Origin of the sequence: Curtobacterium sp. MCLR17_051, assembly GCF_003234395.1 — a bacterium.
Lineage (GTDB): Bacteria > Actinomycetota > Actinomycetes > Actinomycetales > Microbacteriaceae > Curtobacterium > Curtobacterium flaccumfaciens.
Genome location: NZ_QKTA01000003.1, coordinates 127199 through 223564, shown reverse-complemented (window position 1 = coordinate 223564; position 96366 = coordinate 127199). Strand labels below are relative to the sequence as shown.

At 71.9% G+C, this 96366-nt stretch carries 84 protein-coding genes, 1 tRNA gene and 1 pseudogene; 36 read left to right on the top strand and 50 right to left on the bottom strand.

Annotated elements, in window-relative coordinates:
- The 17 genes from DEJ06_RS05310 to DEJ06_RS05230 all read right to left on the bottom strand — a co-directional run.
- The coding region (locus DEJ06_RS05310) for an Ig-like domain-containing protein (protein ID WP_111038629.1) at positions 1-5852 on the bottom strand (5852 nt) is incomplete at its 3' end.
- Complete coding sequence (locus tag DEJ06_RS05305) at positions 5849-7261, bottom strand: serine/threonine-protein kinase (protein WP_111029234.1); 1413 nt, start codon at positions 7259-7261, stop codon at positions 5849-5851. The genes DEJ06_RS05305 and DEJ06_RS05310, both read right to left, overlap by 4 nt.
- 130 nt (positions 7262-7391) lie before the next feature.
- Positions 7392-8213: a PP2C family serine/threonine-protein phosphatase gene (locus DEJ06_RS05300; protein WP_017885739.1), complete on the bottom strand. Its 822-nt coding sequence runs from the start codon at positions 8211-8213 to the stop codon at positions 7392-7394.
- 3 nt (positions 8214-8216) lie between these two features.
- Positions 8217-9035, bottom strand: coding sequence for an FHA domain-containing protein (locus tag DEJ06_RS05295; protein WP_146245790.1), 819 nt, complete (start codon positions 9033-9035; stop codon positions 8217-8219).
- A 25-nt stretch (positions 9036-9060) separates the two neighbouring features.
- Positions 9061-9618, bottom strand: a complete 558-nt coding sequence (locus DEJ06_RS05290) for a hypothetical protein (protein WP_111038627.1) — start codon at positions 9616-9618, stop codon at positions 9061-9063.
- 109 nt (positions 9619-9727) lie between these two features.
- Positions 9728-10480 (bottom strand): YaaA family protein, encoded by a 753-nt coding sequence (locus tag DEJ06_RS05285; RefSeq protein ID WP_258372470.1) that lies wholly within the window; start codon positions 10478-10480, stop codon positions 9728-9730.
- A 14-nt stretch (positions 10481-10494) separates the two neighbouring features.
- Positions 10495-10758 carry a F0F1 ATP synthase subunit epsilon gene (locus DEJ06_RS05280; RefSeq protein WP_027465776.1) on the bottom strand — a complete coding sequence of 88 codons (264 nt, stop codon included), beginning with the start codon at positions 10756-10758 and terminating at the stop codon, positions 10495-10497.
- A gap of 1 nt (position 10759) precedes the next feature.
- Positions 10760-12214 (bottom strand): F0F1 ATP synthase subunit beta, encoded by a 1455-nt coding sequence (atpD, locus tag DEJ06_RS05275; protein WP_017885744.1) that lies wholly within the window; start codon positions 12212-12214, stop codon positions 10760-10762.
- A 47-nt stretch (positions 12215-12261) separates the two neighbouring features.
- The gene (locus tag DEJ06_RS05270) at positions 12262-13164 is read right to left on the bottom strand and encodes a F0F1 ATP synthase subunit gamma (RefSeq protein WP_027465777.1); all 903 of its coding nucleotides are present in this window, start codon (positions 13162-13164) and stop codon (positions 12262-12264) included.
- Complete coding sequence (atpA, locus tag DEJ06_RS05265) at positions 13165-14793, bottom strand: F0F1 ATP synthase subunit alpha (RefSeq protein WP_111038625.1); 1629 nt, start codon at positions 14791-14793, stop codon at positions 13165-13167.
- Positions 14794-14901: 108 nt separating this feature from the next.
- Positions 14902-15696: a F0F1 ATP synthase subunit delta gene (locus DEJ06_RS05260; protein ID WP_027465779.1), complete on the bottom strand. Its 795-nt coding sequence runs from the start codon at positions 15694-15696 to the stop codon at positions 14902-14904.
- A 2-nt stretch (positions 15697-15698) separates the two neighbouring features.
- Positions 15699-16253 carry a F0F1 ATP synthase subunit B gene (locus DEJ06_RS05255; protein ID WP_110859012.1) on the bottom strand — a complete coding sequence of 185 codons (555 nt, stop codon included), beginning with the start codon at positions 16251-16253 and terminating at the stop codon, positions 15699-15701.
- A 9-nt stretch (positions 16254-16262) separates the two neighbouring features.
- The gene (atpE, locus tag DEJ06_RS05250; RefSeq protein WP_027465781.1) at positions 16263-16499 is read right to left on the bottom strand and encodes an ATP synthase F0 subunit C; all 237 of its coding nucleotides are present in this window, start codon (positions 16497-16499) and stop codon (positions 16263-16265) included.
- A 61-nt stretch (positions 16500-16560) separates the two neighbouring features.
- Positions 16561-17421 carry a F0F1 ATP synthase subunit A gene (gene atpB, locus DEJ06_RS05245; RefSeq protein WP_258372469.1) on the bottom strand — a complete coding sequence of 287 codons (861 nt, stop codon included), beginning with the start codon at positions 17419-17421 and terminating at the stop codon, positions 16561-16563.
- A 107-nt stretch (positions 17422-17528) separates the two neighbouring features.
- Positions 17529-18020, bottom strand: a complete 492-nt coding sequence (locus DEJ06_RS05240) for a hypothetical protein (RefSeq protein WP_217499674.1) — start codon at positions 18018-18020, stop codon at positions 17529-17531.
- A complete protein-coding gene (locus tag DEJ06_RS05235) occupies positions 18017-19243 on the bottom strand; it encodes an MraY family glycosyltransferase (RefSeq protein WP_027465783.1) in 1227 nt (408 codons plus the stop codon). Before DEJ06_RS05235 ends, DEJ06_RS05240 begins: the two co-directional genes overlap by 4 nt.
- Positions 19240-19914, bottom strand: coding sequence for an L-threonylcarbamoyladenylate synthase (locus DEJ06_RS05230; RefSeq protein ID WP_111038624.1), 675 nt, complete (start codon positions 19912-19914; stop codon positions 19240-19242). The genes DEJ06_RS05235 and DEJ06_RS05230 overlap by 4 nt, the downstream gene beginning before the upstream one ends.
- A gap of 37 nt (positions 19915-19951) precedes the next feature.
- Here DEJ06_RS05230 and DEJ06_RS05225 point away from each other — a divergent pair, with 37 nt between their 5' ends.
- On the top strand, positions 19952-20605 hold the full coding sequence (locus DEJ06_RS05225) for an HAD family phosphatase (protein ID WP_139196861.1): 654 nt from the start codon (positions 19952-19954) through the stop codon (positions 20603-20605).
- Positions 20606-20923: 318 nt separating this feature from the next.
- On the opposite strand, the gene prmC is transcribed toward DEJ06_RS05225, so the two are convergent.
- The 9 genes from prmC to argS form a co-directional block, all read right to left on the bottom strand.
- Complete coding sequence (gene prmC / locus DEJ06_RS05220) at positions 20924-21721, bottom strand: peptide chain release factor N(5)-glutamine methyltransferase (RefSeq protein WP_375537724.1); 798 nt, start codon at positions 21719-21721, stop codon at positions 20924-20926.
- Between the two features lie 103 nt (positions 21722-21824).
- Entirely contained in the window at positions 21825-22907 is a 1083-nt protein-coding gene (gene prfA / locus DEJ06_RS05215) for a peptide chain release factor 1 (RefSeq protein WP_017885756.1), read from the bottom strand.
- 3 nt (positions 22908-22910) lie between these two features.
- Positions 22911-25238 carry a transcription termination factor Rho gene (gene rho, locus DEJ06_RS05210; protein ID WP_111038623.1) on the bottom strand — a complete coding sequence of 776 codons (2328 nt, stop codon included), beginning with the start codon at positions 25236-25238 and terminating at the stop codon, positions 22911-22913.
- Positions 25239-25418: 180 nt separating this feature from the next.
- Positions 25419-26402: a homoserine kinase gene (gene thrB, locus DEJ06_RS05205; RefSeq protein ID WP_181422633.1), complete on the bottom strand. Its 984-nt coding sequence runs from the start codon at positions 26400-26402 to the stop codon at positions 25419-25421.
- A gap of 32 nt (positions 26403-26434) precedes the next feature.
- On the bottom strand, positions 26435-27514 hold the full coding sequence (gene thrC, locus DEJ06_RS05200) for a threonine synthase (protein WP_071404606.1): 1080 nt from the start codon (positions 27512-27514) through the stop codon (positions 26435-26437).
- An 87-nt stretch (positions 27515-27601) separates the two neighbouring features.
- Positions 27602-28909 carry a homoserine dehydrogenase gene (locus DEJ06_RS05195; RefSeq protein WP_111038622.1) on the bottom strand — a complete coding sequence of 436 codons (1308 nt, stop codon included), beginning with the start codon at positions 28907-28909 and terminating at the stop codon, positions 27602-27604.
- 65 nt (positions 28910-28974) lie between these two features.
- Entirely contained in the window at positions 28975-30396 is a 1422-nt protein-coding gene (lysA, locus tag DEJ06_RS05190) for a diaminopimelate decarboxylase (protein WP_111038621.1), read from the bottom strand.
- Positions 30397-30454: 58 nt separating this feature from the next.
- Positions 30455-31210: an LmeA family phospholipid-binding protein gene (locus tag DEJ06_RS05185; RefSeq protein ID WP_111033762.1), complete on the bottom strand. Its 756-nt coding sequence runs from the start codon at positions 31208-31210 to the stop codon at positions 30455-30457.
- 159 nt (positions 31211-31369) lie between these two features.
- Positions 31370-33040 carry an arginine--tRNA ligase gene (gene argS / locus DEJ06_RS05180; protein ID WP_111038620.1) on the bottom strand — a complete coding sequence of 557 codons (1671 nt, stop codon included), beginning with the start codon at positions 33038-33040 and terminating at the stop codon, positions 31370-31372.
- Between the two features lie 59 nt (positions 33041-33099).
- Between argS and DEJ06_RS05175 the strand changes: the two genes are divergently transcribed.
- Positions 33100-33675: a hypothetical protein gene (locus DEJ06_RS05175; protein ID WP_111038619.1), complete on the top strand. Its 576-nt coding sequence runs from the start codon at positions 33100-33102 to the stop codon at positions 33673-33675.
- A gap of 827 nt (positions 33676-34502) precedes the next feature.
- A tRNA-Arg gene (locus tag DEJ06_RS05170) sits at positions 34503-34574 on the top strand.
- A gap of 26 nt (positions 34575-34600) precedes the next feature.
- On the opposite strand, the pseudogene DEJ06_RS18700 reads toward DEJ06_RS05170, so the two are convergent.
- Together DEJ06_RS18700 and DEJ06_RS05165 are read right to left on the bottom strand one after the other, a co-directional pair.
- A pseudogene (locus DEJ06_RS18700) lies at positions 34601-34945 on the bottom strand (VOC family protein); the annotation flags it as partial.
- A gap of 26 nt (positions 34946-34971) precedes the next feature.
- Positions 34972-35796: an alpha/beta hydrolase gene (locus tag DEJ06_RS05165; RefSeq protein ID WP_181436814.1), complete on the bottom strand. Its 825-nt coding sequence runs from the start codon at positions 35794-35796 to the stop codon at positions 34972-34974.
- A gap of 168 nt (positions 35797-35964) precedes the next feature.
- Here DEJ06_RS05165 and DEJ06_RS05160 point away from each other — a divergent pair, with 168 nt between their 5' ends.
- The 3 genes from DEJ06_RS05160 to DEJ06_RS05150 are packed head-to-tail and all read left to right on the top strand — an operon-like array spanning position 35965 to position 42322.
- The gene (locus DEJ06_RS05160) at positions 35965-37047 is read left to right on the top strand and encodes a Gfo/Idh/MocA family protein (protein WP_258372468.1); all 1083 of its coding nucleotides are present in this window, start codon (positions 35965-35967) and stop codon (positions 37045-37047) included.
- 44 nt (positions 37048-37091) lie between these two features.
- Positions 37092-40988, top strand: coding sequence for a Pls/PosA family non-ribosomal peptide synthetase (locus DEJ06_RS05155; protein WP_111038617.1), 3897 nt, complete (start codon positions 37092-37094; stop codon positions 40986-40988).
- A gap of 14 nt (positions 40989-41002) precedes the next feature.
- Positions 41003-42322, top strand: a complete 1320-nt coding sequence (locus DEJ06_RS05150) for a M1 family metallopeptidase (RefSeq protein ID WP_258372467.1) — start codon at positions 41003-41005, stop codon at positions 42320-42322.
- Between the two features lie 71 nt (positions 42323-42393).
- On the opposite strand, the gene DEJ06_RS05145 is transcribed toward DEJ06_RS05150, so the two are convergent.
- The gene (locus DEJ06_RS05145) at positions 42394-42663 is read right to left on the bottom strand and encodes a helix-turn-helix domain-containing protein (protein ID WP_027465796.1); all 270 of its coding nucleotides are present in this window, start codon (positions 42661-42663) and stop codon (positions 42394-42396) included.
- 32 nt (positions 42664-42695) lie between these two features.
- Here DEJ06_RS05145 and map point away from each other — a divergent pair, with 32 nt between their 5' ends.
- On the top strand, positions 42696-43463 hold the full coding sequence (gene map / locus DEJ06_RS05140) for a type I methionyl aminopeptidase (RefSeq protein WP_111038639.1): 768 nt from the start codon (positions 42696-42698) through the stop codon (positions 43461-43463).
- On the opposite strand, the gene DEJ06_RS05135 is transcribed toward map, so the two are convergent.
- Positions 43447-44001: a 4'-phosphopantetheinyl transferase superfamily protein gene (locus tag DEJ06_RS05135; protein WP_146245674.1), complete on the bottom strand. Its 555-nt coding sequence runs from the start codon at positions 43999-44001 to the stop codon at positions 43447-43449. The two genes, map and DEJ06_RS05135, sit on opposite strands and share 17 nt — an antisense overlap.
- 72 nt (positions 44002-44073) lie before the next feature.
- Entirely contained in the window at positions 44074-44277 is a 204-nt protein-coding gene (locus tag DEJ06_RS05130) for a hypothetical protein (RefSeq protein ID WP_017885770.1), read from the bottom strand.
- 284 nt (positions 44278-44561) lie between these two features.
- Between DEJ06_RS05130 and DEJ06_RS05125 the strand changes: the two genes are divergently transcribed.
- The 5 genes from DEJ06_RS05125 to DEJ06_RS05105 all read left to right on the top strand — a co-directional run bounded on the left by DEJ06_RS05125 (position 44562) and on the right by DEJ06_RS05105 (position 49977).
- Entirely contained in the window at positions 44562-46487 is a 1926-nt protein-coding gene (locus DEJ06_RS05125) for a TPM domain-containing protein (protein ID WP_181437339.1), read from the top strand.
- 80 nt (positions 46488-46567) lie between these two features.
- Positions 46568-47293: a PspA/IM30 family protein gene (locus tag DEJ06_RS05120; RefSeq protein WP_017885772.1), complete on the top strand. Its 726-nt coding sequence runs from the start codon at positions 46568-46570 to the stop codon at positions 47291-47293.
- Positions 47294-47337: 44 nt separating this feature from the next.
- Positions 47338-48159 (top strand): arginase family protein, encoded by an 822-nt coding sequence (locus DEJ06_RS05115; protein WP_111038613.1) that lies wholly within the window; start codon positions 47338-47340, stop codon positions 48157-48159.
- Positions 48160-48214: 55 nt separating this feature from the next.
- Complete coding sequence (locus tag DEJ06_RS05110) at positions 48215-49618, top strand: NAD(P)/FAD-dependent oxidoreductase (protein ID WP_027465800.1); 1404 nt, start codon at positions 48215-48217, stop codon at positions 49616-49618.
- 2 nt (positions 49619-49620) lie between these two features.
- Positions 49621-49977 carry a Fe-S oxidoreductase gene (locus tag DEJ06_RS05105; protein ID WP_181436812.1) on the top strand — a complete coding sequence of 119 codons (357 nt, stop codon included), beginning with the start codon at positions 49621-49623 and terminating at the stop codon, positions 49975-49977.
- Positions 49978-50819: 842 nt separating this feature from the next.
- Here the strand turns inward: DEJ06_RS05105 and DEJ06_RS05095 are convergent.
- Together DEJ06_RS05095 and DEJ06_RS05090 are read right to left on the bottom strand one after the other, a co-directional pair.
- Positions 50820-51638, bottom strand: a complete 819-nt coding sequence (locus DEJ06_RS05095; RefSeq protein ID WP_111038611.1) for an ABC transporter ATP-binding protein — start codon at positions 51636-51638, stop codon at positions 50820-50822.
- Positions 51638-52540: a siderophore-interacting protein gene (locus DEJ06_RS05090; protein ID WP_258372466.1), complete on the bottom strand. Its 903-nt coding sequence runs from the start codon at positions 52538-52540 to the stop codon at positions 51638-51640. The genes DEJ06_RS05095 and DEJ06_RS05090 overlap by 1 nt, the downstream gene beginning before the upstream one ends.
- A 66-nt stretch (positions 52541-52606) precedes the next feature.
- Here DEJ06_RS05090 and DEJ06_RS05085 point away from each other — a divergent pair, with 66 nt between their 5' ends.
- The 6 genes from DEJ06_RS05085 to DEJ06_RS05060 are packed head-to-tail and all read left to right on the top strand — an operon-like array spanning position 52607 to position 58633.
- Positions 52607-53617, top strand: coding sequence for an alpha/beta fold hydrolase (locus DEJ06_RS05085; protein ID WP_181436811.1), 1011 nt, complete (start codon positions 52607-52609; stop codon positions 53615-53617).
- A complete protein-coding gene (locus DEJ06_RS05080) occupies positions 53614-55158 on the top strand; it encodes an ABC transporter substrate-binding protein (protein WP_111038608.1) in 1545 nt (514 codons plus the stop codon). The genes DEJ06_RS05085 and DEJ06_RS05080 overlap by 4 nt, the downstream gene beginning before the upstream one ends.
- Before the next feature lie 46 nt (positions 55159-55204).
- Entirely contained in the window at positions 55205-56158 is a 954-nt protein-coding gene (locus DEJ06_RS05075) for an ABC transporter permease (RefSeq protein WP_071404591.1), read from the top strand.
- Positions 56155-57024 (top strand): ABC transporter permease, encoded by an 870-nt coding sequence (locus DEJ06_RS05070; RefSeq protein WP_111038607.1) that lies wholly within the window; start codon positions 56155-56157, stop codon positions 57022-57024. Before DEJ06_RS05075 ends, DEJ06_RS05070 begins: the two co-directional genes overlap by 4 nt.
- A complete protein-coding gene (locus tag DEJ06_RS05065) occupies positions 57021-57851 on the top strand; it encodes an ABC transporter ATP-binding protein (RefSeq protein WP_111038606.1) in 831 nt (276 codons plus the stop codon). Before DEJ06_RS05070 ends, DEJ06_RS05065 begins: the two co-directional genes overlap by 4 nt.
- The gene (locus DEJ06_RS05060) at positions 57848-58633 is read left to right on the top strand and encodes an ABC transporter ATP-binding protein (protein ID WP_111038605.1); all 786 of its coding nucleotides are present in this window, start codon (positions 57848-57850) and stop codon (positions 58631-58633) included. Before DEJ06_RS05065 ends, DEJ06_RS05060 begins: the two co-directional genes overlap by 4 nt.
- Positions 58634-59096: 463 nt before the next feature.
- On the opposite strand, the gene DEJ06_RS05055 is transcribed toward DEJ06_RS05060, so the two are convergent.
- Positions 59097-60542 (bottom strand): amidase, encoded by a 1446-nt coding sequence (locus tag DEJ06_RS05055; protein ID WP_111038604.1) that lies wholly within the window; start codon positions 60540-60542, stop codon positions 59097-59099.
- Positions 60543-60582: 40 nt separating this feature from the next.
- Between DEJ06_RS05055 and DEJ06_RS05050 the strand changes: the two genes are divergently transcribed.
- Positions 60583-60882 (top strand): hypothetical protein, encoded by a 300-nt coding sequence (locus DEJ06_RS05050; protein WP_111038603.1) that lies wholly within the window; start codon positions 60583-60585, stop codon positions 60880-60882.
- A 36-nt stretch (positions 60883-60918) separates the two neighbouring features.
- Here DEJ06_RS05050 and DEJ06_RS05045 read toward each other — a convergent pair whose 3' ends face one another.
- Positions 60919-61335 (bottom strand): HIT family protein, encoded by a 417-nt coding sequence (locus DEJ06_RS05045; protein WP_111038602.1) that lies wholly within the window; start codon positions 61333-61335, stop codon positions 60919-60921.
- Between the two features lie 52 nt (positions 61336-61387).
- On the opposite strand from DEJ06_RS05045, the gene DEJ06_RS05040 reads away from it, so the two are divergent.
- Both DEJ06_RS05040 and DEJ06_RS05035 read left to right on the top strand, forming a co-directional pair.
- Positions 61388-63061, top strand: a complete 1674-nt coding sequence (locus DEJ06_RS05040) for an ABC-F family ATP-binding cassette domain-containing protein (RefSeq protein WP_111038601.1) — start codon at positions 61388-61390, stop codon at positions 63059-63061.
- A gap of 24 nt (positions 63062-63085) precedes the next feature.
- Entirely contained in the window at positions 63086-64003 is a 918-nt protein-coding gene (locus DEJ06_RS05035; protein ID WP_111038600.1) for a L,D-transpeptidase, read from the top strand.
- Positions 64004-64025: 22 nt separating this feature from the next.
- Here the strand turns inward: DEJ06_RS05035 and DEJ06_RS05030 are convergent, their stop codons facing one another.
- The 3 genes from DEJ06_RS05030 to DEJ06_RS05020 are packed head-to-tail and all read right to left on the bottom strand — an operon-like array spanning position 64026 to position 67495.
- On the bottom strand, positions 64026-65351 hold the full coding sequence (locus DEJ06_RS05030; RefSeq protein WP_111038599.1) for a cytochrome P450: 1326 nt from the start codon (positions 65349-65351) through the stop codon (positions 64026-64028).
- A gap of 27 nt (positions 65352-65378) precedes the next feature.
- Complete coding sequence (locus tag DEJ06_RS05025; protein WP_110864025.1) at positions 65379-65942, bottom strand: gluconokinase; 564 nt, start codon at positions 65940-65942, stop codon at positions 65379-65381.
- Positions 65939-67495 carry a GntP family permease gene (locus tag DEJ06_RS05020; protein WP_111038598.1) on the bottom strand — a complete coding sequence of 519 codons (1557 nt, stop codon included), beginning with the start codon at positions 67493-67495 and terminating at the stop codon, positions 65939-65941. The genes DEJ06_RS05025 and DEJ06_RS05020 overlap by 4 nt, the downstream gene beginning before the upstream one ends.
- 207 nt (positions 67496-67702) lie before the next feature.
- Between DEJ06_RS05020 and DEJ06_RS05015 the strand changes: the two genes are divergently transcribed.
- A complete protein-coding gene (locus tag DEJ06_RS05015) occupies positions 67703-68401 on the top strand; it encodes a FadR/GntR family transcriptional regulator (RefSeq protein ID WP_181436810.1) in 699 nt (232 codons plus the stop codon).
- A gap of 124 nt (positions 68402-68525) precedes the next feature.
- Here the strand turns inward: DEJ06_RS05015 and DEJ06_RS05010 are convergent, their stop codons facing one another.
- The 5 genes from DEJ06_RS05010 to DEJ06_RS04990 form a co-directional block, all read right to left on the bottom strand.
- Positions 68526-69131: a GNAT family N-acetyltransferase gene (locus DEJ06_RS05010; protein WP_111038596.1), complete on the bottom strand. Its 606-nt coding sequence runs from the start codon at positions 69129-69131 to the stop codon at positions 68526-68528.
- Between the two features lie 9 nt (positions 69132-69140).
- Positions 69141-69824 carry a uracil-DNA glycosylase gene (locus tag DEJ06_RS05005; RefSeq protein WP_111038595.1) on the bottom strand — a complete coding sequence of 228 codons (684 nt, stop codon included), beginning with the start codon at positions 69822-69824 and terminating at the stop codon, positions 69141-69143.
- Positions 69825-69829: 5 nt separating this feature from the next.
- Positions 69830-70549, bottom strand: a complete 720-nt coding sequence (locus DEJ06_RS05000; protein WP_181436809.1) for a Type 1 glutamine amidotransferase-like domain-containing protein — start codon at positions 70547-70549, stop codon at positions 69830-69832.
- Complete coding sequence (locus DEJ06_RS04995; protein ID WP_181436808.1) at positions 70546-71073, bottom strand: phosphoribosyltransferase; 528 nt, start codon at positions 71071-71073, stop codon at positions 70546-70548. The genes DEJ06_RS05000 and DEJ06_RS04995 overlap by 4 nt, the downstream gene beginning before the upstream one ends.
- Positions 71074-71189: 116 nt before the next feature.
- Positions 71190-71963, bottom strand: a complete 774-nt coding sequence (locus DEJ06_RS04990) for an SDR family oxidoreductase (protein ID WP_111038593.1) — start codon at positions 71961-71963, stop codon at positions 71190-71192.
- 122 nt (positions 71964-72085) lie between these two features.
- Between DEJ06_RS04990 and DEJ06_RS04985 the strand changes: the two genes are divergently transcribed.
- From DEJ06_RS04985 to DEJ06_RS04960, 6 genes are all read left to right on the top strand, one after another.
- Entirely contained in the window at positions 72086-73174 is a 1089-nt protein-coding gene (locus tag DEJ06_RS04985; protein WP_111038592.1) for an acyltransferase family protein, read from the top strand.
- Positions 73175-73454: 280 nt separating this feature from the next.
- Positions 73455-74786, top strand: coding sequence for a bifunctional o-acetylhomoserine/o-acetylserine sulfhydrylase (locus DEJ06_RS04980; RefSeq protein ID WP_071404574.1), 1332 nt, complete (start codon positions 73455-73457; stop codon positions 74784-74786).
- Positions 74787-75058: 272 nt separating this feature from the next.
- Complete coding sequence (locus DEJ06_RS04975; protein WP_111033736.1) at positions 75059-76261, top strand: homoserine O-acetyltransferase; 1203 nt, start codon at positions 75059-75061, stop codon at positions 76259-76261.
- 133 nt (positions 76262-76394) lie between these two features.
- Positions 76395-77552: an ATP-binding protein gene (locus DEJ06_RS04970; protein ID WP_111029197.1), complete on the top strand. Its 1158-nt coding sequence runs from the start codon at positions 76395-76397 to the stop codon at positions 77550-77552.
- Positions 77549-78871 (top strand): hypothetical protein, encoded by a 1323-nt coding sequence (locus DEJ06_RS04965; RefSeq protein ID WP_111038591.1) that lies wholly within the window; start codon positions 77549-77551, stop codon positions 78869-78871. The genes DEJ06_RS04970 and DEJ06_RS04965 overlap by 4 nt, the downstream gene beginning before the upstream one ends.
- Positions 78872-78958: 87 nt before the next feature.
- Complete coding sequence (locus DEJ06_RS04960; RefSeq protein WP_017888182.1) at positions 78959-79630, top strand: response regulator transcription factor; 672 nt, start codon at positions 78959-78961, stop codon at positions 79628-79630.
- A gap of 170 nt (positions 79631-79800) precedes the next feature.
- On the opposite strand, the gene DEJ06_RS04955 is transcribed toward DEJ06_RS04960, so the two are convergent.
- Complete coding sequence (locus DEJ06_RS04955; protein WP_111024824.1) at positions 79801-81066, bottom strand: MFS transporter; 1266 nt, start codon at positions 81064-81066, stop codon at positions 79801-79803.
- A gap of 124 nt (positions 81067-81190) precedes the next feature.
- Positions 81191-81370 carry a hypothetical protein gene (locus DEJ06_RS04950; RefSeq protein ID WP_111038590.1) on the bottom strand — a complete coding sequence of 60 codons (180 nt, stop codon included), beginning with the start codon at positions 81368-81370 and terminating at the stop codon, positions 81191-81193.
- A 127-nt stretch (positions 81371-81497) separates the two neighbouring features.
- Here DEJ06_RS04950 and DEJ06_RS04945 point away from each other — a divergent pair, with 127 nt between their 5' ends.
- Positions 81498-81686: a hypothetical protein gene (locus tag DEJ06_RS04945; RefSeq protein WP_146245789.1), complete on the top strand. Its 189-nt coding sequence runs from the start codon at positions 81498-81500 to the stop codon at positions 81684-81686.
- Between the two features lie 3 nt (positions 81687-81689).
- On the opposite strand, the gene DEJ06_RS04940 is transcribed toward DEJ06_RS04945, so the two are convergent.
- Both DEJ06_RS04940 and DEJ06_RS04935 read right to left on the bottom strand, forming a co-directional pair.
- Entirely contained in the window at positions 81690-81998 is a 309-nt protein-coding gene (locus DEJ06_RS04940) for a thiamine-binding protein (protein ID WP_111038588.1), read from the bottom strand.
- Positions 81995-83308, bottom strand: a complete 1314-nt coding sequence (locus DEJ06_RS04935) for a glycosyltransferase 87 family protein (protein ID WP_111038587.1) — start codon at positions 83306-83308, stop codon at positions 81995-81997. The genes DEJ06_RS04940 and DEJ06_RS04935 overlap by 4 nt, the downstream gene beginning before the upstream one ends.
- Before the next feature lie 83 nt (positions 83309-83391).
- On the opposite strand from DEJ06_RS04935, the gene DEJ06_RS04930 reads away from it, so the two are divergent.
- Positions 83392-84102: a YceI family protein gene (locus tag DEJ06_RS04930; protein ID WP_111038586.1), complete on the top strand. Its 711-nt coding sequence runs from the start codon at positions 83392-83394 to the stop codon at positions 84100-84102.
- Positions 84103-84366: 264 nt separating this feature from the next.
- On the opposite strand, the gene DEJ06_RS04925 is transcribed toward DEJ06_RS04930, so the two are convergent.
- A complete protein-coding gene (locus DEJ06_RS04925) occupies positions 84367-85227 on the bottom strand; it encodes an ADP/ATP-dependent (S)-NAD(P)H-hydrate dehydratase (protein ID WP_111038585.1) in 861 nt (286 codons plus the stop codon).
- A 24-nt stretch (positions 85228-85251) separates the two neighbouring features.
- Here DEJ06_RS04925 and DEJ06_RS04920 point away from each other — a divergent pair, with 24 nt between their 5' ends.
- From DEJ06_RS04920 to DEJ06_RS04905, 4 genes are all read left to right on the top strand, one after another.
- Positions 85252-85884, top strand: coding sequence for an HAD family phosphatase (locus DEJ06_RS04920; RefSeq protein WP_071244826.1), 633 nt, complete (start codon positions 85252-85254; stop codon positions 85882-85884).
- Positions 85885-85893: 9 nt separating this feature from the next.
- Positions 85894-86976: an NADH:flavin oxidoreductase/NADH oxidase gene (locus DEJ06_RS04915; RefSeq protein WP_027465830.1), complete on the top strand. Its 1083-nt coding sequence runs from the start codon at positions 85894-85896 to the stop codon at positions 86974-86976.
- A 156-nt stretch (positions 86977-87132) separates the two neighbouring features.
- Entirely contained in the window at positions 87133-88533 is a 1401-nt protein-coding gene (locus DEJ06_RS04910; protein ID WP_071404734.1) for a hemolysin family protein, read from the top strand.
- Entirely contained in the window at positions 88530-89567 is a 1038-nt protein-coding gene (locus DEJ06_RS04905) for a hemolysin family protein (protein ID WP_027465832.1), read from the top strand. Before DEJ06_RS04910 ends, DEJ06_RS04905 begins: the two co-directional genes overlap by 4 nt.
- A 97-nt stretch (positions 89568-89664) precedes the next feature.
- Here the strand turns inward: DEJ06_RS04905 and DEJ06_RS04900 are convergent, their stop codons facing one another.
- The gene (locus DEJ06_RS04900; RefSeq protein ID WP_111038584.1) at positions 89665-91104 is read right to left on the bottom strand and encodes a GuaB1 family IMP dehydrogenase-related protein; all 1440 of its coding nucleotides are present in this window, start codon (positions 91102-91104) and stop codon (positions 89665-89667) included.
- Positions 91105-91282: 178 nt separating this feature from the next.
- Between DEJ06_RS04900 and DEJ06_RS04895 the strand changes: the two genes are divergently transcribed.
- Positions 91283-95044, top strand: a complete 3762-nt coding sequence (locus tag DEJ06_RS04895) for a multifunctional oxoglutarate decarboxylase/oxoglutarate dehydrogenase thiamine pyrophosphate-binding subunit/dihydrolipoyllysine-residue succinyltransferase subunit (RefSeq protein WP_181436807.1) — start codon at positions 91283-91285, stop codon at positions 95042-95044.
- Positions 95045-95119: 75 nt separating this feature from the next.
- Here DEJ06_RS04895 and DEJ06_RS04890 read toward each other — a convergent pair whose 3' ends face one another.
- Positions 95120-95560, bottom strand: a complete 441-nt coding sequence (locus tag DEJ06_RS04890) for a GNAT family N-acetyltransferase (protein ID WP_027465835.1) — start codon at positions 95558-95560, stop codon at positions 95120-95122.
- A 114-nt stretch (positions 95561-95674) separates the two neighbouring features.
- On the opposite strand from DEJ06_RS04890, the gene DEJ06_RS04885 reads away from it, so the two are divergent.
- Entirely contained in the window at positions 95675-96253 is a 579-nt protein-coding gene (locus tag DEJ06_RS04885; protein ID WP_111038583.1) for a hypothetical protein, read from the top strand.
- Positions 96254-96366 lie beyond the last annotated feature (113 nt).

Genomic DNA, 96366 nt, shown 5'->3' with positions numbered 1-96366 from the left:
GGTTCCGGGGCGGGCTGCTCGGGAGCGGGGTCCGGTTCGGGTGCCGCTGCGACCGGGAAGGCGTCGGTTGCTTCACTCGCCTGGGTCGAACCCGACCCGTCGGTCGCGGTGACGTACGCGCGGACCTTGACGGACTTGGCGAAGAAGGGTGGCTCCGGAGGAGTCTCACCCGCGTCCCAGCTCGACGTCGTGGGGAAGCCGTTGCCGTCGTCGCTGGCGTACCAGTACGCCGTGAACCGCACCGTGATCCCGCTGCCGCTCGGCCCCGTCACGGCGATCGGCTGGCCCTGCTGAGCGGTCGCCACCGAGAGGTTCGCGTCGAGCGCCGTGGCGTTCCCCGTCCACGAGTCGGCATCGGACGAGCAGAAGCTGCTCCCCGGGCCACCGCAGGCGCGGACGGTCAACGGTGCCGAGACGTTCCGGGCGCCGGACCCTGGCACACCCGTCCAGGTCTGGCCCGGCTGCAGCGTGATCGGCTGCCCGCCGGTCTCGAGCTGGTAGTGGTGTGCGGGCCTCGACGAGGCGGTGACGCTCACGTTCCAGAGGTTCGTGCCGGCGGGGACGACGTCGACCGAGGGCCTGCCGGTGCCGGACGGCCGCTCGTAGGTCACGGCGTCGACGTACTCGACGTTGCAGAAGTAGCTGTTGGTCACGGTCACCGCGTACCGGGTCGAGCCACCGCCGACGCCAGAGTCGCGCGTCGGACTCGAACTGCCGAGCGAGTTCGAGGGCGGAGCAGCACAGTCCACGTTGCCGGATCGGAACACGGCGTACCGCAGGCCGGTCCCGCCGGCGGCGTCGCCGGCGCTCCAGCTCACCGTCACCGTCGACCGCCCGGACGAGTCCGCCTGGTCCCCGGCGACCGCCTGGAGGTTCGTCGGCTTGCCCGGTGTCCCGACGGCACTGCCGGTGGCGGACGCGGAGTTCCACTGCACGACGGTGCCGTTGCGGTCGGCGTCGTTGCGAGCGGACACGGTGACCTTGTACTGGGCAGCGCTCTGGGCGCCGGTGAACGAGGTGTTCGTGGCGGTACCGGTGTGCCGCGTGGTCGACAGGCCCGGGCCCTCGATCGTGACGATGTAGTCGTCGACCGCGCTGCCGTTGTTCGGCGCGGACACCTTGCCCCACTTGACGTCGAGCTGGTTCGGTGTCGCCTTGCTCGGCGTGACCGTGATGCCCTTCGGGGGCGCCGGCACGAAGTCCGCACTCATCGGACCCGAGCGGGACGAGGGCTTCGAGTCACCGATCGCGTTGGTCGCGACGACCTGGAACCGGTACGACGCCTTCGGGTCGAGTCCGGTCAGCGTGCACACCGTCGCGGTCCCGCAGTTCTTCGAGACGCCGTTGGTCCCGACGACCCGGTAGCCCGTGATGGGCGAGTTGTTGCCCTGAGGAGTCGACCACGTGAGCGTGACCTGGCCGCCGTCGTAGGAGCCGGTGCGGGTGGGTGCGCCCGGAGCGTCCGGGACGTCCTGCACCGAGATGGTGACGTCGCCCCAGACGTACCGGTCGGGGTCGTTCGTCGCGTCCGCCACCTGGTACTGCAGGTGGGCGTCGCCGGGCTTCGCAGTGTCGGCGACCGAGACCTGCAGGCGCGTGCGGTCACCACTCGGTGTGACGGTGACGCCGCTCGGCAGCCCGCCGGACAGACCCCGGATGTTCACGACGCGCAACCGCTCACCCGGGAACGGGTTGGTCGGCTGGTCGTTCGTGAGCACGTCGATGGTGGTGGTCGCCCCGCGCTTCGTCACTGACCGGTCGGCACCGGGCTGGACCACCGGACGGGTGGAGGCGACGACGCCGACGGTGACGGTGCCGGCGCGACCGGTGTTGGCGTCGTCCGCGACACCGATCCCGATCGCCGCGGTGGTGTTCTTCTTCGCGGTGTCGGCGACCGAGATCGTGAGCTGCTGCTTCGCGATCGACGCGGTCGTCCCCGCGGCCGGCCGGCCGACGATCGAGTACCGGAGCTCGGGCAGGTCCCTGGGGTACGGGTAGTCGGTCAGCTTCGTCAGGTCGATCTTGCGCGTCTCGCCCGGCTGCATCTCGACCGAGGATCCCGTGAACGCCGGCGGCTGGTTCGACCGGGGCGTGACCGTGATCGGGAGCACGAGCGTGGCGACGCGGCCCTTGCCGCCGTTCGCCGACGACCCGTCGGTCACCTCGAACGAGATCGACGCCTTGCCGTAGTAGAGCTTCGACGACGTGAACTGCAGCGTCGACGAGTCCACCACCAGACTCTGCCCGTTGGCGTGGGTGGCCTTGACCGTGCCGCGGTCGGTGATCTTCGCGGTCTCGCCGTTCGCCGTCACGACGAAGTCCTGCAGCGGGATGCGGACGGTGGCCTCGCTCTTCACCGTGACCGCACCGGCGCTGCGGTTGATCTGGGGCAGGGCGTCGTCGAAGCCCGGCACGTTGATGAAGCCGTAGGAGACGATGTCCGGGTGGTCGGCCCGGGCGACCGAGAACGGGATCACCTGCGAGTCGTCGGTCAACCGGACGGTGATGCGGCCGTCGTCGGTGGGCGTCGCGGTGTCGCCGTAGCCGGGGACGACCCCGACGCGGAGGTCGGCCGCGGTGCCCTCGGCGAAGAAGACGTTGTCGAGCACGTCGACGGTCACGCTCTGCCGGTGCAGGATGTCCTGCAGGTCGAGGGTCGTGTCGTCGACCTCGGGCCGGAGTGGCTGGGCGTCGGGGTCGACGGTCACCGTGAGGAAGGCCGTGCTCGATCCCCCGCTGCTGTTCGCGACGGTGTAGAGCACCGCGAAGTCACCGCTCTTCGCCGACTCCGGAGGCGTGACGCGGATCTGCTGCTTCCGGAGGACCTTGGCGGTGACGTCCTCTGCCGTCGGCTCGGCCTGCGCGACGGTCAGCTGCCCGCCTTCGGGGTCGGAGTCGTTCTGCAGGACGCGCACCGTCACCGACCCACCGGGGCGGATCGTGACGTGGTCGGCCTCGGCCACGGGGTTCGAGGCCTGCTCGGCGCGGGGTGCGATGCCGACCCGTACGGTGCCGGTGGCACGGGCCCCGAGGGCGTCGACGACGGTGTAGGTGAACTCGTCGGTGCCGGCCGAGTAGTCGCCCGCCTCGTAGGTCAGGGCGTCCGAGGCGACGTCCGAGACCGACCCCTTGTCGGGGTTGGAGCCCACGCCGACCAGCTGGACGGAGTCGCCGTCCGGGTCGATCCCGTTCAACGGCACGCTGACCCGCACCGACGAACCGGCGACGACGCGCGCGGTGACGGTCTGCGGGACGGGCGGGTTGTTCGTGGCGGCGTCACGCTCGCGCACCGAGATCGACACCGCGGCGTCGGCGTACTGGCCGTCCGGGCCGGCGACCCGGTAGACGGCGGTGTAGTTGCCCGGCGTCTTCGGGGCGAGGTACCGCAGGTGGTCGCCGGAGACGAACAGCAGGCCGCCGTCACCGGGGACGTTCTGCACCAGTTCGGGCTGCAGCGTCAACGGCTCGCCCTCGGGCTGGGTGTCGTTGTCGAGCACGTCGATGTTCGCGACGTCGCCGACACGGACGGTGGCGCTGTCCGGCTGGGCGACCGGGGGCTGGATGCGGTCGGGCTTCGGGATCTCGACGACCGTGATCGTGCCGGGTGACGACGCCAGGCCGTTCGTCTCCGTGTACCCGAACGAGACCGGCCCGTCGAGGGGTGCCGTGAGCGTGACACGGACCGTGTGCTGGTCGAGGATGCTCGCCTGCACACCGCTGCCCCGTGGGGGTCCGTCGAGCGCCGTCACGAGCAGCACCCCGCCCGCCGGGTCGATGTCGGTCGCGGTGACGTCCGTGTCCTTGGTCGACAGGGTGTTCACGAACACCGTCTTCGGCGTGGTGATCGGCGCCGTCGAGGCATCCGGTGGCGCGAGGACGGTCACCCGGACGATGCCGCTCGAGGTCTTCACACCGTCGGTCACCGTGTACTCGAGCTGGTGGTCACCCGCCCGGTCCCCCTGCACCCGGAAGGTCCCGGCGTCGTAGCTCGGGGTGACGGTGAGCCCGGACGCCGATGACACGCTGGTCAGTGTCACGGTGCCGTTGCCACCTCGAACGTGGTCGAGCGGCTCGACCGTGAAGGCCTTGCCGGCGTACCCCGACACGGGGAACGGATCGGCGCGCAGCGGGACGGTGCCCTGCTTGGCGACCCGGACCGTCACGGCACCCCGACCGTCGGCGCGACCGTCGCTCACGACCAGCTGCACGGAGCGCTCACCGGTCCGGCCGCTGTCGTTCCGGAAGTCGAGCAGGCCGTCCGGTGTGGTGGACACCCGGTCACCGTTCGACGCGGTCGCCGACTCCAGGTACACCGGGTCACCGTCCGGGTCGACCCAGTCGCCGAGGACGTTCGAGACGACGTGCCCGTTCTGGACGACGTCGGCCGAGGTGTCACGGACCTGCCGCGGCGCCTCGTTCTGACTGTCGGGGCGCACACTGATCCGGACGGTCGCGGTGTCCGATCCGCCGTTGCCGTCGGTGATCGTGTACGGGAACGTCACGGTCCCGGTGGCGCGCGACGACAGCGTGACCTGCAGGCGTTGACCGTCGCCGACGATCGCGACGCGGCCGGCGGACTTCGAGATGGTGCCGACCTCGCTCACGATGATCGGGTCACCGTTCGGGTCGTAGTCGTTCAGCAGGACCGGGAGGCTCGTGGTGCGTCCCGGACGAGCGCCCAGTTCGTCGTCCACCGCCACCGGTGGCTTCTGGTCCTTGTCGACCTCGGGGTCGTCGTCGGAGACCTGCTCCTGCTGCCGCTCGTCGTCCTGCTTGATCAGGTCGGCCCAGTTGTCGATGAGCTGCCCGCTCCGGTCGATCGCCCAGGAACGGCCGCTCGTCGGGTCGTTGGCGACGACGGTGTCGCCGTTGTGCAGGATCTGCAGTTCGCTCGTGCCGCCGGTGCTCGCCAGCCGCTGCAGCGCGTTGCCGTCACACGTGTCGATCGCCTGCCCGCCCGCCCACGCCGCGTACGTGCAGGAGCCGTCGACGTAGGGCCGCGCGGCTCGTCCGGCCACCTGGAGCGCGGTGGCGTCCACGGTGCCGGAGGCGCTGACGCGGACCAGGCCCGCCGTGCCCGCGACCGTGACCTGGGCCGTGCTGTCGGAGGACCGCTGGAGGGCCGGCGACGACCCCACCCGGTCGCCGAGTTCGACGGTGCGGCCGTCGACCGACAGGGCACCGCTCGTCCGGTCGAGCACGGCGAGGTGACCGTCGAACGTGGCGACCTGGAAGTCGTCGCCGCGGTCCATGTCGACCTTCCACCGTTCGGCGACGGTGAGTGTCGTGCCGACGTCGATCAGCGACGCCGTCCCGGTCTTCGCGGAGTAGACCGCGACGTGGCCGTCGGAGGCGTCGAAGACGGTGTCGGCGCCCAGGGTCAGGTCTGCCTTGGCCGACGCGTCGAACTCGGCGAGGTCGTTCGCGGGGGTCGCCCAGAGCTCGCCCGTGTCGGCGTTGCCGATGACCGCGGTGTCGCCCGCGAAGAAGACCTGCGGCGTCCCCGCCGGCAGCGTGATCGCATCACCCACGGTGGCGTCGGCGACGTCGACCCGGGCGACCGTGCCCTTCGTCTCGTCCACGCTGTAGACGGTGGAGCCGCGCTGCAGCACGGACAGGTCGTCGCTGGCCGTCTCGACGGCGGTGTTGAGCTGCAGGATGCCGGTGTTCGCCCGGCCGACCGCGCCGTACTCGGCCGAGGGCACCCAGACCGTGCCGTCGCCGAGGTCGACGCGTTGCGTGTGGTACCCGGTGGAGACGATGGCGGTGGTCGCGACGACGGCGGCGACGAGCACCGAGGCACCGGTCGTCACGGCGGCGGAGCGGTGCTTCGCGAGGAGGGCGCGGATCACCCGGCGCTCCCGATCGTCGCGCACTTCTGCGCGCTCGCGGCACCCGTCTTGCCGTCGCGGTTCACGGCGACGGCGATGCACTCCTCGTCGCCCCGCTCGCCCGAGACGACGAACGTCGTGCCGGTCTGCTGGCTCGACGACCCGTTGGACGAGATGACGTACGTGTCGCCGCTACGCAGCCCGGGGTCGGTCCAGCTGAAGGACACGGACTGCGGCGACGGCTCGGCGCGGACCTCGGCCACGACCGGGATCGCCCCGGCGCCGAGCCGACCGACGACGACGACCGTGGCGATCGCGAGGGCGGCGACCACGACGACGGCGAGGGACGTCGCCCAGACCAGGGTCGAACGGGTCCGGCGCCGGGCCCGCGTCACGGACCCGGTGCGGTGCACGGTGCCGACGCTGTGCGAACCGCCGGCCACGACCCCGCCCTGCACCGCACGGCGGGTCCGACGACGCCCGCCGACCCGGGTGGGTGGCTGCAGCTCACGGATCACGGTGCGCTCACCGTGCGGGGTCGGCGTCGAGATCGCCCAGGCCTCGACCGCGACGTCGGCGGACGTCTGCGGGATGCCGAGTTCGGCCTCGACCTGCTGGAACCCCCGGACGAGTTCGATCACCGTCGCGGGGCGGCCCTGCGGCTTGCGGGACAGCGCCGAGGCGAGCAGGCGCTCCAGCGAGGGCGGCACGTCGGTGCGACCGGTGGGCTTCACGCCGCCCTTGTCGATCCGGTGCATCAGGTCGTTCGCACCGTTCTTGCCGCCGCGGATCTCGAACGGGCTGCGCCCGGCGAGGAGCGAGTACACGGTCGCCGCGAGGGAGTACACCTCGGACTGGATCGTGCCGCGCGACTCGTCGATCAGGACCTCGGGCGCGGACCACGGGATCGACATGCCGATCGGCTCGTCGGGGTCGGTACCCCCGATCGTCGCGGCGATGCCGAAGTCGGAGAGCACGGGGTTGCCGTAGGCCGTCAGCAGGATGTTCGACGGCTTGATGTCGCGGTGCAGCACGCCCTCACGGTGTGCGGTCTCGAGCGCCGACCCGATGCGGATGCCGATCGACAGCACCTCGGACACGGGGATCGGTTCGCGGCGGTAGCGCTCACTGAGGGACGAGGAGCAGAGCTCCATCACCAGGTAGGGACGGCCGTCAGCGGCGACGCTGGCCTGCAGGACGGTGAGGATCGACGGGTGCGTGCTGAGCCGGGCCATCAGGTTGGCCTCGGCCTGGAACATCTGCCGGACGCGGTCGTCGACGACCTCGTCCAGCAGCACCTTCACCGCGACCTGTCGTCGGGGCATGTCCTGCTCGTAGAGGAAGACGTCGGCGAAGCCACCGGACCCGAGGACGTGCACGGGACTGAAACCGCCGATCACGGGCGGGTTGGACGGCAGGCGTCTCGCCATGGTCCTCTCCTCCCCCGGCCGAGCGGCCAGCTCTCTCGACGTGGCCATGTCATTGTACGAAGCGTGGGTGACCGACATTCCGCACGCCGATCCCCCACAGCTCGACGTGTTCCCCCAGTTCGGGGGCCAGCTAGTGGCGCGGCAGCGTGTCCTCGAGGTCGCCGTCGTCCGGTGCGGCATCGACCTGCAGCACCACCACGGTGACGTTGTCACGACCGCCGGCCACGACGGCGTCGCCGACCAGGCGCTCCGCCAGGTCCTGCGCGCCCGGCTCACGTGCCGCGATGCGCGCGATGCCGGCGTCGCCGAGCTCCTTGGTCAGCCCGTCGGAGCAGACGATGTAGCGGTCACCGGCCCGCAGGGGCAGGGTCCACCAGTCCGGTGCCGGCGGTTCGCCGAAGCCGACCGCACGCGTGATGACGTTGCTGTCCGGGTGCTGCTCGGCGTCCTCGGCACGCAGCAGGCCGGCGTCCACCATCTCCTGCACCACCGAGTGGTCGACGGTGACGCGGCGGAGCACGCCGTCCTCGATGCGGTAGGTGCGGGAGTCACCGACGTTGAACACGAGCGCCGCGGGCTGCCCGAGCGAGGCCACGAGCGCGATCCCGGTGACGGTGGTGCCCGCGCCGATGGCGTTGCCGCCGGCTGCACGCTCGATGTCGGCGGTCGCGAGGAGCAGCGCACGCTGGATGCCCTGACGCGTGGTGAACGGTTCGGCCGTCACCTGCTCGAGCCGACGCACGACCGCGTCACTGGCACGGTCGCCCGCGAGGTGTCCGCCCATGCCGTCGGCGACGACGAAGAACGGCGCGCCCACGATGTAGCTGTCCTCGTTGTGGTCACGCCGCCGACCGACGTCGGTCGCGGCTCCCCACGAGAGTGTCAGGGTGGCGCCGTCGGCACCGGGGACGTCGATGGCGTGCGCAGTGGCTGCTCGGCCGAGTTCGGTCACGTGTCAGGATCGCTCTCTGGTGGGTCGGGGCGTGCCGTGTGCTGTCTGATCGGAGGGCCACGGGGGAACCGGAGGCAGCCCCTCTGCCGTCGGTGCGACCCGGAGGTACGGCGAGAGGACCTCGATTGCGTTGCCGTCACCGACCTCGACTACCGTACCCGTCAGCGCGACGATCGACGCACCCGATGCCATGCGGTAGGCGGGTGCACCGGCCGGGCGGACGACGGTCCCGTTGGTGGACCGGAGGTCCTGCACGACGACGGCTTCCCCCTCGGCGTGCATCCGGACGTGGGACGACGACACCTGCCCGTACGCCGACCGCACGGTCACGAGTTCGGGCTGCGGGCCACGGGTGACCCGCGGCAGCGACGGCCGTCGCCCGATGACCACCGGGTGGTCGAGCCGGAAGGTGCGGTCGCCGATGCGGATCGAGGGCACGCGTGCCCTGGGGGCGGCGGGCACCGCCGGGACGGCCGGGAGGCCCGGGGCGGCACCCAGGAACGGGCTCGGCCCGGCACCTGGTCGCGCCGGCACCCGGACGACGGTGTCCTCAGGATCGACGTCATCCACCGCTGCGGGTGGCTGGTCGGTTGCCCCGGCCGCGGGCCGGATGACCGTGTCACCGAGGACCCCGTCGTCGGAACCGGGGTCGGAGTCGGAGTCGGGACCGGCTCCCGGGACGACCTGACCTGCGCGCCGGATGACGGTGTCGTCGACGGCGTCCGCCGCCCGGTCGCCCAGCGATCGTCGGGGTCGCCGGATGACGGTGTCCTCGATGTCGTCGTCGTACAACCGGAGCCCTCCCAGTGTGGTCTCCCCCACCGTAGACGATCCGGTCGACCCCACGTCATCGACGCTCCCACGACGGCCCGCTGCCCGCGACGACCGAGCGCAGGACGAGCCCCGCGAGCGGGTCGTCCGCGCGGGTCTCGAGGGCGTACCGGGCACGCGTCTCCGCCCGGGCCCACGACCCGAGCGCCCACGCACACCAGGCGCCGAGCGACAGGGCGCCGGCAGCGCCCGACGATCCGTCGAACGGGCCGTCCTGCGCCCGCCACACGCGCCACGCATCGGCACACCGGTCACCGGCGAGCCGCACGCGGGCCCGATCGGGAGCCGGGCCGAAACCGTGGAGCGCCGGCGGTGTCGGGTCCGCGAAGGGGTCGAACACCCGGATCGACCGGGGGTCCGGTGTGCCCTGCGCCGCGATGAACGGCACCAGGGCCATCCGGGGCGCGAGTGCGCCGCACGCGGTCACCACGGCCGTCGCAGCGGCCGTCGACAGGTCGGCGCGACCGGGCGCGACCAGCGCGGCCGCCGCAGCGGGGAGGGTGACCGCCGCGGCGATCTCGCGAGGGAAACGGACTGCGGAGCCGGGGCTGGACTGTGCCGTGAGAGGAATCATGCACGCCATCGAAACGTGCTGGGAGCCTCCAGGCAGGGTCGCCCCGACCATCTGTGGACCGGAGCGAGCCCGCTCACGCCTGTGGAGGACGAGCCGACCCGGCACCCGCTCAGGCGACGACGGGCTCCAGGCTCTCGGCGACCAGGTCCCAGCCACCCTCGTTGCGCTCGACGACCACGCCGTTCGCGGCCGCCCAACCGACCAGGTCGTCCATGCTGCCGATGCTCGCGCCGGTGCGGGCGAGCAGCGCCACCAGGCGGCCCTTCGCGGTCTTGTTCCAGTGGTTCAGCGCACGACGACGACCGGAGCCGTCGACGCTCACCACCCGTGGTGCCACCGCTCCGGGCACGGGACCGAGCTGCCGGTACCCCTCGGACCGCAGGTCGAGCACCAGGCCGTCCGCACGGGTCAGCAGGGAACGGGTCGACACCGCGGGCCAGTGCGCGGCCAACCGGATCGAGCCGAGCCGGGAGTCGTGTGAGAGCCGGTACGCCGGGATCGGGTCACCGGCACCGATGGGGCCGAACATCGCGGACTGCACGACCACGTGTTCCGCCCACCACGCGCGGGTCGCAGCATCCGCGTCCTGCGCGCCCAACGGGTCGTAGAGGACCCCGGTGTACCGCTCGATCGCGGGCATGGTGCCCGAGGTGTCGAGCTCGAGGTTCCGGAGCCGCTCGGCGATCGACTTCGGACCGAGCTTGAGCGCCGTCCTGGCCGAGGACTCCTCGGAACTGACGAAGCGGGCCGCGGTGATCACCGCGGCCCGCTCATCGGCCAGTTCCGGGAACGAGAGTGCACGCAGATCGAGCGTGCGCCTCGTGTCCCCGCCCTCCCGCTTCGTCTCCGAAGGCGGGAGCAGGACGGTCAGTCCGGTCAGGACGCCAGCGCGGCCTGCCGCGCGACGATCGTCACCGTGTCGTGCTCGACCGACAGGAAGCCGTCCTCGGCGTCGACCGCGACGGTCGACCCATCGGCCCGCGTGATGCGGACCTGACCCTGCGCCAGGATCGCGAGCATCGGCTCGTGTCCGGCGAGGATGCCGATCTGGCCCTCTGTCGTCCGTGCGACGACCATGGTGGTGTCGCCCGACCAGACCTCACGGTCCGCCGAGACGACGCTCACGCTGAGACCCGCCATGTCAGCGGTTCTCCTTCTGGATCTGAGCCCACTTCTCTTCCACGTCGTTGATGCCACCGACGTTGAAGAACGCCTGGGTCGCAACGTGGTCGAACTCGCCGTCGGCGATGGCGCGGAAGGACTCGATGGTGTCCTTGAGCGGCACCGTGGAGCCCTCGACACCCGTGAACTTCTTCGCCATGTAGGTGTTCTGCGAGAGGAACTGCTGGATACGACGAGCGCGCTCGACCGTGATCTTGTCCTCTTCGGAGAGCTCGTCGACACCGAGGATGGCGATGATCTCCTGCAGTTCCTTGTTCTTCTGGAGGATCTGCTTGACGCGCGTGGCCGTCTCGTAGTGGTCGGCACCCAGGTAACGCGGGTCCATGATGCGCGACGTCGACGCCAGCGGGTCGATCGCGGGGTACAGACCCTGCGATGCGATCTCACGGGAGAGCTCGGTCGTCGCGTCGAGGTGCGCGAACGTGGTGGCCGGAGCCGGGTCGGTGTAGTCGTCAGCCGGCACGTAGATCGCCTGCAGCGAGGTGATCGAGTGACCACGCGTCGAGGTGATGCGCTCCTGGAGCACACCCATCTCGTCGGCGAGGTTGGGCTGGTAACCCACGGCGGACGGCATGCGGCCGAGCAGCGTCGAGACCTCGGAGCCGGCCTGCGTGAAGCGGAAGATGTTGTCGATGAAGAGGAGCACGTCCTGCTTCTGGACATCGCGGAAGTACTCCGCCATCGTCAGCGCCGACAGGGCCACGCGGAGACGCGTTCCCGGCGGCTCGTCCATCTGGCCGAACACGAGGGCCGTCTTGTCGAAGACACCCGCCTCTTCCATCTCACCGATGAGGTCGTTGCCCTCACGGGTGCGCTCACCGACACCGGCGAACACCGACACACCGCCGTGGTCCTGCGCGACGCGCTGGATCATCTCCTGGATGAGGACGGTCTTGCCGACGCCCGCACCACCGAAGAGGCCGATCTTGCCACCCTGCACGTACGGGGTGAGGAGGTCGATGGACTTGATGCCGGTCTCGAACATCGAGGTCTTGGACTCGAGCTGGTCGAAGGCCGGGGCCTTGCGGTGGATCGGCCAGCGCTCGGTGATCTCGAGCTTCTCGTCCGTGTTGAGCACGTTCCCGAGGACGTCGAAGACCTTGCCCTTGGTGACGTCGCCGACGGGGACCGAGATCGGAGCGCCCGAGTCACGGACCTCCTGGCCACGGACCAGGCCGTCGGTCGGCTTCAGGGAGATGGCACGGACGAGGTCGTCGCCCAGGTGCTGCGCGACCTCGAGGCCGATCTCCTGCGACGAGTCACCGATGGTGATGGTCGTGAACAGGAGGTTGTACATCTCCGGGATTGCGTCGTGGGGGAACTCGATGTCGACGACGGGGCCCGTGACACGGGCGATCCGGCCGACACCGGGCGCCGACGACGTCTCGACCGCGGTGGTTGCGGTGTCGGTCATGGCTGGTGCCTTCCTGAGGGTGGGTATCTGTCCGCGAACGACGCGGACTACTTCTTCTTCGACGAGAGGGCGTCGGCGCCGCCGACGATCTCGGAGATCTGCTGGGTGATCTCCGCCTGACGCGCGTTGTTCGCGAGTCGGGTGAAGTCACGGATCAGCGAGTCGGCGTTGTCGCTGGCCGCCTTCATCGCCTTCTGACGCGCGGCGTGCTCGGAAGCAGCCGACTGCAGCATGGCGTTGAAGATGCGGCTCTCGATGTAGACCGGGAGCAGCGAGTCGAGCACCGCATCGGCGTCCGGCTCGAACTCGTAGAGCGGCAGGGGCTCGTTGCCCTCGGGCTCGTCGATGCCCTCGACGACCTCGAGGGGCAGCAGGCGAACGACCTGCGGCTCCTGGGTCGCCAGGCTGATGAACCGGTTGAACACGATGTGGATCTCGTCCACGCCGCCGTCAGCGGTGTCCTGGAGGAACTTCGCCACGACGGCGTCGCCGATCTCCTTGGCCGTCGAGAACTCCGGCTGGTCGGTGTTCCCGACCCACTGCTGCTCGGACGGACGCTCACGGAACGCGAAGTACCCGACGGACTTGCGGCCGACCAGGTAGTAGACGACGTCCTTGCCCTCGCTGCGGAGCAGGGAGGCGAGCTCCTCGCCCTGCTTGAGGACGTTCGTGCTGAACGCGCCGTTCAGGCCGCGGTCCGAGGTGAAGAGCACGACGGCTGCACGGGTCGACGACTCCGGCTCGGTGGTCAGGACGTGGTCGACGTTCGAGAACGTCGCCACGGCCGACACCGCACGCGTGACGGCCCGCGAGTACGGACCGGACGCAGCCATACGGGCCTGCGCCTTCTGGATCCGCGACGCCGAGATCAGCTCCATGGCGCGGGTGACCTTCTTCGTGGTCTTCGCCGACTTGATCCGCTGGCGGTAGACCCGGACCTGCGCTGCCATCTAGCGACGACCCTTGACGATCTGCTCCTGGTCGACGTCCTCGGCGTCAGCCGCGTCGAACTGCTCGGAGCCGAGGGTCTTGCCGTCGCTCGTCTGGAAGCTCTTCGTGAACTCGTCGATCTGCTTGTCCATATCGGCGACGGTCTCGTCGCTGAGCTGGTTCGTCTCGCGCAGGGTCGTGAGGACGTCGGAGTTGCGACGCAGGTGGTCGAGCAGTTCGGACTCGAAGCGGAGCACGTCCGGCACCGGGACGGTGTCGAGCTTGCCGTTCGTGCCGGCCCAGATCGAGACGACCTGCTCCTCGACCGGGTACGGCGAGTACTGCGGCTGCTTGAGGAGCTCGGTCAGACGCGCACCGCGCTCCAGCTGACGACGCGACGCCTGGTCGAGGTCGGACGCGAACATCGCGAACGCCTCGAGCGAGCGGTACTGCGCCAGCTCGAGCTTCAGCGTGCCGGAGACCTTCTTGATCGACTTCACCTGGGCGTCGCCACCGACGCGGGACACCGAGATGCCCACGTCGACGGCCGGACGCTGGTTCGCGTTGAAGAGGTCCGACTGCAGGAAGATCTGGCCGTCGGTGATGGAGATGACGTTGGTCGGGATGTACGCCGAGACGTCGTTCGCCTTGGTCTCGATGATCGGGAGACCCGTCATCGAACCGGCGCCGAGCTCGTCGGACAGCTTCGCGCAACGCTCCAGCAGACGGGAGTGCAGGTAGAAGACGTCACCCGGGTAGGCCTCGCGGCCCGGCGGACGACGCAGGAGGAGCGACACCGCACGGTAGGCCTCGGCCTGCTTCGACAGGTCATCGAAGATGATGAGGACGTGCTTGCCCTGGTACATCCAGTGCTGGCCGATGGCCGAACCGGTGTACGGGGCGAGGTACTTGAAGCCGGCCGGGTCGGAGGCCGGAGCGGCGACGATGGTGGTGTACTCCATCGCACCGGCGTCCTCGAGCGCACCCTTGACGGAGGCGATCGTGGAGCCCTTCTGACCGATGGCGACGTAGATGCAGCGAACCTGCTTCTCCTCGTCGCCGGACTCCCAGTTGGCCTTCTGGTTGATGATCGTGTCGATCGCGATGGCCGTCTTGCCGGTCTGGCGGTCGCCGATGATCAGCTGACGCTGACCACGGCCGACGGGGATCATCGCGTCGATGGCCTTGATGCCGGTCTGCAGCGGCTGGTGGACCGACTTGCGGGCCATGACGCCGGGAGCCTGGAGCTCGAGGGCACGACGGCCCTCTGCGGCGATCTCGCCGAGACCGTCGATCGGGGCGCCGAGCGGGTCGACGACGCGACCGAGGAAGGCGTCGCCGACGGGGGCGGAGAGGACCTCACCCGTGCGGGTGACCTCCATGCCCTCCTCGATGCCGCCGAACTCGCCGAGCACGATGGCGCCGATCTCGTCTTCATCGAGGTTCTGCGCCAGGCCGAGCGTGCCGTCCGCGAAGCGGATGAGCTCGTTCGCCATGACGCCGGGGAGACCCTCGACGTGGGCGATGCCGTCACCGGCGTCGGTGACGTGCCCGACCTCGGCCGTGGAGGCCTTCGTCGGCTCGTAGTTCGAGACGAAGTCCTTCAGGGCATCACGGATCTCATCGGGGCTGATGGTGATGTCTGCCATGGGATTTTCCTTGTGGTTTTCCGGGGCCCTTCGGCTCCGAGAGGGTGACGCTGCCGGACTCGGCAGTTCCCGTTGTGGACTTGGGGAGGAGCGGCTTCGACCGTACGCCTAGCCGGCGAGCTGGAGCCGGAGCTCCGAGAGTCGCGTGGACACGGTGCCGTCGATGACGTCGCCGCCGATCTGCACCCGGACCCCGCCGACGACCGTGGGGTCGACGACCTGGTTGATGCTGATGTCCTTGCCGTACCGCTCGGACAGACCGCGCGTGACGCGGGCCGACTGGGCGGGGGTCAGTGGCGTCGCCGTGACGACGGTCGCGACGAGCTTGCCGGCCTGCTCGGCCACGATGCGCGACGCGTCGCGGACGATCTCACCGATGCGGCGGCCGCGGGGCTGCTGCACCAGGGCCGACACGATCGTGATCGTCTGCTCCGAGGCCTTGGCACCGAGGAGCCGCTCGACGAGCGCGCCCTTCTGCTCGGGGCTGCCGAGCTTGGTGCCGAGCGCCAGCTCGAGGCCGGCGTCCGAGCGGACGGCGGTCTCGAAGGCGAACAGCTCCGACTCGATCGACGAGTCCGGACCCGCGGTGGCGGCGACGGCGCGGATGCCCGCGTCCTCGATGCCCGCGAGCAGGTCCTGCTGCGAGGACCAGCGCGAGCCGGCCACCGCGGTCAGGACCGCACGCGTCGCGTCCGACTGTCCGGCGAAGACACGGTCGATGAGGACCTTCTTGCCGGCCGCGTCGGCCGTGGGGTCGGACAGCAGCCCGAGCAACTGCGGCGCACCGGCGATCGCACGCCCGGAGGCGAGGATCTCGGCACCCGCGGCCAGGCCGGCGCTCGGACCGAGGTCCGACAGCACCGCCCTGGTGGACGCGAGTGCTTCTCTGGTAGCGCTGCGCATGCTCAGTGCTCCCCCGTCTTCGTGGCCTGCGAGGCCTCGAGGTCGGCGAGGAAGCGGTCGACCACTGCGGTCGACTTGGCGTCGTCCTTGAGGGACTCACCGATCACACCGGACGCGAGGTCCAGCGCGAGGGTGCCCACTTCGGACCGGAGTGCCTGGACGGCGCTCTGGCGCTCGGCCTCGATCTGCGCCTGGGCGTTGGCCGTGATGCGTGCTGCATCGGCGGCCGCCTGCTCGCGGACCTCGTTGCCGATCGCCGTGGCGTCGGCGCGGGCCTGCTCACGGATGCGCGAAGCCTCGGCACGTGCGTCGGCGAGCTGCTTGTTGTACTCGTCGAGCGCAGCAGCGGCCTGCTCCTGAGCGGCCTCGGCCTTCTTGATGCCGCCCTCGATGGCCTCGGTGCGCTCATCGAGCATCTTCGTGATGCGCGGCGTGACGACACGCCACATCACCAGGAAGATGATGACGAAGGCGAGCGCCGACCACACGATGTCGTACACCGGCGGGATCAGCGGATTGTGCGCTTCCTCCGCCGCGATGATGAGTGCGTTCTGCATCGAGGAACCTTAGTTGGTGAAGATGAAGTACGTGGCGATACCGATGAAGGCCAGGGCCTCGGTGAAGGCGATACCGATGTACATGAGGGTCGTCAGGCGGCCCTGGAGCTCGGGCTGGCGAGCGACGGACTCGATCGTCTTACCGACGACGATGCCGACACCGATGGCCGGGCCGATCGCTGCGAGGCCGTAGCCAACCGTCGCGATGTTGCCGTTGATCTCCGCGAGAACGGTCGTTGCGTCCACGTGTTTTCCTTTCGAGGTGCGGGTCCGACGGTCGCCGGTCCCGTAGGGGGTCAGTGAGGAATCAGTGCTCGTCGGCCAGCGCCAGCTGGATGTAGACGGCGGTGAGGAGCATGAAGACGTAGGCCTGCAGCAGCGCGACGAGGACCTCGAAGAAGCTGAACGCGATGCCGAACGCGATGGTCCCGACGCCGAAGGCCTTGAAGCCGAGCGAAGCGTCGAAGAAGAAGAACTGCGTGGCCGAGAAGAACAGCACGAGGAGCAGGTGCCCCACGACCATGTTCATCAGGAGTCGCAGCGTCAGGGTGACGGGACGGAGCACGAAGGTGGAGACGAGCTCGATCGGCGTCACGATGATGTACAGCGGCCACGGCACCCCGGGCGGGAAGAGCGAGTTCTTGAGGAACGTGCCCGGGTGCTTGCGGAGGCCGGCGTAGATGAAGGCGAGGTACGCGACGATCGCCAGGATCATCGGCATCGCGATGCGGCTGGTGCCGGCGAGGTTCATGAACGGGACCAGACCGGTCAGGTTCATGAACAGCACGCCGAAGAAGATCGTCGCCAGGAGCGGCAGGAAGCGCTTGCCGTCCTTCTCTCCGAGGTTGTCGAAGGTGTTGCGACGGACGACGTCGAACGCGTACTCGATGAACGCCTGACCGCGGTTCGGCACGAGCTTCAGTGCACGGGTGCCCACGAACGCGAACACCAGGAGCACGGCGACGGCGAAGAAACGGATGAGGACGAGCCGATCGATCTCGAACGGCGTCCCTGCCCACAGAAGAGCATCGGGGAAGAACTCGTTGATCGACGGACCATGGAACTCGGCGGCCTTGCTGCTCCCCGCCGCGACGGTGTCAACCGCAGCGGAGAGGGACAGGGGAAGAGCGTGGGATAGCAGCGCTGTCTCCTGTGTCGGCGCGCGCACATCATGGCACGCGATGGTGGACGTTGTGGAGGCTCGTCCGCCCCGAGCGAAAGGCTCCGGTAGCGGACTTCGAGAAGCCTATCAGGTGCGAGAGGCTTCCCGGCTTCTCAGACGCGGGGGGTCGGGTTCCCAGCGTCCGCGGAGTCGTCGAGGCCGTCCCCCGGCAGCCGGACGCCGATCGGGGTGCGGGCCTTCGCGACGGCGACGACGTCGATCACCAGGGAGCCGACGACCCCCGCGATGATCACGATCGCCAGCACCGGGAAGTCGACCCAGTCGCGGTCCTTGAGCAGGACCAGCAGCACGATGAAGACGATGAACTTGAGCAGCCAGGTGCCCATCACGATGCCGAAGAAGGCACCCGAGATCATCTGCCCCTTCGACACGCGCAGCGCGACGAGGACACTGACCGCGGTGAGCCCGAGGAACACGACGCTCAGCACGGCGCCGAGCAGTCCCCCGACCAGCCCGGGGCCGTCCGCGACGAGGAACCCGATGAGCCCGCCGACCACCGCGAGGGCGACGGCGAGGACCGCACCCCAGGTGATGATGCGGCGGAACACCGGCCGGACGTGGTCGAGCGCGTTCGGTGCGGTCACGTGATGTCTCCAGGGATCGTGCGGTCGTTGGCGGCCCGGTCGAGCGGGTCGAGGCTGGCGTCCACCACGGCGGCGGAGCGGTTGGCGGTCTGGGCGGCGATCTCGGTGCGTTTCCGGCCGAGCGGCGCGAAGGTCGCGACGGCGCAGACGGTGAAGCCGACGGACACGAAGACGACGACCCAGTACCAGTCCACGAAGAGGAACAGCAGGCACCCGAAGGCGACGGTCGCGGTCCACGCGTAGAAGATCAGCACCGCGTGGAAGTGCGAGTGCCCCATGTCGAGGAGGCGGTGGTGCAGGTGCTTCCGGTCGGCCGAGAACGGCGACTTGCCCGCGCTGAGCCGTCGGGTGACCGCGAGACCGAAGTCCAGGATCGGGACGATCAGGATCGCGAACGGCAGCAGGATCGGGATGAACGCCGGCAGCAGCGCCTGGCGTGTCTGCACCGCCGCCGGGTCGATGTTGCCCGTGACCGAGACCGCGCTCGTGGCCATCAGGAACCCGACGAGCAGCGCACCGGCGTCGCCCATGAAGAGCTTGGCGGGGTGCCAGTTCAGGATGAGGAAGCCGAAGCAGGCCCCGACGAGGACCGCGGTGAGCAGCGAGGGCAGGTTGAAGAAGAACTCGGTCTGGACGACCACGCGGTTGATGAAGAACGTGTAGAGGAAGAAGACCCCGCCGGCGATGATCGCGACGCCGGCCACCAGGCCGTCGAGCCCGTCGATGAAGTTCACCGCGTTCATCACGAGCACCACCGCCAGCACGGTGAAGATCAGGCTCATGTACGACGAGCCGACGCCCAGCGTGTTGCCGATGGGCAGCGAGACGATCGCGACGCCCTGCCAGGCGAGGATGCCCGCCGCGATGATCTGCCCGGCGAGCTTCGTCATCCAGTCGAGGTCCCAGATGTCGTCCGCGACACCGAGGACCACGATGATGGTCGCTCCCCCGAGCACCGCGAGCACGCGACCCGGTTCGGAGAACACCAGCCGGAAGTAGTCGGTCCCCGCTATCGACGGGAACAGGAACCAGGCCGCGAGCAGCGAGACGATGACGCCGATGTACATCGCGATGCCACCGAGCCGTGGCGTCGGGGTGCGGTGCACGTCCCGCTCGCGGACCTGCGGGTACCACTTGTACTTCAGCCCGAGCTTCCAGACGATCAGGCTCATCACGAAGCTCACGACCGCGGCGATGGCCCCCGCGAGCAGGTAGTACTTCATGTGACGAGGTCGGCTCCGACGACCCGGATGATCTCCTCGTCGGGGATCACCCCGTGCCGGACGATGCGGAGCTTCCCGCCGTCCGACAGCCCGGTGGCGTCGACGATCGTCGACCCGGTGCTGGCCTCGAAGCCGTCGTGCACCTCGACGGGTCCACCGTCCAGGTAGATCGCGACGCTGTCACCGAGCATGCGCTCGGCGGCGTCGACGTCCATCGCGGCCGGGTCGCCCGTGGAGTTCGCGGACGAGACCGCCAGGGGCCCGACCTCCTGCAACAGCTCGAGGGCGATCCGTGAGTCCGGCATCCTCAGGGCCACCGTGCCCCGCGTCTCGCCGAGGTCCCAGTCGAGCGACGGCTGTGCGTGCAGGATGACGGTCAGCCCGCCCGGCCAGAGCTCGGCCACCAGGTCGCGCACCGGCTGCGGGACCTCGCTGGCGAGGGCGTCGAGCGTGGGCGGACCGGGGATGAGCACGGGCGGCGGCGACTGCCGCGTGCGGCCCTTCGCGTCGAGCAGCCGCTGCACGGCCGTCGCGCTGAAGGCGTCCGCGGCGAGGCCGTAGACGGTGTCGGTGGGGACCACGACGAGCTCTCCGCGTCCGAGGGCGGCACGTGCGAGCCGCATCCCGGTCAGGAGCCCGTCGGAGTCGGTGCAGTCGTATCGGGATGCCATGACTCGACGATGATAGTGCGACACAATGGTGGACATCGTGAACGAGACGCCCGCACCCCCGCTCCTGTTCCTCTTCGACATGGACGACGTCCTGGTCCGGTACGACTGGCAGGTGCGCATGGCCGCACTCTCCGAGTTCACCGGACACGAGTTCCAGGAGCTCCGTCGCCGCTGGTGGGACTGCGGTCACGAGATGCGTGCCGAGGCCGGTGGGTTCGCCGACGGCGACGAGTACCTCGCCGCGTTCGAGCGCGCGATGGAGTGCGACGTCCCCGAGGCCGACTGGGCCCGAATCCGCGGATCCGCCATGACCGAGCTGCCGGAACGCATCGAGGCGGTCCGGATCGCGAGCGAGCACGGGCGTGTCGGGCTGCTCACCAACAACGGTCCACTCGCCGGCCGCTGGATCCACGAGTGGGCGCCGTCCCTGCCCGAGGTCTTCGGCGAGCACCTGGACACGTCGAGCAACTTCGGCGCACGGAAGCCCGAGCCGGAGGTCTTCCAGCGGGCGATCGCCCACCACGGGGTCCCCGCGGAGCGCACCTTCTTCGCCGACGACATGCCCGAGAACATCGCGGGTGCGCGGAGCGTCGGCATCCACGCGGTCCTGGTCGAGCACGACACCGACCTGCGGGAGCACGTCCGCGCCTTCGTCGCGGCGCAGCAGCGCGAGGCCTCCCCCGTCGCGTAGCCCGCCACGCCCGTTCCTTCCCATCGCGGTCGCGCTGGAAAGCAAGAACGGGCATACCTGGTCATTCCGAACGACCCGGTACGCCCGATCCCACCAGGGACGCCCGGATCCACCCGGCACACGCACGCGGCCGAGCGACGGGAGGCCCGCCCACGCCCGCCACGCCCGATCCTTCCCATCGCGGTCGCGCTGGAAAGCAAGAACGGGCACACCTGGTCATCCCGGACGACCCGGTACGCCCGATCCCACCAGGTACGCCCGGATCCACCCGGCACACGCACGCGCGGCCGAGCGACGGGAGGCCCGGCTCGCCCCCGTCTAGCGCGTCGCGGTGGTCGTGCGGTCGCGCCCCGTCAGGTCGACGTGCGTCTCCGGGGTGCGGAACCCCCGGCGCGCCAGGACCTCCCGGACGCCGGCGCCCTGCGGCTCGGCGTGCTCGATGACCAGGACTCCCCCGGGCACCAGCAACCGCCAGGCCGTCGCGGCGAGAGCCCGGACGGCGTCGAGGCCGTCGGGCCCGCCGTAGAGGGCCATCGCCGGGTCGTGGTCGCGGACCTCGGGGTCGATCGGGATCGCGTCATCCGGCACGTACGGCGGGTTCGACACGACGACGGACACGGTGCCGTCGAGTTCCGGCAGCGCGTCGGCGAGGTCGCCCTCGACGAGCCGGACCGTCCCACCGTGGGCGTCGACGTTCCGCCGGGTCCACGGCAGGGCCTCGGCCGACCGCTCGACGGCGTAGACCACGGCGTTCGGCACCTCGGTGTCCATCGCGATCGCGATCGCACCGCTGCCGGAGCCCAGGTCCACGGCGATCGGCTCGGGGACCGCGGTCGCCCGCAGCGCGTCGATGCCGAACTGCACGACGCCCTCGGTCTCCGGACGGGGCACGAACACGCCCGGTCCGACGGCCAGGGTGAGCGCACGGAAGTACGCCTGCCCGGTGATGTGCTGCAGCGGCTCACGGGTGGCACGGCGGGCGACGGCGTGCCGGAAGCGCTCGACGTGCTCCGGGGCGATGCCGCCGCCGATCAGCGCACGGGCCTGGACGGCTCCGCGCGAGGTGTCGGTCGCCCACGCGAGCAGCAGCTCCGCGTCGACCCGGGGCGTCGGCACGCCGACGGCGACGAGCGCCGCGGTCGCCTGCTCGAGCAGGCGATCCGCGGCGTACGTAAGGGGCGTGTCGGCGGTGATCCGGGCCTCCAGGCTGGGTGTGCGCTTACGCGTCCTGGTCGCCGATGGCGGCCAGACGTGCCTCTTCGTCCGCCTGGATGGCGGACTGGATGACGGGCTCGAGGGCACCGTTCATCACGCGGTCGAGGTCGTACGCCTTGTAGCCGGTGCGGTGGTCCGCGATCCGGTTCTCCGGGAAGTTGTACGTGCGGATGCGCTCCGAACGGTCCATCCCGCGGATCTGCGACTTGCGCGCGTCCGAGGCGATCGCGTCGAGCTCCTCCTGCTGGCGCGCGAGGATGCGTGCGCGGAGCACGCGCATGCCAGCCTCGCGGTTCTGCAGCTGCGACTTCTCGTTCTGCATCGCCACCGTGATGCCCGTGGGCAGGTGGGTGATGCGGACCGCGGAGTCCGTCGTGTTGACGGACTGCCCGCCCGGGCCGGAGGACCGGTAGACGTCGATCTTGAGGTCGTTCTGGTTGATCTGGACCTCTTCGGGCTCGTCCACCTCGGGGAACACCAGCACGCCGGTGGTCGAGGTGTGGATGCGCCCCTGCGACTCGGTCTGCGGCACACGCTGGACGCGGTGCACACCGCCCTCGTACTTCAGGTGCGCCCAGACGCCCTGGGACGGATCGGTCGTGTTCGACTTGATCGCGACCTGGACGTCCTTGTAGCCACCCAGGTCGGACTCGGTGCGCTCGAGGAGCTCGACCTTCCAGCCCTTGGTCTCGGCGTAGTGCGAGTACATGCGCAGGAGGTCGGCCGCGAACAGCGCCGATTCCTCGCCGCCCTCGCCGCCCTTGATCTCCATGATGACGTCACGGCCGTCGTCGGGGTCGCGCGGGATGAGCAGCCGGCGGAGACGCTCCTGGCGCTCCGACAGCTGCTCCTCGAGCCCGGGGACCTCGTCCGCGAACGCTGCGTCTTCACGGGCGAGTTCCTGGGCGGCGGCGAGGTCGTCCCCCGCCGCCTGCCAGGCCTCGTACGCGGACTTGATCTGGTTGAGCTCGGCGTACCGCCGGTTCACCTTCTTCGCCCGGGCCGCATCGGCGTGGAGCGCGGGGTCCGACAGCTGCTGTGTCAGGTCCTCGTGTTCCGCCAGCAGCCCCGCTACCGACTCGAACACGCGTTACTCCTGGTGGCCGTTGTGGTGGGCGCCGGTCGAGGGGACCGACTTCTGCACCTGCACCAGGAACTCGACGTTCGACTGCGTCTCCTTGAGGTTCCGCAGCACGATCTCGAGGGCCTGCTGCGGGTCGAGCCCGGCGAGGGCCCGGCGCAGACGCCAGGTGATCTTGACCTCGTCGGCGGAGAGCAGCTGCTCCTCGCGACGGGTGCCCGAGGCGTTCACGTCGACGGCGGGGAAGATCCGCTTGTCGGCGAGGTGACGGTTCAGGCGGAGCTCCATGTTGCCGGTGCCCTTGAACTCCTCGAAGATGACCTCGTCCATCTTGGAGCCGGTCTCGACGAGCGCGGTCGCGAGGATGGTCAGCGAGCCACCGTCCTCGATGTTGCGCGCGGCACCGAAGAAGCGCTTCGGCGGGTAGAGCGCCGCCGAGTCGACGCCACCGGAGAGCACACGGCCCGACGGCGGGGTCGACAGGTTGTACGCACGGCCCAGGCGGGTGATCGAGTCGAGCAGCAGCACGACGTCGTGGCCCAGCTCCACCAGACGCTTCGCACGCTCGATGGCGAGCTCGGCGACGGTGGTGTGGTCCTCGGCGGGACGGTCGAAGGTCGAGGCGATGACCTCGCCCTTCACCGTGCGCTGCATGTCGGTGACCTCTTCGGGCCGCTCGTCGACGAGGACGACCATCAGGTGCGCCTCGGGGTTGTTCTTGGCGACGGCGTTCGCGATGGCCTGCAGCACGACGGTCTTGCCGGCCTTCGGCGGCGAAACGATGAGACCGCGCTGGCCCTTGCCGATCGGCGACACGAGGTCGATGATGCGGGTCGACAGCTTGCCCGGCTCCGTCTCGAGGCGCAGGCGCTCGTTCGGGTACAGCGGGGTGAGGTCGTTGAAGTCGACGCGGGCCGCGGCCTCGTCGGCGGACTGGCCGTTGATCGACTCGACGGCGACGAGCGCGTTGTACTTCTGGCGGCTCTGCTGCTCGCCGTCACGCGGCTGCTTGATCGAACCGACGACGGCGTCGCCCTTGCGCAGGTGGTACTTCTTCACCTGGCCGAGGGAGACGTAGACGTCGCTCGGGCCCGGCAGGTACCCGGTGGTGCGGACGAACGCGTAGTTGTCGAGGACGTCGAGGATGCCCGCGATCGGGATCAGGACGTCGTCCTCGGTGACCTCGGGCTCGAAGTCGTCGTTCTGGCCGCCACGGCCGCGCTTGCGGTCGCGCTGGCGACGGCTGCGGCCGCTCTCGGCCTCGTCGGCGTGCTGTTGCTGCTGCTGCTTCTGCTGGCCGCTCGTCTGCTGCTTCTGCTGGCCGGCGTTCTGCTGCTGCTTCTGGTCGGCCTTGTCGTCCTGCTTGGCCTCGGCCTGCTTCGGCTGGTCGTTCTGCTTCTGGCCGCCGTTCTGCTGGCCGTTCTGCTGCTCGCCGCCGTTCTGCTTCTGCTGGCCGGCGTTCTGGCCGCCGTTCTGCTGCTCGGCGCCGTTCTGCTTCTGCTGGCCGCCGTTCTGCTGCTCGGCGCCGTTCTGCTGCTCGCCGTTCTCGGCGTTCTGGCCACGGCCACGACCGCGACCACGGCTGCGACGACCGCGACGCGAGCCGCCCTCGCCCTGCTCGGAGTTCTGGTCGCCCTGGTCGTTCTGGTCGCCGGACTCGTTCTGGTCCTGGTCGGCCTGGACGGCGGAGGTCGGGGCCTGCTGGCCCTGCTGGGCCGCCTGGCTCGGCTGCTCGGCCTCGGCGGGTGCCGACGCCTGCTGGCCCTGGTCGGCGGCGCGCTGCTCGGTGCCACGCTGGTCGGTGCCACGCTGCTCGGCGTTCCGCTGGCCACGGCCGCGACGCTGCGAGCCGGACTGCGCGGCTTCCTGGGCGTCCTTCTCGGCGCGGACCTGGTCGAGCCCGGCGAGGAGGTCCTCGGTGCCGGTCTGGCCGTGGTTGGTGTGCTCGGCGGCCGAGGTCGGCGCGGCGTTCACGGTGCCACCGGACGACGCGCGGCGCGAACGACGGGCACGGCTCGGGGCTGCCGACTCGGCGGGTGCCTCGGGGTCGGCGACGGGTGCCTCGGCAGCGGGCTGCGCGGGGGTCTCAGCGGGCTCCGGCAGGGTCGGCTGCTCGGTGGCGGCCGGCTCGGCGGGGGTCTCGGCGACGGCGGCGGCCGGGGCGGCCGGCGTCTCGTCGACGGGACGCTTGTCCTCGATGGAGGCGATCAGGTCGCCCTTGCGGAGCTTGGAGAGCCCGGTGATGCCGAGCGAGGAGGCGATGCGCTGGAGCTCCGGGAGACGGAGGGCACGCAGATCGCTGGGGATCTCCACCTGGGCGGAGTTGTTGTCGGTCAAGGTCGGTGTTTCCTTTCGAACCGCAGAACGCGGAGAGTTTCCACCGTCCCGGATGCAGGGTGAGCATCGACCGCCGTTCAGACGACGGATCGGGATTCGGTGATCAGAAAGAGATGCACACTCGCGCACCGGACCCTGCGACGTCGCAGGAGCTGTCCTGAGGACGAGCGATCCGTACGGTTACGCGGGTTCGGCTTCGAGCGCCGAGTGCGCTGCCACTGTAGCACCACCGAGATCGACGGCCAGCATGAGCGGCCGCCAGTCGGATTCGGCGTGTCGCTGCACCAGTTCGGCGGCGGTCAGGCGCTGTGCCGGGTCGCTGCCGAGGACGAGCAGGCTCGGCCCGGCACCGGAGACCACCGCGGCGAGGCCGTGCTGTCGGAGCAACCGGATCAGGGCGTCGGTCTCGGGCATGGCGCTGGCGCGGTACGCCTGGTGCAGACGGTCCTCGGTCGCGGCGAGCAGCAGCTCGGGGCTCTGGATGAGCGCCGCGACGAGCAGCGCCGAGCGGGAGACGTTGAACGCGGCGTCGGCGTGCGGGACCTGCTCGGGCTGCAGGGAGCGCGCGAGCTTGGTCGAGAGCGTCGAGGTCGGCACGAACACCACCGGGGCGACACCGCGGTGCACCAGGAGCCGCTTGTAGGCCGGGCCCTCGGCGGTCATCCACGCGATCGTCAGGCCGCCGAAGAGCGCCGGCGCGACGTTGTCCGGGTGGCCCTCCATCTCGGTGGCCAGGGTCAGGAGCGTCGAGGCGTCCAGGTCGACGACGCCCTCGAGCAGACCACGGGCCGCCATCAGCCCGGCGACGATCGCCGCGGCGGAGGAACCGAGACCGCGGCCGTGCGGGATCGCGTTCGTGGCGTGCAGCTCGAGACCGGGCTGGTCGACACCGGCGTGCTCCAGGCCACGGCGGACCGCACGGACGACGAGGTTCGTGTCGTCCGTGGCGACCTCACCGGCACCGACGCCCTCGACCGTGACGGTCGCGCCGGGTTCGGAGCGCACGCGCACCACGACCTCGTCGTAGAGCGAGAGCGCGAGGCCGAGCGAGTCGAAGCCGGGGCCGAGGTTCGCCGACGTGGCCGGTACCCGGACGCGGACCGCCGATCCGGTCGGCAGCGCACGGACCGCCCGTCCGGCCGGTACAGCACTGCGGGCGGTCATGCCCTCACCCGGTCCGGACGAGCGGTCGGAGATCACTGCTCGCTGACCAGACCGAGCACGTCGGCGATCGACTTCGTGTCGACCGGCACGCTCGTCGGGGTGACCTCGCCGCCGTCCGGCGTGCGGAGGGCCCACTGCGGGTCCTTCAGGCCGTGGCCCGTGACCGTGATGACGACCTTCGCGCCCTTCGGCACGACACCGGCGTCGGCACGCTCGAGGAGCCCGGCGACACCGATGGCTGATGCGGGCTCGACGAAGACGCCGACCTCGGCAGACAGGATGCGGTGTGCGGCGAGGATGGCCTCGTCGGTGATGGCACCGAAGTAGCCGTCGGTCTCCTCCCGCGCCTCGAGCGCGAACTGCCACGAGGCCGGGTTGCCGATGCGGATCGCCGACGCGATCGTGTCGGGGTGCCGGACGACCTCGCCGTGCACGATCGGGGCGGAACCCGCGGCCTGGAACCCGAACATGCGGGGCAGCTTGGTGCTGCGGCCGGCGGCGACGTCCTCGCGGTAGCCGCGCGAGTACGCGGTGTAGTTGCCCGCGTTGCCGACGGGCAGGAAGTGGAAGTCCGGTGCGTCACCGAGGACGTCGACGACCTCGAACGCGGCGGTCTTCTGCCCCTCGATGCGGTCGTTGTTGACGGAGTTGACGAGGTGCACCGGGTAGTTCGCCGCCAGGTCGCGGGCGATGTCGAGGCAGTCGTCGAAGTTGCCCTGCACCTGCAGCAGCTGGGCGTCGTGGGCGACGGCCTGGCTGAGCTTGCCCATGGCGATCTTGCCCTCGGGCACGAGGACCGCAGCGGTGATGCCGGCGTGCGTGGCGTACGCGGCGGCCGAGGCGCTGGTGTTGCCGGTCGAGGCGCAGATGACGGCCTTCGCGCCGTGCTCGACGGCCTTCGAGATCGCCATCGTCATGCCGCGGTCCTTGAACGAACCCGTCGGGTTCATGCCCTCGAACTTCACGTAGACCTCGGCGCCGGTGCGCTCGGAGAGCCGACGAGCCGGGATGAGCGGCGTGCCGCCCTCACCGAGCGTGACGATGGGCGTCGCCTCGGTCACGTCGAGTCGGTCGGCGTACTCGCGCAGGACTCCCTGCCACTGGTGGGCCATCAGGCTTCTCTCTCTGTCCGGTGGGGTGGATCTTTTGGTGGTGCGGCTGGGTGGACCGGCTGGTCGGCCTGGAGGCCCGTGGTCGCGTCAGCGACCGACGACGCGCAGGACGCTGGTGACGTCCAGGACGACGTCCTCGCCGCGGAGGGCGACGACGGTGTCCGCCAGGTCAGCCTCGCGCGCCAGGTGGGTGCCGATGACGAGCGTCGCGGTCCCCTCGGCTGCGCCGGTGGTGGTCTGCTCGACCGTCTCGACACTGACGCCGTGCTTCGCGAGCACGCCGGCGACCGTCGACAGCACGCCGGGGGCGTCCGTGACGTGCAGGGTGATCTGGTAGCTCGTGCGGACGGTGCCGATCGGGAACACCGGCAGCTCGGACTGCGTCGACTCGGCGACACCCGGGCCGCCGATGACGTGCCGGCGGGCCGCGGAGACCAGGTCGCCGAGGACCGCCGAGGCCGTCTCGATGCCACCGGCACCCGCGCCGTAGAACATCAGGTCGCCGGCGGCCTCGGCCTCGACGAACACGGCGTTCTTCGCACCGTGGACGCTCGCGAGCGGGTGCGACTCGGGCACGAGGGCCGGGTAGACGCGGGCGCTGACGCCCTCGCGGCCGTCCTCGTCGGTGAGCCGCTCGGCGGTCGCCAGGATCTTCACGACGTAGCCGGCCTTGCGGGCGGCGCGGACCTGGTCGATCGTGACGTGGGTGATGCCCTCGCGGTGCACGGCGGCGAGCGGCACCGAGGTGTGGAACGCCAGCGAGGCCAGGATCGCGGCCTTCTGCGCGGCGTCGTAGCCCTCGACGTCGGCGGTCGGGTCGGCCTCGGCGTAGCCCAGCTCCGTCGCGGTGGCCAGGGCGTCCTCGAACGTGGAACCCTTGCGGTCCATCAGGTCGAGGATGAAGTTCGTGGTGCCGTTGACGATGCCCATGATCCGGACGATGCGGTCACCGGCGAGCGAGTCGTGCAGCGGACGGATGATCGGGATCGCCCCGGCCACGGCGGCCTCGTAGTAGAGCTGCGCGCCGACCTGCTCGGCCGCGGCGAAGAGCTCCGGGCCGTGGGTCGCGAGCAGCGCCTTGTTGCCGGTGACGACGTCCGCGCCCGACTGCAGGGCCTGGAGCACGAGGGTGCGTGCCGGCTCGATGCCGCCGATGAGTTCGACGACGATGTCCGCGCCGAGGATGAGCGATGCAGCGTCCGTGGTGAAGAGCTCCGCCGGCAGGTCGACGTCGCGCTGGGCGTCCACGTCGCGCACGGCGATCCCGACCAGCTCGAGCCCGGCACCGGCGCGCGAGGCCAGCTCGTCGCCGTGCTCGAGGAGCAGTCGCGCGACCTGGGAACCGACCGAGCCGGCCCCGAGCAGCGCGACACGGACGTTGCGGTATTCGATCATCTGGTAGCGGTTCCTGTCGGTGGGGGTGCGCCCTGCGGGGTGGGCGGACCCGGTCGGGTCGGGGGTCAGCGGCCGGTGCCGTCGGTGGGCACGGCGGCGACCCCGGTGTCACGGGCGAGGAGGTCGTCGATCGTCTCGCCCCGCACGAGGATACGGGCTGTGCCGTCCGCGACGGCGACGACCGGCGGGCGGCCCACGTGGTTGTAGTTGCTCGACAGCGCCCAGCAGTAGGCCCCGGTGGCCGCGACGGCGAGCAGGTCACCGCGCTGCACGTCGCCGGGCAGGTACTCGTCGTTGACCACGACGTCGCCGCTCTCGCAGTGCTTGCCGACGACGCGGCTCAGCACCGCCGGGGCGTCCGAGGTGCGGGCGAGCCGGGCCGTGTAGTCGGCGCCGTACAGGGCGGGACGGATGTTGTCGCTCATCCCGCCGTCGACCGAGACGTACGTGCGGGTCGCGCTGCCGCCGTCGTCGGTCTCGAGCGTGACGGGCTTGATCGTGCCGACGCGGTAGAGCGTCACCCCGGGCGGGCCGATGATGTAGCGGCCCGGCTCGACGGCGATGTCCGGCACCGGGATGCCGCGCTCGGCGCAGGCCTCGCCGATGATCGTGGCCAGTGCCTCCGCGACGTCCTCGGGGGCGAAGGCCGAGTCGGCCTCGGTGTAGTCGATGCCCCAGCCGCCGCCGAGGTTCAGCTCGGGCACCGGCCCGGAGGCCACGAGCGTCGCGTGCACGTCCATGAGTCGACGTGCGGCCTCGCGGAAGCCGGCGTCGTCGAAGATCTGCGAGCCGATGTGCGAGTGCAGCCCGACGAAGGCGAGCGAGGGCTCGGCGCGGACGGCTGCCGCGGCCTCGACGGCCTCGGACAGCGGGATGCCGAACTTCTGGTCCTCGCGAGCGGTCGCCAGGTACTCGTGGGTGGACGCGTGCACACCGGTGTTGATCCGGATGCGCACGCGCTGCACGACGCCGGCGTCGGCGGCGGCACGGGCGACGCGCTGCACCTCTTCGTGGCTGTCGAGCACGATCGTGCCGATGCCGACCTCGACCGCGCGGGCGATCTCGGCGTCGGACTTGTCGTTGCCGTGGAAGCCGAGCCGGCCGGGGTCGATGCCGCCGGCCAGGGCGACCGCGAGCTCACCGGCGGTGCAGACGTCCACGCGCAGGTCGGCCTCGGCCATCCACGCGACGACCTGCGTCGTCAGGAAGGCCTTGCCGGCGTAGTAGACGTGCGCGTGGCTGCCGATGCGCTCGAACGCCTCGGCGAACGCGTTCCGGACACGGACGGCACGGGACTGGACGTCACGCTCGTCGACGACGTACAGGGGCGTCCCGAACTGCGCGACCAGGTCCGTCGCGCTGATGCCGCCGATCGCCAGGGTGCCGTCGTCGGTCCGCGTCGCGGACGCGGGCCAGATGCGGTCCACCAGTTCGGAGGCGTCCGTCGGGAACCGCAGCCGCGGCGGTGCAAGGGGGTTCTCGCTCACGGGACCCGATCCTACCGACGCGAGCCGTTCCTCCAGGCCGCGTTACGCACCCGTCCGCTCAGCCGCAGCTGCCGACCGTCCGCAGGCCGTCCTCGTTGAGCGGTAGCGCGTCCGCGGTGATCCGGACCGTCGCGTCCGACTTCGACACGTCGAGCGAGCGCACCCGCAGCGCCTCGGGCAGGAACTGCGCGGTGCAGACCTGCACCGGGACGCCGGTGACGCCCGGGATCGAGTCGACCTTGAGGCCGAGGTCGGAGTTCGTGATCCGGACGCTCTCAGGGGTGATCGAGATGCCGCGGCCGTCGTCCTGCGCGACGACGGCACCCTTGGCGGCGTAGGTGATGTCGTAGCCGAGCACCGACGACGACCCCGTCAGTTCGACGCCGCCGTCGACCAGGTTCAGCCGGTCGAACAGCGGGCTGTACTTCGCCAGGTCCTTGACGCTCGACGACGCCAGGGTGACCGTGCCGTCGACGTCGCGGACGTCGCCCTTGCCGTCCACCGGCACGTCCTGCGCGGTGACGTCGGCGGCGAGCGGGATGCCGTCCACCGTGAGCTTCTCCGAGGAGATCTCGACGCGGTCGAGCGTGCCGCTGATGAGCTGCGGGATGACGATGCCCTCCGCGTGGGCGTCGACCTCGCCGGTCGTGCCGTCCGGTAGCGACTGCTCGACCTGCTGGGCGATGATCCGGTCGACGACGCCGCGCAGCACGAACTCGGCGACGACGACGAGGGCGGCGAGCACGACGACGACCACGAGCAGGACGACGGGCCAGCGGCGGCGCGTGGTGGGGCGTTCGGTGGCTGCGGGCATGCGTCCTACCCTGCCAGCCCGTCCCGGCAGCCTGCCTGGAGGCCCGGTGCGCGTCCGGCGCAGCGGCGGCCGGGAAGCAAAACACCGGTGTTCGCGCTCGACACCGCGGAATGCCGGTGTTCGGTGCGCGAACACCGGTGTCTTGCGGAAGGAGTACCGCTACATGCGGGACGGCGCCGACACGCCGAGCAGGCCGAGGCCGTTCCGGACGACCTGGCCGGTGGCGTCGTTCAGCCACAGGCGCGTGCGGTGCAGGTCGGTCACGGGCTCGTCGCCGAGGGGCGTGACACGGCAGGAGTCGTACCAGCGGTGGTACAGGCCGGCCAGCTGCTCGATGTACCGCGCGATGCGGTGCGGCTCGCGCAGCTCGGCTGCGTGCCGGACCACCCGCGGGTACTCGGCGAGGGCTCCGAGGAGCGCGCTCTCCGACTCGTGGGTCAGCAGCGCGGCGTCGAACACCGACCGGTCGACCCCGGCCGCCGCGGCGTTCCGGGCCACCGACTGCGTGCGGGCGTGGGCGTACTGCACGTAGAAGACGGGGTTGTCGTTCGTGCGCTTCGTGAGCAGGTCGAGGTCGATGTCGATCGCGGTGTCGCTGGCGAAGCGGACCAGGGCGTACCGGCCGGCGTCGACGCCGACGGCGTCGACGAGGTCCTCCATCGTGACGATGGTGCCGTTGCGCTTCGACATGCGCATCGGCTCGCCGTCCTTGAGCAGGTTGACCATCTGCCCGATCAGGATCTCGAGGTTCTTGCCGGGCTCGTCCCCGAACGCGGCGCACATCGCCATCATCCGGCCGACGTAGCCGTGGTGGTCGGCGCCGAGCATGATCAGGTTCCGCTCGAACCCGCGCTCGCGCTTGTCGAGGTAGTACGCCAGGTCGCCGGCGATGTACGCGGGCTCGCCGTCCGACTTGATGACGACGCGGTCGCGGTCGTCGCCGAAGTCGGTCGTGCGGAGCCACTCGGCGCCCTCGGCCTCGTACATCACGCCGGCCGACCGCAGCCGGGCGATCGCACGCTCGACGGCCTTCGACTCGTGCAGGGCGTTCTCGTGGAAGTAGACGTCGAAGTCGACGCCGAAGTCGTGCAGCGACGACTTGATGTCCGCGAACATGAAGTCGACGCCCTCGCGACGGAAGAGCTCCTGCGCCTCGTCGCGCCGCAGGTCGCGGACGTCGATGCCCGGCTCGAGGGTCGCGATGACCCGTGCCGCGATCTCGGCGATGTAGGCGCCGCCGTAGCCGTCCTCGGGCGTGGGCTCACCGAGTGCGCTGGCGACGAGGGAGCGGGCGAACCGGTCGATCTGCGCGCCGTGGTCGTTGAAGTAGTACTCGCGGGTGACGAGCCCGCCCTGCGCCTGGAACACGCGGGCCAGGCTGTCGCCGACCGCGGCCCAGCGGACGCCGCCCATGTGGATCGGGCCGGTGGGGTTGGCGGAGACGAACTCCAGGTTGATCCGGACGCCGTCGTACAGGTCGCCGGTGCCGAAGGACTCGCCGCCGTCCACGATGGTGCGCGCGATCTCGCCAGCGGCGGCCGCCTCGAGCGTGATGTTGATGAAGCCGGGGCCGGCGACGTCGACGGAGTCCACACCGTCGAGCTCGGTCAGCTCGCCGGCGATCTCGGTCGCGAGCTCGCGCGGGTTCGTGCCGAGCCGCTTCGCGAGCTGCATGGCCGCGTTCGAGGCCCAGTCGCCGTGGGCGCGGTTCTTCGGACGCTCGAGCACCACGTGGGACTCCTCGATCGTCACGGTCTCGGACGCGCCTCGGCGCTCGACGATCCCGGTCAGGATCGACAGGTACGCGGCGGAGAGTTCGGCAGGAGTCACGAGGACCGATCCTACCGGGACGCCCAGGTCCGCACCGGTCGATGCAGCATCATGTCGGGATGACCCCCCGCAGCCGTGCCCGGGCGCTCACCGTCGCCACCCTCACCACCGCAGCAGCCGTCGTGCTCGCCGGGTGCTCGGGCGGCGGGGACAGCACCCCGTCGGCCAGCGCGACCCCGGCGGGCAAGCCGGTGTCGCAGACCTGCGCGGAGCTCCTGCCGACCAGCGCACTGTCGGTGTACGGGCAGACCTTCGAGCTCGACGACTCCTTCACCCCGGCGAAGGGCTCCCCCGCCGCGACCATCGCGAAGCAGCAGGGTCGCGTGTGCCGGTTCGTCAGCACCGACGCGGACGCCACGGCGATCACGCTCGCGGTCGCCGACCTGCCTGAGAAGTCGCTCACCAACCTGAAGGACGCCCTGTACGAGCGGGGCGGGTCTGTCCCCACCTACCGCGTGGAGGGCTACTTCGCCCTGAGCGGCGACGTCGGCCGCGCCGATGCCTTCGCCGACCCGTACTGGATCACCGCGCAGTCGACGCTGTTCACCGAGCCGGGTGGGGCGCAGCCCGTCGTCGACGCGGTGCACGCTGCGCTGCAGCCGTCCGGGTCGGCGACGGCGACGCCCGCGGGCTGACGGGGCCGCGCCGGCACGGTGCGAGGTCCGCCGTCCGGTGCGAGGTTGCGCGCGTGGTGCGCGCGTGCAGCGCCGCACGGAACGCGGAACCTCGCACCGGCTCGCGACGGACGCACGGTGCGGACGGGAGGGCCGTGGCGGGTCCGCACCGCGCCTCCCGGCCGGCGGCGGCCACGCACGGTGCCGGGTCCGCCGTCCGGTGCGAGGTTCCGCACGTGGTGCGCGCTTGCAGCGCCGCACGGAACACGGAACCTCGCACCGGATCGCGACGGACGCACGGTGCGGACGGGAGGCCCGTGGCAGGCCCGCACCGCGCCTCCCGGCCGGCGGCGGCCACGCACAGTGCCGTGTCCGTCGTCTGGTGCGAGGTTGCGCACGTGGTGCGCGCTTGCAGCGCCGCACGGAACGCGGAACCTCGCACCGGATCGCGACGGACGCACGGTGCGGACGGGAGGCCCGTGGCGGGCCCGCGCCGCGCCTCCAGGCCGGCGGCGGCCACGCACCGTGCCGTGTCCGTCGTCTGGTGCGAGGTTGCGCACGTGGTGCGCGCTTGCAGCGCCGCACGGAGCGCGGGACCTCGCACCGGCTCGTGACGCTCGCACGGTGCCGGGTCCGCCATCTGGTGCGAGGTTCCGTGCGTCGTGCGCGCCTGCTGCGCCGCACGGGACACGGAACCTCGCACGGAATCGCGACGGATGCACGGTGCGGACGGGAGGCCCGTGGCGGGCCCGCACCGCGCCTCCCGGCCGTCCGACGGCACGTCCACAGCGCGACACGCGCTGTCCAGGACCACCCGCCGGACCTGCTACGGTTGTTGACACCCCTTGGCCCCCATAGCTCAGGGGATAGAGCACTGCCCTCCGGAGGCAGGGGCGGAGGTTCGAATCCTCCTGGGGGCACTGGAAAGTACGCCGAAGAGGTTCCCGAAGGGATCGAGCAGCTGGCAGAGCCGCTCTCCCGTGAACACCGTCTTCGGCCCCCGGTGCGCGACGGCACCGTTGGCGACCCAGTCCTCGACGACGGCGTCCACGTCGGGCACGGTCCAGTACGGCACCGTGCCGGACGGCCCCGGCGTGTTCAGTTCGTCGGTGCGGTGCAGCGTGAGGCGGACGCCCTCGATGTCGAACGCGACGAGCGCGCCACCACGCACGACCGGTTCGCGGCGGAGCCTGGCCGCGTACCAGGCGACCGCGGCCTCGAGGTCGTCGACGAACAGGAAGACGTTGCCGACCGGGCCGATCGGGAGCGGTGCTGTGGAGTCGTCGGGCACGGGGGTCCTCCTTCGTCGCGCGCCGCTCAGCGGTGCTCGACCCCGAGCGCCTGCGCGAGGAACGCGAGCGATCCGGGCAGCGCGTGGTCGGTGTAGCCCTCGGCGTGCCGGAGACCGGGGATCAGCTGCAGCGTGTTCGGGACGCCGACCGCGGCGAGCGCCGCCTGCAGGGCGATCGGGTCCGACCGCGGGACCCACTCCTCCAGCGAGTTGGCGAGGTAGACGGGGCCCGTCGACGCCGTCACGTGCTCGATCGTGGACGCCGCGGCGAGCGCCGACCGGTCGCCGCCGACCTCCTGCAGGATCACCCAGCGGAGGAACGGGTCGTCCCGCCCGGTCTGGTCGATGTCGGCGCTCCGCATCGCGTCGAGGTCCTGGGTCGTCGGCGCCGCGGAGACCGTGCCGTCGGTCGCGCGGATGATCTCGGCGAGGCCGAAGATCCCGGACCAGCTCACGGAGGGACGGCCGGTCGCGATGCCGCCCTCGACGGCGAGGTTCCCGCCGGCGGACCCGCCGAAGAAGGCGACCTTGTTCCGGTCGAAGGGGACGTCGGACTGCAGCGCCCACTCGTACGCGGTGAGCACGTCGTCCCTGCTCGCGGGGAACACGTCCGTCGGTGCCAGCCGGTAGTTCGGGACGAAGACCGTGAACCCGGCGTCGACGAGTCGGGCAGACAGGCCGTCCTCCTTGGACTTGTCCCCGCGGAACCAGCCGCCCCCGTGCACGAGCACGACGGCGCCGGTGCTCGGGGGCGATCCGGTGCTCGGGCTGTGGACGTCGAGGACCAGGGCGTCGTGCCGGTCCGAGTACCGCACGTCGCGGTCGATGTGGGGAGGTGGCTGGGTGGGCATCGGTGACGACCTTCCTCGGGTTCCCGACGCCGCGACCGGCGGCGGTTCGTGGAATCCGATTCTCATCGACCGTGTCACGGGGCGATTGGGTCGGATGACTCGATGCGGGTCGGTTCCGGGGCGAGGAGCCGCACAACCGGGTCCGGGTCAGCCCGGTAGCGTTCCGGCATGACGATGACGTTCCCGGTGCCCGGAGTCCACGCACTGCGGGGCGGCCCCGTGCTCCGGTGGGGTGTGATCGGCCCCGGGGAGATCGCGAACGACTTCACCGCGACGCTGCACGCGAACTCCGACCAGCGCGTGGTCGCCGTGGGGTCCCGCTCCCCCGAGCGTGCCGCGGCCTTCGCCGCCCGCCACGGCGTGCCCGGTGTGCACGGGTCGTACGAGGCCCTCGTGGCGGACCCGTCCGTCGACGTGGTCTACGTCGCCTCGCCGCACCCGCAGCACCTCGGGCACGCGTTGCTCGCGATCGCCGCCGGCAAGCACGTGCTCGTCGAGAAGCCGATGACGACCTCGGCGGCGGACACCCGCACCCTCGCCGACGCCGCACGGGCCGCGGGCGTCCTCGCGATGGAGGCGATGTGGACCCGGTACCTGCCGGGCACCACGGTCATCGCCCGTCTGCTCGCGGACGGGGTCCTCGGCGACGTCCGCCTCGCGACGGTCGACGTCGGGTGGCCGCACGACCCGGACCCGGCGGACCGGATGTTCGACCCCGCCGCGGGTGGGGGTGCTCTCCTCGACGCCGGCGTCTACGGGCACTGGTTTGCACGGTTCGCCACCGGCGCCCCGGTGACCAGCAGCACGACGGGGGCGGTCTCGGATCGCGGGGTGGACCTCCAGTCCGTCACGGTGTCGACGGCGGAGCGTGGCGCGCAGGCGGTGGTGGCCACGTCGATGACGGCGTGGACGCCGGGGCTGGCGGTGATCGCCGGGAGCCGGGCCACGGTCCGGTACACCGACCACTTCGTGTTCCCGGCGTCGTTCGCGGTGCACCACCCGGGTGGGGAGGACCACTGGGCGGAGCCGACGGGGCTGCGGGGTCGTCAGGGACTCGTGTGGCAGGCGGCGGCGCTGGCGCAGTACGTGGCGGACGGTCGCACGGAGTCCCCGGTGCACTCGCTGGACGACTCGGTCGGGATCGCGACGGCGCTCGACGCGGCCCGTGCGGCACTCGGCCCGACCGATGCGGCGCTCGGCCCGACCGGTGCGGCACCGTCCGTTCCCGAGCAGGACACCTCGACCCTCTAGGATCACGGGCCGGTCGTCCCGCACACGACCGGGAAGAGGCCTCGATGACCACCGGCACCGGGAACGCGCAGCTCGAACTCGCCCGCGGCGGCGACGCCCCCGCCCCACGGACCCTGTTCGACGTCCTGGCGGCGACCGCGGCGACCCACCCGGACGCGACGGCGCTCGAGGACCCCGCCGGCAGCGTCGACTACGCCGCCCTGCTCGACCTCGTGCGCGCGCAGGCCGACGACCTGGCACGCCGGGGCGTCCATCGGGGCGACCGGGTCGGGGTGCGGATCCCCTCCGGTGGGCGTGACCTGTACCTGTCGATCCTCGCCGTGCTCGCCGCCGGAGCGGCGTACGTGCCGGTCGACGCGGACGACCCCGAGGAGCGCGCCACCCTGGTGTTCGGCGAGGCCGGTGTCGTCGGGGTGATCGGCGCGGGCGGTGTCCTGCGCGACCGCGACGGCGCCGAGCTGCCGGTGACGGACCCTGCGGCGAGCGCCGAGCTCCCCCGTGAGACCGACGACGCGTGGATCATCTTCACGTCCGGGTCGACCGGGGTGCCGAAGGGTGTGGCGGTCACCCACCGCAGTGCAGCGGCGTTCGTGGACGCCGAGGCGCGGATGTTCCTGCAGGCGGCGCCGATCGGTCCGGGTGACCGGGTGCTGGCGGGGCTGAGCGTGGCGTTCGACGCGTCGTGCGAGGAGATGTGGTTGGCGTGGGGGCACGGCGCCGCGCTGGTGCCGGCACCCCGGTCGTTGGTGCGGACGGGGGTGGACCTGGGGCCGTGGCTCATCGCGCACACGATCACGGTGGTGTCGACGGTGCCGACGCTGGCGGCGTTGTGGCCGGACGATGCGCTGGAGCAGGTGCGGCTGGTGATCTTCGGTGGTGAGGCGTGCCCGCCGGAGCTGGCGGCGCGCATCGCGAGTCGTGACCGTGAGGTGTGGAACACGTACGGGCCGACCGAGGCGACGGTGGTGGCGTGCGGGTCCCTGCTCGACGGGAGCCAGCCGATCCGGATCGGGTTGCCGCTGGACGGGTGGGACCTGGCCGTGGTGGACGGTGCCGGGCAGCGGGTGGAGCCGGGCGGCGTCGGTGAGCTCGTGATCGGCGGCGTCGGGCTGGGGCGGTACCTGGACCCGGCGAAGGACGCGGAGAAGTACGCGCCGTTCCCGGAGCTCGGGTGGGAGCGGGCGTACCGGAGCGGGGACCTGGTGCGGTACGAGCCCGAGGGGCTGGTGTTCCAGGGGCGTGCGGACGACCAGGTGAAGCTCGGTGGCCGGCGGATCGAGCTCGGGGAGATCGATGCGGCGCTGCAGGCCCTGGACGACGTGGCGGGTGGGGCCGCGGTGGTGCAGCGGACCCCGGCGGGCAACCAGGTGCTGGTCGGGTACGTGGCTCCGGTGGCCGGGGCGACGGTGGACGTGGCTGCGGCGAACGCCCGGTTGCGGCAGGAGCTGCCGGCGGCGCTGGTGCCGTTGGTGGCCGTGGTGGAGTCGCTGCCGACGCGGACGTCGGGCAAGGTCGACCGTGCGGCGCTGCCGTGGCCGTTGCCGGGGGCGACGGACGCGGCGATGCTGCCGGACACGGTGGCGTGGATCGCCGAGCGGTGGTCGGCGATCCTGGGGGTGCCGGTGGCGAGCGTCGACGACGACTTCTTCGCGCACGGCGGTGGGTCGTTGACGGCGGCGCAGCTGGTGTCGGCCATCCGCGAGCGGTTCCCGACGACGACGGTGGCGGACGTGTACGACCACCCGCGGATCGGGGCGTTGGCGGCGGCGCTGGACGAGTCCGGCCCGGTCGAGGCGTCGTCGCGTGACGTCACGCCGGTGCCCCCGACGACGGGGCTGCTGATGACGCTGCTCGGGCTGCCGGTGCAGGTGCTCCGGGGGTTGCGGGTGCTGACGTGGACGGCCCTGGTGGCCGCGGTGCTGCACGCGACGACGCTGCCGTTCCTGCCGGTGCTGCCCTGGCCGGTGCTGGTGCTGGCGCTCCTGGTGTTCGTGACGCCGATCGGCAAGATGGCGCTGACGGTGGTGCTCGCGCGGCTGCTGCTCGCCGGGGTCCGGCCGGGGTCGTACCCCCGTGGCGGTTCGGTGCACCTGCGGGTCTGGCTGGCCGAGCGCATCGCCGAGGCGGTCGACGGCCCCTCGACGGCGGGCGCCCCGTGGATCAGCTACTACGCCCGGGCCCTCGGCGCGCGGATCGGCAGGGACGTCGACCTGCACACGCTGCCGCCGGTGACCGGGATGCTCACGATCGGCAAGCGTGCCTCGATCGAGCCCGAGGTCGACCTGGCCGGGCACTGGCTCGACGGCGACCTGTTCCACCTGGGGCACGTCCGCATCGACGAGGACGCCGTGGTGCGCAGCCGGACGACGCTGCTGCCCGGGGCGCACGTCGGCGCGGGTGCCGAGATCACCGCGGGTTCCGCCGTCGTCGGCCCCGTGCCCGCGGGCGAACGCTGGGCAGGGGCACCTGCGGAGCGCACCGGGTCGGCTCGTGACGACCGGGAGGCCCGTCCAGCGACCCGACGACGCTGGCTGCTCGCGTACGGGGCCGGGTCCCTGGCCGTGGCCGGGTTGCCGGTGGTCGGTGTCGCGGTCGGACTGCTGGTCGCCCTCGCCCTGGTCGGGCGGGCGTCGACCCTGGGCGACGCGGTGCTCCGTGCGCTGCTGACGATCCCCCTGGCGACGGTCGTCGCCGGTGCGGTGTACGCGCTGCTGGTGGTGGTCGCGGTGCGGCTGCTCGGCATCGGCCTGCACGAGGGACGGCACCCGGTGCGCTCCCGGATCGGCTGGCAGGTGTGGTCGACCGAGCGGGTGCTCGACGCGGCGCGCACCCTGCTGTTCCCGCTGTACGCATCACTCGTGACGCCGGTGTGGCTGCGACTGCTCGGCGCCCGGGTCGGTCGGGACACCGAGATCTCGACGGTGCTGCTCATCCCGGCGTTGACGCAGATCGCGTCGGGGGCGTTCCTGGCCGACGACACGATGGTGGCGACGTACGAGCTCGGCGGCGGTCGGGTGCGGATCGGTCGTTCGAAGGTCGGCCGTCGCGCGTTCCTCGGCAACAGCGGCATGACGGGGGCCGGACGCTCGGTGCCGCGCGAGGCCCTGGTGGCGGTGCTGTCCGCGGTGCCGAAGAAGGCCAAGCGCGGGTCGTCGTGGCTCGGGTCGCCCCCGGTGCGGCTGCGGCGAGCGGCGACGGAGTTCGACGAGGCGCGCACGTTCCGCCCGTCCAGGCGGCTCAAGGTCGCCCGCGGCTGCTGGGAGCTGCTGCGCCTGGTGGCCCCGATGGTCTCCGCCGCCATCGCGCTCGGCGTGGCCGGAGCACTGCTGGCGCTCTGGTCGGCCGTCGGGATCGGGTGGACGGTACTGCTCGCCGGACCGGTGCTCATCGCCGCCGGTGCCGTCGCCGCCGTGGTCTCGACGATCGCGAAGTGGGCGTTCGTCGGCCGGATCACCGCCCGGGAGCACCCGCTGTGGTCATCGTTCGTGTGGCGCAACGAGGTGCAGGACACCTTCGTCGAGACCGTCGCGCGCCCCTGGTTCGCCGAGCAGGCCACCGGCACCCCCGCGCTGGCCGTCTGGCTGCGGAGCCTCGGTGCGACGATCGGCCGCGGCACCTGGCTCGAGACGTACTGGCTACCCGAGGCCGACCTGGTCACCATCGGCTCCGGGGCTTCGGTGGCGCGGGGCACGGTCGTGCAGACGCACCTGTTCCACGACCGCGTGATGCAGCTCGACACCGTCCGGATCGACGCGGGTGCGACCCTCGGGCCGCACAGCGTGGTCCTGCCGGCGGCCGGCATCGGTGCCGGGGCGACCGTCGGGCCGTCCTCGCTCGTCATGCGCGGTGAGCAGGTGCCGACGGGTTCCCGCTGGTCCGGCAACCCGATCGCTCCGTGGACATCGGCAGCCCCCTCGGTGACCGCCCCACCGGCGCCATGAGGTTGACTGTCCCCGTGCCCTCCGATCCCGCCGCAGACCCGTACACCCCGCACAGCGGCGACCGACGGTGGAGTGCCGAGCACTACGAGCTCCGTCTCGACTACCGCGTCGCCACGAACCGCCTGGACGGCACCGCCACGATCACCGCGCGCGCCCTCGAGCCGCTCGAGAAGGTCGTGATCGACCTGCACGGGCTCACGGTCGACCGGGTCGACGTCGACGGACGCCGGGCCAAGAAGGTCTCGACCGCGACGCACAAGGTGACGGTCACCCCGGCCGACCCCATCGCCGCCGACACCGTGTTCTCCGTGCACCTGCGGTACCGCGGCACCCCGCACCCCGTCCGGAGTGCGTGGGGGCAGCTCGGCTGGGAGGAACTGTCCGACGGCGTCATCGTCGCCGCGCAGCCCACGGGAGCGCCGTCGTGGTTCCCGTGCAACGACCGCCCCGACGACAAGGCCACGTACCGGATCGAGATCGCGGCCGAGGCGGCGTACGACGTCCTGGCGAACGGGGAGCTGCTCGCCAAGGAGCGCGACCGCGTCGGCACCCGCTGGACCTACGCCACCACCGAGCCGATGGCGACCTACCTGGCGACCGTGCAGATCGGCCGCTACCGCACCACGAAGCTGCGCACGAGCGGGGTCCCCGTCACGCTGCACCACCCCGCCGACCTCGCCGCCGCCGCGAAGACCGACTTCGGCCAGGTGCCGGAGATGCTCGCGCTGTTCGGTGACCGGTTCGGCCCGTACCCGTTCGCGGCGTACGGCGTCGTGGTCACCGACGACGACCTGGAGATCCCGCTCGAGGCCCACGGCCTGGCGGTGTTCGGCCGGAACCACGTCGACGGCGAGCACGGGACCGACCGTCTCATCGCCCACGAGCTCGCCCACCAGTGGTTCGGCAACTCCGTCACGGTCACCCGGTGGCAGGACATCTGGCTGCACGAGGGGTTCGCCTGCTACGCCGAGTGGCTGTGGTCCGAGGACCGCGGCGACGACACCGCCGACCAGCTGGCCGAGCGGTACCGGCAGGGACTGCTCGAGCAGCCGGAGGACCTGGTGATCGGTGACCCGGGCGCGAAGGACATGTTCGACGACCGCGTCTACAAGCGCGGCGCCCTCGCCCTGCACGCCGTCCGCCGCACGTTCGGCGACGACGCCTTCTTCGCCGGGCTGCGGAGCATCACCGAGCGGCACCGGCACGGATCCGTGACCGTGCCGGACGTGCTCCGTGCGTTCGCGGACGCCGCCGGCCGCTCGGTCGCGGACGTCGGTGCGGTGACCGGGCCCTGGATCGACGAGGCGTCGGTGCCGGCGCTGCCCGCTGGCTAGCAGGCGCCGCCGCCGCGCCGGCCAGCAGGCGCCGCCGCCGCGTCGGCCAGCATGCTCTGCCGCCGCGCCGGCTAGCCCGCCAGCTCGCCGTCCGCCGGGTCGCAGCTGACCTCGGACCACACCGCGTCGAGCGACAGTCCGACCACGCCCGCGACCGACGCGATCGTCGAGAACGCCGGCGTCGCGATGCGGCCGGTCTCGATCTTCCGCAGCGTCTCCGGCGAGATCCCCGCAGCCAGGGCGGTGTCCACGATCGACCGCGGACCACGGGCACGACGGAGCAGCGCACCGAGGCGACGACCGCGCGCGACCTCGTCGGGACGGAGTGGGAGACGGACCATGACCACATAGTAATACCGGTATGATCATCGGCGTGATCGAGATCCTGACCCCCGCCGAGGTCGACAAGGGCCGCGCCACCGGAGCCCTCGTCGGCACGATCCTGCAGACCCTGCGCGAACGCGCCCGCGTGGGCACGAACCTGCTCGAGATCGACCGGTGGGCGAAGCAGATGATCGAGGCCGCCGGTGCCGACTCCTGCTACGTCGACTACGCACCCTCGTTCGGCCGCGGCCCGTTCGGCCACCACATCTGCACGGCCGTGAACGACGCCGTCCTGCACGGGCTGCCGCACGACCGGGTGCTGCAGGACGGCGACCTGCTGACCCTCGACCTCGCGGTGTCCTTGGACGGCATCGCCGCCGACGCCGCGATCAGCTTCGTCGTCGGTACCGCACGCCCCGAGGACCTCGCACTCATCGACGCCACCGAACGCGCACTGGCCGCGGGCATCGCCGCCGCCGGACCGGGCGCCCGCATCGGTGACCTGTCCCACGCGATCGGCACCGTGCTCGAAGCGGCGGGCTACCCGGTGAACGTCGAGTTCGGCGGGCACGGCATCGGCTCGACCATGCACCAGGACCCGCACGTGTCGAACACCGGGCGCCCCGGCCGCGGCTACGCGCTCCGGCCCGGACTCCTGCTCGCGCTCGAACCGTGGGTGATGGCGGACACCGACGTCCTGGTCACCGACGCCGACGGGTGGACCCTGCGGAGTGCCACCGGAGCGCGGACCGCCCACACCGAGCACACCATCGCGATCACCGAAGACGGCGCCGAGGTGCTCACGCTCCCCCGCTGACCGTCCCGACGACCTCGACGGACAGGCCACCCGCCGCGACGACGAGCACGACGTCCGGTGCGGGGTACAGCACGGTGACCGGTTGTCCGGCACCCTCGAACCGGGCGGTACCGGCGACCACGTCGACCTCCACCGCGAGCGGGTCGACGCGCAGCCCGCGTCCGTCGCGTTTCAGCACGGCCTCCTTCGCCGCCCACGCCGTGGCGAGGAGCGCCGGGTCCCCGTCGGCTCGACGGAGTTCGTCCGAGGTGAACGCATCGAGCGGCGCAGCGGCGACCCGCGACACCCGTTCGACGTCGACACCGAGTGCCGACGGTCCGACCGCGAGGGCGACGACGCCCGGTGCGCGCGACAGGCTCACGCCGACCGTGGTGCCCGCGACGGTCGCCCACGGACGACCGTGGTCGGTCCCCGCGCAGTGCGGACAGACGCGCCCCGCGCGCACCGCGACCGGCTCGGCGCCGGTCGCCGACGCGACGGCGGCGACCAGGGCCTCCCGGTCGTCCGCGCGGTCAGCAGCCGGCGTCCGGAGCGTCACCGTGACGGTCTGGAGGCACGACCCACCGACCGGGGCAGCGCCCGTCGGTCGTGTGGTCGCGCCCAGAGCGGATCAGGCGTGCGTCAGCGCGATGAGCGCGACGTTCATGGTGCTGTACTGCCCCTCGGAGCGGGTCGCCTGGCGAACTCGTCCGCGCAGGACCTCGTAACGGCCGTCGTGCTCGCGCACGAAACCGATCACACCCGTCGCCGGAGTCGACACCCGGTGGTAGCCGTCCTCGAGCGGGACGACCTCGGTGCTCGTGGTGCGTTCCATCGTTCTTCCCCTTCCGTTCATCCTCGAACAGTGGCGCCAGCATACCCCGGTACGGGGGACAAGACGTCCACAGGAAGCACGGTCCGGAGCGTTCCCCCAGAGTCTGGCGGTGCCCCTGCGTGGCCTGGATAGACTCCGGGCGACAGCGCACTCGTGGCGCGGTCCGGTGCGGTGCCACGGGGTACCGACCGGCGACGGACGGAGGACGGATGCGAGCGGTCCAGCACGGATCGGGCACGGACGGATCGAGCGGGCACAGGGGGACAACGCGGCTGTGGAGCCGTGTGACGGCCGCCCTCGTCGCGATGCTGATCGTCCTGGCTCCGGCAGCGACCGCCCACGCCACGGCGCCCGTCGACCTGGGCGGCGCGTACGTCCTCGACGAGGCTGACGCACTGACCGCATCCCAGCAGTCGAAGGTCGAGCAGGCCGTGCAGGACCTGTACGCCGAGACCCAGACGCAGCTGTTCGTCGTGTTCGTGCCGTCCTTCACCGACCCCACCGACCACACCGAGTGGGGCCGGGCCGTGCTCGAGCAGAACCAGATCGACACCGACGGCATCCTGCTCTCGGTCGCGGTCGACGAGCGGAACTACGACGTGCAGCAGACGAACGAGACCGCGATCTCCTCGTCCGACGTGGAGAACGCCGTCAACGACTCGCTGCTCCCCGAGCTCAAGCAGGGCGACTGGTCCGGCGCCGCCGTGGCCTTCGCCGACGGGCTGACCCAGTCGCAGGCCCCGGTGGACCTGACCTGGCTGTGGATCCTGCTGCTCGTCGTGGTCGTCGGGCTCGTCGTCGTGGTCCTGGTCATCCGGACCCGCAACAAGCGCCGCACCGCCGCAGCGACCGAGGCGCAGGAAGCCTCGCTCGCCGACCTCGAACGCACCGCCGGCGGCGCCCTGGTCACGATCGACGACGAACTCCGAACCGCCGAGCAAGAGGTCGGGTTCGCGAGCGCGCAGTTCGGCCCCGACGCCGCCAAGCCCTTCGCCGACGCCGTGCAGGCCGCCCAGCGCGAGGTCCGCAAGGCCTTCACGATCCGGCAGCAGCTCGACGACGAGATCCCCGACACCCCCCAGCAGCGCGCCGAGTGGGCGAACCAGATCATCGTGATCTGCGAACGGGCGCACGCCGCGATCGAGGAGCAGACCGAGGCGTTCGACCAGCTCCGGTCGCTCGAGGACGGCATCGAGGACGCGGCCGCATCGCTCGCCCAGGCTGTGGCCGCCGCGCCGGCATCGGTCGGGGCCGCCGCCGCGGCACTCGACCGCGTCCGCGCCCGCTACACCGGCCGCACCCTCGCCACCGTGGCGAACAACGTCGACCAGGCCCACCAGGTGCTCGCCTTCGCCACCGAACGCTCGAACGCCGCCACCGCCTCCATCGCCGCCGGCGACAAGGGCGAGGCGGTCGTGGCCGTGCGCGACGCCCAGCACGCGCTCGCCCAGGTGCAGCAGCTCACCGACGGCGCACTCGCCGCCGAGCAGTCCTTCGACGAGGCCACCGCCCGCGCCGAGGCGATGCGCATCGACATCCAGGGCGACGTCGCCGCCGCCCGCAGCCTGCGCTCGGGCGGGCCGGACCTCGCCGCCGCGGTCACCCGCGCCGAGGCCGTGCTCCGCCAGGGGCTCGACCCGAAGGACCCCGTGGCGGCCGTCGACGCGCTGACCCGGGCGAACACCGAGATCGACCAGGCCATCGCCGCGGCACGGGGTGCCGAGGAACAGCGCCAGCGCGCCACCCAGGCGCTCGACGCGGCCCTGCGCGACGCCCGGAACCGGATCAGCCAGGCCCGCGACTACGTCTCCCTGCACCGCGGCGGCATCGGCCCGACCGCCCGGACCCGGCTGTCCGAGGCCCAGCGCGCCTACGACGACGCCGTCGAACTCGCCCCGAACAACCCCGGCCAGGCACTCAACGCCGCCCGCGCGGCCGAGCAGTACGCGGCCGCCGCGATGGACGCCGCCAACGACGACCTCGGCGGCTGGGGCGGCGGCCAGGGCGGTGGCGGAGGCGGCGCCCAGCTCGGCGGCCTCGTCACCGGACTCGTCCTCGGCGGCCTGCTCGGCGGTCGCGGCGGCAGCTACGGCGGCGGCTCCTTCGGCGGCGGCGGCTTCGGCGGCGGAGGGGGCTTCAGCGGCGGTGGCGGCTTCGGCGGAGGCGGCGGTGGGGGCGGCGGCGGCTTCTCCGGCGGCGGCCGCTTCTGACCCGACGCACTCCCCCCGCCCCCAGAACCAGACACGACCCGACAACACCGTCCACAGGACTTCCACGAAAGGGAACAGCAATGGCCAAGCAGACCATCTTCGGACGCATCTCCACCCTCGTGCGCGCGAACATCAACCAGATCATCGACGACGCCGAGGACCCGCAGAAGATGCTGGACCAGCTCGTCCGCGACTACACGAACAACATCGCCGACGCGAAGACCGCGATCGCGCAGACCATCGGCAACGTGCGCCTGCTCGAGCAGGACCACGAAGAGGACAAGAAGGCCGCGGTCGAGTGGGGCCAGAAGGCCGCCAACGCCTCCACCGCAGCCGACAAGTACCGCTCCGAGGGCAAGTCGGCCGAGGCGGACAAGTTCGACAACCTCGCCAAGATCGCCATCGGCAAGCAGATCGCCGCCGAGCAGGAGGTCAAGGACGCGGAGCCGAACCTGGCGTCGCAGAACGAGGCCGTCGAGAAGCTCAAGACCGGTCTCGCCGGCATGGAGCAGAAGCTCGAGCAGCTCCGCGCGAAGCGGGACAACCTCGTCGCCCGCTCGAAGACCGCCGAGGCGCAGTCACGCGTCAACGACGCCCTCGGCAACATCGACGTGCTCGACCCGACGAGCGACCTCGGCCGCTTCGAGGAGAAGGTCCGCCGCGAAGAGGCGAAGGTGCTCGGCCAGCAGGAGCTGCAGTCGTCGAGCCTCGACGCACAGTTCGAGAGCCTCGAGGACGTCGGCAAGGACGCCGAGGTCGAGGCACGGCTCGCCGCGCTGAAGTCCGGCGGATCCTCGAGCATCTGACGAACGCCCTGACGACGCCGGACCCCAGCTGACAGACTGAGACGATGCACTTCCTCGTGGTCGGTCAGTGGCAGGGTTCGGCGTCGTCGCGCGCGATGCGCCTCGGGGACGGTGCGTCGGCGATCGCGGCCGACCTCCCCCGGGCGTCCACCACCGTGGTCGACGTCCCGGCCGGAGCGGGTGACCGCCTCGAGACCGCCGTCGCCCGCTACACCTCGGTGCTCGCCGTCGCCGAACGCGTCGCCGAGGAAACAGCCGTCGCCACCGAACCGGTGCTCGTCGTCGGCGGTGACGGCGCCAGTGTCCTCGGCGCGACCGCCGCCCTCGCACCGGACACCGCGTTCGTTCGGATCTCCGGGTCCAGCGGGTACCGCGCGCTCAACCGGGCCCAGCCCGTCGCCGCCGAGACCGCCGCCCTGCGCCTGCTGGTCGACCGCCCCGACGACCTGTTCCCCGGCCTGCCGGTCGTCCCCGCTTCGTCGGTCGTCGTCGCCGGGGTCCGCGGGGTCGAGGACGCCGAACGAGCCGCCCTCGACAAGGCCGGGATCGTGCACCTCGACGTCGATGCCGCCACCCCGGACGCCCTCGCCGCAGCGGTCGAGCGGACCGATGCCTCGTCGGTGTTCGTGCACGTCGACCTCGACGTCCTCGACCCGTCCGAGGTCGACGGGCTGCTCGAACCCGTCCCGTTCGGCCTCGACGGCGCAGCGCTCGTCGAGCGCATCCAGGCCGCGACGCGCGGGCGGCGCCTCGTCGGCGCCTCGCTCACCGGATTCGCCCCCGTCGACCCGGACCGGGCGGTGGACGACCTCGGCGTGATCCTGCGCGTCGTCGGAGCGGTGACCAGCGCCTCCCGGGTGGGCTGACCACACGTCCGACGCGACCGGCGGACGCCCTGCCGTCCCGCGTACGCTCGGCAGCATGACGGACTACGACCTCATCGTGATCGGAGCCGGCGCTGTCGGCGAGAACGTGGCGGACTACGCCAGGAAGCGCGACCTGTCGGTCGCGATCGTGGAGGCCGAGCTCGTCGGCGGCGAGTGCTCCTACTGGGCGTGCATGCCCTCGAAGGCGCTCCTGCGCAGCGGACACGCCCTCGCCGCCGCCAAGCGGCTCGACGGTGCGAAGCAGGCCGTGACCGGCACGCTCGACGCTGCCCACGTGCTCGCCCGCCGCAACTCGTTCACCTCGGACTGGAAGGACGACAGCCAGGTCTCGTGGCTCGAGTCCGCCGGCATCGACCTGATCCGCGGGCACGCCCGCATCACCGGCCCGAAGACCATCGACGTCGACGGCGAGACGCACACGGCGCGCGCCGCCGTCGCGGTCGTCACCGGTTCCCTGCACACGCTGCCCCCGGTGCCCGGTCTCGCCGAGGCGAAGCCGTGGGGCACCCGCGAGGGCACCAGCGCCCAGCAGGTCCCCGAGAGCCTGCTCGTCATCGGCGGCGGGGTCTCCGGCTCCGAGCTCGCGACCGCGTGGGCCTCCCTCGGCGCGAAGGTCACCCTCGTCGCCCGGCACGGTCTGCTCGGCGGCATGGAGCCCTTCGCCGGGGAACTCGTCGCCGACTCCCTGCGCGAACTCGGTGTCGACGTCCGCACCGGCGTCAACCCGGTCCGGGTCGACCGCGACGAGCACGGTCTCGTCACCACGGAGCTCGACGACGGCACCACCGTCATCACGAGCGAAGTGCTCGCCGCCACCGGCCGCGCCGCACACACGCGTGACCTCGGGCTCGAGACCGTCGGCCTGACCGCGGGCGACTGGCTCGACGTCGACGACACCATGCTCGTGCACGGCACCGACTGGTTGTACGCCGTGGGTGACGTCAACCACCGCGTCCTGCTCACGCACCAGGGCAAGTACCAGGCGCGTGCCGCCGGCGAGGCGATCGCCGCCCGGTACCAGGGCACGCCGCTGCACACCGAGCCGTGGGGTGCCCACGTCGCCACCGCCGACCACGCCGCCTCGCCGCAGGTCACCTTCACCGACCCCGAGGTCGCGAGCGTCGGACTGACCGAGGCGAAGGCCCGCGAACAGGGGCTGAACGTCCGCGCGGTCGAGTACGACCTCGGTGCGATCGCCGGGTCCTCCCTGCAGGCCGATGGCTACACGGGCCGCGCGAAGATGGTCGTCGACGAGGACCGCGGGGTCGTTGTGGGCGTCACGTTCGTCGGCCAGGACGTCGCCGAGATGCTGCACGGCGCCACCGTCGCCGTCGTGGGCGAGGTCCCGATCGACCGCCTGTGGCACGCGGTGCCGGCCTACCCGACGATGAACGAGATCTGGCTCCGCCTGCTCGAGACGTACGGCCGCCCGGCCTGAGCGTGCGCAACCCGCTGCTCGACTCCCCCGTGTCCCGTGCGGGGTGGGTGTTCGCGACCGCCGTCGGGCTCGCCGTGGGCGTCCCCCTGTCGACCGGGCGGATCCGGGTGGAGGACGGGCTCGTGGTCTGCACGGGGCTGCCGCGCTGGGTGTTCCGGCGCGGCGGCACCTGCGTCGGTTCGGTGTACCTGACCCGCAACAACGACGGCCCGCGGGTGCTCCGGCACGAGCGGGTGCACGTCGAGCAGTGGCGCCGGTACGGCATGCTCATGCCGCTGCTCTACGCCGTCGCCGGGCGGGATCCGCTGCGGAACCGGTTCGAGGTCGAGGCCGGCCTGGAGGACGGCGGCTACCGCTGACGCGTGCGGGTGCGGGGCGGGTGTGCTGCGGTCGCACGACACGCCGCGTGCGCATCGTCGTGGTCGCGCGAACCGTCGTCCCGACGCCGGTCGGGCGGCGGTTCGTGCGACCTCGGCGCGCCCGCCCGCCGGTCGCAACACCCCGCCGGGCGCGCGGCGAGCGGTCGCAGACCGTCGCCTGCGGCGCCGCCAGCCGACAGGTCGTGACCACTCGGCGCCCGGCCGACGACGAGTCGTGACCACTCGGCGGCGGACCGGCCAGGCGACGAGACGCGACCAGTCGACGGCCTGGAGGCGCGTGGCGGCGCCGCCCCGAGCCTCCAGGCCGCCGGGCCCCACGCCCACCGCGCCCGCCCGCCGGTCGCAACACCCCGCCTACCCCGCGGCGCGTGGTCGCAGACCGTCGCGTGCGGCGCCGCCAGCCGACAGTTCGTGACCACTCGGCGCCCGGCCGACGACGAGTCGTGACCACTCGGCGGCAGGCCGGTCAGGCGACGGGACGCGACCGGCCGACGGCCTGGAGGCGCGTGCCGGCGCCGCCCCGAGCCTCCAGGCCGCCGCGCCCCACGCCCACCGCGCCTGCCCGCCGGTCGCAACACCCCGCCGGGCGCGCGGCGAGCGGTCGCAGACCGTCGCCTGCGGCGCCGCCAGCCGACGGTTCGTGACCACTCGGCGCCCCACCCACGACGAGTCGTGACCACTCGGCGACGGCACGTGACCGAAGTCGCACGACACGCCGCGTGCGCATCGTCGTGGTCGCGCGAACCGTCGTCCGGACGACCGGCAAGCGGCAGATCGTGCGACCTCGGCCCGGCCCGGCCTGGCGCCAGCCGGCCCGCGCGTCAGGCCGCGCGCCGCCGCGGCACCACGAGGGGCGTGCCGGTCTCGGGGTCGGGGACGACGACGCACGGCAGGCCGAAGACGTCCTCGACGAGGTCCGCGGTGAGCACCGACGACGGCTCCCCCGCCGAGACGATCGCCCCGTCGCGCATCGCGATGACGTGGGTGGCGTAGCGCGCGGCCTGGTTCAGGTCGTGCAGCACCGCGACGACCGTGCGACCGGCGGCGTGCAGCGTGGAGGCCAGTTCGAGCACGTCGTACTGGTGCGCGATGTCGAGGAACGTCGTCGGCTCGTCGAGCAGCACGATGTCGGTCTGCTGCGCGAGCACCATCGCGATCCACACCCGCTGCCGCTGCCCGCCGGAGAGCTCGTCGACGCTCCGGTCCGCCAGTTCCACCGTCGACGTCTGCTCGAGCGCGGCCTGCACGGCCTGCCGGTCGGACCCGGACGAGGGGTGCAGCAGGTCCTGGTGCGGGAACCGGCCCCGGGACACCAGGTCACGCACGGTGATGCCGTCGGGGGCGATCGGGGTCTGCGGGAGCATCCCGACGCGCCGGGCGACGGCCTTCGGGCGGTACGAGTCGATCGGCGCCCCGTCGAGGAAGACCGTGCCGGCACGCGGCTTCAGGGTGCGGGCGAAGGACTTCAGCAGCGTCGACTTGCCGCAGGCGTTCGGACCGACGATGACCGTGAGTTCGCCGTCGGGGATGTCGACGTCGAGCGTGTCCACCACGACCCGGTCGTCGTACGCCAGGGTCAGCCCACGGGCCCCCAGCGCGGTGGTCGGGACCGGACCGAGCGCGGTGCCCGCGGCCGACATCAGTGCTCGGCCTTGCCGTGCCGCCAGTAGCCCATGAACGCGACCTGCTTGCGGTCGATGCCGACGCCGCGCACCAGGTGGCGGCGGAGTTCCTTGACGCAGCCGGCCTCGCCCGCGATCCACGCGTAGACGGGGCGCTCGTCGACGGGCGCGGGGACGTCCCACAGCACCTGCTCGTCGACGTCGACGTCGGTGAGCTCGGCGGCCGGCTCGCACGCGGCGGCGGACGGCGGCGCGACGGTGGAGGCCCAGGCGTGCACCTGGTCGGTCATCCGGACCCCGTGGGTGGCGCCGTTGCGGGCGATCCAGCGGACCTCGACCCCGGCTGGCGCGGTGACCGGCAGCCGGTCGGCGTCGGTGGGCACCTCGATGAAGACGTGGCCGACGGTCGAGACGTCGAGGGCTTCGAGGATGGCGCAGATGGCCGGTGCAGCGGTCTCGTCCCCGGCGAGCAGGATCCGGTTCGCGTGCCCGGGAGCGAACTCGGCGGCCCCGGTCGGCAGGTCCTCCGGCGACTCGGGGACGCGCGGCCCGACGATGCGCAGCTCGTCACCGACGCGGCAGGCCGACACCCAGCGCGACGCCGGACCGGTGTCGCCGTGCGCGACGAAGTCGATGTCGAGCTCGCGGGCGTCCGGCCGGAACGAGCGGACCGTGTACGTGCGGAGCGGGTTGCGTGTCTCGTCCGGCAGCGCGCGCCAGGCGGCGTACCAGTCCTCGTCCTCGGGCAGTTCGGAGAAGCCGATGCCGGGCAGGGGCAGCACGATCTTGATCCGCTGGTCGAGACCGACCGAGGAGAAGTCGGCGAGCGCGTCGCCCGTCAGCGTGACCCGGACGAAGTTCGGGGTGAGCGACGTGACGGCGGCCACACGGACGGAGAAGACGCGATACCGGGTTGCCACGGAATCGAGTATGGCATGCCTTACCTAACGTCTCCAGGCCCCCGGAACGGTGCGAGGATCGTCCCCGTGTCCGAAGCCCCCGACGACGAATTCGCCGACCTGCCCGCCCTCGCCAGCGCGAGCGGCGTGACCACGCCGCTCCGCGCCTCCAGGCAGGTTGTCCGCACCGCGGACGGGCAGGAGACCTCCGCGATCCGGTGGGGCGACGACGGCCAGGAGGCCCGGATCACCTACCTGCACGGGCTCGGCATCGACGCCCACAGCTTCGACACCACGGCACTCGCCGTAGGCGAGCCGGCGGTCGCCCTCGACCTGCCCGGCCACGGCCGGTCGTCGTGGCGGGAGGACGCCGACTACGCGGCGGCCGCGACGGCGCCGAGCGTGCTCGCCGCGCTCGACGCGCTCGCGGTGCCGCCGGGCGTCGTCGTCGGGCACTCGCTCGGTGCCATCCTTTCCGCTCGGCTCGCGGCCACCGCACCGGAGCGGGTCACCGGACTCGTGCTCGTCGACATGTCGCCGGACTTCGCGCAGCGTGCGGTGGACCGGATCGCCCGCGCGCTCGAGGCCGAGGAGCCGTTCGAGTCGCTCGAGCAGGTCGTCGACCGGGCGATCGAGGCGCGGGTCGGCGACGACCGGCAGGTGCTGCTCCGCGAGGCCCGGCACACGACGGCCCTCGGTGCGGACGGGCGACTCGTTCGCCGTCACCACTTCCCGCACCTGCCCGCCGGGCGGACGTCGTCGGTGGGGCGCTTCGCCGATGCGTGGCCGGACCTCGAGGCCCTGCGCGTGCCGATCCTGCTCGTCCGGGGTGACCGCGGGTACGTCTCCCCGAAGCTGCACGCCGGGTTCGCCGAACGCCTGCCGGACGCCGAGATCGTGACGGTCACCTCGCGGCACGCGGTGCAGAACCAGGCACCCCTCGAACTGGCTTCGGCGATCCGGGCATGGGCGGAGCGGCACGGATTGTTGCACCCGATCGAAGAACCGTCGCCGGACGGCACCAGCCGCCGGTACCCTCGTGCGAGCGCGAGGCCCGATCCCAGCCCTCGTGCCCGGAAGGAACCCACCACCCCATGAGTCCGCTCCTGCCCCGTCGCACCGCGCGCACCTCGCGCATCGGGCGCGCTGCCCTCGCCGCCACCGCGATCGCCGTCGTCTCCGCCCTGGCGCTGACCGGCTGCTCCGGCTCGTCCGACACCACCGGTGGCAAGGACGCCACGGTGCGCGTCGGGCTGGTGCTCGAGCCGACGAGTCTCGACATCCGCACCCAGTCCGGGGCGGCGCTCGACCAGGTGCTCATCGACAACGTGTACCAGGGGCTCGTCGGCCGGACCGCCGACGGCGACATCCGTGACGTGCTGGCCTCGTCGCACGAGGTCTCGAAGGACGGCCTGACCTACACGTTCACGCTGCGGGACGGCACGACGTTCCAGGACGGCAAGCCGGTCACCGCAGCCGACGTCGTGTGGTCGCTCGAGCAGGTCAAGTCGAACGACTCGTACGTCGACTCGGCCAAGCTCGCGGGCGTCACGTCGATCACCTCGCCGTCGGACGACTCCGTCGTGCTGCAGCTGGCGAAGCCGGACTCCGACCTGCTCTGGAACCTGACCGGCCGCTCGGGCCTGGTGCTCGAGAAGGCGGCGGACAACGACCTGTCCGACAGCGCGAACGGCACCGGTCCGTTCGAGGTCGCGAGCTGGAAGCAGGGCGACTCGCTCACCTTCGACCGCAACGAGGACTACTGGGGCACGAAGGCGAAGGTCGCGAAGATCGTCTTCCGGTACATCACGGACCCGTCGACCGCCGTCAACGCGATGGCGAACGGTGACCTCGACGTCCTGAACCCCGTTGACGGCACGCTGCAGAGCCAGCTGCAGGGCAACGCCGACATCGCGCTGCACAGCGGCAAGACGACCGACAAGTACACGCTGGCGTTCAACGACCGCAAGGAGCCCTTCACCGACGAGCGCGTGCGCCGGGCGATCCGGCAGGCGATCGACGCGAAGGCGCTCATCAAGGCGATCGGCGGCACCGGCGTGGAGCAGGGCGGTCCGATCCCGGAGCTCGACCCCGGCTACGAGGACCTGACCGACATCGACGCGTACGACCCCGCGAACGCGAAGAAGCTCCTGGCCGACGCCGGCCAGCAGGACCTGAAGCTGACGCTCACCTACGCGAACATCTACCCGACGACGATCGGCGACGTGCTGAAGTCGCAGCTCGCCGACGTCGGGATCACCCTGACGGTCAAGCGTGTCGACTTCGCCACCTGGCTGTCCTCGGTGTTCCAGGCACCGAAGTCCGGCGAGCGGGACTTCGACCTGTCGATGGTCGACCACGTCGAGGCCCGTGACTTCGGCAACTGGGCGAACCCGGACTACTACTTCGGCTACGACAACCCGAAGGTGCAGGCCCTGTACGCCCAGTCGATCGCGGCGACCGACGAGGCCGCGAAGACCGAGGCGCTCCGGAAGGCGGCACGCATCGTCAGCGAGGACGCGGCCGGCGAGTGGCTCTACACGGCGACCGAGATCACCGCGGTGCGCTCCGGCGTGACGGGCTTCCCGGTCGACGGCGGCAACTCGCGCCTCGACCTGGCGAAGCTCGCGGTCAAGTGACCCGGAGCGACCGCGGCGGGCTGTCCGTCCCCGTAGCATCGGTGTCGTGACCCGGTTCCTCATCGGGCGGGTGCTCCTGCTCGTCGTCGGCCTGCTCGTGGCGAGCGTCATCATCTTCGCCACGCTCCGCGTGCTGCCCGGTGACGTCGCCCAGGTCGTCGCCGGCACGCAGTCGACCCCCGCGCAGGTGGAGCAGCTCCGGCAGCAGCTCGGACTCGACCGGCCCGTCGTGGTGCAGTACCTCGACTGGATCGGCGGGGTGTTCCGCGGTGACCTCGGCCGCTCGCTGGTGACGAACGGTGCCGTCGCACCGGAGATCGCGCAGAAGCTCGCGATCACCCTGCCGCTCGCCGCGATGTCCCTGGCGACCGCCCTGGTGATCGGCGTCCCGCTCGGGGTGGTCGCCGCGGTGCTCCGTCGTCGTCCGGGCGGTGCGGTGATCGGGTTCGCGGCGCAGGCGGTCGCCGCCGTGCCCGTCGTGTGGGCCGGCATGCTCCTCGTCGCCCTGTTCGCGGTGACGCTGCACTGGCTGCCGACGCAGGGCTTCCCGCTCGACGGCTGGTCGGAACCCGGGCGGGCGTTCGCGTCGCTCGTGCTGCCCGCGCTGACGATCGGTGCCGTCGAGGGCGCCGTGATCCTCCGGTTCACCCGGTCCGCCACGTTGTCCGTCCTCGATGCGGACCACCTGCGCACCGCCGCCGCCGTCGGGCTGACCCGCACGCAGGCGCTGCTCCGCCACGGTCTGCCGAGCGTCGCCCTCACGGTGCTCGCCGTGCTCGGCGTCCAGATCGCCGGGCTGCTCGTCGGTGCCGTCGTCGTCGAGCAGCTGTTCTCCCTGCCCGGGGTGGGTCGGATGCTCGTGACCGACGTCGGCCGCCGCGACATCACGAAGGTGCAGTCGGAACTGCTCGTGCTCACCGGACTCGTGCTGCTCGTCGGGTTCGCCGTCGACGTCGTGCACCGAACCCTCGACCCCCGACAGCGCGAGGTGCAGGGATGATCCGCCGCCTCGTGTCCCGACCGACCGGGGTCTTCGCCGTCGTCGTGCTCGGCCTGCTGCTCGTGCTCGCCGCCGTGTCGCTCGTGTGGACACCGCAGAACCCGTTCCGCGCCGACCCGTTCCACCAGTGGGAGGGGCCGAGCGCCGCGCACTGGTTCGGCACGGACGCCGCCGGCCGCGACATCGCGAGCTACCTGCTCGCCGGCACCCGCACCACCGTGCTCGTCGCCGTCGGCTCCGGGGTGATCGCGAGCGTCGTCGGCATCGTCCTCACCGCGATCGGTTCGCTCACCGCCCGCTGGGTGCGCGAGGGCACCGCGGTCCTGCTCGACATCCTGGTGGCGTTCCCGACCCTGCTCACCGCGATGCTCCTGACCGCGGTGTTCGGCGGGTCGCTCGGCGTCGTGATCGTCAGCGTCGGGCTGTCCTTCGGCGTGACGATCGCCCGCGTGGCCCGCGGCGAGATCCGACGGATCGCCCGGAGCGACTACGTGACCGCGGCCCGGGCGTCCGGCGTCGGCGGTGCCGGGGTGCTCTTCCGTCACCTGGTGCCGAACGCGGCGCCGCTGTTCACCGTGCAGCTGTCACTCGCGATGGCCACGGCGGTGCTCGCCGAGGCCGGGCTGTCCTACCTGGGCTACGGCGCCGGATCGGACACCGCGTCCTGGGGCAGCCTGCTGTCCGACCTGCAGACCTACATCGGGGTCCACCCGTGGAGTGCGACCTGGCCGGGAGCCGCCATCGCGATCGTCGTCGCGGCACTGTCGTTGCTCGGCGACGCGGTACGTGACGCCTCCGACCCGCGGCTGACGACGAGCGACCGGAGCGCCGACCCGGCGACGACCACGCCGGGGGTGACCGCATGACCGACCACGCAGCCGGCCCCGCCGACGCAGCCCGCACAGCCCTTGCCACCGCAGCCTCCGGGCTCGAGGTGCGCGGGTTGTCGGTCCGCATCACGGGGCGGACGATCCTCGACGACGTCACCTTCACCGTGCCTCCCGGCCAGCGCGTCGGCGTGATCGGCGCGAGCGGATCCGGCAAGTCGATGACCTCGCTCGCCCTGATGGGCCTGGAGCCCACCGGCGCCGTCGTGACCGGCAGCGTCCGCCTGGACGGCGCCGAACTCGTCGGCCTGCCCGACCGCGAGCGCGCGCGCCACCGTGGATCGGGCATCGCGATGGTGTTCCAGGAGCCGGGCACCGCGCTCGACCCGCTGCGCCGCGTGGGCGCGCAGATCGCGGAGCCACTCCGGCTGCACCGCGGGCTCGACCGACGCGCGGCGCGCGCGGCAGCCGTCGACCTGGCGGCGTCCGTGGGCCTGCCCGACCCGGAGTCGCTGCTGCGGCAGTACCCGCACCAGCTGTCCGGCGGGCAGCGGCAGCGGATCTGCATCGCGATGGCGATGGCGGGTGAGCCGTCGTACCTGGTGGCCGACGAGCCGACCACGGCGCTCGACGTCACGACCGAGGCCCGCATCCTCGACCTGTTCGAGCACCTGCCGGCGGGCATGGTGTTCGTCACCCACGACCTCGCCGTGCTGGCGCGCATCGCCGACACCGCGGTGGTGCTCGACGCCGGCCGCGTGGTCGAGCAGGGTCGCGTCGCGGACCTGCTCGCCGCACCGCGGCACCCCACTACGGTCGCGCTCGTCGACGCCGCCCGCGCCACCGCCAGGAGGACCGCCCCGTGACCCTCCCCGTCCTCGAGGCCACCGGTCTCCACCGCACCTACCGACTCCCCCGCCGCGGCCCGTTCGAGCCAGGTCCGGTCCGCACCGCCGTCGACGGCGTCGACCTGACGGTCACCCCCGGCGCACGGCTCGGCATCGTCGGCGAATCGGGATCCGGCAAGTCCACGCTGGTCCGGCTGCTCGCCGGCCTGGAGGCCCCTTCCGCCGGCACCGTCGCCGCCTCCGGCCGTCCGGTGGTCGCGTCCCGGTCCGCGCGTGCGTTGCGCTGGTTCCGTCGCGAGACCGGGGTGGTGTTCCAGGACCCGTACGCGTCCCTCGACCCGCGGATGCGCGTCGGCGCGATCGTCGCCGAGCCGCTGCGAGCCCTGCAGGTCCCGGGCTCGCACGACGACCTGGTCCGTGCCGTGCTGGAGCGCGTCGACCTGCCCACCGACACGGTCGAGCGGTACCCGCACGAGTTCTCCGGCGGGCAACGGCAGCGGATCGCGATCGCCCGGGCCGTGGTGCACTCGCCCCGGATCCTGTTCGGCGACGAGCCGATGAGCGCCCTCGACGTGGTGGTCCGCGCCCGGGTGATCGAGCTGTTCCGGTCGCTCGCCGACGACCTCGGGCTGACGCTCGTGCTGGTGTCGCACGACATCGGCGTCGTGCAGCGGCTGTGCGACACGGTCGCCGTGATGTCCGACGGCCGCATCGTCGAGCACGGGCCAGTGTCGCTCCTCGACGCGCCGCAGCACCCGGTGACGCGGGCGTTGGTGGCGGCGGCGCCGACGCTGCCGTAGGCGGCGGGCGGCGGGCGGCGCGGCGCACCGTGCGCGCTTCGCCACTCCGTGCGGGCTTGCCCGCACCGAGCCGGCCTACAAGGCCACACCGAACAAGCAACCCCGCACCACACGCACCAAACCGCACCGTGCGCAAGACAGGAGGCACGGCACCAGCTCGCCCCGCGCCTCCAGACCAGACGCACACGAGTCCACCGCACCGTGCGCACCCCGCCACCCCGTGCGGGCTTGCCCGCACAGAGCCGGCCTACAAGGCCACACCGAACAAGCAACCCCGCACCACATGCACGAAACCGCACCGTGCGCGCCCCGCCACTCGGTGCGGGCTTGCCCGCACAGAGCCGGCCTACACGGCAGCACCGAGCAAGCAACGCCGCACCAGCCGGACAACGCCGCACGGTGCGCCGCGCACCCGAGCGCCCGCCCCCGCACCCCGCGCACCCGAGCGGCCCCGGGCCTCCCGTCAGGCGGTCCAGGCGGCCGGGTGGCGCCGCTGCCAGCGCAACCGGCGCTCGAGCTGCGCGCCGATCGCGAGCAGGACGCGCTCGCCGCCGGGGCGCCCGATCAGTTGCACGCCCATCGGCAGCCCGCCACCGTCGGGGTGGTCGTCGTCGGTCACGCCGACCGGCAGGGTGATCGCGGGGAGCCCGGACACGTTCGCCATCGACGTCCACGGCGAGTACGCGCACTGGCGGCGGAAGTCCTCGTCGGGGTCGTCGCCGTACCAGCCGAGGGGCCGCGGCGTCATCGCGAGGGTCGGCGTGAGCACCGCATCGAACCGGTCGAACGCGCCGATGAGCGTCGTCGAGAAGGTGTCGAGCGTCGTCATCGCGTCGAGGACCTGCGTGCCGGACAATGCCCGTCCGCGCGCCACGAGCCACGCCACGAGGGGGGTCAGCGCCGACAGGTCGATCCCGGGCACCTGCGGCAGTCGGGCAGCGGAGCTCTCCCACGCCACCCGGAACGCCTCGGCGTACGGCACACGGGGCATCCGGACGTCCTCGACGCCGTGCCCGACCTCGCCGAGCACCCGCACGGCGGTCTCCACGGCGGCCCGTGCAGCGGGGTCGACGACCACGTCGACCGTGTCGTCCCACGGCGAGCCGTCGAGCACCCCGACGACGAACCGGCCCTCGCCGCGGACGGCCGCCGCGGTGAACGGCCCCTCGCCGACGTCGGGGGTGACGAGCGCGTAGGGCGACCGCTCCGGCAGCCCGGTCGGCGCGACCAGCGCGTCGAGCAGCATGCCCGCATCGGCGACGGACCGGGTGAGCGGCCCGGCGACGGACAGGCCGCCGACGCCGGAGCGGCCGGGCATCGACGGCACGCGGCCGCGGCTCGGCTTCAGGCCGACGAGCCCGGTCGCCGCGGCGGGGATCCGCACCGATCCGCCGCCGTCCGACCCGACCGCGGCGGGCACGAGGCCGGCGGCGACGGCGACGGCCGCACCGCTCGACGACCCGCCCGGCGCGCGCGTGGTGTCGTAGGGGTTCCGCGTCACGCCGAGCCGGGTCTCGGACGACGAGGACATGCCGAACTCCGGTGACGCCGTCTTGCCGAGGCTGACGGTACCGGCCGCGTCGAGCGCGGCGACGAGCGGGTGGTCGGCCGACGCGGGCCGCTCCGGCAGGCTCGCGGTGCCGTTCCGCGTGGGGACGCCGGCGCGGTCGTACAGGTCCTTGTCGGCGGACGGGAGGCCCCACAACGGTCTCGACGTCGGCACCAGGTGGCCGAGGCGATCGGCTCGGGCCCGGGCAGCGTCCGCGGTGACCGTCACGAAGGCACCGAGTCCGGCGTCCAGGCGTTCCACGCGGGACAGGTAGTGCTCGGTGACCTCGAGGGCGGTCGCCTCCCCCCGGCGGATCCAGTCCCAGAGTTCCTGCGCGGAGAGGTGGTGGAGTTCGAACACGGCTCCGAGCCTAGGCGGCGGTGGCCCGTATCCTTCGACGGTGGACACCACTCTCCCCTCCGGCACGACGAAGCGCCGGATCGAACTCCGGCTCGTCCGGCCCCCGTTCGCCTGGTTCGCCCGGCCGACCGTCACCGTCGACGGTGTGGGGCACCCGGCACAGTGGGGTACCGGCACGTGGGCGGTGCCGGACGACGGCGACACGGTGATCGGTGTGTACCTGTTCAACCGCGCGTGGCGGTTCGGGGCGGCCTCGGTGTCGGTCGGCGGCGCGACGGCGCTCGAGTACCGGGGCGGGCTGCTGCCGGTGGGTGCGGGTCGGCTGGCGCCCCGGGGCTGAGGGTCGCGCCGGGCCGGGAAGGGTCTGCTCGGGCGGCTACTCGAACATCTCGGCGAGGAGCGCGTGCGGGTCACCGTCGACCACGTGCGCCGATCGTCGCTCCGGCCAGTGCGTCGTGGCGTCGTCCGGCCAGCACGGCACGACGTGGAGGTGCAGGTGCGGCACGCTCTGGCCGGCGTCTGCACCCGATGCCTGCAGCACGACGGTCCCGGTCGCGCCGAGGGCACCCTTCATCGCACGGGCGACGCGCTGCGCCAGTGCCGTGGTGGCGGCGAGTGCCGTGGGTCCTGCACTGAGCAGGTCGGCGGTGTGCTCGACCGGCACGACCAGGGTGTGCCCCGGAGCGAGCACCGAGTCGGGCAGGGGTGCGAAGGCGACGGCGTGCTCCTCGCGTTCGACCCACGTCGCGGGTTCGTCACCGGCGATCACGGCACAGAAGACGCAGGAGTCCATCGACCCAGTCTGCTGCACGTGGGGTGCCCGCTCCGCGTGGGACGATGGGCGCATGACCGCCACGCTCGTCGCCAAGGGCCTGTCCGGCGGGTACGCCGCTCGCACGCTGTTCGACTCCCTCGACCTGACGGTGGCGCCTGGTGACGTGATCGGGGTCGTCGGTGTGAACGGTGCCGGCAAGTCCACGCTGCTCCGGCTGCTGGCCGGGGTCGACGAGCCGCTGGCCGGCACGGTCTCCCTGGCTCCGACGGACGCGTTCGTGGGGTGGCTCCCCCAGGAGCACGAGCGCATCGCTGGTGAGACCGTCGCGGCGTACCTCGGGCGGCGGACCGGCTGCACCGAAGCGACCGTGGCGATGGACACAGCGGCGGCGGCGCTCGGGGACCCCGACGCCGGCGACGCAGCGGCCGACCGGTACTCGGCGGCGCTTGACCGCTGGCTCGCCGCGGGGGCCGCCGACCTGGAGGACCGGATCCCGGCGGTGCTCGCCGACCTCGGCCTCGAACCCGGCACCGGCGACTCCGGTGCGGACGGCGTCGGCCCGGACTCCCTGATGACCGCACTGTCCGGTGGGCAGGTCGCCCGCGTCGGGCTCGCCGCGCTGCTGCTGTCGCGGTTCGACATCGTCCTGCTCGACGAGCCGACCAACGACCTCGACCTGGACGGCCTCGACCGGCTCGAGGCGTTCGTGCGCGGGCTGCGCGGCGGGGTGGTGCTCGTCAGTCACGACCGTGAGTTCCTGGCGCGCTCGGTGACCTCGGTGCTCGAGCTCGACCTGGCGCAGTCGTCGAACCGGCTGTTCGGCGGCGGGTACGACTCGTTCCTCGAGGAGCGCGAGATCGCCCGGCAGCACAAGCGTGACGCGTACGACGAGTTCGCGTCGACGAAGGCCGACCTGGTCTCGCGGGCACGGACGCAGCGCGAGTGGTCGAGCCAGGGTGTGCGGAACGCCATGAAGAAGAGCCCGGACAACGACAAGATCCGCCGTCGTGCCGCCTCGGAGTCGAGCGAGAAGCAGGCGCAGAAGGTCCGGCAGATGGAGTCCCGCATCGCCCGGCTCGACGAGGTCGAGGAGCCGCGCAAGGAGTGGCAGCTCGAGTTCACCATCGGCAGCGCACCCCGGTCGTCGGCCGTCGTCGCGACGTTGTCGAACGCCACGTTCACCCAGGGCGACTTCACCCTCGGCCCGGTCTCGCTGCAGGTCGACGGCGGTGACCGGATCGGCATCACCGGCCCGAACGGCGCCGGCAAGTCCACCCTGCTGCGGGCGCTGCTCGGCAAGCAGGCGCCGACGACGGGCACGGCCTCGCTCGGGTCCAGCGTCGCGGTCGGCGAGGTCGACCAGGCGCGTGCGGCGTTCACCGGTGACCAGCCCCTGGCAGCGGCGTTCGAGGCGATCGTCCCCGAGTACACGACCGCCGACGTCCGGACGCTGCTCGCGAAGTTCGGGCTGAAGGCGGACCACGTCGGCCGACCGGCCTCGGCGCTCTCCCCCGGCGAGCGCACCCGGGCCGGACTCGCGCTGCTGCAGGCCCGCGGGGTGAACGTGCTCGTCCTCGACGAACCGACCAACCACCTGGACCTCACCGCGATCGAGCAGCTCGAGCAGGCACTGGAGTCCTACGACGGGACCCTGCTGCTCGTCACACACGACCGGCGCATGCTGGAGACCGTCCGACTCGACCGGCAGTGGCGGGTCGAGGGCGGCACCGTCACCGAACGCTGACGGATCGACCGAGGGGGAAGCACCATGCGACGCAACACCTGGATCGCGACGACTGCCGGGGTGGTGGTGCTCGCCGTCGCTGCCGTCGTGGTGGGGGTGACCGTCGGGTCGCCAGCACCGGAGCCGACCCGCGCGGCCCGGGCCACGACCACACCGACCCCGAGCGCCACGCCGAAACCGAAGCCGACGCTCGCGGCCGTCCCCGCTGCACCGTCCGACGCGACCCTGGCCGCGCTGCCGTTGGCGTTCCACGACGCCGTCGTGCCGCAGTTGCTCGACGGCGGGGACGTGGAGCCCGAGGACACGTGGCAGATCGCGACCCCGCGCACGCAGCTCGTCGCCCTGTACGCGAGCCCGTCGAGCCGCGCCCGGCCGGTGGCGACCCTGTCCCACCTGGTGTCGACGATCAACCGACCCGCGGCGACCGCGGTGTGGGGTCGCTCCCCCGGCCGGGACGGCGGGATGCTCCTGGTGTCGACGCCGTCCCGCAACCGCACCCCCGGTGACGGCGGCGACCCGGACGCCCCGAGCGCGACGTTCGCCTGGGCCCGGGCCGCCGACTTCACCGTGACGCGCACCGACCGGATGATCACGGTCGACGTCGCCGCCAGCACCGTGTCCGTCGTCACCCGGAAGGGGAAGGTCACCGCCACCGAGGCCGCGCGGCTCGGGACCCCGGAGGACCCGACCCCGGCCGACACCGCCACCTACGTCGAGGCGGCGTACGTCGACACCCGCGTCGCGTACACGCAGGGCAACCCGATCATCCTGACCGGGGCGCACTCGTCCCGGATCCCGTCGTACGGCGGCAACGCTGCACTGACCGCGTTGCACTACTACCCGGACCCGACCGGCAGCTCGCACGGCTGCGTCCGGATCTCGGCGGAGATGACGAAGACGCTCGCGGCGCTGCCCGTCGGCACCCCGATCCGGTTCAGCTGAGCCCGGGTCAGCTGAGACCGGGTCAGTGGAAGGGGCAGCGGCCCCGGACCTCGCCGCCCGATGCCGGCTTCGTCGGCAGTCGGCGGCGGTCGACCTGGAGCCCGTCGTCGAGGATCGTCAGCCGCGGGTCGCTCAGCACCGAGACCGCGGCCACGAGTGCGGCGATCGCGACCTTCTCGCCGGGGCACCGGTGCCCCGTGGCGACGTCGGCACCGCCGTGCGGGACGAACGTCGTGATGGACTCGAAATCGTCCACGCCGAGGAACCGCGACGGGTCGAACTCGCCGGCACGCTCCCACGAGCGCTCGTCGGTGTCGGTCCCGGTGATGTCGAGCACCACGCGCCCGCCGGCGGGCAGGTGTTCGCCGTCCAGCTCGACGTCCGTGGTGGCCCAGGCGGGCAGCATCGGCACGAACGGCGCCGTCCGGCGGATCTCCTGCGCGAAGGCGACGGCGAGCGGGCCGTCGACGCGCGGACCGACGGCGAGCGGACCGTCGACGCGTGGCCCATCGACGCGCCCCCCGTCAGCGGTGTCGGCCGCCGCGCTCTCGGCGGCGATCCGTTCCCGCCACTCCGGCCGGTCGTGCAACTCCTTCGCCGCGAACGCCACGAACCGGGCCACCGCGATGGCCGGCCGGATGCTGTTCTGCAGTTCGATGCCGGCCAGCCGCGCCGGCAGCAGCGCCCCGGAGGGGTCCCGGTGCCACGCCCACTCGTGCAGGGCGGTGTGCGGCTCGGGGGTCAACTGGCCACCGCGCACGGCCTCGACCAGCCGCCGGGCGTGCCGGTCCGACCAGTGCCGGTTCAGGACGGCCTGCAGGTACTCCGGTGAGTACGGCACCCCGAAGCCGTCGACGACCTGGGCGAGCCGCGCCGCCCACCGGGTCTTCGCCGCCGGCGTCCCCGGCAGTCCGGCCCACCGCATGACGGCGCGGCCGATCGCGCCGACGGCCGCGTCGTACGCCGACCGGGTGCCACCGGTCAGCCAGGCGTCGCGTTCGGTCGCCCACTCGTGGGTCAGCAGGGGTGCGAGGCGCCGGACCTGCTCGTCCTCGTACGCGACGTCGACGAAGGTGGCCTTGCGGTGGTGGTGCTCCGCCCCGTCGAGACTGTGCACCGAGCCGACGCCGAAGAGCGTCCGCTGCACGATCGCCGGCATCGCGCCGTGGCGTGCCGTGCGGTCGCCGTCGTAGAACAGCCCGACGCCCTCGGCACCACGCACGAGCAGCGCCGGACGTCCGAGCAGTCGGAAGCCCACCGCCCGCGCCCCCGGAAGGGTCCGGCGCCACAGGTGGGCACCGAACCCGTAGCCGCGGGTCAGGAGCGAGAGGGAGTCGTCGATCGCCATGCGGCCATGCTGCCGAGCGCCGCCCGATCAGGCTCTCGGGATCCGGACCAGTCCGAGCCGCGCCACGACCTCGGCACTCTCCTCTTCCGGGGTGCGGTCGGCGGCGATCGTCAGGTGGGCCTCGTCGGACTGCGGCGGCTCGAGCGTGGCGAGCTGCGACTGCAGCAGCGACGTCGGCATGAAGTGCCCGGAACGCTGCGACATCCGCTCCTCGATGAGGGCACCGTCACCGGCCACGTGCACGAACACCACCCCGGGGGCCCGCAGCACGTCGCGGTACGAGCGCTTCAGGGCCGAGCAGGTCACGACGCCGTTCGTGCCGGCGTCCAGGTGTCCGCGGATCCAGCCGGCGACGACGTCGAGCCACGGCCAGCGGTCCTCGTCGGTGAGCGGGGTGCCGGCGTGCATCTTGTCGACGTTCGCCGGCGGGTGCATCGCGTCGCCCTCGGCGAACTCCCACCCGACCTGCTCCGCCACCATGGCGGCGACGGTCGACTTGCCGGACCCGGAGACCCCCATCACCACCAGGACGCGGGCGTCCAGCCCGGCGTCGGCCGCACCGGCAGCAGCAACTCCTCCTGCGCCGCTCATCGGATGAACACCCCGGCCAGCAGGACCCCGAGCAGACCGAACACCGAGATGAGGCACTCGAGCACCGTCCACGTCTTGAACGTCTGCCCCACCGTGGTGCCGAGGTACCCCTTCACCAGCCAGAACCCGGCGTCGTTCACGTGCGACAGGAACACGGAACCGGCACCGATCGCGAGCACGAGCAGCGAGGTCATCGGCGTTGACAGGTCGGCGGCGATCGGCGCCATGATGCCGGCGGCGGTCACGGTGGCGACCGTGGCCGACCCGGTCGCCACGCGGACCAGGGCCGAGACGACCCAGGCGACGAGCAGCACCGAGACGCCGGAGTCCTTGACGGCGTCGGCGATCACGCCGCCGATGCCGGTGTCGATGAGCACCTGCTTGAACCCACCGCCGGCGCCGACGATGAGCAGCACCCCGGCGATCGGGGGCAGCGCGCTCTCGAGCGACTTCGACACCGCCGAGCGGTCCATCCCGCCGCCGATCGCGAAGAAGACCATCGCGTAGACGGCCGCGATGCCGATGGCGATCATCGGTGAACCGAGGAAGTCGAGCAGGCTCACCCACGAGCCGGCGGCGTCGGGGGCGGTGGCCTCTCGGATCGCCTGGGCGAGCATGAGCACGACCGGCAGCAGGATGCCGATCAGGGCGACGGTGAACGACGGGCTGCGCGGCTCGCTGATGACGCGCGTGAAGTCGCTCTTGCCGTTGGGCAGGGACGCGGTGTCCTGCGTGGCGGGGCCGCGCCGGGCCTCCCGTCCGGGGTGTGCCGGGTCGTCGGCGAAGGCGGCGGACCCGGATCCCGGCCCCGAACCCGGCCCGGCGGTGGCGACCGCCCCGCGCGATCCGAACATGTCGGGGACGGGGATGTCGACCCAGCGGGCCGCGAAGCGGGCGAAGAGCGGCCCGGCCAGGATGATCACGGGGATCGCCAGCACGATGCCGAAGGCGAGCGTGGTGCCGAGGTTCGCGCCGACGGTGGAGATCGCGACGAGCGGGCCGGGGTGCGGCGGGACGAACGCGTGCATCGTCGACAGGCCGACCAGGGCGGGGACGGCGATCTTCATGATCGGCACCTCGCTCCGCTTGGCGACCAGCACGATGATCGGGATGAGCAGGACGAGGCCGACCTCGAAGAACATGGGCAGCCCGATGAGCGCGCCGATCAGGGCCATCGTCCACGGCAGCGCCGCCTTCGACGACTTCCGCACCAGGGTGTCCACGATGCGGTCCGCTGCGCCGGAGTCGACGAGCATCTTGCCGAACATCGCCCCGAGCCCGACCAGGATGCCGACGCTGGTCATGGTCGCGCCGAAGCCGTCACCGAAGCTCGTGACCGCCTTGTCCGGCGCCAGGCCCGCGCCGATGCCGACGCCGAGCGCGCCGATCGTGAGCGCGATGAACGGGTGCACCTTCAGCCAGGTGATGAGCGCGATGATCACCACGATGCCGGCGAGTGCCGCGATGATCAGCTGCGGGATCGAACCGGACGGGTCGACCGTCTCGGTGGTGCCACCTGCGGCGAGCAGGTGGTCCGGGAGAGCGTGAGGCATCAGCGCCCCTTCCTGGAGTCGCTGCTGCGCGGCTCCGTCGCCTTCGTGTCGAGGGTGGACTGGCGCGACGAACGCCGACCCTCAATAATCTGATTAATCAGACTATACGACGTCGTCCCGCGCGCCAACCGCCCGTCCCCGGAGTCTGCCGCTTCGATGGGACCGGCGTCACGACGACCGCGTGACCCGTACTGCACGGAGGAAACGATGCCCACCGCACGCGGACTGCACGCCCACGTGCTCGACACCCTGGGCCAGCGGATCGTCGACGGCGACCTGGCCACGGGTTCCGTGGTGCGACCCGAACTGGTCGCCGACGAGTTCGGGGTGTCCCGCTCGGTCGTCCGCGAGGCCCTGCGCGTCCTGCAGTCCCTCGGCCTGGTCGAGCCCCGGCAGCGGGTCGGCACGCTCGTCCGCGACATCACCGCGTGGGAGCTGCTCGCCCCCACCGTGATCCGGTGGCGCGGTACCTCACCGGCGTACTTCGTGCAGCAGCGGGAGCTCGTGGAGCTCCGGCTCGGCGTCGAACCGGTCGCGGCGTCCCTGGCCGCCGGCTCCGGTGGCGCGGACGCCGTGCTCGCCGCCGCCGAGGACATGCTCGACGCCTGCGGACGCGAGGACAGCCGCGCCTACCTGGAGGCCGACGTCCGCTTCCACCGCGCCCTGCTCACCGGGTCGGGGAACGCCGTGTTCGCGCACTTCGCCGACACGGTCGAGGCGCTCCTGCGCACCCGCACGTCGGAGTCGCGCGACCCCATCACGCGCTGGACGCGCGAGGCGGCGCTCCGGCACCATGCCGTCGGGCGCGCAGCGGTCGACGGTCACGCGGACGCCGCCGCGGCGGCGGCCACCGCGCTGCTCCGTGTGACGCGCGACGAGTTCATCACCGAGGCGCCGGCAGGCTGACGCGACCGGGCGACGGCCTGGAGGCGCGTGCCGGGGCCGCCACGGGCCTCCCGTCCGCCCCGCGGCCGCGTCTCGAGCGCGACGGACGTCCGTCAGGTCCGGCGCGTCGACCGCGTCGGCTCCGTCAGCGTCGTCGCGCGAACAGCCGCGGGCCGCGCAGGCGGAGCCGCATCGTGACCGTGCCGAGCCAGCGGTCGTACTTGAAGCCGACCTTGCCCATCCGGCCCACTTCCTCGAAGCCGAGCCGCTCGTGCAGCCGGATCGACGCCTCGGCCTGGCGGTCCGCGATGACGGCGACGACCTCGCGCACGCCGGCCGACCGGCACTCGTCGAGCAGCGCCTCCATCAGCGCGCGGCCGAGCCCCTTGCCACCGGACGCGGCGCCGAGGTAGATCGAGTCCTCGACGACGTGGTTCGAGCGGTCCCGCGGGTTCCACGCGTCGACCAGGGCGTACCCGAGGATCTGCCCGGCGGGGTTCTCCGCCACCAGGAACGGCAGGCGGCGCTTCCGGATGTCGTCGTAGCGCTTCTTCCACGCGGCGTACGTGAACGCCGCCGGGTCGAAGGTCACCGACGAGTTGCGGACGTAGTGCGTGTGGATCTCGCGCACGTGGGGCAGGTCCCCCACCTCGGCCGCACGGATGCGGTACTCGAAGGCCGTCTCGGTCGCCGCCGGGGCACGCAGGTGCCGCGGCAGGACCCGCCGTCGCTGGTATTCCTCCTCGAGCACGTGCCGAGCCTACTGAGCGGGCAGCGTCCAGTCGACGGGCGGTGCGCCCTGCGACTCGAGCAACGCGTTCACCTGTGAGAACGGGCGGCTGCCGAAGAACCCACGCGACGCGCTCAGCGGGCTCGGGTGGGCCGACGCGACGACCGGGGTGTCGCCGAGGAGCGGTCGCACCGACCCGGCCTGGGCACCCCAGAGCACGGCGACGAGCGGGGTGCCACGGGCGACCAGGGCGCGGACGGCCTGGTCGGTCACCGCCTCCCAACCCTTGCCGCGGTGGCTGCCGGCCTCGCCCGCCTGCACGGTGAGCACCCGGTTGAGCAGCAGGACGCCCTGGTCGGACCACGCCCGCAGGTCACCGTGCGGTGGGGGCGTCACGCCGAGGTCGTCGGCGAGCTCGCGGTAGATGTTCGCCAGGCTCCGCGGCACCGGACGGACGGCCGGGTCGACGGCGAAGGACAGCCCGATCGGGTGGCCCGGCGTCGGGTACGGGTCCTGCCCGACGACCAGCACCTTGACGGCGTCGAACGGGCTCGTGAACGCGCGGAGCACGTCGCCGCCGGCGGGCAGGTAGTGGCGACCGGCTGCGGTCTCGTCGCGGAGCCACTCGCCGATCCTGTGTACGTCGGGTTCGACGGGTGCGAGGGCATCGGCCCAGCCGGGGTCGACCAGGTCGGCCAGTGGCCGTGGTTCCACGTCGGCTACGCGCCCATGGTGGCGACGGCCACCGACTCCTCGCCGGCCATCACACGCCAGACGCTGCCGGTCCCGCGGACCTCGAGCGCGCCCTCGCCGACGACGAGCGTGGTGTCCTCGTCGATCGCGAGTCCGGCGGTGACGAACTCGGCCTCGGCGCTGGCGATGAGCCGCGCGAGCGTGCCGGCCTGCACCGCGTGCACGTCGATGGTCAGGTCGACCAGGCCGAGGCCCTCGCGGAGCTCGACCTCGTCCAGCCCCTCGCACGCCGCCTGGGGGCAGATCTCGACGCCGCCGATGCGCCAGCCGCCCACCAGGGCACGGTCGGCGGCGATCATCGCACCGGCCGAGTAGCCGAGGTAGGGCAGACCGTCGGAGACGAGCAGCCGGAGCTGGTCGACGAGCGGGGCGATCGCCGCCAGGTAGTCGGGGGTGACGCCGCCGCCGACCACCAGGGCGTCGACGTCGCTCAGGACGGTGGTGTCGAAGACCTGACCGGCCGCGACCTCGGTGACGAGCACCTCGGCCGTGCGCGGGCCGCCGAGGACCTCGGCGATGTCGGCCGTCGACGACGGGCTGCCGCCGTCCGGGCCCGCCACGGAGAGCAGGGCGATGCGCGGGACGCTCCGGCCGACCGCTGCCGAACGGGCGGTCGCCTCGGCGATGAACGGTGCTGCGGCGTCCGAGGCGGCGAAGAGACCGCCGCCGACCAGGTGGATGCTCACGACTCGGCCGTCACGGGGGCGAGGGCGCTCCACGGGAACGTGATCCAGCCGTCGACCCGGCGCCACACGTGGTCGGGCTCGAGGACGGTGCCGGGCTTCGAGTACAGGCAGGCGCTCCGGACGTCGGCACCGGCGTTCCGGATGATGTCGACCACCAGGCGCAGGGTGCGGCCGGAGTCCGACACGTCGTCGACGACGAGGACCCGCTTGCCGGACAGGCTCGGGGCGTCGAGGGCGGGGGCGAGCACGACCGGCTCCTCCAGCCGCTGCTCGACGTCGGTGTAGAACTCGACGTTGATCGAGCCGCACTCCTTGGTGCCGAGGGCGTACGCCACGGCGCCGGCGATGATCAGTCCGCCGCGGGCGACGGCGACGACGACCTCGGGCTCGAAGCCGCTGGACAGGACGTCCTTGGCGAGCAGGCGTGCGGCGTCACCGAACTCGAGCCAGCCGAGTACCTCGGGCCCGCTCGTCACGGTCACGGTGGACGGAGCCGCGGGCTCGGGTTCGCTGCTGATCGGCATCCGACCACGCTACCGGCAGGGAGCCCGCGCCCGCGACCCGCGGCAGCCGCCCGGGCGCTGCGCGGGTCCGGCGCGGGGGCGGTGTGGGGTCGGTCGCGAGTCCGGCGCGGGTCGGCTCAGCGGGGCGTCAGCGGGCCGCGCGCCAGCTTGTGCTGCGCCGACTGCGCCACCGGCCGGATCGTCACGAGGTCGAGGTTCACGTGTGCCGGCAGCTCCACCGCGTGCACGATCGCCTCGGCGACGTCGTCGGCCACGAGCGGCTCCGGCACGTCGTCGTACACCGCGGCGGCCTTCTGCTCGTCCCCGCGGAACCGGGTGAGCGCGAACTCGTCGGTCTTCACCATGCCCGGCGCGATCTCGACGACCCGGATCGGCTCGCCGTTCAGCTCGAGCCGGAGCGCGCCGACCAGGGCGTGCTCGGCGAACTTCGCGGCGTTGTAGCCGCCACCGTTCTCGTACGCGACGAACCCGGCGGTGCTGGTCACCGTGACGATGTCGGCGCTCCCGGACTCCCGAGCGCGGTCGCGCAGGTGCGGCAGCAGCGCGGAGACGACCCGCTTCGTGCCGATCACGTTGACCTCGAACATGGCGCGCCAGTCGTCCACGTCGGACTCCTCGACGCTCGCCGAACCGAACGCCCCACCCGCGTTGTTCACGAGCACGTCGGCGCCGCCGAGGTCCGCGACCCGCGCGGCCAGCGCCGCCACGTCGTCGGCGTCCGTGATGTCGGCGACCAGGGTGTCGGCCCCGGTCTCCGCGGCGAGCGCCTCGAGCTTCGCCGCGCGACGGGCCACGGCGAGCACGTCCCAGCCCCGCGACCGGAACAGCCGGACGGTGGCCGCCCCGATGCCCGAGCTCGCTCCGGTGACGACTGCGCGCCGTGCTGCCATGTGATCTGCCTCCTGCGTCGGTGACCGGGCGTGTGGTTGCCCGGTCCGCCCACCGTACCGAGCGGGACGCTTCCGGCACCGCACCGGGCCGTCCAGATCACGATCCGGTAACGTGACCGGCGATGACGACGGATGCCGCCCCTCCCGCCCCCTCGGCCCCGGCGACGCAGCTCGAGCCCGGTCGAGCCCCGCGCCGGATCCCGATGTGGGACACCGCGCGGTTCGTCGCGGTCACGCTCGTGGTCATCGGCCACGCGATCCAGCGGCAGACGCCGGCGAGCGAGCACGCCCTGGCGCTCTACACGTTCATCTACGCGTTCCACATGCCGGCGTTCGGTGTGATCAGCGGCTACTTCTCGTCGGCCGACACCCCGACGGCGAGGCGGATGCGCCGGACGATCACGGACATCGTCGTGCCGTACATCATCATGCAGACGATCTGGACCGTGGTGCAGGGCATCGTCGAGGGCGGCAAGGACTTCAACCCGACGAAGCCGACGTGGACCCTGTGGTTCCTGCTGGCCCTGGGCATCTTCAAGCTGATCCTGCCGTACCTGGCGCAGCTGCGGTGGCCGCTGTTCTGGGCGGTCGTGTTCAGCATCGGCGTCGGCTACTTCGACAACGTCGACTCGACGCTCTCGCTGTCCCGCGCGATCAGCCTGCTGCCGTTCTTCCTGCTCGGGTGGCAGGTCAAGCAGTGGGGCGTCTTCGACCGCTGGTACGAGGCATCCCGCCGCACGGTCGTCCGGGTGCGGATCGCCGCCGTCGTGGTGTTCGCGGCGTGGGCGGTGTCGTGCGCGGTCTGGATCCCGCAGTTCAAGGAGTTCGACCTGCACCACTGGTTCTTCTACGACGACTCCTACTCGGGGCTCGGCGAGGACGCCTGGTGGGCGGGTGCGGTGCGCTTCGGCCTGATGCTGCTCGCGACCCTGCTGACGGCGTCGTTCCTGGTGCTCATCCCCCGTCGGAACATCTGGATCACCCGGTTCGGCGCGGCGACGATGTACGTCTACCTGCTCCACACGTTCGTGCTCTACCCGATCCGGGAGTCCGGCGTCCTGGCCGGCGAGCACTCGGCCTGGCCGTTCGTGCTCCTGATGGTCGTCATCGCGTGTGCCGTCAGCCTCTTCCTGGCGCAGCCCTTCGTGCGGCGCGGGATGCGGTGGCTGCTCGAGCCGAAGGTCGACTGGCTGTTCCGTCGCGACGCGTGACATTTCCGCGCAAGCAGTCGTCTTCGCTGCGCTCAGTCGGCAGCGCGCGACGTCGCGGCAGGCCGCGACCGATCCCCCGTGGTCGCCGCCGTCAGCCCCGGGCACCATCCTGGCCGGGAGGCCCGGGGCGGGACCGGCGCGCGCGTTACGTCCCGAGGCGGGTGCGGTGGTGCGGGCCCGGCCACCTGCGTACCGTGACACCCGACGCACAGCCGCGCCGCGCCTCCAGGCCGAGCGCAGGGCGACCCGACGACCAGCCGCACCGGACAGGAGCACCAAGATGACCGAGCACGACGCCGCGCAGTGGCAGTTCGAGACCACCCAGGTCCACGCCGGCGCACAGCCGGACCCGACCACCGGGGCTCGGGCGACGCCGATCTACAAGACGACCTCGTACGTCTTCGCGAACTCGGACGAAGCGCGCGACCTGTTCGCGCTCGCCAAGCCGGGCAACATCTACTCCCGGATCATGAACCCGACGAACGACGTCGTCGAGCAGCGGATCGCCGCGCTCGAGGGCGGTTCCGGGGCCCTGCTCGTCGCGTCCGGCCAGGCGGCCGAGACCTACGCGGTGCTGAACATCGCCGGGGCGGGTGACCACATCGTGTCGTCGTCGTCGATCTACGGCGGCACGTACAACCTGTTCAAGTACACGCTGGCGAAGCTCGGCATCGAGACGACGTTCGTCGAGGACCAGGACGACCTCGAGGAGTGGCGCCGCGCGGTCCGACCGAACACGAAGCTGTTCTTCGCCGAGACCATCGGCAACCCGAAGATCAACGTCCTCGACATCACGGGCGTCAGCGACGTCGCCCACGAGTCCGGCGTCCCGCTGATCGTCGACAACACGATCGCGACGCCGTACCTGATCCGTCCGTTCGAGCACGGCGCCGACATCGTGGTGCACTCGGCCACGAAGTTCCTCGGTGGCCACGGCACGGTCATCGGCGGGATCATCGTCGACGGCGGGAAGTTCGCCTGGTCGCAGCACGCCGACCGGTTCCCGGAGTTCAACACGCCCGACCCGTCGTACCACGGTGCGGTCTTCGCCGAGGCGGTCGGCAACGAGCTCGCCTACATCGTGAAGGCCCGGGTGCAGCTGCTCCGCGACCTCGGTGCGTCGAACTCCGCGGACACGGCGTTCGCGCTGCTGCAGGGCATCGAGACCCTGTCGCTCCGCATCGAGCGGCACGTGTCGAACGCGCAGGAGATCGCGGAGTGGCTCGACCAGCACCCCGACGTCGCCACCGTCGCGTACGCCGGGCTGCCGACGTCGCCCTGGTACGCGGCCGCGAACCGGTACGCGCCGAAGGGCGTCGGTGCCGTGCTGTCGTTCGAGCTCAAGGGCGGGGTGACCGCGGGCAAGGCGTTCGTCGACAACCTGCAGCTGTTCTCGCACCTGGCCAACATCGGCGACGTCCGCTCGCTCGTCATCCACCCGGCGTCGACCACGCACTCGCAGCTGACCCCCGAGCAGCAGCTCACCACCGGGGTCACGCCCGGCCTGGTGCGCCTGTCGGTCGGCATCGAGAACATCGCCGACCTGAAGGCCGACCTCGAGGCCGGGCTCGCCGCGGCCCGGGCGATCGCGCAGGAGAGCCAGCGCGCGTAGGTCCCGCGCGGCCTGGGGCACCGACTCGGAACGACAAGGTCGACGTCGCACGACGTCGACCTTGTCGTTTGCCCGCCCGTGCAACAGTTGCCGACGCGGCGGTGCGACTTCCTCGATGTCGTACGACGTCGACGTTGTCGCACCCGCCCACGCACCAACCCGCAGACGCCCGGACCACGACGACGCGAGCGCGGCCCGGACACCCGGCCGCGCGCCGGGCGTGACGTAACACGGCGGCGGCGACCCGCGCCTCCCGGCAGACTGGACGCACGATGGACTGGCAGACGACCCCCGAGGACTCCGTGCCGTCCACCCTGGTGCCCGGCACCGAACTCGGCACCCTCGGCAAGCCGCCCGTGACCGGTGCCTGGCGTCCCGGTGACCACCCGGGTGCACGCCACTTCGAGTCGCTCGGCGAGCAGTGGGTGCGCGGCGGCCGCCTGCCGTCCGTGCGCGTGGCCTACGAGACGTGGGGCACGCTCAACGCCGCCCGCGACAACGCGGTGCTCGTCCTGCACGCCCTGACCGGGGACTCGCACGTGACCGGTGCCGCCGGCCCGGGCCACCGCACCGCCGGCTGGTGGGGCGACGTCGTCGGACCCGGCCGGGCGATCGACACCGACCGGTGGTTCGTCATCGCGCCGAACATGCTCGGCGGCTGCCAGGGCACCACCGGGCCGTCGTCGGTGTCGCCGTCGGGCGCGGAGTGGGGCTCGCGGTTCCCGTTCGTGACGGTGCGCGACCAGGTCGAGGTGCAGGCGCAGCTCGCCGACCGGCTCGGCATCGAGACCTTCGCGGCCGTCGTCGGCGGGTCGATGGGCGGCATGCACGCCCTCGAGTTCGCGGTCTCGCACCCTGCTCGTGTGCAGCGGCTGGCGGTCCTCGCGTCGACGGCGCAGACCACAGCCGACCAGATCGCGGCGAACTCGCTGCAGCGGGCGGCGATCCAGATGGACCCGGCGTTCGCGGGCGGCGACTACTACGAGGCCGACGTCGGCGAGGGCCCGCACCGCGGACTCTCGCTGGCCCGGCGGATGGCGCTGATGACCTACCGGGCGTCGGACGAGCTGAACAGCCGCTTTGCGCGGTCCTGGCAGAGCGACGTCTCCCCGCTCGGCGACGACGGCCGGTTCTCGGTGGAGAGCTACCTCGACTTCCACGGCAACAAGTTCACCCGGCGGTTCGACGCCTCGAGCTACGTGACGCTGACGTACGCGATGGACTCGCACGACGTCGGCGCCGGGCGCGGCGGGGTGTCGGCGGCACTCGGGCTCGTGACCGCGCGGACCCTGGTCGTGGGGATCTCGAGCGACCGGCTGTTCCCCGTCGAGGACCAGCACCGGATCGCCGCGGGCGTGCCGGACGCGCTCGACGGGGACTCCGCAGCGGTGATCGAGAGCGAGTTCGGACACGACGGGTTCCTCATCGAGCACGAGCAGGTCGGGGCGCACCTGCGGCGGTTGCTCGAGTCCTGAGCGGTCCCGCCAGCCACCGCGGCGCGCCGAAGACCCCCCAACGGGTGGCGCGCGTGGAATGATGGCGTGGAGCCCGGCACTGACCGACGCTCGGTTTCCCGCACCGCCCAGATCGTCACCAACCAGGACATCGATGGACTTCATCGCACAGGAACGCGACCGCTTGCTGCGGTCGGCGACCCGTGTCGTGGGCATCGTCTGCGCGCTCGTCAGCGTCGTGGGCATCCTCTCCGCGGCCGCCGTGCCCACGCCGCCCCTCATCGGCGCACTCCTCTGCATCGCCGCGATGATCACCGCCCTCGTGTGCTTCGCTCGCGGCGGCGAAGTGTGGTGGACCGCCGCCATCGTCGTCGCCGGGCTCGCCACGATGGTGCTGCTCTTCACCGGAGTCCCCGACTCGGCGCGGCCCCTCGTCGCCAGCGCCGTCATGCCCCTGGCCGCCGGCGGGCTCTCGGCACCGCTGATGGCCCAGCGCGGGCACCCGGTCGGTCTCGGCATCACCATCGCCGGGGGCGGCGCCGTGGTGGTGCTCATGGTCTGGGGATCGGGCTCGCTCCTGTCGACCCCGGTCAGCGGGGCACTGCTCGGGTGGATCCTGATGGCCGTCGTGGCGATCTGGATCTCGCGCAGCATCCCCCGCGTCGCCCGCCGCATCTACAGCATCGGCACCGCCCACCGCGCCGAACGGCAGGCCAGCGAGACCGAGGCCCAGCGCCGCCAGGGTGCCCGCCTGCTGCACGACACCGTGCTCGCGACCCTGACGCTGCTGGCGCACTCCGGCGTCGGCGTCTCCGAGCAGGCGATGCGCGAGCAGGCCGCCGAGGACGCCCGACTGCTGCGGCACCTGCGCCTCGGTGCGACCCCCCAGCCCTCGCAGTCCGGTGACTACTCGCTCACCCGCGAAGAGGAATCGCCCCTCGGGCAGACCCTCGAGTCGGTCAAGCAGCGCTTCGGCCGGATGGGGCTCGAGGTCAGCTGGCACGGCACCGGGCAGGTCCTGCTGCCGTCGAACGTGCTCGACGCGTTCCTCCTCGCGCTCGGCGAGTGCCTCGAGAACGTCCGTCGGCACGCCGGCGTCGGCGAGGCGCACGTCACGATCGTCCACGACAACGAGGTCGTCCGTGCGATGGTCACCGACTCCGGCGTCGGCTTCGACCTCACCACCGTCAGCGCCGAGCGACTCGGCTTCAAGGAGAGCGTCGTGAACCGCCTGCGCGAGGTCGGCGGCGACGCGAAGCTCTTCTCCGCGCCGGGCTCCGGCACCACCGTCGTCCTGGAGGCACCGCGATGACCCGGGTCCCCGAGGACACCATCGGCCGCAGCCTGCCCGGCGAGACCGCTCCACCAGCACCCCGCACCCGCCGCGAGGCGCGCGAGCGGTACCGGACGAGCGAGCGCCGGCAGGCCAGAGGGCTCCCGTCGACGTCCACCGGTGCCCGGTCCCTGCGCCAGGCCGCCAAGCCCGGCGCCTCGCTCGGTGCCGGCTACCTCGGCCTCGGCGCCGCGGTCCTCACCGCGATCGAGGCCGTCGCCGGCATCGCGTTCTTCCTGGTGCGCTGGAACGAGTACTCCGACCCGTGGTTGCCCGCGGTCGCCTGGGGGCTCTACGTCGTCGCCGCCGTCGGGGTCGGACTCAGCGTCCTCACCTACGGCGAACGGCTGACGGGTCCGGCCTTCGCGTTGATCTGCGTCGTGCTGGCCTGCGTGGTCACGCTCGACTTCATCGGCATCTGGCCCGAGCACGACATCGCGCACACCGCGACCGCGTCGATGGCCGCCGGGTTCGCCCTGCTGCCGATCGCCACGCTCCGACCCGCCCGCGAGGTCGCCGTCGCCATCGGTGCGCTCGGCATCGCGTTCATCGTGATGGCCGTCGCGTCGACGCCGATCACGCACGACACCATGCCCGGCATCGTGTCCCTGCTGTCGCTCGTCGTCGTGCCGCCGGCGCTCGCGCTGTACGTCGTGCAGCGGTTCCGCCAGCTCGTGCAGCGCGAACTCGACCGGGTGCTCGTGCAGAGCAACGTGCAGGCGCCGCAGTTCGCCGTCGGCATGCTCGCCTCGGACGAGCTCGCCCGGCTCGACCTGGCCGCCGAGAAGCTGCTCGACGCCGTCGCCAACGGCACCGACCCGCTGCCGCTGTCCGACGCCTCGAGTTCCGTCGCCGCATCGCTCGCCACCGAGCTCCGCCTGCACCTGATCGAGGGTCGCCGCGAGACCTGGCTCTACCACGCCATCACCGAGTCCGACCACCTCGGTCGCTCGGTGAGCGTCGCCGACCCGACCGCCCTGGCGGGGCACCTCTCCCCCACCCAGCGCGACGGGCTGCTGCAGGCGATCTGGCAGATGGTCGGCGACGGCCGCACCGCGCAGCCCGGCATGCCCGTCGTCTCCGTCACCCTCGGTCCGATCGGCTCCGACGGTCACCCGGTCAGCGACGACACGATGGACGTCCCCGTCGTCATCGAGTCCCGCGGGGTGCCCCGTCGCAGCCTCGGCCCGACGGCCTGGAGCGCGCTGCAGCGCATCGGCCCGTACACCGAGACCGTCCGCGACGGCGCGCTGCACATCGTCGCGCACTGCGTCGTGAACCGACATCCGTCGATGTAGCTGCCGGACACCCGCACGCCTGACCGACTTCCGGCCCGCATCCTCCTAGGATCGGCCGAGCAATCCGCACCGAGAAAGGACGCCAGTATGGCGACTCCAGAGGAACCGATCCGACTCGCACTGGTCGACGACCACAGGATGCTCCTCGGCGCGCTCACGGAGTGGATCCGGAACGCGGCCGACGACATCACCCTGGTCGCCGCCGTCACGACCTGGCCCGAGCTCCTGACGAGCCCGGCGTTCCCGGTCGACGTGGTGCTGCTGGACCTGGACCTCAAGGACTCCATCCCGGTGTCGCTGAAGATCTCGACGCTCAAGACCGCGGGCGTCAAGACCGTCGTGATGAGCACGTACTCGGAGCCGAACGTCGTGCGCGAGGCCCTCGGCGCCGGTGCCCTCGGGTACCTCGTCAAGAGCGAGGACGCCGACATGATCGTCGAGGCGATCCGCTCCGCCCAGCGCGGCGAGCAGTACGTCTCGGCCGAGCTCGACCTCGCCATCAACAGCGGTGACGTTGGCGGTGTCCCGAAGCTCAGCGCCCAGGAGCGTCGCGTGATGGCCCTGTACGGCGGTGGCGAGCCCGTCAAGAGCGTCGCCTACCAGCTCGGCATCTCCGAGGAGACCGCGAAGAGCTACCTCAAGCGCATCCGCGAGAAGTACCGCGTCGCCGGCTTCGACGTGGGCACGAAGGTCGCGCTGCGGAAGCGTGCGATCACCGACGGCATCATCGTGCAGGACGGCAGCCCCCTGGGCCTGTAGCGCGCGTGCGTTGCGCTTCGAGTGAGCAGAAGACGTCGGGTCCCGTCACGGAACCCGACGTTTTCTGCTCACTCGGGGCGGTCTTCCGCGCCACGTGACGGACGGGAGGCCCGTGGCGGCGTCGCCACGGGCCTCCCGTCCGGTGGGTGCATGCGCGCGCACCCCGCGTGTCAGGCCGTCGGGACCGGTGCGGTGATCGGACCGGTGGACGGCGACGAGGAGCGGACCGCGGCGCGACGGGTGCTCCGCCGCTCGACCGCGTAGCTGACCATCGTCACCAGGACGCCGAGCAGCGCGAGGCCGATGCCGAGCCAGCCCGGCGCGAGGAACCCGAAGCCGGCCGCGATGACCGCGCCGCCCAGGGCGGCACCGATCGAGTTGCCGATGTTGAACGCCGAGTGGTTCAGCGCCGCCGCGATCGTGCGGGCATCCCCCGCGACGTCCATCAGGCGCGACTGCACCGCCGGCGGGATCGCCGACGAGGTCGCCCCGAGCAGGAACGCGCCGAGCAGCATGCCCCAGAGCCACTGCGCGGTCAGGACGGTGATGAGCAGGGCTCCGATGAGCGAGAACATGCCGACGTAGATCGTGCGCTTCACGCTGTGGTCGGCCAGGTGTCCGCCGAGCACCCCGCCGACGACCATGCCGATGCCCACGACGACGAGCACGATCGGCACGAACGACTCGGGCATGCCGGTGACGTTCTGCACGAGCGGGGAGATGTACGAGTACACCGCGAAGAACCCGCCGAACCCGACGGCACCGAGGCCCATGACGATCCACACCTGCGGCACGCGGAACGCCCGGAGCTCGCGGCCGATCGTGGCGTGCTCGTCGCGGGCGCTCTTCGGCACGAAGGCCGCGACGGCCAGGAACGTCAGGGCGAACAGCGCGGCGACGACGCCGTAGGCGACCCGCCACCCGGCCACCTGTCCGACCCACGTGATCGCCGGAACCCCGACGACGTTCGCGACCGACAGGCCGAGCAGCACCATCGCGATGCCCTTGCCGCGCTTGCCCGGGCCCATCATGTCGCCGGCGACGATCGACGCGATGCCGAAGTAGGCGCCGTGCGGCAGACCCGCGACGAAGCGGGCGACGAGCACCAGACCGAACGAGGGCAGCAGCGCGCTCGCGATCGTCGCGACGACGAACCCGACGAGCAGCACGAGGATCAGGCCCTTGCGCGGGAACCGGGCGGACATCGCCGCGATGGTCGGCGCACCGACCACCACCCCGAGGGCGTAGGCGCTGACGAGCCAGCCGGCGTGGGCGATCCCCGCGTCGGGGTCGATGCCGTACTGCTCGGGGAGCAGGGCCTGCGCGATGTTCGGCAGCAGCCCCATCGCGACGAACTCGGTCGAGCCGATGGCGAACCCGCCGAGGGCGAGCGAGATGAGCGCGAGGGTGCGACGCGCAGGCGTGAGCTGTGACATGGGGCCTGTTCTCGTGCGGGCGGAGCGGGACGACGGTGCAGCACCCCACCGGACGGGGCGGCCGTGATGTCCTGGTCCGTCGAGTGTAGACCGCTCCAACGGACCAACGAAAGCCCGCGGGAGCTCAGGCCGCCTGGCGCTCCGGGGTGCGGGTCCGTGCCGGGGCCTGCTCGGGCAGCTCGTCGCGGTGCACCCATCCGGTGCCGCACTCCGCGCAGCTCGCCCAGGCGTTCTCGCCCTGTTCGTCCGTGTCGATGACGACCGTTCGCAGGTCGCAGTCGGGGCACCAGCCGTCGTGCATCATCACGCGCTCCTCATCGTCGTCTCGGGGCCACCGGAAGTGGCTCGATGCAGACCATGAGACACCCGACCACCGACATCCGAGGGACCGCTCCGGCGTGTCGGTCGACGCTGCGGTGCAGGATGACGACGTGCCCACCGTCACGACCGTCCTGGCCTCCTGCGCCGCCGGCGCGCCCGCGAACTGCGAGGACGTCACCGACCCGATCGGGATCGTCATCGTCGTGGTGTTCGCGGTCGCCGGCCTCGTCCTACTGACGGTCGCCGCGGTCCTCGGCACCGACCCCCGTCGCCGCAGGCGTCCGCGTCGGCGCCGCTGACCACTAGTCGCCGAGCGCGGCCTCGAGCCGTTCGAGCTTGCCGTCGATCTCGCCGGTGTGGCCGGGGCGGATGTCGGCCTTGAGTACGAGCGACACCCGCGTGCCGTACGCACCGACGGCCTCGGTGGCGCGCTTGACGACGTCCATGACGTCGTCCCACTCCCCCTCGATCTCGGTGAACATCGACGAGGTGCGGTTCGGCAGCCCGCTCTCGCGCACCACGCGCACGGCGGCCGCGACGGCGTCGTGAACGGACCCGTCGGACGTTGCAGCGGGACCACCGGACGGAGCGACGGAGAAGGCGACGATCATGCGTCCATCCTGCCCGGCTCGGGCTGGTCGCGCACGGACGACGACGAGCGCGCCGACACCCGTCCGGACCCCGCAGCCCGCCCCATCCGCACCAGCACGACGACGCTCCACACCAGGATCGCCACCTCGAGCACGTTCCGGACCGTGAGCACCACGAGGATCCACGGCTGCACCCCGAGCAACTGGTCGTAGTAGCCCGGGTAGATCACCTGCGTGAGCAGGGCCATCGGCAGCGCGAGCACCGCGATCGGCACGAACCGGCGCGCACTCGGGGCACCCGCCGCGAGGCCCCAGACGATCGGCACCGCGAACCAGCCGATGTACTGCGGCGACCCCACCTTGTTCGTCGCGATGAGCGCCGCGACGAACAGCAGCGCCAGGACCGGCGCGAGCTCGGCCCGACGGGCACCGCGGCGCGCGGTCCAGAGCGCGAGCACGACCCCGGCCACCACGACGACGGCCATCAGCGGCGTCGACACCGCGGCGGCGGCGGACGTGCCGGCACCGGACACCTCGAAGGTCAGGATCTCCTGGTCGTAGAACACCGCCGCTCCGGGGACGCCGAAGGCTGCGGCCCACATGAAGGGCGTCGCGAGCGGTGACTCGATCTGCAGCCCACGGCCGGTCTGCTCACCGACGAAGGACAGCAGGTACGGCGCACCGCCCCACAGCACGTCGACGAGCACGATCAGGGCGCTCAGCACCAGGGCCCCGGCAAGCACACCCCGGCGGTGTCCGCGGCGCAGGAGCAGCAGCACCGCGACGAGCGCCGCGGGCCACACCTTCGTCCAGGCACCGGCGGTGAACAGCGCGGAGGCAACGGCCGGCCTCGAGGCGACGAACGCGACGCCCACCAGCGCGAACACCGTCGCGACGGTGTCGATCCGACCGAGCGCGATCGGGCCGAGCGCGAGCAGGAACAGCAGCCACCACCAGACGACCCGCACGCCGTGCACGCCGAAGCGGTCCGACGACCCGACGCGGACCCGGAAGCGCCACAGGAACGCGCACGCCGCGGCATCGAGCAGCACCATCAGCAGCAGCCAGCCGGTGCCGATCGACGCGACGCCCCCGAGGGCCGCTGCCGCCATCGGCACGATCGCCAGGATCGGGTACACCCAGGCGCCGTCGATGCCGACCCAGAAGTCCGCGGTCCGCCCGGTCTCGATCCAGCGGCTGTAGGTGATGGTCACGTCACCGAGCGGCAGGTTCGCCGACACGAGGGTCAGCCACCACAGGAACCCGTGCACGGCGACGAACGCCAGGACGAAGCCGGCGAGTTCGAGCCACCGGGTCGAGGTCCTCTGCACCGGACGAGCGTAGCGGCCGGACCGGGTCCGATCGCTGCCACGGACTCAGGGTCTCCCGAGCATGACGTGTCACCGTTCTGCTCGTGACCTCCGACACCCCGCGCAAGCGCCGCAAGGCCGTCATCTGGATCTCCGTCATCGCCGCCGTCGTCGTCCTCGGCGTCGTGGGCGCGGTGGTCTTCACGAACGTCTACACGAGCAACGAGAACGCGAAGGCCTCGGCCGCGCCGTCCGTCGCCGCCACCCGCGAAGCCTCCACCCTCGACGACACGGACCTGTCCGGCGAGTGGACGGTCGGCGGCGACTCCGAGGCCGGGTACCGCGTCCACGAGGTCCTGAACGGCTCCGACGTCACCGTCACCGGCCGCACCGACAGCGTCGCCGGCACCGCGACCGTCGACGGCACGAGCATCACCGCCGCGAAGATCACGGTGCAGGTCGCCGACGTCACCACCGACTCCGACCAGCGCGACGCCTACTTCCGCGACTCCGCGATGGACGCGGCGGCCTTCCCCGAGGCCACCTTCGAACTCACCGGACCGATCGCCGACGCGGTCCCGAGCGGTTCCGACACGACGACCGTGACGGCTCCGGGGAAGCTCACCCTGCACGGCGTCACGAAGGACGTCACCGCAAAGCTGCAGGTCGGCCTGAACGGCGACGGCGTCGACATCTCCGGTTCGGTCCCGATCACCTTCTCGGACTACGGCGTGCAGGCCCCGAGCCTGGGGTTCGTCAAGGTCGACGACGCGGGTTCCGTCGAGTTCCTGGTGCACGCGACCCCCGCGAGCTGACGTCCGCGACGCGCGTCACGCCCGTGACGTGCCCGCCGACGGACGGGAGGCGCGGTGCCAGCTGGCACCGCGCCTCCCGTCCGTCCGTCGTCGCGTCCTGGAGCCGCACCCGCTGGCTGATGCGTGCGCATGTTGCGACCTTGCACCTGTCGAACCCGTGGTGTCCCGTCGGAACATGCGCACGAATCCATTGCGTGCGCATCCTTCGACAGAACACGCGTCGATCCCCTCGTGGATCGTCGGAAGGTGCACGCGCACCGGCCGCTAGCCGCGCGCGTCCCCGTCCACGACCAGGTCCCGCACGACCCCCGGCAGCTCGGCGATGAGCGTCGTCATCGGGAACGGTCCGCCGCCGGACGCCCGCCGCGCCGCGAGCCCGTGCACCACCGCGGCCGACGCGGCCAGGTGCGCGAGGTCCGACGGCGTGAGCGACGAACCGGCCGCCTCGACGGAGCCCTGCCGCGCGGCGACGAGCGCCCCGAGGACCCCGCCCAGCACGTCCCCGGCACCGGCCGCGGCGAGCCACGGCGTCGCCGAGGACGCCACGAGCCGCACCGACCCGTCCGGGGTGACCACGTGGGTCCGCTCCCCCTTGAGCAGCACGACGCTGCCGGTCTGCTCCGCCGCACGGAGCGCCGCGGCGGCCGGGTCCTGCTCGATCTCGGCGCGGTCGGCCCCCAGGAACGAAGCGAGCTCACCGGCGTGCGGGGTGAGCACGGCGAGCGGCCCGAGGTCGACGAGCGGGATCGCCCCGGCGTCGACGACGACCGGGACGCCGTCGTCGGACGCGTGCGAGAAGCCCGACGCGGTCGTCTCGTCCAGGTCGCCGAGCGACGGCGCCGAGATGCCGGAGCCGACGAGCCAGGCCTGCACGCGGCCGACGCCGGACACGACCTCGGGGCGGCGGGTGAGCACGTGGGCGGTGGCGCGTGACGGTCCGACGTACCGGACCATGCCGACGCCGGTGTGCACGGCGGCGTCGACCCCGAGCACCGCGGCGCCGGGGTACTGGTCGGACCCGGTCGCGATGCCGAGCACCCCGCGGCGGTACTTGGTGGACTCCCCCGTCGGCGCGGTGACCCACGCGGCGGCATCGGACGGTCGGACGGGCACGAAGTCGTTCACCGGCCCCACGTTACGGTGGAGCACATGAGCCTGTTCCTGCCTGGTCGCGTGGTGGTCTTCGACTACGGCGAGGTGATCAGCCGGACGCCACACGCCTCGCGGGACGCCCTCGTGGCCGCCACCGGGGTCCCGGCCGACGAGCTGTTCCCGGTGTACCAGGAGCTCCGGCACGACCTGGACCGCGGCGACCTGTCCGTCGTGGCGTACTGGCGTGCCATCGCGGAACGGACCGGGCGGACCTGGAGCATCTCCGAGATCCACCGGTTCTGGGCGATCGACTTCACCGGGTGGTTCGAGGTCGAGCCGGAGACCCTCGAGATCGTCGAGGAGCTGCACGACGCCGGCACCCGTGTCGCCCTGCTCTCGAACGCGGGCTTCGACTTCGGCGACCCGTACCGCCGCTCCCCGATGGGCTCGCTGTTCGAGACCGTCGTGGTGAGCGCCGAGGAGCACGTCCTGAAGCCCGCGGCATCCATCTACCGCGACACCTGTGCGCGCTTGGGAATCGACCCGGGTCAGATGGTGTTCGTGGACAACAGGGCCGAGAACGCCACCGGTGCGGAAGCGATCGGGGCGGTCGGCCACCACTACACGTCGCCGGCGTCGCTGCGGTCGTTCCTGACGGAACTGGCCGAGGCGCCGGCACCCGTCCTCTGAGGAGCCCGCGTGACGCACGCCCTGTTCGACCCGATCACCGTCCGTGACCTGACCGTCCGCAACCGCATCTGGGTCTCCCCGATGTGCCAGTACTCGGTGGACCAGCAGGACGGCGTCCCGACGCCGTGGCACCTCGTGCACCTGGGCGGGTTCGCCAAGGGCGGCGCCGGCGCGGTCGTCGTCGAGGCGACGGGCGTCGTGCCCGAGGGACGGATCACCCCGCAGGACCTCGGGCTGTGGAACGACCAGCAGCGCGACGCGTTCAAGCCGATCGTCGACTTCCTGCACGAGCAGGGGGCCGCGGCGGGCATCCAGCTCGCGCACGCCGGGCGCAAGGCGTCGACCTACCGCCCCTGGGACACCACGCACGGCACCGTCCCCGCCGACCAGGGCGGTTGGACCACGGTCGCGCCGTCGGCCGTGGCCTTCGACGGCTACGATGTCCCGCGCGAGCTCGCGGTCGAGGACATCCGGGTCGTCGCCCTCGCCTTCGCGCAGTCCGCCCGCCGCGCGGTCGAGGCCGGGTTCGACCTGGTCGAGATCCACGCGGCCCACGGCTACCTGCTGCACCAGTTCCTCTCGCCGCTGAGCAACCAGCGCACCGACCAGTACGGCGGCTCGCTCGAGAACCGTGCCCGCGCGCTGCTGGAGGTCGTCGATGCCGTGCGCGCCGAGGTCGGCGAGGGCTTCCCGATCGTCGTCCGGTTCTCGGCCACCGACTGGGTGGACGGCGGGCTCACGCTCGACGAGACCACCGTCGTCGCCCGCTGGGCCGCCGAGCACGGTGCCGACCTGGCCGACGTGTCCACCGGCGGCAACGTCGCGAGCGCGCCGATCCCGGTCGGCCCCGGCTACCAGGTGCCGCACGCCGCGGCGATCAAGCGCGACGCCGGCATCCCGACGATCGCCGTGGGCATGATCTCCGAGGCGTTCCAGGCCGAGCAGATCGTCGCGACCGGCCTGGCCGACGTCGTGATGATCGGTCGTGAGATGCTCCGCGACCCGTCGTTCGCGCTCCGTGCCGCCGTCGAACTCCGCGTGCCGGTCGACTACGAGCCGCAGCAGTACCACCGCGCGCGGATCACGGCCTAGGCGCGATCGGTTCTGTACGGATTCACGGTTCAGCGACCGCGCAGGCAGTACGATTGGCAGCACTGTGGACGATCCCCCGAATAGTTCTTCGCCTCACTCATCCGCCGCTCACTCGGTGAGCTGCACGTCATCCCTGTGCGCGAACGGGGGTGAATCATGAGTCCGATCGACATCGTCATGCTGATCGGCGGCATCCTGCTGACCCTCGGCACGGGTGTCTTCGTCGCGTCCGAGTTCGCGCTGGTCAACCTCGACCGCGCCGACGTCGAAGCGCGGCGCGACCGCGGTGAAGCCGGCCTCGCACCGGTCATCGGCGCGCTGAAGGTCACCTCGACGCATCTGTCCAGCGCACAGCTCGGCATCACGCTGACCACGCTGCTGACCGGCTACCTGCTCGAACCCTCGATCGCGAAGCTGCTCGAGGCGCCGTTCCTGGCGATGAACCTGCCTGAGGGCATCGTCGAGACCGTCGGCTCGATCGTGGCGCTCGTCATCGCGACCCTGCTGTCGATGATCCTCGGCGAACTGGTGCCGAAGAACTTCGCGCTCGCGCTGCCCCTGCAGACCGCCAGGCTCGTGGTCCCGCTGCAGATCGCGTTCACGACGGTCTTCAAGCCCGCCGTCGCGCTGCTGAACGGCACCGCGAACGCCGTGCTCCGGTCGCTGGGCATCGAGCCGCAGGAGGAACTCTCCGGTGCCCGCAGCGCCGAGGAACTCACCTCGCTGCTGCGCCGCTCGGCGTCCGAGGGCTCGCTCGAACAGGACACCGCGACGCTCCTCGAGCGCACCATCTCGTTCTCCGAGCTGAGCGCCAGCGACGTGATGACCCCGCGCCCGCGGCTCTCCACCATCCGCGTGTCCGAGTCCGCCGAGGACGTCATCGCCCTCGCCCGCAAGACCGGCTTCAGCCGCTTCCCCGTCATCGAGGAGGACGCGGACGACGTCGTCGGCATCGTGCACGTCAAGCAGGCCGTCGCCGTGCCGCGCGAGAAGCGTCCGGAGGTCCCCGTCGGGGCACTCATGACCGACGCCGAACGCGTGCCGGAGACCATGCCCGGCGACACCCTGCTCGCCGAGGTCCGCGGTCGCGGCTACCAGATGGTCATCGTCGTCGACGAGTACGGCGGAACCGCCGGGGTCGTCACGCTCGAGGACCTGATCGAGGAGATCGTCGGCGAGGTCTCCGACGAGCACGACCGCGCCCGCATCGATGTGGTGCGCTCCCGTGACTGGCTGACCTTCCCCGGTCTGCTGCGTCCCGACGAGCTCGAGGACCGCGCCGGCGTGAAGGTGCCCGAGGAGGGCCCGTACGAGACAGTCGGCGGGTTCGTCATGTCGACGCTGGGCCGCCTGCCCGTCGTCGGCGACGAGGTGCCCCTGGACGGCGGGGTGTTCCGGGTCGAGCGGCTGGACGGCCGTCGGATCGACCGCATCCGCTGGACCCCGACGCGCCCGTCGACCGACACGGCGGCGACCGCGATCATCATCCCGTCCACCAAGAGCACCCCGACCACCACGAAGGCCTCGGCCACCACGACGAAGGGCAGCACCCGATGAGCTCCGACTGGTGGGGGATCTTCTGGCTCGTCGTCCTGTTGATGGGCAACGCGTACTTCGTCGCGGCGGAGTTCGCCGTCATCTCAGCACGCCGCTCGCAGATCGAGCCCCGCGCCGAAGAGGGCTCGAAGGCCGCGCAGATGACGCTGTGGGCGATGGAGCACGCCACCCGCATGCTCGCGACGACCCAGCTCGGCATCACGGTCTGCTCGCTGCTCATCCTGAACGTGTCCGAACCGGCGATCCACCACCTGCTCGAGGTCCCGCTGCACCTGACCGGCTGGAGCGCCGAGGTGATCGGCACCGTGGCCTTCGTGTTCACGCTGCTGCTCGTGTCGTTCCTGCACGTGGTGTTCGGCGAGATGGTGCCGAAGAACATCTCGTTCTCGATGCCGGACCGCGCCGCACTGCTGCTCGTCCCGACGCTCTGGTACATCGGTCACGGCCTGCACTGGGTCATCGTCGGCCTGAACGAGGTCGCGAACGCCGTGCTGCGGCTGTTCCGCGTCGAGCCCAAGGACGAAGCGGTGAGCGCCTTCACGGTGGAAGAGGTGCAGACCATCGTGGAGCAGTCCCGCCGCGAGGGCACCCTGACCGACGACGGCAAGCTCGCCCTGGCGTTCGAGTTCACCGAGAAGAAGGTCCGTGACGTCGCCGTGCCGATGGCCGAGCTCGTCACGCTGCCCGACGACGCCACCCCGGCCGACGTCGAGCACGCCGTGGCGCAGCGCGGGTTCTCCCGCTACGTGCTCGTCGGCGAGGACGGCTCCCCCACCGGCTACGTGCACGTGAAGGACGTCATCGACCTGCGTCCGGACGAGTTCGACGACCCGGTGCCGCCGAAGCGCATCCGTCAGCTCATCTCGCTCTACACCGAGATGGACCTCGAGGACGCGCTCGCGACCATGCGGGCCGCCGGGCGCCACGTGGCCCGCGCCTTCGACGCGGACGGCCGCACGATCGGCGTGCTGTTCCTCGAGGACATCCTCGAAGAACTGGTGGGCGAGGTCGAGGACGCGACCCGACGCCGGTAGACGCAGCGGAAGGACGGACTGGAGGCGCGGTGCCAGCTGGCACCGCGCCTCCAGTCCGTCCGTGGTCGCGACCAGGGCGACGCGCGCCCCGTCCGCGCTACCAGCTGACGGGCAGGGGCTTGCCCTCCTCGTACCCGGCGGCGGACTGGATGCCGACCAGCGCCCGCTCGGAGAACTCGGCGAGGGACGATGCGCCCGCGTAGGTCGCGGAGCTGCGCACGCCGGTGGTGATCATGTCGAGCAGGTCCTCGACGCTCGGGCGCTCCGGGTCGAGGTAGATCGTCGACGACGAGATCCCCTCGGCGAAGAGCGCCTTGCGTGCCCGCTCGTACGGGTCGAGCCGCTCGAAGCGCTCGCGGACGGCCTTCGCCGAGGCCATGCCCCAGCTCTCCTTGTACGCCTTGCCGGCGGCGTCGCGACGCAGGACGCCCGGGGCCTCGAGCGTGCCGGCGAACCACGAGCCGATCATGACGGCGGACGCCCCGGCTGCCAGCGCGAGGGCGACGTCGCGCGGGTAGCGCACCCCGCCGTCCGCCCAGACGTGCGCACCGAGCGAGCGGGCCGCCGCGGCGGTCTCGAGCACGGCGGAGAACTGCGGACGACCGACGGCCGTCATCATGCGGGTGGTGCACATGGCGCCCGGTCCGACGCCGACCTTGATGATGTCCGCTCCGGCCCCGACCAGGTGCGCGACGGCGTCGGCGGTGACGACGTTGCCGGCGACGAGCGGGATGCCGAGCTGCAGCGACGCGACCGTGCGGAGTGCGCGGAGCATGCTGTCCTGGTGGCCGTGCGCGGTGTCGAGGACCAGGACGTCCACGCCCGCGGCGGCCAGCGCCTTGGCCTTTGCGGCGACGTCGCCGTTGATGCCGAGCGCGGCGGCGACCCGGAGCCGGCCGGAACCGTCCACGGCGGGCGTGTAGATGTCGGAGCGGATCGCGCTCGTCTGGCTCGTGGTCCCGACGACCCGGCCGTGCCGCATGACCGGCGCGAAGTCGACCTCGGCGGCCGAGAGCACGTCGTACACGTGGCGGGGTGTGCCGGCGTCCTCGGCGTCGATCGCGGTCGAGGCGCCGTGCAGCAGGTCACCGAGCACGGCGTCGGGGCCGGCGGTGCCGAGGCGGGTCGCGGGCACGCAGCCGAGGTACTCGCCGTCGGCATCGCGGACGACCACACCACGGCCGCCCACCGGCAGGAGCTGTTCGAGGGCCTCGGCGACGGTGGTCTGCGCGCCCATGTCGTAGGCGGTGTCGAAGTCGACCGGCTGGTCCTTCACCCAGCGGATCGCGGCGTCGAGGTCCTGCAGGTGCATGTCCTGCGGCAGCACGCCCAGACCACCGCGGCGGGCCAGGGTGGCGGCGAGCCGGGGGCCGGTGACGGAGTTCATGTTGGCGCTGACGATCGGGATCGTGGCACCGCTGCCGTCGTTCGCCGCGAGGTCGACGTCGAAGCGGCTCGTCACGCCGGAACGGCTCGGGACGAGGAAGACGTCGGAGTAGGTCAGGTCGTGCGTCGGCCGCGTCTCGTAGAACCTCATGCGCTCCACTGTACGGCTCCCGTCACGGCCCCGACCGGGTGCTCCGGGGGCTGCCGACTCGCGCCGCGGCTGACACGGAACGGACATGTCGGAGCGGCTAGGCTTGGCACCTGTGCGGCGCAGGGTTGCTCCGCACGACACACACGAGCATCTATCGACGGAGAGTGGGCGATCGGCTGTGTCGAGCCATCTGACCGGAACGGACGAGACCGCGGGCGAATTCGGGGCGAACGAGTGGCTCGTCGACGAGCTCTACGAGCAGTTCGTCGCGGACAAGGAGTCGGTCGACAAGTCCTGGTGGCCGGTCCTCGAGAGCTACCACCGCACGCAGGTCGGTGACGCTCCGGCTCCGGCGGGCTCCCCCGCGCAGCAGGCGCCGGCCCAGCAGGCGCCGGCGCAGCAGCAGTCGTCGACGCAGCAGCCGGCCACCGGGGACACCCCGGGCGAGGCGAAGTCGGGCCCGATCCAGGCGAAGACCACCTCGCGTCAGCCGGCACCGCAGCCGATCCCGGCCGAGGCGAACGACGCCGCCGACGACCACGAGGAGACCCACGAGGACGTGGCGACCCCGCTCCGGGGCATGGCCAAGACGCTGGCGTCGAACATGGACGCCTCGCTGACCGTCCCGACCGCCACGAGCGTCCGGACGATCCCGGCGAAGCTGATGATCGACAACCGGATCGTCATCAACAACCACCTGCGACGCGCCCGCGGCGGCAAGATCTCCTTCACGCACCTGATCGGGTGGGCGATGGTGCAGGCGCTCAAGGACTTCCCGAGCCAGAACGTCTACTACGAGGAGCGCGACGGCAAGCCGTTCGTCGTCGCCCCGGCGCACGTGAACCTCGGCATCGCGATCGACGTCCCGAAGAAGGACGGCACCCGCTCGCTCCTGGTGCCGAGCATCAAGCGCGCGGAGACCCTGACGTTCGGGCAGTTCCTCTCCGCCTACGAAGACCTCGTCAAGCGTGCCCGCGACAACAAGCTCACCCCGGCGGACTTCCAGGGCACGACGATCTCGCTCACCAACCCGGGCGGCATCGGCACCGTGCACTCGGTCCCGCGTCTGACGAAGGGGCAGGGCTCGATCATCGGCGCCGGCGCCCTCGAGTACCCGGCGCAGTTCCAGGGTTCGGCGTCGAAGACCCTGGTCGAGCTCGGCATCGGCAAGACCATCACCCTGACGAGCACCTACGACCACCGCGTGATCCAGGGCGCCGGTTCGGGTGAGTACCTCAAGCACGTGCACGAGCGCCTGATCGGCGAGCACGGCTTCTACGACGGCATCTTCGCTGCGCTCCGGATCCCCTACAAGCCGATCCAGTGGGCGAACGACATCAACGTCGACCTGGCGCACCGGGTGAACAAGACCGCCCGCGTGCAGGAGCTCATCAACAGCTTCCGCGTCCGTGGGCACCTGATGGCCGACATCGACCCGCTCGAGTACCGCCAGCGCACGCACCCCGACCTCGAGATCGAGAGCCACGGGCTGACCTTCTGGGACCTCGACCGCGAGTTCGTCACCGGCGGCCTCGCCGGCACCACCTCGGCACCGCTGCGCGACGTCCTCGGGATCCTGCGCGACGCCTACTGCCGCACGGTCGGCATCGAGTACATGCACATCCAGGACCCGGAACAGCGTCGCTGGGTGCAGGAGCGCATCGAGGTGCCGTACTCGAAGCCCTCGAAGGACGAGCAGCTCCGCGTCCTCGGCAAGCTCAACGAGGCCGAGGCGTTCGAGACCTTCCTGCAGACCAAGTACGTCGGCCAGAAGCGCTTCTCGCTCGAGGGCGGCGAGTCCACCATCGCTTTCCTCGACACCCTGATCCAGCACGCCGCCGGAGCCGGACTGGCCGAGGTCGCGATCGGCATGGCCCACCGCGGCCGCCTGAACGTGCTGACGAACATCGCCGGCAAGACCTACGGGCAGATCTTCCGTGAGTTCGAGGGGTCCTCGCTGCCGGGCACGGTGTCCGGTCAGGGCTCCGGCGACGTGAAGTACCACGTCGGCACCGAGGGCGTGTTCCGCACGTCCGACGGCTCGAGCATCCCGGTGACGATCGCCGCGAACCCGTCCCACCTCGAAGCCGTCGACGGCGTGCTCGAGGGCATCGTCCGCGCCAAGCAGGACCGCGAGGCACCCGGTAGCTTCGGCGTGCTCCCCGTGCTCGTGCACGGCGACGCGGCGATGGCCGGCCAGGGCGTGGTCGTCGAGACGCTGCAGATGTCGCAGCTCCGCGGGTACCGCACCGGCGGCACGGTCCACCTCGTCATCAACAACCAGGTCGGGTTCACCACCCCGCCCGAGTCGGCGCGCAGCTCGGTGTACTCCACCGACGTCGCGAAGACGATCCAGGCGCCGATCTTCCACGTGAACGGTGACGACCCCGAGGCCGTCGCCCGCGTCGCCGAACTCGCCTTCGCGTACCGCGAGGAGTTCCACCGCGACGTCGTGATCGACCTGATCTGCTACCGCCGCCGTGGGCACAACGAGGGCGACGACCCCTCGATGACGCAGCCGTTGATGTACAACCTCATCGAGGCGAAGCGCTCCGTCCGCACGCTGTACACCGAGGCCCTCGTCGGCCGTGGTGACATCACGCAAGAGGAGTACGACGAGGCGCACCGCGACTTCCAGGACCGCCTGGAACGCGCCTTCGCCGAGACGCACGAGGCACAGACCGGCACCATCCCGGTCATCGAGGTCGACGACGACGGTGCGGTGCAGGGGCTCGAACGCCCGGCCGCACAGCGCGACGACTCCGAGGTCGAGGTGCACGAGACCGCCGTGTCCGAGGAGCTCGTCCGGGCGATCGGCGATGCGCACAGCAACCCGCCCGCCGGGTTCTCGATCCACCCGAAGCTGCAGCAGCTGCTGACCAAGCGCACCGAGATGACGCGCAACGGCGGCATCGACTGGGCGATGGCCGAGCTCATGGCGATCGGGTCGATCCTGGTCGAGGGCAAGCCCGTCCGCCTCGCCGGACAGGACGCCCGACGCGGCACGTTCGTCCAGCGCCAGTCGGTGTTCCACGACCGGGTGAACGGCCAGGAGTGGCTGCCGCTGTCGAACCTCACCGAGGACCAGGCCCGGTTCTACGTGTACGACTCGTTGCTGAGCGAGTACGCGGCGATGGCCTTCGAGTACGGCTACTCGGTGGAGCGTCCTGAGTCCCTCGTGCTCTGGGAGGCGCAGTTCGGCGACTTCGCGAACGGCGCCCAGATCGTCATCGACGAGTTCATCTCGTCCGCCGAGCAGAAGTGGGGACAGCGCTCCGGCCTCGTCCTGCTGCTGCCGCACGGGTACGAGGGCCAGGGGCCGGACCACTCGTCGGCACGCATCGAGCGCTACCTGCAGCTGTGCGCCGAGGACAACATGATCGTCGCGCGCCCGTCGACCCCGGCGTCGTACTTCCACCTGCTCCGCCGACAGGCCTGGGCCCGGCCGCAGAAGCCGCTCGTCGTGTTCTCCCCGAAGGCGATGCTCCGGCTCCGCCAGGCGACGAGCGCGGTCGAGGACTTCACGACCGGAACGTTCGAGCCCGTGCTGGACGACGCGCGGATCACCGACAAGGGCGCCGTGCGCCGCGTCGTGCTGCACTCCGGCAAGGTGCACCACGACCTGCGTGCCGAGGTCGACAAGCGCGGCATCACCGACGTCGCACTCGTCCGACTCGAGCAGCTCGCCCCGCTCCCCCTCGACCGCATCCTCGAGGTCCTGGCGGGCTACCCGGACGCCGACGTCGTGTGGGCGCAGGAGGAGCCGGAGAACCAGGGCGCCTGGCCGTTCGTCTGCATGAACCTGTCGCCGCACCTGGGCGGTCGCCCGTTGTCCGTCGCGGCCCGCTCGGCGAGTGCCGCACCGGCGACGGGGTCCTCGAAGCGCTCCGCGCAGGAGGCCGCCGACGTCATCGACACGGCGCTGAGCGCGTCGGCCTAGTCACGGGAAGCGCCCCGTGCGGGAGTCCGAGGGACTCCTGCACGGGGCGCTTCGACGTTCGCCAGGAAGGTGGCGCTACGCGATCTTCGTGTACCGCACCCCGGCGTCGTGGTACCCGCGCTTCTGGTAGAACCGGTGCGCGCTGTCCGTCGCGGCCGCACTGACGGCACTGAGGCGACGGGCGCCCTGCTCGACCGCCCACGCTTCGAACGTGCCGATGAGCGCCGAACCGGTGCCGAGCCTCCTGGCCGTGTCGTCGACGACCAGCAGCAGCAGCTGCGCCGTCGGCTCGTCGCTGGCGTACGCCCACGTGACCTGGGCGCCGGCGACCGCGACGACCCGGCCGTCGTCCCCCCGGACCACCCAGGTGCGGTGGCCGGCTTCGGGGGTGAGCCGGTCGAGGCGGGCGCGCATCGACGCATCGTCGACGTCGTGACCGAGCAGGCGGACGAGGGCGGCGACGTCGGCGACGTCCGTGTCGGACCAGGTGGTGGTCGACTCGACGGAGAGGGTCATGTCGGCCAACCTACCCGGGCCGTCGGTCGTGTTGCGACGGGGTTCCATAACAACTGATATTCATATACGCTGCTGTCATATCACCCGCCGGGTGAACCGACCGACAGGACAGCCATGCACATCACCTCCCGCCACGGCCGCACCGCCGCCTGGATCGCCTTCCCGCTCGCCGTCGTCGCCAGCGGCGCACTCATCGCCACGGCCTCGTACGCCGCCTTCTCGAGCAGCACCGACAACGCCGCGAACAGCTGGCGCACCGGTGCCGTCTCCCTCACCGACGACGACCAGGGCGTCGCGATGTTCGACGTCGACGACCTGGTGCCGGGGTCCGCCGGCTCGAACTGCATCACGGTGACGGCGAACACCACCAACGCCTCGACCGTGAAGCTCTACGCCGCAGACGCGGCCGACGCCGACTCCCTCGCCGAGCACCTCGGGCTGACGGTCGAGCGCGGCAGCCTCGGCACCGCGGGCGACTGCAGCACCTTCACGGGGACGACCGTGCACGACGGGACGCTCGCCGACCTCATGGCGTCCGAGTCCTTCGGCACCGGCGTCGACGCGTGGAAGCCCACGACGGGCACGGCGAGCACGACCTACCGGTTCAGCTACGACCTGAGCGAGGGCGCGCCGAACACCGTGCAGTCGTCCGAGGCCGGCACCACGTTCGTGTGGGAAGCGCAGACCGACTGATCCCCGTCCCGATCCGTCCCACCAGAACCGTCCGACCCGCCCGTCGTGGGCTTCCACGCGTCGACGCCGGTGCCGAAGGACTCGGACGCCATGAGGTCGGCGAGCGTCCCGTC

Coding starts and splice junctions, on each gene's coding strand:
- DEJ06_RS05305 (WP_111029234.1), bottom strand. CDS start 7,261: ATGGCGAGACGCCTGCCGTCCAACCCGCCCGTGATCGGCGGTTTCAGT.
- DEJ06_RS05290 (WP_111038627.1), bottom strand. CDS start 9,618: ATGATTCCTCTCACGGCACAGTCCAGCCCCGGCTCCGCAGTCCGTTTC.
- DEJ06_RS05280 (WP_027465776.1), bottom strand. CDS start 10,758: ATGGCGGGTCTCAGCGTGAGCGTCGTCTCGGCGGACCGTGAGGTCTGG.
- atpD (WP_017885744.1), bottom strand. CDS start 12,214: ATGACCGACACCGCAACCACCGCGGTCGAGACGTCGTCGGCGCCCGGT.
- DEJ06_RS05270 (WP_027465777.1), bottom strand. CDS start 13,164: ATGGCAGCGCAGGTCCGGGTCTACCGCCAGCGGATCAAGTCGGCGAAG.
- atpA (WP_111038625.1), bottom strand. CDS start 14,793: ATGGCAGACATCACCATCAGCCCCGATGAGATCCGTGATGCCCTGAAG.
- DEJ06_RS05260 (WP_027465779.1), bottom strand. CDS start 15,696: ATGCGCAGCGCTACCAGAGAAGCACTCGCGTCCACCAGGGCGGTGCTG.
- DEJ06_RS05255 (WP_110859012.1), bottom strand. CDS start 16,253: ATGCAGAACGCACTCATCATCGCGGCGGAGGAAGCGCACAATCCGCTG.
- DEJ06_RS05235 (WP_027465783.1), bottom strand. CDS start 19,243: ATGAAGTACTACCTGCTCGCGGGGGCCATCGCCGCGGTCGTGAGCTTC.
- DEJ06_RS05230 (WP_111038624.1), bottom strand. CDS start 19,914: ATGGCATCCCGATACGACTGCACCGACTCCGACGGGCTCCTGACCGGG.
- thrB (WP_181422633.1), bottom strand. CDS start 26,402: ATGACCGCCCGCAGTGCTGTACCGGCCGGACGGGCGGTCCGTGCGCTG.
- thrC (WP_071404606.1), bottom strand. CDS start 27,514: ATGGCCCACCAGTGGCAGGGAGTCCTGCGCGAGTACGCCGACCGACTC.
- DEJ06_RS05195 (WP_111038622.1), bottom strand. CDS start 28,909: ATGATCGAATACCGCAACGTCCGTGTCGCGCTGCTCGGGGCCGGCTCG.
- DEJ06_RS05185 (WP_111033762.1), bottom strand. CDS start 31,210: ATGCCCGCAGCCACCGAACGCCCCACCACGCGCCGCCGCTGGCCCGTC.
- DEJ06_RS05175 (WP_111038619.1), top strand. CDS start 33,100: ATGACCCCCCGCAGCCGTGCCCGGGCGCTCACCGTCGCCACCCTCACC.
- DEJ06_RS05165 (WP_181436814.1), bottom strand. CDS start 35,796: ATGCCCACCCAGCCACCTCCCCACATCGACCGCGACGTGCGGTACTCG.
- DEJ06_RS05160 (WP_258372468.1), top strand. CDS start 35,965: ATGACGATGACGTTCCCGGTGCCCGGAGTCCACGCACTGCGGGGCGGC.
- DEJ06_RS05155 (WP_111038617.1), top strand. CDS start 37,092: ATGACCACCGGCACCGGGAACGCGCAGCTCGAACTCGCCCGCGGCGGC.
- DEJ06_RS05145 (WP_027465796.1), bottom strand. CDS start 42,663: ATGGTCCGTCTCCCACTCCGTCCCGACGAGGTCGCGCGCGGTCGTCGC.
- DEJ06_RS05130 (WP_017885770.1), bottom strand. CDS start 44,277: ATGGAACGCACCACGAGCACCGAGGTCGTCCCGCTCGAGGACGGCTAC.
- DEJ06_RS05120 (WP_017885772.1), top strand. CDS start 46,568: ATGGCCAAGCAGACCATCTTCGGACGCATCTCCACCCTCGTGCGCGCG.
- DEJ06_RS05115 (WP_111038613.1), top strand. CDS start 47,338: ATGCACTTCCTCGTGGTCGGTCAGTGGCAGGGTTCGGCGTCGTCGCGC.
- DEJ06_RS05110 (WP_027465800.1), top strand. CDS start 48,215: ATGACGGACTACGACCTCATCGTGATCGGAGCCGGCGCTGTCGGCGAG.
- DEJ06_RS05095 (WP_111038611.1), bottom strand. CDS start 51,638: ATGTCGGCCGCGGGCACCGCGCTCGGTCCGGTCCCGACCACCGCGCTG.
- DEJ06_RS05080 (WP_111038608.1), top strand. CDS start 53,614: ATGAGTCCGCTCCTGCCCCGTCGCACCGCGCGCACCTCGCGCATCGGG.
- DEJ06_RS05070 (WP_111038607.1), top strand. CDS start 56,155: ATGATCCGCCGCCTCGTGTCCCGACCGACCGGGGTCTTCGCCGTCGTC.
- DEJ06_RS05065 (WP_111038606.1), top strand. CDS start 57,021: ATGACCGACCACGCAGCCGGCCCCGCCGACGCAGCCCGCACAGCCCTT.
- DEJ06_RS05045 (WP_111038602.1), bottom strand. CDS start 61,335: ATGGACTCCTGCGTCTTCTGTGCCGTGATCGCCGGTGACGAACCCGCG.
- DEJ06_RS05040 (WP_111038601.1), top strand. CDS start 61,388: ATGACCGCCACGCTCGTCGCCAAGGGCCTGTCCGGCGGGTACGCCGCT.
- DEJ06_RS05035 (WP_111038600.1), top strand. CDS start 63,086: ATGCGACGCAACACCTGGATCGCGACGACTGCCGGGGTGGTGGTGCTC.
- DEJ06_RS05030 (WP_111038599.1), bottom strand. CDS start 65,351: ATGGCGATCGACGACTCCCTCTCGCTCCTGACCCGCGGCTACGGGTTC.
- DEJ06_RS05025 (WP_110864025.1), bottom strand. CDS start 65,942: ATGAGCGGCGCAGGAGGAGTTGCTGCTGCCGGTGCGGCCGACGCCGGG.
- DEJ06_RS05020 (WP_111038598.1), bottom strand. CDS start 67,495: ATGCCTCACGCTCTCCCGGACCACCTGCTCGCCGCAGGTGGCACCACC.
- DEJ06_RS05015 (WP_181436810.1), top strand. CDS start 67,703: ATGCCCACCGCACGCGGACTGCACGCCCACGTGCTCGACACCCTGGGC.
- DEJ06_RS04995 (WP_181436808.1), bottom strand. CDS start 71,073: ATGCCGATCAGCAGCGAACCCGAGCCCGCGGCTCCGTCCACCGTGACC.
- DEJ06_RS04990 (WP_111038593.1), bottom strand. CDS start 71,963: ATGGCAGCACGGCGCGCAGTCGTCACCGGAGCGAGCTCGGGCATCGGG.
- DEJ06_RS04985 (WP_111038592.1), top strand. CDS start 72,086: ATGACGACGGATGCCGCCCCTCCCGCCCCCTCGGCCCCGGCGACGCAG.
- DEJ06_RS04980 (WP_071404574.1), top strand. CDS start 73,455: ATGACCGAGCACGACGCCGCGCAGTGGCAGTTCGAGACCACCCAGGTC.
- DEJ06_RS04975 (WP_111033736.1), top strand. CDS start 75,059: ATGGACTGGCAGACGACCCCCGAGGACTCCGTGCCGTCCACCCTGGTG.
- DEJ06_RS04970 (WP_111029197.1), top strand. CDS start 76,395: ATGGACTTCATCGCACAGGAACGCGACCGCTTGCTGCGGTCGGCGACC.
- DEJ06_RS04965 (WP_111038591.1), top strand. CDS start 77,549: ATGACCCGGGTCCCCGAGGACACCATCGGCCGCAGCCTGCCCGGCGAG.
- DEJ06_RS04960 (WP_017888182.1), top strand. CDS start 78,959: ATGGCGACTCCAGAGGAACCGATCCGACTCGCACTGGTCGACGACCAC.
- DEJ06_RS04955 (WP_111024824.1), bottom strand. CDS start 81,066: ATGTCACAGCTCACGCCTGCGCGTCGCACCCTCGCGCTCATCTCGCTC.
- DEJ06_RS04950 (WP_111038590.1), bottom strand. CDS start 81,370: ATGATGCACGACGGCTGGTGCCCCGACTGCGACCTGCGAACGGTCGTC.
- DEJ06_RS04940 (WP_111038588.1), bottom strand. CDS start 81,998: ATGATCGTCGCCTTCTCCGTCGCTCCGTCCGGTGGTCCCGCTGCAACG.
- DEJ06_RS04920 (WP_071244826.1), top strand. CDS start 85,252: ATGAGCCTGTTCCTGCCTGGTCGCGTGGTGGTCTTCGACTACGGCGAG.
- DEJ06_RS04910 (WP_071404734.1), top strand. CDS start 87,133: ATGAGTCCGATCGACATCGTCATGCTGATCGGCGGCATCCTGCTGACC.
- DEJ06_RS04905 (WP_027465832.1), top strand. CDS start 88,530: ATGAGCTCCGACTGGTGGGGGATCTTCTGGCTCGTCGTCCTGTTGATG.
- DEJ06_RS04900 (WP_111038584.1), bottom strand. CDS start 91,104: ATGAGGTTCTACGAGACGCGGCCGACGCACGACCTGACCTACTCCGAC.
- DEJ06_RS04890 (WP_027465835.1), bottom strand. CDS start 95,560: ATGACCCTCTCCGTCGAGTCGACCACCACCTGGTCCGACACGGACGTC.
- DEJ06_RS04885 (WP_111038583.1), top strand. CDS start 95,675: ATGCACATCACCTCCCGCCACGGCCGCACCGCCGCCTGGATCGCCTTC.